Annotated in this window: 100 protein-coding genes and 1 tRNA gene (2 of these 101 running past the window's edge); 63 read left to right on the top strand and 38 right to left on the bottom strand. The window is 43.0% G+C overall.

The window, feature by feature from the left end; genetic code table 11:
- The 5 genes from ACFQ21_RS22595 to ACFQ21_RS22575 form a co-directional block, all read right to left on the bottom strand.
- Positions 1–839 carry the 5' portion of a hypothetical protein gene (locus ACFQ21_RS22595; RefSeq protein WP_377582938.1) on the bottom strand. It extends 199 nt beyond the left edge of the window, so 839 of the gene's 1038 nt are visible here — the first part of the coding sequence; it begins with the start codon at positions 837–839; its stop codon lies beyond the left edge, outside the window.
- Between the two features lie 18 nt (positions 840–857).
- On the bottom strand, positions 858–3911 hold the full coding sequence (locus ACFQ21_RS22590; protein WP_377582936.1) for a TonB-dependent receptor: 3054 nt from the start codon (positions 3909–3911) through the stop codon (positions 858–860).
- 36 nt (positions 3912–3947) lie between these two features.
- Positions 3948–4943, bottom strand: a complete 996-nt coding sequence (locus tag ACFQ21_RS22585) for a FecR family protein (RefSeq protein WP_377582935.1) — start codon at positions 4941–4943, stop codon at positions 3948–3950.
- Positions 4944–5015: 72 nt separating this feature from the next.
- Positions 5016–5603, bottom strand: coding sequence for an RNA polymerase sigma-70 factor (locus ACFQ21_RS22580; RefSeq protein WP_377582933.1), 588 nt, complete (start codon positions 5601–5603; stop codon positions 5016–5018).
- 101 nt (positions 5604–5704) lie between these two features.
- Positions 5705–5920, bottom strand: a complete 216-nt coding sequence (locus tag ACFQ21_RS22575; protein ID WP_377582931.1) for a DUF3253 domain-containing protein — start codon at positions 5918–5920, stop codon at positions 5705–5707.
- A gap of 264 nt (positions 5921–6184) precedes the next feature.
- Between ACFQ21_RS22575 and ACFQ21_RS22570 the strand changes: the two genes are divergently transcribed.
- Together ACFQ21_RS22570 and ACFQ21_RS22565 are read left to right on the top strand one after the other, a co-directional pair.
- Positions 6185–6514 carry a DUF1801 domain-containing protein gene (locus tag ACFQ21_RS22570; RefSeq protein WP_377582929.1) on the top strand — a complete coding sequence of 110 codons (330 nt, stop codon included), beginning with the start codon at positions 6185–6187 and terminating at the stop codon, positions 6512–6514.
- Positions 6511–7545, top strand: coding sequence for an RluA family pseudouridine synthase (locus ACFQ21_RS22565; RefSeq protein ID WP_377582927.1), 1035 nt, complete (start codon positions 6511–6513; stop codon positions 7543–7545). Before ACFQ21_RS22570 ends, ACFQ21_RS22565 begins: the two co-directional genes overlap by 4 nt.
- Before the next feature lie 153 nt (positions 7546–7698).
- Here the strand turns inward: ACFQ21_RS22565 and ACFQ21_RS22560 are convergent, their stop codons facing one another.
- From ACFQ21_RS22560 to ACFQ21_RS22530, 7 genes are all read right to left on the bottom strand, one after another.
- Positions 7699–7902 (bottom strand): hypothetical protein, encoded by a 204-nt coding sequence (locus ACFQ21_RS22560; RefSeq protein ID WP_377582925.1) that lies wholly within the window; start codon positions 7900–7902, stop codon positions 7699–7701.
- Positions 7903–8031: 129 nt separating this feature from the next.
- Positions 8032–8397, bottom strand: coding sequence for a hypothetical protein (locus ACFQ21_RS22555; protein ID WP_377582923.1), 366 nt, complete (start codon positions 8395–8397; stop codon positions 8032–8034).
- A 109-nt stretch (positions 8398–8506) separates the two neighbouring features.
- Positions 8507–9289 (bottom strand): hypothetical protein, encoded by a 783-nt coding sequence (locus ACFQ21_RS22550; protein WP_377582921.1) that lies wholly within the window; start codon positions 9287–9289, stop codon positions 8507–8509.
- 49 nt (positions 9290–9338) lie between these two features.
- Positions 9339–10535, bottom strand: coding sequence for a homogentisate 1,2-dioxygenase (locus ACFQ21_RS22545; protein ID WP_377584050.1), 1197 nt, complete (start codon positions 10533–10535; stop codon positions 9339–9341).
- Between the two features lie 154 nt (positions 10536–10689).
- Positions 10690–12030, bottom strand: a complete 1341-nt coding sequence (locus ACFQ21_RS22540) for a Gfo/Idh/MocA family protein (RefSeq protein ID WP_377582919.1) — start codon at positions 12028–12030, stop codon at positions 10690–10692.
- Positions 12031–12064: 34 nt separating this feature from the next.
- Entirely contained in the window at positions 12065–13420 is a 1356-nt protein-coding gene (locus ACFQ21_RS22535) for a 3-keto-disaccharide hydrolase (RefSeq protein WP_377582917.1), read from the bottom strand.
- Positions 13421–13454: 34 nt separating this feature from the next.
- Positions 13455–15167, bottom strand: a complete 1713-nt coding sequence (locus tag ACFQ21_RS22530; RefSeq protein ID WP_377582915.1) for a GMC oxidoreductase — start codon at positions 15165–15167, stop codon at positions 13455–13457.
- 215 nt (positions 15168–15382) lie between these two features.
- Here ACFQ21_RS22530 and carB point away from each other — a divergent pair, with 215 nt between their 5' ends.
- The 8 genes from carB to ACFQ21_RS22490 all read left to right on the top strand — a co-directional run bounded on the left by carB (position 15383) and on the right by ACFQ21_RS22490 (position 28117).
- Positions 15383–18199 carry a carbamoyl-phosphate synthase large subunit gene (carB, locus tag ACFQ21_RS22525; RefSeq protein WP_377582913.1) on the top strand — a complete coding sequence of 939 codons (2817 nt, stop codon included), beginning with the start codon at positions 15383–15385 and terminating at the stop codon, positions 18197–18199.
- A 205-nt stretch (positions 18200–18404) separates the two neighbouring features.
- Positions 18405–18596, top strand: coding sequence for a hypothetical protein (locus tag ACFQ21_RS22520; protein ID WP_377582911.1), 192 nt, complete (start codon positions 18405–18407; stop codon positions 18594–18596).
- A gap of 73 nt (positions 18597–18669) precedes the next feature.
- Positions 18670–19443: a diaminopimelate epimerase gene (gene dapF, locus ACFQ21_RS22515; RefSeq protein WP_377582909.1), complete on the top strand. Its 774-nt coding sequence runs from the start codon at positions 18670–18672 to the stop codon at positions 19441–19443.
- A 132-nt stretch (positions 19444–19575) separates the two neighbouring features.
- Positions 19576–22950 (top strand): preprotein translocase subunit SecA, encoded by a 3375-nt coding sequence (secA, locus tag ACFQ21_RS22510; RefSeq protein WP_377582907.1) that lies wholly within the window; start codon positions 19576–19578, stop codon positions 22948–22950.
- A 12-nt stretch (positions 22951–22962) separates the two neighbouring features.
- Positions 22963–23484, top strand: coding sequence for an SPOR domain-containing protein (locus ACFQ21_RS22505; RefSeq protein WP_377582905.1), 522 nt, complete (start codon positions 22963–22965; stop codon positions 23482–23484).
- A gap of 112 nt (positions 23485–23596) precedes the next feature.
- Entirely contained in the window at positions 23597–26095 is a 2499-nt protein-coding gene (locus ACFQ21_RS22500) for an AsmA family protein (RefSeq protein ID WP_377582903.1), read from the top strand.
- A 197-nt stretch (positions 26096–26292) separates the two neighbouring features.
- Positions 26293–26745: a helix-turn-helix domain-containing protein gene (locus ACFQ21_RS22495; RefSeq protein ID WP_377582901.1), complete on the top strand. Its 453-nt coding sequence runs from the start codon at positions 26293–26295 to the stop codon at positions 26743–26745.
- Between the two features lie 97 nt (positions 26746–26842).
- On the top strand, positions 26843–28117 hold the full coding sequence (locus ACFQ21_RS22490; protein ID WP_377582899.1) for a hypothetical protein: 1275 nt from the start codon (positions 26843–26845) through the stop codon (positions 28115–28117).
- Between the two features lie 267 nt (positions 28118–28384).
- Here ACFQ21_RS22490 and ACFQ21_RS22485 read toward each other — a convergent pair whose 3' ends face one another.
- A complete protein-coding gene (locus ACFQ21_RS22485; protein ID WP_377582897.1) occupies positions 28385–28516 on the bottom strand; it encodes a hypothetical protein in 132 nt (43 codons plus the stop codon).
- Positions 28517–28540: 24 nt separating this feature from the next.
- Here ACFQ21_RS22485 and ACFQ21_RS22480 point away from each other — a divergent pair, with 24 nt between their 5' ends.
- Both ACFQ21_RS22480 and ACFQ21_RS22475 read left to right on the top strand, forming a co-directional pair.
- Positions 28541–28897, top strand: a complete 357-nt coding sequence (locus ACFQ21_RS22480) for a winged helix-turn-helix transcriptional regulator (protein WP_377582895.1) — start codon at positions 28541–28543, stop codon at positions 28895–28897.
- Between the two features lie 705 nt (positions 28898–29602).
- Complete coding sequence (locus ACFQ21_RS22475; RefSeq protein ID WP_377582893.1) at positions 29603–30883, top strand: pectate lyase family protein; 1281 nt, start codon at positions 29603–29605, stop codon at positions 30881–30883.
- An 82-nt stretch (positions 30884–30965) separates the two neighbouring features.
- Here ACFQ21_RS22475 and ACFQ21_RS22470 read toward each other — a convergent pair whose 3' ends face one another.
- Positions 30966–31313, bottom strand: a complete 348-nt coding sequence (locus ACFQ21_RS22470) for a hypothetical protein (RefSeq protein ID WP_377582891.1) — start codon at positions 31311–31313, stop codon at positions 30966–30968.
- 356 nt (positions 31314–31669) lie between these two features.
- Positions 31670–32380: a hypothetical protein gene (locus ACFQ21_RS22465; protein ID WP_377582889.1), complete on the bottom strand. Its 711-nt coding sequence runs from the start codon at positions 32378–32380 to the stop codon at positions 31670–31672.
- A 109-nt stretch (positions 32381–32489) separates the two neighbouring features.
- Between ACFQ21_RS22465 and ACFQ21_RS22460 the strand changes: the two genes are divergently transcribed.
- From ACFQ21_RS22460 to ACFQ21_RS22430, 7 genes are all read left to right on the top strand, one after another.
- The gene (locus ACFQ21_RS22460) at positions 32490–32843 is read left to right on the top strand and encodes a winged helix-turn-helix transcriptional regulator (RefSeq protein WP_377582887.1); all 354 of its coding nucleotides are present in this window, start codon (positions 32490–32492) and stop codon (positions 32841–32843) included.
- The gene (locus ACFQ21_RS22455) at positions 32840–33367 is read left to right on the top strand and encodes an OmpA family protein (protein ID WP_377582885.1); all 528 of its coding nucleotides are present in this window, start codon (positions 32840–32842) and stop codon (positions 33365–33367) included. Before ACFQ21_RS22460 ends, ACFQ21_RS22455 begins: the two co-directional genes overlap by 4 nt.
- Positions 33368–33649: 282 nt before the next feature.
- On the top strand, positions 33650–35860 hold the full coding sequence (locus ACFQ21_RS22450) for an InlB B-repeat-containing protein (RefSeq protein WP_377582883.1): 2211 nt from the start codon (positions 33650–33652) through the stop codon (positions 35858–35860).
- 432 nt (positions 35861–36292) lie between these two features.
- Positions 36293–37222, top strand: coding sequence for a hypothetical protein (locus ACFQ21_RS22445; RefSeq protein WP_377582881.1), 930 nt, complete (start codon positions 36293–36295; stop codon positions 37220–37222).
- Positions 37223–37251: 29 nt separating this feature from the next.
- Positions 37252–37716 carry a DinB family protein gene (locus ACFQ21_RS22440; RefSeq protein WP_377582879.1) on the top strand — a complete coding sequence of 155 codons (465 nt, stop codon included), beginning with the start codon at positions 37252–37254 and terminating at the stop codon, positions 37714–37716.
- A 114-nt stretch (positions 37717–37830) separates the two neighbouring features.
- On the top strand, positions 37831–38580 hold the full coding sequence (locus tag ACFQ21_RS22435; protein WP_377582877.1) for an outer membrane beta-barrel protein: 750 nt from the start codon (positions 37831–37833) through the stop codon (positions 38578–38580).
- 165 nt (positions 38581–38745) lie between these two features.
- The gene (locus tag ACFQ21_RS22430; protein ID WP_377582875.1) at positions 38746–39525 is read left to right on the top strand and encodes a hypothetical protein; all 780 of its coding nucleotides are present in this window, start codon (positions 38746–38748) and stop codon (positions 39523–39525) included.
- A 25-nt stretch (positions 39526–39550) separates the two neighbouring features.
- Here the strand turns inward: ACFQ21_RS22430 and hemE are convergent, their stop codons facing one another.
- Positions 39551–40576: a uroporphyrinogen decarboxylase gene (gene hemE, locus ACFQ21_RS22425; RefSeq protein ID WP_377584047.1), complete on the bottom strand. Its 1026-nt coding sequence runs from the start codon at positions 40574–40576 to the stop codon at positions 39551–39553.
- Positions 40577–40718: 142 nt separating this feature from the next.
- On the opposite strand from hemE, the gene ACFQ21_RS22420 reads away from it, so the two are divergent.
- The gene (locus tag ACFQ21_RS22420) at positions 40719–43409 is read left to right on the top strand and encodes a S9 family peptidase (RefSeq protein WP_377582874.1); all 2691 of its coding nucleotides are present in this window, start codon (positions 40719–40721) and stop codon (positions 43407–43409) included.
- A 122-nt stretch (positions 43410–43531) separates the two neighbouring features.
- Here ACFQ21_RS22420 and ACFQ21_RS22415 read toward each other — a convergent pair whose 3' ends face one another.
- Both ACFQ21_RS22415 and dusB read right to left on the bottom strand, forming a co-directional pair.
- Complete coding sequence (locus ACFQ21_RS22415; RefSeq protein WP_377582872.1) at positions 43532–44410, bottom strand: DMT family transporter; 879 nt, start codon at positions 44408–44410, stop codon at positions 43532–43534.
- Between the two features lie 199 nt (positions 44411–44609).
- Positions 44610–45599: a tRNA dihydrouridine synthase DusB gene (gene dusB / locus ACFQ21_RS22410; RefSeq protein ID WP_377582870.1), complete on the bottom strand. Its 990-nt coding sequence runs from the start codon at positions 45597–45599 to the stop codon at positions 44610–44612.
- A gap of 28 nt (positions 45600–45627) precedes the next feature.
- On the opposite strand from dusB, the gene ACFQ21_RS22405 reads away from it, so the two are divergent.
- The 6 genes from ACFQ21_RS22405 to ACFQ21_RS22380 all read left to right on the top strand — a co-directional run bounded on the left by ACFQ21_RS22405 (position 45628) and on the right by ACFQ21_RS22380 (position 55810).
- Entirely contained in the window at positions 45628–46587 is a 960-nt protein-coding gene (locus ACFQ21_RS22405; protein WP_377582868.1) for a CPBP family intramembrane glutamic endopeptidase, read from the top strand.
- Between the two features lie 45 nt (positions 46588–46632).
- The gene (locus ACFQ21_RS22400) at positions 46633–47460 is read left to right on the top strand and encodes a phosphatidate cytidylyltransferase (protein WP_377582866.1); all 828 of its coding nucleotides are present in this window, start codon (positions 46633–46635) and stop codon (positions 47458–47460) included.
- 143 nt (positions 47461–47603) lie between these two features.
- A complete protein-coding gene (locus tag ACFQ21_RS22395; RefSeq protein ID WP_377582864.1) occupies positions 47604–48230 on the top strand; it encodes a WbqC family protein in 627 nt (208 codons plus the stop codon).
- Between the two features lie 113 nt (positions 48231–48343).
- Positions 48344–50887, top strand: coding sequence for an ATP-dependent Clp protease ATP-binding subunit (locus ACFQ21_RS22390; RefSeq protein WP_377582862.1), 2544 nt, complete (start codon positions 48344–48346; stop codon positions 50885–50887).
- Between the two features lie 365 nt (positions 50888–51252).
- Positions 51253–51843 (top strand): hypothetical protein, encoded by a 591-nt coding sequence (locus ACFQ21_RS22385; RefSeq protein ID WP_377582860.1) that lies wholly within the window; start codon positions 51253–51255, stop codon positions 51841–51843.
- 394 nt (positions 51844–52237) lie between these two features.
- Positions 52238–55810 carry a two-component regulator propeller domain-containing protein gene (locus ACFQ21_RS22380; protein WP_377582858.1) on the top strand — a complete coding sequence of 1191 codons (3573 nt, stop codon included), beginning with the start codon at positions 52238–52240 and terminating at the stop codon, positions 55808–55810.
- Between the two features lie 590 nt (positions 55811–56400).
- On the opposite strand, the gene ACFQ21_RS22375 is transcribed toward ACFQ21_RS22380, so the two are convergent.
- Together ACFQ21_RS22375 and ACFQ21_RS22370 are read right to left on the bottom strand one after the other, a co-directional pair.
- A complete protein-coding gene (locus ACFQ21_RS22375; protein WP_377582856.1) occupies positions 56401–58968 on the bottom strand; it encodes a phosphoenolpyruvate carboxylase in 2568 nt (855 codons plus the stop codon).
- 167 nt (positions 58969–59135) lie between these two features.
- Positions 59136–59798 (bottom strand): 3-hydroxyacyl-CoA dehydrogenase family protein, encoded by a 663-nt coding sequence (locus ACFQ21_RS22370; RefSeq protein ID WP_377582854.1) that lies wholly within the window; start codon positions 59796–59798, stop codon positions 59136–59138.
- 72 nt (positions 59799–59870) lie between these two features.
- On the opposite strand from ACFQ21_RS22370, the gene ACFQ21_RS22365 reads away from it, so the two are divergent.
- The 5 genes from ACFQ21_RS22365 to ACFQ21_RS22345 all read left to right on the top strand — a co-directional run bounded on the left by ACFQ21_RS22365 (position 59871) and on the right by ACFQ21_RS22345 (position 64750).
- Positions 59871–60251 carry a RidA family protein gene (locus ACFQ21_RS22365; protein WP_377582852.1) on the top strand — a complete coding sequence of 127 codons (381 nt, stop codon included), beginning with the start codon at positions 59871–59873 and terminating at the stop codon, positions 60249–60251.
- 129 nt (positions 60252–60380) lie between these two features.
- Positions 60381–61916, top strand: a complete 1536-nt coding sequence (gene gltX / locus ACFQ21_RS22360; protein WP_377582850.1) for a glutamate--tRNA ligase — start codon at positions 60381–60383, stop codon at positions 61914–61916.
- A 98-nt stretch (positions 61917–62014) separates the two neighbouring features.
- A complete protein-coding gene (locus ACFQ21_RS22355) occupies positions 62015–62230 on the top strand; it encodes a hypothetical protein (protein ID WP_377582848.1) in 216 nt (71 codons plus the stop codon).
- 119 nt (positions 62231–62349) lie between these two features.
- Entirely contained in the window at positions 62350–63972 is a 1623-nt protein-coding gene (locus ACFQ21_RS22350) for a M14 family metallopeptidase (RefSeq protein WP_377582846.1), read from the top strand.
- 4 nt (positions 63973–63976) lie between these two features.
- On the top strand, positions 63977–64750 hold the full coding sequence (locus tag ACFQ21_RS22345) for a TIGR00266 family protein (RefSeq protein ID WP_377582844.1): 774 nt from the start codon (positions 63977–63979) through the stop codon (positions 64748–64750).
- A gap of 77 nt (positions 64751–64827) precedes the next feature.
- On the opposite strand, the gene ACFQ21_RS22340 is transcribed toward ACFQ21_RS22345, so the two are convergent.
- Both ACFQ21_RS22340 and ACFQ21_RS22335 read right to left on the bottom strand, forming a co-directional pair.
- On the bottom strand, positions 64828–68421 hold the full coding sequence (locus tag ACFQ21_RS22340) for a S8 family serine peptidase (protein ID WP_377582842.1): 3594 nt from the start codon (positions 68419–68421) through the stop codon (positions 64828–64830).
- A 209-nt stretch (positions 68422–68630) separates the two neighbouring features.
- A complete protein-coding gene (locus ACFQ21_RS22335; protein WP_377582840.1) occupies positions 68631–69869 on the bottom strand; it encodes a dipeptidase in 1239 nt (412 codons plus the stop codon).
- Between the two features lie 341 nt (positions 69870–70210).
- Here ACFQ21_RS22335 and ACFQ21_RS22330 point away from each other — a divergent pair, with 341 nt between their 5' ends.
- From ACFQ21_RS22330 to ACFQ21_RS22315, 4 genes are all read left to right on the top strand, one after another.
- Positions 70211–70456, top strand: coding sequence for a cytochrome b5 domain-containing protein (locus ACFQ21_RS22330; protein ID WP_377582838.1), 246 nt, complete (start codon positions 70211–70213; stop codon positions 70454–70456).
- A 146-nt stretch (positions 70457–70602) separates the two neighbouring features.
- Complete coding sequence (locus tag ACFQ21_RS22325; protein ID WP_377582836.1) at positions 70603–71448, top strand: N-acetylglucosamine kinase; 846 nt, start codon at positions 70603–70605, stop codon at positions 71446–71448.
- Entirely contained in the window at positions 71449–72252 is an 804-nt protein-coding gene (gene murQ, locus ACFQ21_RS22320; protein ID WP_377582834.1) for an N-acetylmuramic acid 6-phosphate etherase, read from the top strand.
- A gap of 65 nt (positions 72253–72317) precedes the next feature.
- Positions 72318–72884, top strand: coding sequence for a hypothetical protein (locus ACFQ21_RS22315; RefSeq protein WP_377582832.1), 567 nt, complete (start codon positions 72318–72320; stop codon positions 72882–72884).
- Here ACFQ21_RS22315 and ACFQ21_RS22310 read toward each other — a convergent pair.
- From ACFQ21_RS22310 to era, 4 genes are all read right to left on the bottom strand, one after another.
- A complete protein-coding gene (locus tag ACFQ21_RS22310; RefSeq protein WP_377582830.1) occupies positions 72866–73492 on the bottom strand; it encodes a SprT-like domain-containing protein in 627 nt (208 codons plus the stop codon). The two genes, ACFQ21_RS22315 and ACFQ21_RS22310, sit on opposite strands and share 19 nt — an antisense overlap.
- Before the next feature lie 59 nt (positions 73493–73551).
- On the bottom strand, positions 73552–73740 hold the full coding sequence (locus ACFQ21_RS22305) for a hypothetical protein (RefSeq protein WP_377582828.1): 189 nt from the start codon (positions 73738–73740) through the stop codon (positions 73552–73554).
- An 89-nt stretch (positions 73741–73829) separates the two neighbouring features.
- Entirely contained in the window at positions 73830–75140 is a 1311-nt protein-coding gene (gene der / locus ACFQ21_RS22300) for a ribosome biogenesis GTPase Der (RefSeq protein WP_377582826.1), read from the bottom strand.
- 74 nt (positions 75141–75214) lie between these two features.
- Positions 75215–76102 carry a GTPase Era gene (gene era / locus ACFQ21_RS22295; protein WP_377582824.1) on the bottom strand — a complete coding sequence of 296 codons (888 nt, stop codon included), beginning with the start codon at positions 76100–76102 and terminating at the stop codon, positions 75215–75217.
- A 99-nt stretch (positions 76103–76201) separates the two neighbouring features.
- On the opposite strand from era, the gene ACFQ21_RS22290 reads away from it, so the two are divergent.
- Positions 76202–76274: transfer RNA gene (locus tag ACFQ21_RS22290), tRNA-Met, on the top strand.
- Positions 76275–76506: 232 nt separating this feature from the next.
- Here ACFQ21_RS22290 and ACFQ21_RS22285 read toward each other — a convergent pair.
- The 3 genes from ACFQ21_RS22285 to ACFQ21_RS22275 form a co-directional block, all read right to left on the bottom strand.
- On the bottom strand, positions 76507–77517 hold the full coding sequence (locus ACFQ21_RS22285; RefSeq protein ID WP_377582822.1) for an NADP-dependent oxidoreductase: 1011 nt from the start codon (positions 77515–77517) through the stop codon (positions 76507–76509).
- A gap of 100 nt (positions 77518–77617) precedes the next feature.
- Positions 77618–78454 (bottom strand): alpha/beta fold hydrolase, encoded by an 837-nt coding sequence (locus ACFQ21_RS22280; RefSeq protein WP_377582820.1) that lies wholly within the window; start codon positions 78452–78454, stop codon positions 77618–77620.
- Positions 78455–78530: 76 nt separating this feature from the next.
- Positions 78531–79340, bottom strand: coding sequence for an SDR family NAD(P)-dependent oxidoreductase (locus ACFQ21_RS22275; RefSeq protein ID WP_377582818.1), 810 nt, complete (start codon positions 79338–79340; stop codon positions 78531–78533).
- Between the two features lie 85 nt (positions 79341–79425).
- Here ACFQ21_RS22275 and ACFQ21_RS22270 point away from each other — a divergent pair, with 85 nt between their 5' ends.
- Entirely contained in the window at positions 79426–79833 is a 408-nt protein-coding gene (locus ACFQ21_RS22270) for a winged helix-turn-helix transcriptional regulator (RefSeq protein WP_377582816.1), read from the top strand.
- Positions 79834–80289: 456 nt separating this feature from the next.
- Here ACFQ21_RS22270 and ACFQ21_RS22265 read toward each other — a convergent pair whose 3' ends face one another.
- Positions 80290–80955 (bottom strand): immunity 49 family protein, encoded by a 666-nt coding sequence (locus ACFQ21_RS22265; RefSeq protein ID WP_377582814.1) that lies wholly within the window; start codon positions 80953–80955, stop codon positions 80290–80292.
- Positions 80956–81555: 600 nt separating this feature from the next.
- Here ACFQ21_RS22265 and ACFQ21_RS22260 point away from each other — a divergent pair.
- The 9 genes from ACFQ21_RS22260 (at position 81556) to ACFQ21_RS22220 (ending at position 92043) form a co-directional block, all read left to right on the top strand.
- Positions 81556–81936 (top strand): response regulator, encoded by a 381-nt coding sequence (locus ACFQ21_RS22260; protein WP_377582812.1) that lies wholly within the window; start codon positions 81556–81558, stop codon positions 81934–81936.
- Entirely contained in the window at positions 81926–83908 is a 1983-nt protein-coding gene (locus tag ACFQ21_RS22255) for a chemotaxis protein CheA (protein WP_377582810.1), read from the top strand. The genes ACFQ21_RS22260 and ACFQ21_RS22255 overlap by 11 nt, the downstream gene beginning before the upstream one ends.
- A gap of 25 nt (positions 83909–83933) precedes the next feature.
- Complete coding sequence (locus ACFQ21_RS22250) at positions 83934–84419, top strand: chemotaxis protein CheW (RefSeq protein WP_377582808.1); 486 nt, start codon at positions 83934–83936, stop codon at positions 84417–84419.
- A gap of 7 nt (positions 84420–84426) precedes the next feature.
- Complete coding sequence (locus tag ACFQ21_RS22245; protein WP_377582806.1) at positions 84427–86571, top strand: HAMP domain-containing methyl-accepting chemotaxis protein; 2145 nt, start codon at positions 84427–84429, stop codon at positions 86569–86571.
- Between the two features lie 101 nt (positions 86572–86672).
- Complete coding sequence (locus ACFQ21_RS22240) at positions 86673–87536, top strand: CheR family methyltransferase (RefSeq protein WP_377582804.1); 864 nt, start codon at positions 86673–86675, stop codon at positions 87534–87536.
- Positions 87523–88029, top strand: a complete 507-nt coding sequence (locus tag ACFQ21_RS22235) for a chemotaxis protein CheD (RefSeq protein ID WP_377582802.1) — start codon at positions 87523–87525, stop codon at positions 88027–88029. Before ACFQ21_RS22240 ends, ACFQ21_RS22235 begins: the two co-directional genes overlap by 14 nt.
- A gap of 517 nt (positions 88030–88546) precedes the next feature.
- Positions 88547–88960, top strand: a complete 414-nt coding sequence (locus ACFQ21_RS22230) for a hypothetical protein (protein ID WP_377582800.1) — start codon at positions 88547–88549, stop codon at positions 88958–88960.
- A gap of 126 nt (positions 88961–89086) precedes the next feature.
- On the top strand, positions 89087–89416 hold the full coding sequence (locus tag ACFQ21_RS22225) for a PadR family transcriptional regulator (protein WP_377582798.1): 330 nt from the start codon (positions 89087–89089) through the stop codon (positions 89414–89416).
- Positions 89413–92043 carry an ABC transporter permease gene (locus tag ACFQ21_RS22220; RefSeq protein WP_377582796.1) on the top strand — a complete coding sequence of 877 codons (2631 nt, stop codon included), beginning with the start codon at positions 89413–89415 and terminating at the stop codon, positions 92041–92043. Before ACFQ21_RS22225 ends, ACFQ21_RS22220 begins: the two co-directional genes overlap by 4 nt.
- A 24-nt stretch (positions 92044–92067) precedes the next feature.
- On the opposite strand, the gene ACFQ21_RS22215 is transcribed toward ACFQ21_RS22220, so the two are convergent.
- The gene (locus ACFQ21_RS22215) at positions 92068–92853 is read right to left on the bottom strand and encodes a sulfite exporter TauE/SafE family protein (RefSeq protein ID WP_377582794.1); all 786 of its coding nucleotides are present in this window, start codon (positions 92851–92853) and stop codon (positions 92068–92070) included.
- 129 nt (positions 92854–92982) lie between these two features.
- Positions 92983–93666, bottom strand: a complete 684-nt coding sequence (locus tag ACFQ21_RS22210; RefSeq protein ID WP_377582792.1) for a septal ring lytic transglycosylase RlpA family protein — start codon at positions 93664–93666, stop codon at positions 92983–92985.
- A 173-nt stretch (positions 93667–93839) separates the two neighbouring features.
- Here ACFQ21_RS22210 and guaB point away from each other — a divergent pair, with 173 nt between their 5' ends.
- The 9 genes from guaB (at position 93840) to ACFQ21_RS22165 (ending at position 104397) form a co-directional block, all read left to right on the top strand.
- Positions 93840–95312 (top strand): IMP dehydrogenase, encoded by a 1473-nt coding sequence (gene guaB, locus ACFQ21_RS22205; RefSeq protein ID WP_377582790.1) that lies wholly within the window; start codon positions 93840–93842, stop codon positions 95310–95312.
- A gap of 127 nt (positions 95313–95439) precedes the next feature.
- Positions 95440–97503, top strand: a complete 2064-nt coding sequence (locus ACFQ21_RS22200; protein WP_377582788.1) for a GAF domain-containing SpoIIE family protein phosphatase — start codon at positions 95440–95442, stop codon at positions 97501–97503.
- 120 nt (positions 97504–97623) lie between these two features.
- A complete protein-coding gene (locus tag ACFQ21_RS22195; RefSeq protein ID WP_377582786.1) occupies positions 97624–97962 on the top strand; it encodes an STAS domain-containing protein in 339 nt (112 codons plus the stop codon).
- Positions 97959–98378 (top strand): ATP-binding protein, encoded by a 420-nt coding sequence (locus ACFQ21_RS22190; RefSeq protein WP_377582784.1) that lies wholly within the window; start codon positions 97959–97961, stop codon positions 98376–98378. Before ACFQ21_RS22195 ends, ACFQ21_RS22190 begins: the two co-directional genes overlap by 4 nt.
- Before the next feature lie 22 nt (positions 98379–98400).
- Positions 98401–100368, top strand: a complete 1968-nt coding sequence (locus tag ACFQ21_RS22185) for a peptidylprolyl isomerase (RefSeq protein WP_377582782.1) — start codon at positions 98401–98403, stop codon at positions 100366–100368.
- 112 nt (positions 100369–100480) lie between these two features.
- Positions 100481–101290, top strand: a complete 810-nt coding sequence (locus ACFQ21_RS22180) for a peptidyl-prolyl cis-trans isomerase (protein ID WP_377582780.1) — start codon at positions 100481–100483, stop codon at positions 101288–101290.
- Between the two features lies 1 nt (position 101291).
- Complete coding sequence (locus tag ACFQ21_RS22175; RefSeq protein WP_377582778.1) at positions 101292–102653, top strand: peptidylprolyl isomerase; 1362 nt, start codon at positions 101292–101294, stop codon at positions 102651–102653.
- Complete coding sequence (locus ACFQ21_RS22170; protein ID WP_377582776.1) at positions 102653–103618, top strand: AAA family ATPase; 966 nt, start codon at positions 102653–102655, stop codon at positions 103616–103618. Before ACFQ21_RS22175 ends, ACFQ21_RS22170 begins: the two co-directional genes overlap by 1 nt.
- A 47-nt stretch (positions 103619–103665) precedes the next feature.
- On the top strand, positions 103666–104397 hold the full coding sequence (locus ACFQ21_RS22165; protein WP_377582774.1) for an FKBP-type peptidyl-prolyl cis-trans isomerase: 732 nt from the start codon (positions 103666–103668) through the stop codon (positions 104395–104397).
- A 6-nt stretch (positions 104398–104403) separates the two neighbouring features.
- Here ACFQ21_RS22165 and ACFQ21_RS22160 read toward each other — a convergent pair whose 3' ends face one another.
- A complete protein-coding gene (locus tag ACFQ21_RS22160) occupies positions 104404–104694 on the bottom strand; it encodes a DUF1330 domain-containing protein (protein WP_377582772.1) in 291 nt (96 codons plus the stop codon).
- A gap of 125 nt (positions 104695–104819) precedes the next feature.
- Here ACFQ21_RS22160 and ACFQ21_RS22155 point away from each other — a divergent pair, with 125 nt between their 5' ends.
- Positions 104820–105038 carry a hypothetical protein gene (locus tag ACFQ21_RS22155; protein ID WP_377582770.1) on the top strand — a complete coding sequence of 73 codons (219 nt, stop codon included), beginning with the start codon at positions 104820–104822 and terminating at the stop codon, positions 105036–105038.
- A 55-nt stretch (positions 105039–105093) separates the two neighbouring features.
- Here ACFQ21_RS22155 and ACFQ21_RS22150 read toward each other — a convergent pair whose 3' ends face one another.
- The 4 genes from ACFQ21_RS22150 to ACFQ21_RS22135 form a co-directional block, all read right to left on the bottom strand.
- Positions 105094–106260 carry an FAD-dependent oxidoreductase gene (locus ACFQ21_RS22150; protein ID WP_377582768.1) on the bottom strand — a complete coding sequence of 389 codons (1167 nt, stop codon included), beginning with the start codon at positions 106258–106260 and terminating at the stop codon, positions 105094–105096.
- Positions 106261–106291: 31 nt separating this feature from the next.
- A complete protein-coding gene (locus tag ACFQ21_RS22145; protein WP_377582766.1) occupies positions 106292–107059 on the bottom strand; it encodes a helix-turn-helix domain-containing protein in 768 nt (255 codons plus the stop codon).
- Between the two features lie 124 nt (positions 107060–107183).
- Positions 107184–108308 carry a Na+/H+ antiporter NhaA gene (nhaA, locus tag ACFQ21_RS22140; RefSeq protein WP_377582764.1) on the bottom strand — a complete coding sequence of 375 codons (1125 nt, stop codon included), beginning with the start codon at positions 108306–108308 and terminating at the stop codon, positions 107184–107186.
- Between the two features lie 86 nt (positions 108309–108394).
- Positions 108395–109597, bottom strand: coding sequence for a hypothetical protein (locus ACFQ21_RS22135; RefSeq protein WP_377582762.1), 1203 nt, complete (start codon positions 109595–109597; stop codon positions 108395–108397).
- A 190-nt stretch (positions 109598–109787) separates the two neighbouring features.
- Here ACFQ21_RS22135 and ACFQ21_RS22130 point away from each other — a divergent pair, with 190 nt between their 5' ends.
- From ACFQ21_RS22130 to ACFQ21_RS22110, 5 genes are all read left to right on the top strand, one after another.
- Positions 109788–110654 carry an alpha/beta fold hydrolase gene (locus tag ACFQ21_RS22130; RefSeq protein WP_377582760.1) on the top strand — a complete coding sequence of 289 codons (867 nt, stop codon included), beginning with the start codon at positions 109788–109790 and terminating at the stop codon, positions 110652–110654.
- Positions 110655–110664: 10 nt separating this feature from the next.
- Positions 110665–111168, top strand: a complete 504-nt coding sequence (locus ACFQ21_RS22125; protein WP_377582758.1) for an RNA polymerase sigma factor — start codon at positions 110665–110667, stop codon at positions 111166–111168.
- 2 nt (positions 111169–111170) lie between these two features.
- Positions 111171–111773 (top strand): hypothetical protein, encoded by a 603-nt coding sequence (locus tag ACFQ21_RS22120; protein WP_377582756.1) that lies wholly within the window; start codon positions 111171–111173, stop codon positions 111771–111773.
- Positions 111774–111843: 70 nt separating this feature from the next.
- Positions 111844–112971, top strand: coding sequence for an MBL fold metallo-hydrolase (locus ACFQ21_RS22115; RefSeq protein ID WP_377582754.1), 1128 nt, complete (start codon positions 111844–111846; stop codon positions 112969–112971).
- Positions 112972–113123: 152 nt separating this feature from the next.
- Positions 113124–113537 carry a hypothetical protein gene (locus tag ACFQ21_RS22110; protein ID WP_377582752.1) on the top strand — a complete coding sequence of 138 codons (414 nt, stop codon included), beginning with the start codon at positions 113124–113126 and terminating at the stop codon, positions 113535–113537.
- A 123-nt stretch (positions 113538–113660) separates the two neighbouring features.
- Here ACFQ21_RS22110 and ACFQ21_RS22105 read toward each other — a convergent pair whose 3' ends face one another.
- Complete coding sequence (locus ACFQ21_RS22105; protein WP_377582751.1) at positions 113661–114212, bottom strand: hypothetical protein; 552 nt, start codon at positions 114210–114212, stop codon at positions 113661–113663.
- 312 nt (positions 114213–114524) lie between these two features.
- Here ACFQ21_RS22105 and ACFQ21_RS22100 point away from each other — a divergent pair, with 312 nt between their 5' ends.
- A complete protein-coding gene (locus ACFQ21_RS22100) occupies positions 114525–114953 on the top strand; it encodes a hypothetical protein (protein WP_377582749.1) in 429 nt (142 codons plus the stop codon).
- A 48-nt stretch (positions 114954–115001) separates the two neighbouring features.
- Positions 115002–115343: the 5' portion of an SRPBCC family protein gene (locus ACFQ21_RS22095; protein WP_377582747.1), read on the top strand. It continues 108 nt past the right edge of the window; 342 of the gene's 450 nt are visible here — the first part of the coding sequence; its start codon is at positions 115002–115004; its stop codon lies off the right edge, out of view.

Below are 115343 nucleotides of genomic sequence, written 5' to 3'. Positions count from 1 at the left end.
CCTTCCAACGATAACTCACCATCTTCGGCTTCATACTCTGCTTCGATCTCGATCACTTTGTTTTCAGTCTCTGTTTCAGACTCACCGTTTTCGCAGGTAGTAATTTCTTCTTCCTCTGCTAATTCGATTTCGAATTTCATTTCTTCGAATTCAAATTCAGCTTTTACTTTTCCGGTGATGTCTTCAAAGTTTATCCCTTGCAGTTCAGGATTTAAGGGCCCAAATATACTTTTAAAAGCTTCGAACTCTTCTTCGTTGTTAAACTCAAGTTCCCATTCGCCTGCCGCGTCATTGTCTAATACTTCGTATTCGAATACATTTGGTGAACCCAGTATAACACGCTCAGATGATTTGAGATTAGATAATTCAAATTTGAAACTGCCTTTCGTTTCATCTTCACCGGGCAACGTAAGTATAACTTCGAAAGAAGTAGGTACGAATTTCAAATCTTCATCACGTGAAAGTGTAATAGTTCCGGAGAGGCCGTCATTGCTTGCCGTAAAAGGAATTTCGCGTTCGTATGTACAATCGTCTACTTCAACTTCGTATATAATCTTGTCGATAGTTACATGATCAGCCATGTCCTCTTCAAGATCGGTAATAGTATAATCTATTGTGATGTTGCTTTCAGGAAGTGCAGCATCCGGTAAATAATCAGCGAACTTAACTTCTATGCTATAGTCCTCTGCATCGGCAAGGTCAGCGCCTTCCTCTGCATCCAGCAACAGCTGAAGGGGGAAGTTATTATCGTTCGGTTTTTCGTCCAGCGAATTATCGGCACAGCTCACAAAGGCTGTTAATATCAAGGTTGTCGCCAAAGTATATAAATGCTTTTTCATTTCTTTTTCAGGTTAAGGTTATAGATCGAGTTTAAGACCGGCACGTGTCCACCATGAATAAAATTCACGTTGGATATAGTGGTTCTCCTGTCCCTGGTATACTTCGAAAGGCTGGTTGGTAATGTTCAGGAACTCGGCAAAGAAACGCAGCTTCGGACTGATCGTGATGGTGGTTGTAGCGTCCATCTGAATACGGTCTTTTACATACAGATCTTCGCTTGCATTGCCACCAATCTCACTGATATACTCTCCATTGAAGTTGGCGCTTACGCGGAAGTTGAAACGACCCAGGTCATATCCCAGCGACAAATTACCAACGTGTTTCGCCTGACCCGGAAGTCTGATCTCTTCATTGTCGTTGCTGTTGCTGCGTGATTGAATTTCAGCGTTTGATGAAGTGAGCGTATAGTTAGCATATATACTCAGTCCTTTTAAAATGCCCGGTAGAAACGTTAGATTCTGTTGATACGCTACTTCAAAACCTAGTAAAGAAGCTGCCTCACCATTGCGCGCTTGTGTGATATCGATCACTTGTCCATCGGAGCCTGGGTATTGACTGCTTTCAAATCTGCGGTTGAAAATGAAATCGGTGAGTCGCTTGTAGAATACTCCACCGGATAATATACCTACGCTTCCAAAATATTTTTCAGCCAATATATCCACGTTGGTTGCGCCAACCGGTTTTAACTGCGCGTTACCGATAGTACCTTCTCCTTCGTTGATGTTAATTTCCTGTGCGGGTATAATATCACTGAAGTTAGGACGAGCGTAACTACGTGTTACGGCCATGCGCAGGTTTGTATTGTCATTTACATTATAGCGTACGTGCAGTTGTGGTAAGAAGAAACTATAATCAGTGCTTCCTTCTTCCGGTATAATTTCGCTTTCATTTACAACGGTGTACGATTTATAGTCAACGCTGGTGTGCTCAAAACGAAAACCTCCCAATACCATAAGTTTGTTCACTTGCAGTTTGGTCATCATATACCCGGCATATACATCTTCCTTGGCTGTATACGATTCGGCTGCTTCTGTAGCAAGTTTGTCTTCTACCGATAATTCGAAGTTGCCCGGGTTAGCGTTGAAGTAACGTATGAATCTTTCCGGGTCGGCATTGGCGCGCAGGGTATATTTACCATCCAGGAAGTTGTCGTCTACTTTTCCTCCTTCGTATTGGTCGAGGGTAAGATCATCGGATCCAGTATAGCTGAATACATTCTCCGTAATGTCATAACGTTTTTCTTTCAGACGAACCTTTCCTCCGAATTTGAATAGTCCATCGCTATTGCCAGCTTTATACGGTATACCTATGTTGAATTTGGCGGTCTTGTTTACATCTTTAGCATATGTATTGCCCATGGTGGCCTCGTCAAATTCATAGACGGAATTGTTAAGGTATATATTTTGCGAACTCGTATGTGGCAGATCGTCCACCACGAACGATGGAAACTTTGGATTGGTGTCAAAGTCGATCGACATCTGGTCCACTTCACCAATACTCCCTATCTCGATATCGAATGGCGTATCTTGTATTGCTTCCGAGTAAGACACTTCGTAATCAAGATTGATTTTAGAGAGCGTATGTTTTGCTCCCAGGTTAAAGCTGGTTACGATCTGTTTCTCCAGGCGGTCTTTAGTGAGGCGTTCAATTTCGTTGTCTTCGAAGGGAGAGTCGTCAACATTTGGATTGAATATATAGCGCCTTCTTTCCTCGCGATCGGTAAAACGATTGTAGAGCGATCGGAAATACACTTCGTTCTTGTCGTTGAATTTATAGTCAATGGTGCTGCTTAAGCCGAGGCGTGTTCGGGTAAGTTCATAGTCGCGTAACTCGAGTGCATTATCATCACGTTCCCAGTTGTCGGAGCCACGTTCGGTTTCATAGTAACTTGAGTTCAGCATAATGCCGAGCTTGTTATTGAGAAATCGCTGACTTAGCTCCAGTGATCCCTGCAGGTTCGTCTTGCCATTTATATTGTTATACCCTACAAGACCGGACGCATTTATACTAATGTTCTCCGTTTGCGCAGTGCGTGTAATCAGGTTCACCGAACCACCAATGGCATCACCATCCATGTCTGGCGTAATAGCTTTGCTTACTTCAATGGATGAGAGCTGATCGGCTGGTACTGCATCCAGCGCCACATAACGAACGCTGGCTTCTGGTGATGGTATCTGCTCGCCGTTAATGCTGATGTTGGTGAACTGCGGTGCCAAACCGCGTACCAATACGTAGCGGCCTTCACCTTGATCTCTTTCAATATTTACTGCGGGCACACGCTGCAAGGCTTCTGCCACGTTTGGATCAGGAAAGCGACCGATCTGGTCAGCACTCACTACGTTCTTGATGTTGTCGGCTGTCTTCTGCTGGTTCAATGCTTTTTGTTGTCCTTGCAACACACCGGTAATAACGATATCCTGCAGTTGTGTGGCATCGCTTATCATTTTAAGTTCAACATCAGCAACTCCATTTTCCGGAACGGTTACTACTTCGGTATATTTACGGAAGCCTATATAGCTTATTTCAAGCTCGACTTCACCACTGGGTACACGTAAAAAGAATTCTCCGTTAACATCGGATGTCGTTCCGTTGTTGGTTCCTTTTTGGAATATAGTAGCGCCCGGTAAAACAGATTTGAACTGATCATCGATCACACGTCCGCGGACTGCACCGGCTGCCGCTGGTTTCTTTACTGTAGCTGTTGTCAGATTCGATTTTACCAATAGCAAATTGTCCATTTGCTGAATAGCTACACGCGCTTGCGTAGCGATGGCTTCCAGAATTTGCCCGAGGTTGGTATGATGGCCATCCAGCGTGATCTTTTTGGTAAGGTCTACTCTCTTGCTGCTATAGGTAAAGGTAAAATCTGTTTTCTCTTCGATGATGGTAAAAACATCTTTCAGTGTTTTGTCTTTTACCTCGAGACGAAGCTTAACATCGTAGATGTTTTGCGCAGTGCCGTTTCGGGCAAACAGAACGTTGAGCAATAAACATTGCAGCGCAATTCCTGTTAATGTGTACAGGGTAAATTTTTGCGCCTTCGAAATACAAATCTGTAATTTTGTATACATAAGGGGTTCAGGTTATTTTTTCGTTAGATTAAGTTTCTATTCTTCGCAGCCTTTTCCATATAGGGTTATGACCTGGCCTGCTATACTATATTGAATGCCGGTGCTATAGCGGATGGCACGCAATACATTTTCAACCGGTTCATTTTTATATTTACCGGTGATGCGACATTGCCGGATGTTCGCATTCTTGAAATGTATAGTAACGCCGTATTGCTGTTCAATTTTTCTGGCGGCATCAGCAAGCAGTATATCTTCCAGTATCAGGGTGTGATTTTTCCAGGCGAGGTCTTTCTCGAGATCAGCCGGTTCTTTGATCATGCTGTGGTTAAGACGCGAGTAGTTTATTTTTTCGTGAGGAAGCAATACCTGTGTATCGTTGCCTTGCATAACTCGCACTTTTCCAGTGGCAACGCTTACTATAATATTGTTGCCCGTAGCATTTACATTGAAGGAAGTGCCGAGTACGTGCGTGGAAAATTCATCGGTATGAATAATGAAGGGGTGAAGTGAGTCTTTTTCAATTTCAAAAAAAGCCTCTCCCGTTAAATATACCTCCCGCTTAAACCCTTTGAATGTCTCCGGGTATTTTAAGGATGCATTTGAATTGAGTTGAACGATGGAGCCATCGCTCAATTTTATACTCAGTTGTTCTCCCGCGGTTGTGTGCTGCTCGGTATAGACAAGTTCTTCCGAACGTGACTCGGAATATTTACCCAATACATAAATAGCAATGCCCGCTGCCAGAAATATAGCCAGCGAGGCCGCGATCTTTTGCCACGATAACGTTCTGGTTTTTTTTTGTTCTTCTTCATATACATCGATCCGGTGATTGAGCTTCTGCAACCCGGATGATAAATCGAACTGCGATTGATGTGATGTGTTGTTAGCTTCCCACGAAGCCGACCACTCCAGAAATATTTTCTGATGCGATATATCTTCGGCTACCCAATCCAGTAAAGCTTTCTTTTCGTGTTCGGTGGCTTCGTCAGCGAGGTAACGTACAATAAGATGTGTCGGGATTTTCTCCTGCATAGCATTTGGTTTACTATACGGGAAGGGGGAATAACAAGCACCACCCCACCAGTGCCGGGTATTATCAAAAGGTTAAGCTTCTGTTAACGCGCTCGCGTGGTTTTCAGGATACTGATACTGCCTGAGCGCCTTGCGTAAATGACTAAGTGCTTTTACCAAATGATTCTCTACGGTGTTCTCAGAGATGTCGAGTATCTTGCTGATCTCCCGGTAGGTTAGGTTATCGAACCTACTCATCATAAAAACCTGTTTACAACGGTGTGGCAAGGCGCCAATGGCCAGGTCAATATGTTGCTGGAGTTCTTTGTGTACGAGTGATTGTTCCGGTGTGGTAGAATCGGCAAAGTCGGTTTGCAGAAGAATGTCATCAATGTCTTCATACAACGGTTGCTGCTTCTTTAGCACAGCAAGGGCAGCATGCTTTACTGCTATATAAAGATATGCATTCAGATTTTTTTCGATTGTAAGTTGGTGGCGGTTCTTCCAGAGGTATACAAATACATCGGCAACTACTTCTTCCGCTTCCGCGGCATGGCGCAGGTAGGTATTTGCGAACCGGCAGAGCTTATCATAATACTGAGCGAACAGCGTGTTAAGTGCCAGACGATCGTTGGCCTGTATCTGTTTGAAAAGTATAATATCGGAGCGCTCCGGATCCACAGCCTAAAAATTCCATTTTAGCTGCAGAGCGCAAAAGTATAGGTGTTATCAAATCGTAAAGAGATTATTAATGAGAGGGAGAGCAGCAATTTGTGCCTTCTCTATTTCTTTCTGAACCGGAAGGGTTCTTTATTAGTGGCAATGAGCTTGCCCTCCTGTATAAGCGTACTGGCAACAAGTTCTACCTGGTCAACCAGCATCTGCCAATTCTTTTGATCAATAGCCTGCGCTACATCAGACGGACAAAACGTTTTTTCAGTACCACGCTCGTCAGCAAGTTTTAGAATTGTTTTCCGAATGTCATCAGCAAAAACCATAAGAGCTTTCGATGTGAGTTATAAACATGAACCAGCGTACAATGGTTCTGATTTCAGCATGCTTTTTTATTATTTATACTATTTCCACGCCCGGTAATAATGCTAGTGTCTCATCCTGCATGGTGCTGTGCTTTTAAATATAGCTCGTCTTGCCGGAGAATGATTCTTTTAGCAAATCTATAGAATGAGCACAGAGAAAGTTATTTTTGCATTATGATAGTATCACGTTTCATCGCAGAAAGCCAGGAACCGAATCGTGAAATCATGACTGTACTTAGGTCGTGGGTAATGGACTTGGGACGGCACGTGGAGGAGAAGATGAGCAACAAGGTGCCACATTTCTATTTCTACGGACAATTGTGCTACCTCAATCCACTGGCGGAAGGTGTTGAGTTTGCCTTTACAAAAGGATACGAACTCTCGGACGATGCCAAGATGCTGGAGTTTAAAGGACGCAAGCATGTAAAGTCTATTACCTTCCACAGCGTAGCCGAAGCGGAAGAGAATGAAGATGGAATACGCCATATTCTGAATGAAGCAGCTATACTAAACGAATATCATTTTAAAAGAAAAAAACAGCGAAGCACGAAATGAGTGAGGATATTATACTTCCGGATGACGGTGATGATGATGAAATGTTTGAACATCATCGCATCGTAGCGGACCCCAAGCAAAGCCTGCTTCGCATTGATAAGTTTTTAATGGATCGGTTACCCAATGTAACACGAACCAAACTGCAGACCGGCATACATGATGGTTTTGTTCGGGTAAATGACAAAGCTATAAAGCCAAACTACAAGATCCATCCAAACGATGTTGTCACGGTTTCTTTGCCTGAGCCCCCGCGCGATACCGAGATCATCCCTGAAAATATACCGCTTAATATAGTCTTTGAAGATGACCATTTGCTCGTGATCAACAAACCGGCGGGAATGGTCGTGCATCCGGCTTATCAGAACTGGAGCGGCACAGTAGTGAATGCCCTGGCGTATCACTTTCAGAATTTACCCCGGATGACGGGTAATGAAGGTCGCCCGGGATTAGTGCATCGCATTGATAAAGATACCTCCGGGTTACTGGTAATTGCCAAAGATGAAGCAAGCCTTACGGGATTAGCAAAACAGTTCTTTGATCACTCCATTGAGCGCACCTATAATGCACTGGTATGGGGTGTGCCGGAGCAGCCGAGTGGAACGGTCAATGTAAATGTAGGACGAAGTTTAAAAGACAGACGCGTAACGACTGCTTTCCCGAACAGTGACATGGGGCGCCATGCCATTACACACTATAGTTTACTTCGTGACCTGCGCTACGTATCGCTGATCGAATGCAAGCTTGAAACAGGCCGTACACACCAGATACGGGCACACATGAAATACCTCGGCCATCCGCTTTTTAACGATGCTATGTATGGTGGTAATGAGGTGTTGAAAGGAACAACCTTTACGAAGTACAAGCAGTTTGTAGAGAACTGTTTCAAAATTATACCACGCCAGGCTTTGCATGCCAAAACGTTGGGCTTTGTTCATCCTGTCACAAAACAACATCTGCAGTTTGATTCAGAGCTGCCACAGGATTTTACCGATGTACTCGATAAGTGGGACCACTACGTAAAGTATAACTAGTATATAATTTATACCGGGTACGAATAACAATTAACGGATACGGTTACAGGAAAGAGTAAAGGATTGTGCTTGATGCAGAAATACATCAAAGAGTATAGAAGAAGTAACCTAAACGCTGTTTAGATCGAGTGACTTGTAACAGCTTTCAGCCTCTTAAAAAGATGGTCTGAGTTTTCTGTCTTTGCCCAGCGCCTGACGAATCTCCTTCAGCGCCTGGCGTTTCAATCGTTGATGAGAAGCTTCATCCTGCGAAGCATACATCAGTCCCTTTATATACTCAAGTACCTTCTCCGTTTGCATCTGATCGAGCGAGTCAAGCGACTCAACGATCTGATATTTTTGATTTATAGTTGTCATACGTGTAGTGGTTGTTTGACAACACAAATAACGTAAATCAACCACCTGATGTTCAAGAACCATGCCCGCTATTAACAGTAATACAACACGGTCGTAATATTTGAGTTAAAAATGCTGAAAAGCAGTGCTTTATAGATCGAGTATACCAAAGAATTCGGAATATGGTATATGTAAATCAATGAAGGTAAATCTGGGTTGCTGGGTTAATTTTATCCGATCGTATATCTTTTTACTCTCTAAATCAGACGACAGATAATATTTAACATTCCTTTCTGTATCAGCCTGTGCAAAAAGCTTGGTGTCGTTGGGAATAATTTTACGATCGTTTAAATAGATATTTCCGGAGTGCCGTTGGCTAAAGATATATTTGGCAAAGTCTCCCGCTCTTTGTGCATGATTCAAATTGAAAGGAAGAACCTGTAAATTTCGAAGAGGTAATTCCGATGTACTGCCACCAACGCAATATTCGGCAACGCTAATCGTAGATACTATCATGGTAATATCATGGTCCAGGAAATAACGAAAATAATTATCTGCGTTTCTAAAGAGAGGATCGTTGTCGTTTAAAAATCTTAGAAAAAAACTGGTGTCAAGTAAAACACATTCATGATTCATAATTACCTCGTATTTCATTAAGCCAACTGTCTGCATCAATAGACCCAAGCCAGTTTTTTTTTGCCTTGGTCCGAAGTGATGTCAGGTACTCTTTATCGTATTTGGGTTCGTAATCAATCAGGTCAATAAAAGATAGACTTGACTTGTCGAACTCTCCGGTTTCTGAATGTTGCTTACCTTTAACTCGTACTCCATGATTTTTATAGAGAAGATTTTGCTCAAGCTTCTCTAAAAATTCAATAGGTGTTTCAATTCGCAGTAAGCCGTGGTCGTCTGTTAACAAGTACATATTAGCGCGATCTTTTCCACCAGCATTTGTTATTCTGCCGTAGAAATAAAATTCCGCTTCGCTCCAGATCGCTTCTGTTCTCAGGTATCGGGTATCTTTATTCAACTGAATCTCATTAGTGCCGGAAATGGAAGTGCGCAACGTTAGAGTATAATTCTTTTTTGTAGCTATAGCCTGGAATTCTTCAATTGCTTTTGCCGTGGGGTAATCCAGAAAATCTATACTATTGTTCTCTCGTATCTGCCCGAGCAAAGCATTGAATCCAATGATATATTGTGCAGATGTTTTGAAAATATGTTTTACAGATCCCTGTTCTATTCTGTAGCTAATAACTGGTCTGTCCTTTTTATCACTGGGGAATAAAAGATTTTCGACATTCTCCAAAATCAACATGATTTCTTTGATGTCATAGTTATCAGGTGTAATTTCTTTATTGCCTTGTAGCCCTGATATACCTATTTCTATAAAACCTGTTTTCTCCATTGTCAAATTCCCTGATAAAAATAAGTAATTATTAAATAAAATGAGGTGCCTATGGTGTATTCACCTCATTGTAGCTCCCTGATGTATTATCCGTCCAGCTCATGGGGTAATTTTTATCCAGGAACTCTAACGAATCGGTAGTCAGATATAGCGGGTGAAAGGTGTCGATCATCACGGCCAGTTCATGTGTTTCTTTGGCACCTATACTTTTCTCTACCGTGCCGGGATGTGGTCCGTGTGGCAAGCCTCCGGGGTGTAATGTAAACGATCCGCGCTCTATACCTCTGCGACTCATGAAATTTCCCTCAGCATAGTATAGCACTTCATCTGAATCGATATTGCTGTGATTATAGGGTGCTGGTATAGCCAGCGGATGGTAATCGAATAACCGCGGGACGAAAGAACAGATCACAAAGTTTCTCGCCTGAAACGTTTGGTGTACCGGAGGTGGCTGGTGAATGCGCCCCGTAATCGGTTCAAAGTCGTGAATGGAAAATGCATACGGCCACAGGAAGCCATCCCACCCGATCAGATCGAGCGGACTATAATCATATATATACTGATGCAGAAATCCCTGCTTCTTTATCTTCAGCAAAAATTCACCTTGGTGTGTTTCGGTAATCAGCTCGTGTGGTGGACGAATATCGCGCTCGCAGTATGGCGCATGTTCCAGTAATTGTCCTAATTGATTTCGATAACGTTTTACCGTTTCAACCGGTGATGTTGATTCGATGATGAGCAATCGCAGCGGTCCTTCTTCAAACTCAAGTTTGTAAATAACCGTGCGTGGTATAACGATATAATCTCCCTGGCGAAGTTCAAGTTTACCAAAGGGTGATATCAATGTGCCTTTGCCATCATGTACATAAAGTACTTCGTCACCTTCCGCGTTTTTATAGAAGTAATCCATGGTGCGCTTGCGTGGCGAACAAATAGATATAGAGCAATCGGCATTCATGAGTAACACTTTGCGCGCATCGAGATAGTCTTCTCCCGTAGTTGTTACTTTGGATGTGTTGAGATGGGTTTGACGCAGCGCATAATCTTCCACGCGTTTAGCACCATAGCGTATGGGCTCTTTCAGTTCTTTGATGCGTGTAGGCGGATTGATATGATACAGGTTGGAATATATACCCGAGAAACCTTCCGAGCTTACAAGTTCTTCTTTATACAGGCTTCCATCCGGCTGCCGGAATTGGGTGTGCCGCTTGGGTGGAATTTTTCCGAGACGATGGTAATACATAATGGAAGTAGTTTATCCTAAAATTAACGAATGGATAGTATAGGCGTATGCGTTCCAAAGCCTCTTTCGTAAAATCAACTTTCACAAAATAAAACTCCTCTGCACAACGTATTTGTACAGAGGAGCCGTTTCTTATTTGGGTATAAATAGCGCAGGGCTAGTACTTGAATACTTTTCCACCCGCCATTACTTCCTGTTTCTTTTCATCGAATGTTACTTTCTCTCCGGTGCGAACAGCAGCGTTCGTCATAATGGTGGCGATAGAATGCATATAGCCTGCTTCTACGGGGGCGTTAGGTTCTTTTCTGCTGCGTACACATTCCATCCAGTTGCGCATGTGTGCCGATGTTAATGGGTCGCCTCCCGTGTTGGCGGATGCAACAACCTGTTCAACTTGTTGCTGTACTATATCCATCTCCGGTAAAAGATTAGCCTGCATGTTCATCGCAGTTGCATGGTTAAGCCGCAGACCACCTACCGGTGAAACCTTGTTCGTATTCAAATTCAGTTCACCTCCGTTGGAATAGTATATCTCCGCAGGGCGCTCATCACCATTCATCATGCGTGAAGTAAACTGTACCTGGAAGCCCTGCTTGTCGTCACCATAATCAAATACGGCCGTAGTTGTATCCCAGTTCTGACGACCATCTTTCCAGAAATATACTCCACCATTCGCCACTACACTGCGTGGATGTTTCAGGCCGCTGAACCAATGCACTGTATCGATCTGGTGACTCATCCACTGCCCCGGCATACCTGATGAGTATGGCCAGAACAATCTATACTCTAAATATTTTCTGGGATCAAAATTCTCAAACGGGCGATTCATCAGGAAGCGTTTCCAGTCGGTGTCCTGCTCGCGCAACTCGGCCACGAGCGCAGGCCTTCTCCAACGACCTGGCTGGTTAACGTTCCAACTCAATTCAACCATAACAATTTGTCCGAACTTACCGCTCTGAATGAAATCAGCGGCAGCATGATAGTTCTTGCCGCTTCTGCGTTGTGAACCGATCTGTACAATCTGCTTGGAGTTTTTTACCGCCTTTAATGCAGCACGATTGTCTTCCATCGTTTCAGCAAAAGGTTTTTCAGTATAGGTATCACAGCCCGCCTTTATCGCTTCTATTGTATGCAACGCGTGTTGAAAATCGGCAGTGCTGATTATGACTGCATCGAGATCTTTGATCTTGTATAGTTCATCGTTATTGACACAAGCCTGTATATCGTGTTGAAATTTTTCTTTGAGATACGCCTGTCCTTCTTCTCTTCTTTTTTTCCAGAGATCCGATACCGCTACAATGTCGAAGTTCAGTTCCTGGTAATGATTCATGAAACTCGGTAACAACGACTGACGGAAACGATCGGAGAACCCGACAACGCCAACGCGTACGCGGTCGTTCGCACCAATGATGTTAGCATAACTCTTCGCTGAAAATGCGATGGCTCCCAAGGATGCAACCGCAGTTTTCTTTATAAAATTTCTTCTGGACGTTTTCATGCTATATATACTTTATCGAGTTTGGGTGGATATTTTACTTCAGTTCCTTGATCTTGATGCTTCTGAACGAAACATTATCACCGTGATCCTGCAGCAGAATGTGTCCCTTCTCAGCCATGCCGAAGTTTTCCCACTGTGCATATTTACTGCGCGCTACCAATGCCTTAAAGATGTTGTTGCCGCGTTTATATTCGATCACTTTATATCCGTTCAACCAGTGTTCTACACGATTGTCAGGATATACTATAACACGACCTTGATTCCACTCACCAATTTTTTTGAGACCTCTCGGATTTTTGTCGGATGGAATGAGATCGTATAGCGATGCCAGTGTTCTGTTACCCACTGCACCCATCTTCGCATCCGGATGTTTCTCATCATCGAGCACCTGGTATTCAAGACCGATGGCAGAGCCCTGGTTATTTTCTTTTTCGGTTACAAAATATTTCACACCGCTGTTGGCGCCTTCGGTAAGTTTAAATTCAAATTGAAGATCGAAAGCTCCGTATTCATTCTCCGTAACGATATCGCCACCATTCTGCGATTCACCTCCTGTTGATTTTACAACGCTCAGGGTACCGTCTTTTATCTCCCATCCTTTCTCCGGAAATTTATCTTTGTAAGCACCGCGCCATCCTTGTGTTGTCTTGGCATCCCACAGAAATACAAAACCGTTTTTCTTTTCCTGTTCAGTAAGTGTATTTGGAACAAAGTTCATTACGAAGATAGAATCAACGGGTGATGGCTGAAGTGCTTCTGTTTTAATACGAATGTTTTTAAACCACACATGCTTGCCGGCTTCTTCCGGTTTGTTGATGGAGTGCACCTGCAGTGCTATAAATCCTTTCAGCGTCATATCATCCACTACATGTGCACAAGGTATACCGTTAATCCACGTACGCAACGTGTTGCCTATTGCTTCAATGCGCAGCGCGTTCCATTCGTTGTTGCGATAGGCATTCTTCGCGGGTAAATTATACTCCAATGGATAGAGCCATTGTCTTCTGGATTCATCATATATACCTCCGCACCATTTGCGTGGTGTAGGGTCTATATCAAGCTGGTACCCGAAAACTTTACCGTTCAGGTAATCGGGTTTACTCTCGCTGCGGAACTGTACTCCGGAGTTAGTGCCGTCATCCATTTTGAAATCAAGTTCGAGAATGAAATCACCAAAGGTTTCTTCGGTAACGATAAAGGAGTTGGGTGAATCGCTGATGGTTGTACCAACGATCATTCCGTTCTCTACTTTGTACGGAGCTTTACCGTTAATCTGCTTCCAGCCTGTTAGATCTTTGCCATTAAAAAGTTTTCGCCAGCCCTTATCGGTTTTCTGTGCGTAACTCAGACACGAGACAAAAACAAAAAATATTATACTGAGTCGTTTCATGATGATTGTATGGAGTTGGTTTAAGGTTGAGTCACTATATATTTAACCGGTTCATTTCTTTTACTGCATAATCACATGCGCGTGCTGTCAACGCCATATAGGTGAGCGATGGATTAACGCACGAGGAGGAAGTCATACAAGAGCCATCCGTAATGAAAACATTCTTCACACTGTGCATCTGGTTGAACCCGTTAAGCACCGAAGTTTTTGCATCGCGTCCCATGCGTGCAGTGCCCATTTCATGATTGGCATTGCCCGGAAACGATGTGTTGATATAGGGCTTTATATCTTTAAAGCCTGCTGCTTCCAACATCTCTGCAGATGCTTGTGACATGTGTTGCTGCATGGCCATTTCGTTCTCTTTAAACTCGCAATCAATGGTTATAGTATTACGGCCAAAGGCATCTTTCTTTTCCGTGTTCAGCGTTACGCGATTGTCCTGGTAAGGCAGACATTCACCGTAACCTGAAAAGGAAATTCCCCAAGGGCCGGGCTTCTGAACGTTTTGCTTCAGAGTTTCTCCTATATCCCCAGACGCAAAATGACTCATCCAACCACTACGCCACGAACTGCCCATGAGTCCAAAACCGCGAAAATAATTTTCGGTCTTGCCGTTCATATTCTGAAAGCGAGGTACATATAGTCCGTTGGGTCTGCGACCGAAGTAGTATTGATCTTCATATCCTTCCATTAGCGCTTCTGCTCCGGAATGTTTATGATGGTCCATCAGGTTTCTGCCAACCTGATCGCTGTCATTACCCAATCCGTTCTCAAAACGATTAGATATAGAGTTGAGCAGAATGAATGTAGTGCCAAGTGTGGAGGCGTTCAGAAAAAGTATACGTGAATAATATTCGATTACCTCTTTGGTTTCTGTATCGATAACTTCAACACCAACGGCTTTCTTCTTTTGCTCATCGTACAAAACTCTGTTTACCAGCGAGTGCGGGCGAAGCGTAAGATTACCTGTAGCAAATGCAGCAGGCATGGTGCTCGCATTTGTGCTGAAGTATGCTCCGTATAAACAACCGCGATGACACTGATTTCTGTACTGACAAACACCACGTCCTTTTACAGGCGCGGTAAGATTTGCTACACGACCTATTGTAATCCTTCGATCCGGAAATTTTTTTTCAGAGCCTTCTTTGAATTTTTTTTCAACGCAGGTCATCTCCATCGGAGGTTGGAAATTACCATCGGGTAAATGTGCGAGTCCTTCAGCCTGGCCACTCACCCCGATAAATGTTTCCACGTAATCGTACCATGGGGCGAGATCTTTATAGCGAATAGGCCAGTCAACACCGTGACCATCGGAAAGATTGGCGGTAAAGTCAAGATCACTCCAGCGATAGCAGTGGCGTCCCCAGAGCAACGATCGTCCACCCACCACATCCCCACGAATCCAGTCGAAGCGTTTCACCTCGGTGTATGGATTTTCAAGGTCGTTGATGTAAAAATGTTTGTTATCGGCCCGATATGAATAATGCCGGCACTGTATATATCCCTTCTCGCGGTCTTCGCGCGTGAGCCTGCCGCCATGGTCAAATTCCCAGGGATCTTTACTGGTGGTAGGGTAGCTGGGATGCTCCACATTTTTACCCCGTTCCAACATCAGTACTTTCAATCCCTTCTCGCACAGTTCTTTGGCTGCCCAACCACCGCTTATACCTGAGCCTACAACAATCGCGTCATACGTATTTTGCTCCCGGCTTTTACCGTTCAGGTTCATGCTTGCAATTTTCTCCACTCTAAAGTTTTTAAAATCTTTTTGTTGGTGAAAATAAGTTTTTCAAACGGTAACGGGAACGGTCACATTGGTGTGAAACACCAACATTCGTTACCATGGATGGTATTATGAAGTGCTGATTTTTTATTTTGAATATTAATATTCGCGAATCGCTTTAGCATTCCACCTCATGTTATATTTTTGCGCAATTTTGTTCATACCACTCCACTACAAAAATGCCAAGAGATAGAAGTATTCGCTCCGTACTCATCATCGGTAGCGGCCCCATTATTATTGGTCAAGCCTGCGAGTTCGATTATTCCGGTTCACAAGCATCACGCTCACTGCGTGAAGAAGGAATCGAAGTCGTGCTGATCAATTCTAATCCGGCTACGATCATGACAGACAAGGTAACGGCTGATCATGTGTACCTGAAGCCGCTGACAAAAAAATCTATTCGTGAAATTCTGGAGAAGCACCACATTGATGCTGTGCTTCCTACTATGGGTGGACAGACTGCGCTGAACCTTTGCATTGATTGCGACAAGGCAGGCATCTGGCAACACTATGGTGTGCGTATTATTGGTGTTGATATCAAGGCCATTGAAACTACAGAAGACCGCGAGAAGTTCAGGTTGAAAATGCTTGAACTCGGTGTTGGTGTTTGTAAAGGAGGAACGGCAAGTTCATTCCTGCAGGGTAAAGAGATCGCACAAGACATTGGTTTCCCATTGGTAATTCGTCCTTCCTATACTTTAGGAGGAACCGGTGGGGCTTTCGTAAACAGTCCGGAAGATTTTGATGAAGCGCTGAATCGTGGCTTGCACGCATCACCTATACATGAGGTGTTGGTGGAGCAAAGCATTATGGGCTGGAAAGAATACGAGCTCGAACTTCTGCGCGATAGTCTAGGAAACGTAATTATAATCTGTTCGATCGAGAACTTCGATCCGATGGGTATACATACCGGAGATTCGATTACAGTTGCTCCGGCCATGACGTTGCCCGATACAGTATATCAACACATGCGCGACCTCGCCATTAAAATGATGAATGGTATAGGTAAGTTCGCAGGTGGTTGCAACGTGCAGTTCTCACTTGATCCGAATGATGACAATAACATTATCGGTATCGAGATCAACCCGCGTGTGTCCCGCTCTTCTGCGCTGGCATCAAAAGCAACCGGTTATCCGATCGCGAAGATTGCAGCCAAACTTGCTATCGGGTATAATCTGGATGAGTTGAAGAATGCCATTACCGGAACAACTACAGCATATTTCGAGCCTGCTATAGATTATGTAATTGTAAAAATACCTCGCTGGAACTTCGATAAATTCCACGGAGCAGATCGCAAACTTGGTTTACAGATGAAGTCTGTGGGTGAAGCGATGGGTATCGGAAGAAATTTCCAGGAAGCGTTGCAGAAAGCTTGTCAGTCACTCGAGATCAGAAGAAATGGTTTGGGTGCTGATGGTAAATCACTGCAAAAGCAGGATGAAATTCTTTACAGCCTGGAACATCCGTCATGGAACCGTATATTCCATATATACGATGCGTTGAAACTTGGTATACCGATGAAGACGGTTCAGAAACTTACCAGGATCGACCGCTGGTTCCTCAAGCAGATTGAAGAACTCATTGAGCTTGAAAAAGAAATTGAGAAGTATAGCATAGACGATATACCCGCATCGCTGATTCGTACGGCAAAAGAAAAAGGATATGCTGATCGCCAGATCGCCCACTTGCTCGATTGCTACGAAAGTGATGTATACAAGAAGCGTACTGACCTCGGTATAAAACGAGTATATAAACTGGTTGATACCTGTGCGGCCGAATTCGAAGCGAAAACGCCTTATTACTATTCTACATTTGATACCGAGAACGAATCAACAGTGTCAAATAGAAAGAAGGTAGTGGTGTTGGGTTCTGGTCCTAACCGCATCGGTCAGGGTATAGAATTCGATTACTCTTGCGTACACGGTGTACTCGCAGCAAAAGAGTGTGGTTATGAAACTATCATGATCAACTGCAACCCGGAGACAGTTTCAACAGACTTCGATATAGCGGATAAACTATATTTCGAGCCTGTGTTCTGGGAACACATTTACGACATCATTCAGCATGAAAAACCAGAAGGTGTTATCGTTCAGCTTGGTGGACAAACTGCACTGAAGCTTGCTGAGAAGCTGGATAAATATGGTATAAAAATTATAGGTACATCTTTCGAAGCTCTTGATCTTGCGGAAGATCGCGGAAGATTCTCAACGCTGCTGAAAGAGCTTGGTATACCGTATCCTGAATTTGGTGTTGCTACAAATGCCGATGAGGCGCTGGAAGTATGCAAAACAATAGGCTTCCCGTTGCTGGTGCGTCCTTCGTATGTGTTGGGTGGCCAAAGTATGAAGATCGTAATCAACGAGCAGGAGCTGGAAGATCATATCCTCGATATCTGGAAGCATTTACCTGAAAATAAAGTATTGCTCGATCACTTCCTGGATGGTGCAATTGAAGCAGAAGCAGACGCTATATGCGATGGAGAGAATGTATATATCATCGGTATTATGCAGCACATTGAGCCTGCTGGTATACACTCAGGTGATTCGTATGCAGTACTTCCTCCGTACAATCTGGGAGACCTGGTGGTTAAGCAGATTGAGCACTATACCAACAAGATTGCTGTTGCGTTGAAGACTGTCGGATTGATTAACATTCAGTTCGCGATCAAGAACGACAAAGTATATATCATCGAAGCAAACCCGCGCGCATCCAGAACGGTGCCGTTCATTTGCAAGGCATACGATGAACCGTATGTAAACTATGCAACGAAAGTAATGCTTGGTGAGAAGAAGGTTACAGACTTTACCTTTAACCCGACACGTAAAGGGTATGCGATTAAAGAACCTGTGTTCTCTTTCCACAAATTCCCGGAAGTTAACAAGGAGCTTGGTCCTGAAATGAAATCAACCGGAGAAGCGATCTACTTCATCGATGATTTGATGGATGATTACTTCATGAAGATTTACTCGGAGCGGAATTTGTATCTGAGTAGATAAACTTAAAAATAAGGATGGGCCTCGGATAATTCCGGGGCTTTATCTTTTTCAAAAAACAGTAAAATTATTTTGGCCAGGCTCGTGACTTAAAATAAACAGTTCTCTCTAAACGACTATAGGCTAAATTCCATTTTACAACGTTAATTGCTAATTCCCTGCGAACCTCTACCTTTGTATTCCTGTTTAGGCTCTTAAACGAAGCAATATGTTAAAATTCCTTCTCATACTCAGTCTTATCGTTTACGTCTTCTACAAGATCGGTTCTTTCTTTTTCCGCGCGGGTGCTGCAGCGCAGGAGCTTAAGGGCTATAAGCAGCAACAGCAGCGAAAAACTCCTCAAGCCAAGAAAAATAAAGTAAACGGAGGCGACTACGTTGATTACGAAGAAGTGAAATAAGGCCGAGGCTACTCTTTAATATCCTTTTTTGATCTGCCGATAATTTTTTGTTCCCATTCAAGTGACGAATGCTATGAAAGTCCATTTTTATAAATACCAGGCTACCGGTAATGATTTTGTGGTGATGGATAACCGCGAGGGTAAGCTATCACTAACCAAAGAACAGATTGAAAAAATCTGCGACCGGAGGTTTGGTGTTGGCGCAGATGGATTGATGCTGATTGAAAAACATGCTTCACTCAATTTCAATGTCGAGTACTTTAACAGCGATGGCTCCCAAAGCCTGTGTGGTAATGGAAGTCGCGCGGCAGTACACTTCGCTTCGAAGTTGGGACTCGTAAATGGCAAGTCTACTTTCAACGCGTATGACGGTGCACATTCGGCAGAGTTGTTATCAACTGGTATCATTCGTCTGAAAATGAATGATGTGGCAGAAGTAAAAACCATCGGCACCGACTATTTTTTAAACACAGGTTCGCCACACTATATACGGTTTGTGGATAACATCCACGCGTATCCGGTGGTGGAAGAAGGAAGGAAGATCCGCTATAGCGATGCATTTAAGCCGGGCGGTACGAATGTAAACTTTGTACAGCTTCTGCCAGACAACACCATCTACGTACGTACTTATGAACGTGGCGTAGAAGATGAAACACTGTCATGCGGCACTGGTGTAACTGCTGCTGCCATGGCTACATCCCTGAAAGGGTATACTTCACCTGTGAACATAAAAGTAAAGGGAGGTGACCTCTCCGTTGAATTCAAATCCGGTCAGTCCGGCACGTTCACGGAAATTTTTCTCGTTGGCCCTGCCAAAATGGTCTTTGAAGGCGACTTGGAACTGTAATTGTTCTCCCCGAAATCTCAAAAAACAAATTAACTTTAAGCCCCTTTTGGGGAGATTAAGAGTTTTTGTCATCTGTGTGTGGAATGTACCTGCCAGATTGCAACTGCACTTAATGGATAACAGACTTACACTATGCTGAAACTCATTGCCAAATTATTCGGAACAAAATCGGAGAAGGACATCAAGCGCATCATGCCGTTGGTTGAACAGACGAAGCAGGAAGGCGAAAAACTGAAGTCTGTAAGCCATGATGAACTTCGTAGCGAAACGAAGAAAATTCAGGAGTTCATTAATTCAGAGCTTAAAGATATAGATGACCAGTTAGCAGCGCTTCATAAAAAGATAGCCGACAACCCGGAGCTTGAGATAAACGACAAAGATGCCATCTTCCAGGAGATCGATAAGATTGAACTGAATCGTAATAAGGAGCTTGAGAAAGTATTGATGAAGGTGCTTCCGAAAGCTTTTGCCATTGTGCGTGAAACAGCAAGACGCTTCAAGGAAAATGAATACCTCGAAGTATCGGTACAGGATTTTGATCGTCAGTTTTCAGTAGGTCGCGAAAATATTCAGATCGAAGGCGACAAAGCGAAGTGGTATAACAAATGGATGGCTGCCGGAAACATGATCACCTGGGATATGGTGCATTATGATGTGCAGATCATCGGTGGTATAGTATTACACGAAGGTAAAATTGCCGAGATGGCAACGGGTGAAGGTAAAACACTCGTAGCAACGTTGCCGGCTTTCCTCAATGCACTTGCCAAGCGCGGTGTACACATTGTAACGGTTAACAACTACCTGGCCACACGCGATAGCGAATGGATGGCCCCTATATTTCAGTTCCACGGTATCAGTATAGATTGTATTGACAAGCACGAGCCAAACTCGAACGCCCGCAGAAATGCTTACCGTGCTGATATAACCTACGGAACCAACAACGAATTTGGTTTCGACTACCTGCGCGATAACATGGCGCGCGAACCGGAAGAACTCGTGCAGCGGACACATCACTATGCCATGGTCGATGAGGTTGACTCGGTGTTGATAGATGAAGCACGTACTCCATTGATTATCTCGGGTCCGGTGCCGCGTGGCGATCAGCATGAGTTTTACGACCTGAAACCACGCATCTATAAATTGGTGGAGGCTCAGAAAAAACTTATAAACGATTACCTGACTACTGCTAAAAAACAAATTGCAGAGGGTAATGAGAAAGATGGTGGTCTCTCACTCTTCCGTGCACACCGCGCGATGCCGAAGTATAAACCACTGATTAAATTCCTGAGTGAACCAGGCTCAAAAGCTGTACTTCAAAAAACAGAGAATTACTATTTGCAGGATAACAAACGCAACATGCCGGAGGCCGACAAGCCTTTGTATTTTGTGATTGATGAAAAAGATAACAGTGTTGAATTAACGGAGAAAGGTATAGACCTGATTACCGGTGAAGGAGAAGATCATAGCTTCTTCATCTTACCGGAGATTGGTACTGAACTAAATAAACTCGAACGCGACACTACACTCAACGATGTCGATAAGCTTCATAAAAAAGAAGAACTTATCCGCGACTACCAGGTAAAATCACAACGCATCCACAGTGTTAACCAGCTCCTGAAAGCCTATACGCTTTTCGAAAAAGATACCGAGTATATCATTGTTGATGGTAAGGTAAAAATCGTTGATGAGCAGACTGGTCGTGTGCTGGACGGAAGACGTTACTCAGACGGATTACACCAGGCAATAGAAGCAAAAGAGAACGTAAAAGTAGAAGATGCTACGCAGACCTACGCTACCATTACATTGCAGAACTACTTCCGCATGTATCACAAACTTGCGGGTATGACGGGTACTGCCGAAACCGAAGCCGGCGAATTGTGGGATATATATAAGCTTGATGTTGTTGTTATACCTACCAACAAGCAGGCAGTTCGTAAAGATTATGATGACCTCGTATATAAAACCATGCGTGAAAAATTCAATGCGGTAATTGACGAGGTTGTAAAACTTACCGGTGAAGGTCGACCGGTACTGGTGGGTACTACATCGGTAGAGATATCAGAAGTAGTAAGCCGCCTGCTGCAAATGCGCAAGATCAAGCACCAGGTATTGAACGCAAAGCAACACCAGCGCGAAGCAGAGATTGTTGCTGAAGCTGGTAAGCCAGGTACTGTAACGATCGCTACCAACATGGCGGGTCGTGGTACAGATATCAAGCTTACCCCTGAATCAAGAGCTGCGGGTGGTCTCGCGATTATTGGTACAGAGCGTCACGAATCAAGACGTGTGGACCGTCAGTTGCGTGGTCGTTCAGGCCGTCAGGGTGATCCGGGTACTTCACAGTTCTATGTATCGTTGGAAGATAACCTGATGCGTTTGTTCATGCCGGAGCGTATTGCCCGCATCATGGATAAACTTGGTTTGAAAGAAGGTGAAGAGATTCAACACTCCATGGTGACAAGCTCTATTGAGCGTGCACAGAAAAAAGTAGAAGAGAATAACTTTGGTATACGGAAGCGTTTGCTCGAGTACGATAACGTAATGAACTCGCAACGCGAAGTAATTTACAAGCGCAGAAGAAATGCGTTATTTGGTGAACGTCTTGAGTTAGATATACTCACCATGCTGAACGATACCTGCGAAGACATGGTGATCAATGCTAAAAATGGCAATGATTATGAAAGTCTGCGCCTGAACGCATTGAGTATATTGGGTCTTGACTACGATATTTCTAAAGAGACTTTTGAGAAACTCGATCAGAATAAACTTGCTGACGATCTATACCACAAAGCGCTCGAACATTACCACAGAAAGAACAAGGCTATAGCAGAGAAAGCCTTACCGGTAGTTCGCGAAATTTCTAAAACACGCGGTGCTACGGTTGAAAATATACTGGTTCCGTTCAGCGATGGACAGAAGCAGATTGGTGTAGCGGCTGCACTGCAGAAGTGCGTAGAGACCAACAATGCCGAGTTGGTGAAGTCGATGGAGAAGATGATTACCCTCGCTATCATCGATCAGCTCTGGAAAGAACACTTGCGTGAGATGGACGACCTGAAGCAGTCTGTTCAGAATGCTGTATACGAACAGAAAGATCCGCTGTTGATCTATAAGTTCGAAGGTTTTGAATTGTTCAAGCGCTTCATCGCGAAAGTGAACGAAGATACAATTTCATTCCTGCTAAAAGCAGATATACCGGTACAGGAAGCTGATGATGTTCAGGAAGCACGCGCCACACGTTCACGTGTACGACTGAATGAGCAAAAAGAAGAATCAAGATCATTGCTGAGCGGAGGTGGAAGCAGTAATAGCGGAGGCGGAAGCCCTCAGCAGCCACAACCCAACCGACCTCCACAGGAGAAAGTAATGCCGGTGAAGTCTGAGAAGATAGCGAACCGTAACGATAAAGTAAATGTGCAGTATCCGGATGGTCGTGTACTGCGTGACGTTAAATACAAAAAGGTTGAAGATGATATTATCAACAACCGCTGCGTTATAATCGACTAGTAACTATATATTATGGAAGGCTTAAAACAGATACTATATATACTTTCCACAATAGCTCTTTTGGAGAGCTGTGCTTCGACTCAAAAGACGAGCACAGCTTCCCAGGGAGGAAAGTATTCGGAAGATCTTTCCGTGTTGCGTCCGAAAGTGGAAGCACCTGCCGAAACTACAACGACCACAACGCAGACAGACAATACAAAACCGACAACACAATTTGTTGAGCCTAAGTTAGCCGTAACACAAAAACTCGATGGTGTACTCGACAGCATCAACCACATTAACCTGAACCGTAGATTTGTAGAAGGCTATACTATACAGGTTTACTCCGGCAGACGCGAGGAAGCGCTTAGTGTAAAAAAGCAGATTGCTACTTCACTGCCCCGGTTAAATACAGAGATCCAGTTTACGGAACCTATATTTCGCGTAAAAGTAGGCAAATACTATAGCCGCATGGATGCGCAGGAAGATTATGCCTCCGTAAAACGCTATTTCCCGGCTGCGATTCTTATTCCGGAGAAGATTGTGATTCAGTAAAGCTATATTTTTAGCTCATTTTCAGATTTTACTTACTTCCAGATTGGTATTCCGGTAATTTTTTAAGCAGGTTCGGTTTTTGACAGTATTTTTGTCAAACCATTTTTTAAGCTTGAAAACGTTTAAGAGGATACTTTTTTACACAGCGCTGACACTGGCAGTTATTTTTGTGGCGCTGGTGGTATCCGTGTTCCTGTTCAAAGACAAGATCATCAACCAGTTTATCGTAGAGGCTAATAAAAGCCTGAATACGCCCGTAAACATTGGTAAAATGAATGTTTCGCTCTTTGAGCAATTTCCACAGCTATCCATAGTTTTTACCGATGTATATGTGGAGGATAGTCACCCCGGTAAATATCCGCTGCTTACCGCAGGGGTTATTTCGTTCCAGCTTAATCCTATCGAGGTGTGGAAAGGGAAATATACTATACGAGGTCTCAAAATCCGCGACAGCGAAACAAACCTCAAAGTAGATTCTGACGGAAAGAACAACTATACCATTCTGAAAGACTCCAAAGAAGATAAAAAGTCTACTCCGGGAACGGTAAGTTTCGAACTGAAGAATGTAAGTCTTACAAACACCAAGGTCCACTTCATCAACATCTCGGCTTCCGAGGATCTCACCTTTACCAGCGAAGACCTCGTTGCATCTATCGGAACAACCAACAATATATATAACATCGATGCACACGGACAGCTAACCACCGAGAAAATCAATATCGATGGTAATTCATACCTGGCTAACAAATCGTTTATAGTAAATACCGAACTGGTATATAATGACGAACAGCGTAGCCTCACCATCAATCCTTCTACACTGAAACTGAAGCAGTCGGCATTTAAAGTACAGGGAACCTATAACTGGAAAGATGAAAATGTTATTGACCTGATAACCGAGGGAGAGAATACCGATATCCAGACTATATTTTCATTATTGCCCGAGTCGGCGACAAAAAGCTTTGATAAATACCAGAGCAAAGGCGATGTATACTTTAAGTCGAAGTTGAAAGGTGAAATCAGTAAACGCAGAAGTCCATCGTTCTCGGTAGAGTTTGGTTTTAACGATGCCACCATATTTCACCCTGATTTTAAAACACGTATTGAAGGCGCAAGTCTCGAAGGGTCTTTTGCAAGCAGTAAAATTTCTGATCTGCGCGAAGCAACGGTAGTGCTTAAGAACATTAAAGGTGTGCTGAATGGTGAATCATTCGCAGCGAACTTCGTGATGTCAGATTTCAAAGATCCCGAAGTGATGTGCGATTTTAAAGGTCGTCTGGATGCAGCATCGGTATTTGATTTTTACCCTGTGCAGACTATAAAAAATGTTTCGGGTTCACTGCTTGCCGATGTTTCATTCGAGGGAAAGATCGGGTTGTTGAAAAAGAAAGCAACCGCTCAACGCGTATCCACACAGGGAACTATAGAACTACAGAATATAAGTCTGTTGTATGGTAACGACAATGTGCCATTGCAAAACCTGAAAGGAAGTCTACAGTTCAGCAACAACGATCTTGCGTTGAGTAACGTGGCCGGTAAACTTGGTAACAGCGACTTTTTACTGAACGGATTTTTCAAGAACGTAATCACTTTCCTGTTGTTCGAAGATCAACCTATCGGTATTGAAACCGACCTCAAGTCAAACTACATCGATCTTAACCAACTCTTCGCGATCAGCTTCAGCGAGCCATCATCGGGTAATGACCAGGAATTTACCTTTAACATCTCCCGAAATATAAACCTCAACTTCAATTGCGATATAAAGACATTGAAGTATAAGCGTTTCCACGGAAGCAACTTGAAGGGTGATCTGCTGGTGAAAAATGAAATGGCTGTTTCGCGTAACATCACGCTCAATACCATGGGTGGTGCTCTATCATGTTCAGGTATAGTAGACGCCAAGAATAAAAAAGCGATTGATGTAGTGAGTACACTGAAACTTGATGGCATTTATATCGATAGTGTATTCTATGTATTCGAGAATTTTAAACAAGACTTTATACAAGATAAACACCTCAAAGGACAAGCCTATTCTGATGTAAACCTGGAGATGGTGCTGAAGCCGGACCTGCGTCTCTTTCCCGAGACACTTATTGCAGATATAGGCGTTGTGATCAAGCGTGGTGAGTTGAACGATTTTGAGCCAATGCAAAAACTAAAGCGCTATATTAAAGATGACGGACTGAGTCACCTGCGCTTCTCGGATTTGAAAAACGATATACACATCGAAAATAAAACAATCTATATACCACAGATGGAAGTGCGCACCAATGTTACCAGTCTCAAAGTTAGTGGCACGCATACGTTCGATCAGCACATAGACTATAGAATCATCACACCGTTACGCCAGGTGAAAACAGTTGACCTTGAAGCAAAAGATGCCATCGAAGAAGATGGCTCCGGACAAAGTAAACTATATCTGAAAATTACCGGCACCACCGATAACTATCGCATTCAATACGATACCGAAGCCGTTAAAAAGAAAATCGTAAACGACCTCAAGAACGAAGTAAAAGAACTCCGTGAAGCCTTCAAGAACAAGGGCACACAGAAGAAGAAGGAAGTGGAGCTGCAGAAGGACGAGTACTTTGAGTGGGATTCGGAGCAGCCGTAGAGCGGAGCCCGTTATTGGTTAGCAGTTATCCGTGAAATCGTTATCCGGCTGTAACAGGGGCGAGCGAAACCGTGGTTTGTATTTTCCTTTGAGAAACTTTGTGTCTCCTTTGTGCCCTGTGCGCAATGGATTTTAAAAGTATTTTTTATCCTTTCTAAAGTATAGTTTAGATTTTCACGAACTACTATATTTGAAATATGACATCAAAAAGCCGTACTATACACCAGGGAAGAAACCTGAAGCGTTTCCGCGAAATGTTAGGCCTCAAACAGGAAGCTCTTGCCGATAAGCTTGGCGAGGATTGGTCGCAGAAGAAAATCTCCATGCTAGAGAATAAAGATGTTATAGATTCCGACCAACTCGAAGCCCTCGCTAAAGCACTAAATGTACCAGCCGAAGCCATCAAGAACTTTGATGAAGAGAAGGCGATCTATAATATTCAGAATAACTACGAAGGATCGAATACAAGTAATGCTCCTTACTATCAACACAACGAACAATGTACTTTCAATCCACTGGATAAGTATATAGAAGCTGTTGAAGTAATTAAAAAACAATCTGAGAAAATTGAAAAGCTCACTGAAGATTTACTTAAAGAGAAGGATGAGAAGATAGCTTTGTTGCAGCGGATGTTGGATGCCGGGAAATAAAATCTTAATACTGGGAAAGTAAATGTAGCTGTTGGGAAATTATTTTTGTCTTTTAGACTTGAAATCTGCACGTTGACTAAAAACAAAGAGGCTTTCTATGGAGAAGACATTGGAAGAAGTTTGTAAATCACTTGATAAACTAGGTGATGCAATTGTAAAAGGATATTCCGATGATCGGACGATGAATGAAATATGGGGATGGAATTGTCCACCCCTAAATCGACATGATTTGGCAGCACAATCATTTCAAGTTTCTCGTAGGATAAGGGATTTGAATATTGAAACGATTGACGATGATATCCGAAAGAAAATGTTAGAAATCCCTAAGAGAATAGAACTCTTTAAGTCTCAAACTTTGCAATACCTTTATAATGGACATGGTGCACAAGCCTTTGCTGTATATATCTCGTTATTGGACTGGATAACTGCGACAATAGACCCTATATTTGGATGGCAAGTCTTACAAGATAATAAAGCTATGCCGACTCAACTCGCGAGGAGATTACGCTCTATTCAGTCTGAGTTGAATGAAATTGTTCCGGAAAAAGCAGAATTGCAAAAACAGATTAGGTTAATACAAGATGCAACGGAAGCTGCTGAGTCACTACCAACTGATTTAGAAAGCTTAAAGGAAGCAAGGATTAAAGTTAGTAGCTTTTCGACTGATGCTGCAGAATTATACGGAAAGATAGATACGTATTACAAGAATGCCGGGAGTATTTCAAAAGCCATTCTTGATAGAAAAGATGAGGCGGATAAATTAGTTGCTCAATGTGAAGAGGCTTATAGGATCACAACTACAAAAGGATTAGCAGCAGCATTCGATCTGCGTGCTGCTAAACTCTCAAGTTCAATGTGGATTTGGGTTGTGGGCCTGCTTGCTGCACTTGGTGCAGGTATTTATATAGGCGCTGTCAGATTCCAAATTTTAAATACTGCCTTGCTTGATCAAAAAGATATGGGATATATATGGACACAGATTTTTTTATCCGTGCTCAGTTTTGGCGCCCCAATTTGGTTTGCTTGGATTGCAACCAAGCAGATTGGACAACGATTTAAGCTGGCTGAAGATTATGCTTATAAAGCATCGGTTGCTAAAGCGTATGAAGGGTATAGACGAGAAGCCGCTCGTATTGATGAAGAATTAGAATTGAGATTATTCAGCTCTGCATTAACTAGACTTGAAGAAGCTCCGATTCGTCTTATGGAAAAGGATCATCATGGCAGTCCATGGCAAGAATTATTTTCATCTCCTCAAATGCAGAAAGTGATGGAAGAAATTCCTGAGTTAAAGAACAAGCTGCATGAAGTTATTGTTCAAGGAGTAAATGGATTAAAATCGAATAAAGGTTCTCGGAAAAAAGTTGAGTAACAAATAATCATAGCCCTAGTTTATTCCCTTATGTCTTCAGGATTCTGATGTTTCGGAGGCACAAGCGTATTGAAATGACAATCAGATACTATATACCCCCTACTCTTCCAAGGTTCGATGCCTTTGTCTTAGTAGCATGAGTTCGCTTTGAGGTAAATCGCGCTTTTCTAGCATCGATCTATATGTAACTGCCGTTTTCGCCCCATCAGAGTCACCGGCCGCCGGGACTCTGATGCATCGAGGCACACATATCAGCGTATACTACACTCATCTCAATGTTCCATGCTTTTTACGAAGCAGATCCAAGTCACTTTCAGATATAGCAAGCAGGGCTAACCTCGACTTACATTCAGCAGCCTTGATCGGATCATTGCTCGACTCAGCAAGTTCAATTAGCATGATCAATGCTTCTGCTATATCTATATGAAAGACTTCAACTACAACGGACGTATATACTACAGTCCGGTAGAATTAACCATGGCCTTTATTGGCGGCACATGGAAAATGCCAATCCTTCTGGCGCTTCGCAAACGCAAACTTCGTTATGGAGAGTTGAAGAACAACATTTCGCATATCACTGATAAAATGTTATACAGTCAGTTGAGAGAGTTGGAAAAGAAAGGAATGATCGAGAGAAAGATATACAAAGAAAAGCCACCGCGTGTTGATTATTACCTTACACCACTCAGCAAGCGATCGATTAAAGTAATAGATGCGCTTACTAGGTTTGGCGAACACTTGATGGATGCGCATGGAATAAGCAGTAAAAAATCGGAGTGAGCCAACAATTATATCTTTTAAAGACTTTCAGCATTGCGATTTGTACCCTGTAAGAACCACCATTCGCCGGGACTCTGATGCCCTGGGGCACACTGGTTCAGATTCGCATTCATTATATACTTTGCTAAATCAAATGCTAACATTTCAATTTAAATATACTTTATGTGCAGATAAGTCCGGTCAAATAACAAAAGATGACGCTGCAATGACGGAGCATACGATATATACTATACAATGCGAATCAATCGGCAATAGAAATATGCAGGCTGCGTGATATATTAGAATTCCCTGTGGTCGCAGGGTGGTGATCTTACAACAATCATGTTTAAGCGGATCCGATAAGCCAAATGTATGGTGTTCAGTGCTTTAGCAATTTGGTGCTCACATGTTCAGTCAATTACTATCCCTGACTTAGTGGTATCAGCCTGAGGTTTTTTTGGAATTAATGTTTTCCTATGACGTATATACTTACATGTATCCGGTTAAATATATACTATATATGGTTGTTTTGGATATGTATATGGAATATTGGTATATCTGAAATATCGACTCGTTATCGCTGATTTTTGCCTGTAACGCCAGCATTTTATTTCGTGCTTCGTGCTTACCTGTATTATTGAGGCACAATTCTAAACCATATCTATGAGAAAAATTTTATCCCTAATGCCCCTTGTGGGTTTTTTGCTATTACTCAGTAGCACATCAATGGCACAATGTACAGCGCCCGGTTGGGCCAGTTTGAATGGTGGCGTAACAGGAGGAGGTTCTGCAACGCCAACCGTAGTTACAAATTATACCGAGCTAAAAGGGGCTCTTACCTCCCTTACTGTAAAAGTTGTACATGTATCAGGTACTATTGTAATTCCCTCAGGAGGAAGAATCTTTTTGCAAGATCAATCGAATAAGACGATCTACGGTTTGCCCGGATCAAAGCTTGTATCGAACGATCTCACCAAAGATGGTTCCGGTATACTATATATAAAGCGATGCTCAAATATTCTTTTCAGAAACATGACCCTTGAAGGACCCGGTGCTTACGATACAGACGGGTGGGATAACATGACAATCGATAACAGCACGAACGTGTGGGTGGATCACTGCGAGTTTCAGGACGGCATGGACGGTAACTTCGATATAAAGAATGCTGCAGACTATATATCGGTAACATGGTGTAAATTTATTTACAACAAAGCTCCTATACCAGGTGGTCCGGGTGGTTCTAACGATCATCGTTTTTCAGATCTGTTTGGCTCAGGCGATGCCGCAACAACTGATCGCGGTAAGCTGCGTGTTACTATGCAAAATTGCTGGTGGGCGCAGGGTTGTAAAGCACGTATGCCTCGTGTACGTTATGGTAAAGTACATATAGTCAATAGCCTTTTTAGCAGTACGGTTGCGGCTCAATGTATTATGGCTGGTTTTGAGTCCGATCTGCTTGTAGAGCGCAACGTGTTCGAAAATGTCAAGTCACCTATCGATAAGATGGATGGTACATTTACCGCTGTCACAACGCGTGGCAATATTTTTACCAATACTGTAGGCGATACCACAGGCCGAGGCACAGCATTTACTCCTCCTTATATATTGCCGGCAATACCTGCCGTTAATGTAAAAAGTAAAGTAATGGCCGGAGCAGGTGCAACATTAACCAGTCCGTCATGCAGTACAGTAACCACTGCTTCAGCAAGAAGCATCGGTGTAGAATCGGAACAACCAGCTTATCGTGAACAAGCCTTGAGTGTTTCTCCTAATCCAGCAAAGGACAATGCCACAATAACTATAGCGTTGAATAAAGGCGAACAGGCTGCTGTCATGATATACGATGGTCAGGGGAATCTTGTCGACACCTTTAACACTCACAAGGCTACCGTGACAGGAACGCAACAGGTAAACTATGCTATCGGTAGTAAGCGGGCCGGTATATATACGGTTATTGTTATTAATAGCAAAGGCACAAAAACAACCTTTAAATTATTGGTAGAGTAAATTCATACGAAAACAAAAAATGATTTGTTGACAGAAAGAGGGTGTATGCCCTCTTTCATTTTTTTATACGCTTGAATGCAAATTATTTCTTGCGCACTTCCATTAGGTGATGCTCCTGCGATGCATAAGAGTATATACCTTTGATCGTATCATCAAAAAGTACTCCGAAAAAGTAGTCGATCGTTCCCCGAATTCGGAGGTAGCCAAGGTCGTTTCCATAAAAAGAATTCTGCTCGACAATTTTTTCGTTAACAGATATTTCAACGGTTGATGTTGTTAAGAATCTGAATTTTAAAGTATGCGGCCCATAGGTCCCTTCCCAGGTTGTACCGACTATATTTTGAACAGTACTGTTGTTTAGTTTACATGATTGAATTTTATAGATCTGGTCATCTGCTTCTGTAAAATTAGTTATGTTCGACCATTCCATTTATAGCTTGGAAACAACACGCTTAGTTTTTTGTCAGATGTATTGACGGTATAGGTGCCAATCATCTTAACATTGCCGTGATACCACTCTATCGTGCCGTCATCCTTGAATGACAGACTAAAGGCTTCATCAAGGTCGTGATAGGGTACTGTTATAATACCCGACTAAATTTGTTATGGAATATCGTTTCGTTGATCTCTCCATCTGTTGGAGCATCTCATCATCACTTTGGCAACTTTGAAAATTTAATAGAAGTAACAGATTTCACCCCATCAGAGTCACCGGCCGCCGGGACTCTGATGCATCGTAGCACACACGCTCAGAACTAATATCCCCTCGTTCATATAAACTCCTGCTCATTCCAATGTTCTGTGCTTTTGCTTAAGTCGTACCAAATCGCGTTCCAGCAAATTAAGTTTCGTTAACAATAATTTACACTCAGTGATTTTAGCAGCATCCGCAGCGCGCTCAGCAAGTTCAATTCGCATGATCAATGCTTCTGCTATATCTATTGAATTTTCATTATTAATTCTCTTGAGTGCTGCATCCAGTGTCTTTATAGCGGCTTCGTCATCATTCTTGTAATCGCGAAATCGTATGGCTATAGCTATAGCACGGTGCAGTTTGCTTTGATTTTTGTTTTCCGCTTTCTCCCATGTTTCTTGGTCTTGTTCACTGCGACTGACAAAAATGATAGCGTTACCTGAAACGTCCGTTAACGTAAATCGTGTAGTGTTCGGCTTCATTCGCGACACGCTTGGTATACCTGCATGGGGCACTCGCCCGATGTGTTGCTTTAGAAGTTGTGTTATTTCATAATAGACATCACCGGCATTGGGAACGGCGATGAGACAACCCGTATAAAAGTTGTTAGCGGCATCCATGCCTTTCAACCTGCCGAAGTGAAGCTGGTGACCACCGCGTTCAACAACACCATATTGATACGGATGTGTTTGCTTGTACGTGATTTCAAAGCCCAGCGCTTGCCAGAAATGGAGCGTTTCTTCTATTGATACACAAGGTAGTATAGGAATGGTTATCCACTCGGATGAATTTGATGCTTGCATTTTGTTTCATTTGAGTCGCAAAAGTAAATGCCGGAGCAATGCCTCGCCTTTTACATACTTCTTTGTATGTAACCGGGAAAATTTCAGAGCGGGCAATATCTTTACAGTAATGAAAGACTTCACCTACAACGGACGTATATACTACAGCCCGGTGGAATTGGCCATGGCCTTTATGGGAGGCACGTGGAAAATGCCGATCCTTCTCGCACTACGCAAAGGCAAGCTTCGTTATGGAGAATTAAAGAGTAACATTCCGCATATCACGGATAAGATGTTATATAGTCAACTACGAGATTTGGAGAAAAAAGGAATGATCGAACGTAAGCTATACAAAGAGAAACCTCCTCGTGTTGACTATTTTCTGACACCGCTGGGCAAGCGATCGATTAAAGTAATAGATACGGTTAACAAGTTTGGAGAACATTTAATTGATATGAACGGAATTAATATTCGGAACAGATGAAAATACTTCAAGTCAATTTACGGCTACTAGCTGGCTGGAGATTATATCTTGTAGTAGTAGGTATATCTATAGTTGAGCCAACATTTGCCCAAAAGCATTCGTTTAATTGGAATGATACAACATTCAGGATTGGATCAATCAGAATAGTACATCTTTCAAGAGCGTTTGACGGTCCATGTACAGTAAAACCTTGTTATGACTACCGTAACAATAAATCAGTATACGATACAATTGTGTCGTTCCTGAATCGAAATCAGAAGATTTCAGTTGCCTTTTTATGGCATACACGTACAATTGAAACTCCGGACTACAACTTGGCTATCAGTAAAAGAATGGCAGCAGGAATTATAGCCGAACTGGTTAGACAGGGAATTGACACGAATAGATTGTCAGCTATTGGTCTTGGGGAATCGATGCCAATAATTAACGAGGAAGAGTTGAATGCTATAAAAGATCATAAGGAGAGATCTCATGCCGATAGGAGTAATGAGCGCGTTGAAATTATAATCCTGGCAACTCGATAAACAAATTCGCATAATATCCCAAACACTGAGCGGTGTAACATGTGTATTGTTATGCAGTATTCTATACCTGATTTATACGGTATAAAGTCAATTAATTTGTATGTTAGATGTAACAACTATAAATGTATACTATAGTTGTATCAATATGTATTTATATATACCTCATATTGGTATATCTGAAATATCTACTTATTACCGTTATTTTTTACCGTTAACGCCTGTAGTTCATTTGGGGTTCGATACTTAACTGTATCATTGATACGTAAATCTAACCCTATATCTATGAGAAAGTTTTTATTGTTATTGCCCTTAATGGGTATTGTGTTACTCTTTTGCAACCAATCTGTTGCTCAATGTACTGTAACAGGCTGGGCCAGTCAGAATGGCGGTGTAACCGGTGGTGGTTCTGCTACGCCCACCGTTGTTGCAAACTACAATGATCTGAAAGCTGCCATCGCTTCTTCGTCCGTTAAAGTCGTGCATATATCCGGTACGATTGTTATTCCTTCCGGTGGAAGAATTTCTTTTCAGGACCAATCTAATAAAACAATTTATGGTTTGCCCGGCTCGAAGCTGGTATCGAACGATCTTACGAAAGATGGTTCCGGTATACTATATATGAAACGCTGTGCGAATATCATTTTCAGAAACGTAACATTGGAGGGACCAGGCGCTTATGACACGGATGGCTGGGATAACATGACGATCGATAACAGCACCAATGTGTGGGTAGACCATTGTGAATTTCAGGATGGTATGGATGGCAACCTCGATATCAAGAATGCTGCTGACTATATATCGGTAACATGGTGCAAGCTTATCTATAAGAAGACGCCTATACCGGATGGTCCCGGTGGTGCCGATGATCATCGCTTCTCAAACTTGTTTGGTTCAGGCGATGGCGCTACAGGCGACAGAGGCAAGCTTCGTATCACAATGCAAAACTGCTGGTGGGCAGAGGGCTGCAAAGCGCGTATGCCGCGTGTTCGATTTGGCAAAGTACATATCGTGAATAATTTATTTAACAGCACCGTTGCTGCTCAATGTGTGATGGCAGGTTTTGAAGCCGATCTGTTGGTAGAGAGCAACGTATTTGAAAATGTTAAATCACCTATCGACAAGATGGATAACACGTTCACCGCCATTACCGCCCGTGATAATATATTTACTAACACATCAGGCAATACTACTGGCAGTGGTACGGCATTTACCCCTCCATATTCATTAACGATAACACCTGCAGCAAATGTAAAAAGCCAGGTAACGGCTGGCGCAGGAGCAACGTTGACAAGTGCTTCCTGTAGTAACACAACAGCGTACATACTTAGTACAACAGTAGCTCCAACAAACGGTGGTACAGTAGTTGGATCCGGAACTTACAATGCCGGGACTTCCGTAACACTCACGGCTACACCAGCAACAGGCTATATTTTTACAGGCTGGAGTGGCGGTGCAACGGGCACGTCTGCATCTGTAACGGTAACCATGGATGGCAACAAGTCGGTTACGGCTAACTTCGCTGCACAAACTGCTACTTACACACTTACGGCTACAGTCTCTCCAACAGGAGGAGGAACAGTAACAGGTTCCGGAAGCTATAGTGAGGGCGCTATCGCTACAATAACAGCCAGTCCGGCGGCAGGGTATATCTTTACAGGCTGGAGTGGTGATGCAACGGGTACATCCGGATCTACGTCAGTAACCATGAATGGCAATAAGTCTGTAACAGCCAATTTCCAGTTGCAGAGTAGCGGTGGTACTGCAACCATTCGTATTGAAGACAGCGCTTTAACTTCTCAAGGTCTTTGCAGTTATGAGGGATCGATCAGCAGCAACACCGGGGCAAGTAATGGTAAAGTAATTAACTTGTCTAATTCTACAGGTAAGGGTGTTGACTGGAAGGTATATATACCGGCGGCAGGTTCCTATACACTCACGTGGCGCTATGTAAATAGTAGCAGCAATAATTCCTATACCATGGCGCTTGTTGTTAATGGAACTACAGTAACCAATGCATTGGCGGTTGCCCGAACAAGCGGAAGCACTGTGTTTGCTACGACCACGGCTTCTGTAACGCTAAAGGCAGGAGTCAACTCCATTCGACTACAATCTGTGGCTTCAGCTGCTACGGCCGATATCGATTGGATCGAAGTAACCGGCAACGCTCCGGCAACCGCAGATTGCGCTGCATCAGCGCGAAGTGCTGCAGATGCCGAACTCTCTATAAATAACGAAGAAGCAGTAAGCATTTCGCCAAATCCTGCCAGAGACAATGCGGTTATAACTATTGTGCTAGGCGAAAACGAGCACGCTACAATCAGGATATATAATGATCAGGGTGAACTTGTCGATACACTCCATAGCAATAAAGCTGTTAAGGCAGGCACACAACAGATAGTATATAGTGTCAATAACAAGCGTTCAGGAATTTATAATGTAGTTGTTCTCAATAACAACGGCAGCAGGTCTACTTATAAATTACTGGTAGAATAGATTTGTGAAACACGGGTTTGAATGTAAAGAGGACTGAGGTCCTCTTTACATTTGTTGTTTACATCTTGGCCGGAAGTTTTTTTAGTTGTTACGTACTTCCATCAGATGATATTCTTCGTCCACATAACAGTATTCATTAATTGATATGCGAACTATCGTGTAGAATTTTTTACGGTTAGCAAATAAACTACAGGGGGTTTTTTGCCATTTTGCATTCACAGTACTAATGATGCCGTGATGAGTAACTTAATAATGAGACAGCAGGCTTTAACTACTATTTTGTGCGCGCTGCTATCGACCTTCCTGATCGCCTGTGGGGATAAGAAAAATGACATGCCTTCATCAGATCAAAAAGTTGGAGTAAAGTCTGATACGATAAAGGATGAGGTTTCATCGGAAGAATCTTCGACAAATATAAAGGTAGTCCCTGTTATGACTACAGAATTTTCCGATAGCAATACCGTTCATTGTACCAACGTAGAATACCTCTGGAATGCTATATCTAAGATTTCGAATAAAGATATTTCAAAGAATCCGCTGGTAAAGGAATTTAACCATAGCTCGCTCTGGAAAAACTCCATGGATACTTCGCGGCTTGTGTTGGCCTACGGAAATCCCGAGGCGGTATATAAAAGGATCATCCAACAATACCGAACTAAGTATAAGATAAATAGAAATGACTTGTTACCGCAGGGCAGTTCATTCTGGGCATATTCTCACAAGATTGTCCGCTATAAATACGATGAACCATTTGATGAGCAACGGCTCAGGTTTCTCGGTGACGAAGTTTCTGCTTTCGGGTTTAGCTCAGATCTGAGTTCAATATATTCGAAAGAGTATTTTAAAAAGCAATACGATATTCTCTATTTTGATTATGACGGTGAATTTGTTGTGAGACTTAATGCTGCCAATACTAAGGATGAGATTATCCTGGTTATGTTAAATAAACGGGGAACATTCCTGGAGATGTTTAACTCAGCAAAGAGACTAATCGAAAAGGGGCGTGCCAAAATAAATTCTGGCAGTCCGATATATCAGCTGAATATGGAAGACGAGTTGCTGATACCCGTGATAAAATTTAAGGCACTTCACGAGTATAAAGAGTTGATCGGAGTGAAGTTCTCATCTGATTATGGTCCTATAGATTCTTTCTCCCAGGCCATTAGTTTTGATTTTGACAGGAACGGTGTGGTTATGGAGTCAAATGTTTCGGTAGCAGATAGCGTAGGTATGCCACAAAAACCCAAGTTGTTACATTTCTCCAGGCCATTTTATCTGTTTATTAAGGAAGCAAATGCACCCTATCCATATTTCAACTTATGGGTATCTGATGCGAGTATACTGGAGCGAAGAAAAAAATAGATATATATTCTTGCTAAAGATTTAATGTGATGAATAATAAGCTTGATAAAATAAAAAACTTCCGGCTATATCTGCTAAAGCAAATTGAAAATCTCACAACAGATCAATTAAATCATATTCCACCTGGCTATAGTAACAATATTATCTGGAACCTTGCCCATCTCGTTGCTGCCCAGCAGAACTTGTGTTACGTGCGCGCAGGCTTGCCTGTTGCCGTTGAAGATAAATACTTTACTCCCTATATGCCGGGTACTAAACCGGATGGATTTGTGGACCAAGACGATATTAAATCAATCAAAGAATTGCTGACAGCGTCTTTGGACACCTTGCAATCTGATCTCGATAAAAACAAGTTTGTGAATTACTCGCCTTCTGTGATGATACCCAAGGTATATGGGTTTGAAATAACGAATATAGAACAAGCCCTGGAGTATCTGTTGTACCATGAAGGGTATCACTCGGGTTGTATACTTTCGTTGAAGCACCTTGTGTAAGAGCCAACCCGATCAATGGACACATGACCAAAGGAATTGATAAATAGATATTTGTTTCAATGCGCGCTCTGATAATTATAAATAGTAAATAGTAGTCTGAAACGTTTAATAACAATGAAAAGAAAATTACTAACAGTTTGCATTTTGTTCACCTTGAGTTTCTCCTTTGCACAGGAGAAAAAATTTGGGGTCACCTTACAGGTAAGTAGCCCAAGTAAAGATGATGTAAAACTTGGGTGGTATACTATCGATACTGAATCAATTGATGGATATAATCTGAAGCATAAATCCTATGCGGCTGGTTTATTGTTTAACTATAGTCTGAAAAACGAAACTGTGGTTCGATTAAGACTCGGGATAAGTAAAAGCTATATAGATGAGTATAGCCGGCAATATGGCAGTGGCATTTTGGGAACTGAATCAAGCGAGGGAAAGCAGACAAAGATTCATATTGCTCCCGGAATTGCCTGGAAAATGACGAAGGATAAATTTAGTCTGTATGGTGGTTTTGAACTTCCAATCAATCTTCACGGAAAATATACAATGGACTATACGAGAACAAGTTCTGATTCCGTAACAGGGACTACTTTAAATCATCGTGAGCAGCACATTAGTATTCCTAGTGGCTATTCCGTTGGATTAGGGGCTATTATGGGCTTCAATTATTTTGCTGCAAAACGAATTTCTCTAGGAGCAGAATTCTCACCTTCGCTGCTATATGCAAGGTTATCTGGGGAGACAACAAACGTGGTAACAGATGACCTGGATCCAAATATAAATCACACTACCCATACTCAAGACGAGGATAAAGGTTTTACGTTCTACGAACAAAGATTCTCAATATGCGTTTCAGTTTGGTTTTGATCGAAGTGATCAACGGAAACAAAATGTAGTGTTTCGGAAGACAGATATACCCGTTGGGAAGATTTTTACAGACGCTCGGAAATAATTTTTGACGTTTACCCATATCGCAGCTAATATTCCCGAGAATTCTTAAAGAATGTTAGCTGTAATAATTTATAGGTAGAAATGGCGTCCATTGGTAAACTCAACATCTTCTTTGACAACGAAACGGTAACAACATCGGAATTGCTGGGAATAATAAAGCTGGTCAATATAGGGGTGGGACTTGCCTATTTTGATTTGATTCAGCACGAGAACAGGCCGAAGTATGAATCGTTAAAGCATAGCTTTTATACGTACCTGTATATGCGTAACAAAGAAATTACGAAATCAATCTTCGAATCTTTTTCACCCACCGATAATTCCAATGACGCGGATATAGTCAGGAGAATAACAAAACTTCGGAATCAATTCAGATATAAAATGGATGAACCGGTTTTTCGTGAACTAATTGCTTTACTTGAAACTATATATCTGGAGAAACTTTTTCTGAAATACGATTATTCCGAAAGAAATTTGCAACGAAGAGTTGTTTCAGGATTAGCCAAGAGCGAAATCTTCGAGAAAAGACAATTCAACCTTAATGATTTTTCAGAATGGCTGAGTATAGATTCTGAAAATCGCGTTTCTGATATTCGCGTAGCCGAGTCGCAGGGTGGTCATGAATATGAAATCAAATTCCTGCTGGTGCCGGATGTCGAAAACGATGAATTGAACAGGAAGCAAACGCTGCTTACCTTTAATTATATTGTAGTGCTACTCAGTAAACAAAACGAAATACCCGGGCAAAAATTAGCAGTACCAGAAATGCCGGATAATCTTACCAGTATAGTAGCGCAATTCGATAAAGTCTTCATAGACATCAACAACCACACGATGAAGCTGGAACTGCGCATCAATCGCTAGTATATATATCCAGAAATGTAATTCTCTAGCTTGCCCTGAACTCCTTCACGGTATCAATAAAACACTTCACTTTATCAACTTCAGTATCCGGATATAGGCCGTGACCGAGGTTGGCTATATGTTTAGAGCCACCAAAAGCCTGGAGCATTTTTTTCGTCTCGCGCTTTACATCTTCAAGTGAGCCATAGAGCGCGCATGGATCAAGATTACCTTGTAGTGTTTTGTTCGGTATCAATTGTCGTGATTCTTCTATTCCCATGTTCCAGTCGAGACCAACCACGTTGCAGTTTAGGCGGTTCATGCTGGCACGGGCAAAGAATGCTCCTTTAGCGAAAACAGTTTTGGGAACTTCGGGGATAGCATCGCAGATCTGCGATATATACTTTAATGAGAACTCTTCATACTGATCCGGGCTCAACACACCTGCCCACGAATCGAAAAGCTGTATGATATCGGCACCAGCCTGTACCTGTGCTTTCAGGTAGTTGATGGTGCTTTGTGTGATCATGTCGAGTAGCTTGTGTGCAAACTCCGGTTGTGAGTACAATACTTTTTTAGCAGCACTGAAAGTTTTGCTTCCGCGACCTTCAATCATATAGGAGAAGATCGTCCAGGGAGCTCCCGCAAAACCGATGAGCGGCACGCGTCCGTTGAGCTCGCGCTTGGTAAGTTTTATAGCATCGAGTACATATTGAAGCTCTTCACCTGTTGAGACATGAAGCAGGTTAAGGTCTGCTGCTGATTCAATTCTTTTTGGAAACACAGGACCTTTACTCTCTTCCATTTCGTAATTTAGTCCCATAGCCTCCGGTATCACGAGGATGTCGGAGAAAATGATGGCGGCATCAACTCCGAGAATATCAACGGGCTGAATAGTAACTTCGGTTGCAGCTTCCGGTGATTTCACCAATGTTTTAAAATCTTTGATGGAGGCGCGCACCTTGCGATATTCTGGTAAAACGCGGCCCGCCTGGCGCATCAGCCATACCGGTGTGCGTTCTGTTTTTTGTCCGAGGGCTGCACGAAGAAGCAGGTCATTCTGAAGTTGCATAAGCGATAGTCCTTGAAAATACCAGCGCAAAACTAGAAGTGTTTTTCGATTTTTTATCTTTTAATCTTTCCGGATTCTCGTGTAATATTTTAATCGTTAACTCAACTAACAGTTAATAACCCAAAACCCGTTTAAAACACACATGAGAAAAATTGTAATTCTGATAATGGCGCTGGCGCTGATGAACATAGCGCAGGCCCAGAAGAAGAGTGGTAACGCCACAACCAAAGAACCACCGCTCATTGACCGCGAATTGTTTTTTGATAATCCTGAAATTGCAGGAGGCCAGCTTTCTCCGGATGGCAGCATGATCAGCTTTCAAAAAGTTTACAAAGGCAAAATGAACATCTGGGTAAAGAAGTTCGATGAGTCTTTTGAAAAAGCAAAACCAGTAACGGCCGATACGCTGCGGCCGATCAGCGGCTACTTCTGGACGTACGACAGCAAGTATATTCTGTATGTGCAGGATAAAGGCGGAAACGAAAACTTCAATGTGTATGCCGTAGATCCCAAGGCTGCAGCTGAGAAAAATACCGGGGTGCCGGCAGCGCGAAACGTAACTCCGATGGACAACGTCCGCGCGTTGATCTATAACGTGTCACAAAAAGATCCGAATATACTTTGGGTCGGACTAAACAACCGCGATCAGGCGTGGCACGATCTGTATAAACTGGAGATCAGTACCGGTAAACTTACCTTGCTGAAAGAAAACAAAGATCGCCTCACCGGTTTTTACTTTGACTGGGATGAAAACATTCGTGCCGCGACACGTTCTGCCGATGACGGCAGCACTGAAATTCTTCGTGCTGATGCAGAAGGATTTTCCAAAATATACGACTGCGGTCCGCTGGAAAGTTGTGGTCCTGCAGGCTTCTTCGATAAAACCAACAAGAACCTGTATATACAGTCTAACAAAGGCGAAGCAGAAGATCTTGTAAAACTATATTTGTTAAATCCGGATACGAAAGCTGTTGCACTGGTAGAAGGTGATCCGCTCAATAAAGTAGACTTCGGTGGCGTATATGTATCCGACAAAACAAAAGAGATCGTATACACAACCTATACCGATGCTAAAACCCGCTGGTATTTTAAGGATAAGAACGCAGAAGCAAGCTATAATTTTCTGAAGTCCAAATTCCCGGGCAAAGAGGTGGCTATATCGTCACGTACAAAAGATGAAAGCAAAGCGCTGGTTTCTGTGTATAGCGATGATGATCCGGGCTCGGTATATTTCTTTGATGTAGCGGGCAAGAAAGTAATCAAGCAATATACCCCTCGTCCGAAGTTGCAGGCATTGCCGTTAGCAAAGATGGAGCCGATCACTTATAAATCATCTGATGGTTTAGAGATACCGGCATACCTTACGTTGCCACTTGGTAAAGAACCTAAGAATTTACCACTTATTGTATTTCCACATGGTGGTCCGTGGGCTCGCGATACATGGGGCTTCAACGGTTACGCACAATTTCTCGCGAACCGTGGTTATGCTGTGCTTGCACCAAACTTCCGTTCTTCAACCGGCTATGGTAAAAAATTCCTGAATGCCGGCAACGGTCAGTGGGGCGAGAAGATGCAGGATGACTTAACGTATGGTGTAAAACATCTTGTAAGCAAAGGTATAGTGGATGCTAAACGCGTAGGCATCATGGGCGGGTCATACGGTGGATACGCTACCCTTGCCGGCCTTACATTTACTCCGGATGTATATGCAGCCGGTGTAGATATAGTTGGTCCATCAAACCTGTTAACACTGCTTAACTCGATCCCTCCTTACTGGGAAGCTATACGTAAAGTATTCTATATACGCATGGGCGATCCTGCTACTCCGGAAGGAAAAGCAAAACTTGAAAAGCAATCTCCGTTATTCTCGGCAAATAAAATCAAAGCTCCGTTGTTGGTAGTACAGGGTGCGAACGATCCGCGTGTAAAGAAAGCAGAGTCTGACCAGATTGTTTCTGCGCTGCGTGATCTCGGTATAACTGTAGAGTATATATGTGCGCCTGACGAAGGTCACGGTTTCCGTAATCCGGAAAATAACATGGCGATGCTGGCATACGCTGAGAAATTTTTGGCAAAGCACCTGGGTGGTCGTTACCAGGAAACGATGAAGCCGGAAGTGGCCAAGAAACAGCAGGCGATCATTGTAGATGTTAAGACTGTAAAGGTGGCAGATGCTACAGCGTCAGCACCAACTGAGTTGCCAAAGCCTTCGTCTGATCTGCAAGCTGGTAAATATAGCTATGCCTTTACCATGACGATGGGTGCACAGAACATGACGATGGACATGAATCGCGAAGTAAAATTCGAGAATGGAAAATGGTCTGTTACGGATGCTATAAAATCTGCCATGGGCGATATAGCCGAGCAAAATCTGATCGAACCAAAAACGTTGAAGTGTCTGCAGCGCAATGTTAAACAGGGTCCTGTTACAGTAGTGTTGACTTATACCGACAAAGCTATAACGGGTTCTATGGACATTGGCAACGGACAGAAGAAGCCTATCGATGTAAAGCTTCAGAATCCGATTATCATTGACGGTGCCGGCTCTGACCTGGTGATTGCTCGCCTTCCGCTAAAGGAAAATTCCAGCACAGTTATCGAGATGTTAGATATACAGACATCACAGATCAAAAAGTATGAAGTAAAATTACTGGGTACAGAAAAGATAACCGTACCTGCCGGTTCATTTGATACCTATAAAATTTCAGTGAACCAGGTTGATGGCGGAGAGAAAACTACATACTGGATTTCATCTGCTGACAAGAGCATGGTCCGCACGGAAGCGATCGTTCCGCAGATGGGTAATGCAAAGATGGTAGCTGAAAGGAAATGAATCGTTATTCGTTGATAGTGAATCGTTAATCGTGAAAGAATGCACAAAATCCTCTGTGACTTTGTGCATTTTTTTTGTGTTCTCCGTGCAATGGATTTTAACGATTAACCATTAACGATTAATCACTTCCTATTCGCGAGATATACCCCTCCAATGATGCAGAGCATCCCTACAAAGTGTCCCACGCCTAATCTCTCACCATCCAACAAGCCCCACATCACCGCCACGATTGGCAATGCATACGTAACTGAACTCGCGAAGAGGGCTGTACTCATTTTTACCAGGTGGTTGAAAAGTATAGTTGCTACCGCAGTACTCATCAAACCAAGTAATACAATAAAACCAGCCGCCTGCCAGCCACCGGGTTGTGTTGTAAGCTTCGGTACAAAATCCGAGAAGCCGAATAAATATATAAGCGCCAGCGGACCGATCAACAGCAACGAAACACTGGTAATGGTAAGCGAACCAAGATCAGGTATTTTGAATTTGATGAGGTTGAGGTTCGATCCGTAACAAAAGCATGCGAGCACAATCAGCAATGCAAATGCATTGAATCCTCCTATAGCACCATCGCTTCTGGATATACTGAGTATAATACCACCGGCAAATCCTAAAAGTATACCGACAATGGCTACTGTTTTAAAACGTAGTTTGAAAACAACGGCACCGATTAACATGGTAAAAATAGGTGTGAGTGTATTCATGATTCCGGCAACGGAACTATCCATGCGGGTTTGTGCTGTGGCAAACAAAAAGGCGGGTATAAATATACCGAGCATGCCGGAGGCAAAGAGTTTACCGTAATGATGCACGTGAAGTTCTTTCAGTCGCGTAACCGCGAGTGGAATCAGAAACAGGCAAGCAGAAGCAACACGAAGTGCTCCGACTTCATCCGGAGAAAATACTTTCAGTCCTTGCTTAATGAGTATAAAGGATGTTCCCCAGATGAGCGTAAGACTTACAAATAAAATAATGGAGGTGCCGCGATTGGAATCAGACATATAGGTTAATGAGCAATGGGTAAAAAAGAAAATACGTTTTTATTCCTGTAAAGGTTTGCCAACTCAACCAGAATAAAAACCCGATTATTGCTAAAAAAATAAATTCAACTCTATACTATACTACTCTACCCTCGCTGCTCGTGACAAAATTTGTCTGCGTAAGTCTGTCCCCGATAATCATCGGGTAGCGGGAAAGAAACTAAGCTGCCACAGAGCTATACGTATTAATCACATCATCCAGAATAGCAAGCACATCCGCTTCAGTCGGAGCCTCTACCAATCGCATACGGAACGGTTTGAAGTCATTAATACCTTTAAAGTAATTGGTATAGTGCCTGCGCATTTCGAATACACCCAGCTTGTCTCCCTTCCAGCGGATTGAAAACTCAAGGTGCTTTTTGGTAGCACGAACACGCTCAGCCATATCCGGAGGTGCCGGACGTTCGCCATGCTTTATATAGTGCTTGATTTCGTTGAAGATCCACGGGTATCCTATAGCAGCACGTCCGATCATGACACCATCCACACCGTAGCGATTTTTATACTCAAGCGCTTTCTCAGGTGAATCGATATCACCATTGCCAAAAATAGGTATATGGATGCGCGGGTTCTCTTTTACTTTGCCGATAAGCGTCCAGTCGGCTTCACCTTTATACATCTGCACGCGCGTGCGACCATGAATTGATAAAGCTTTTATACCTATATCCTGCAAACGCTCAGCTACTTCTAAAATATTTTTGGTTGATTCGTCCCAGCCCAAACGAGTCTTAACCGTTACCGGAAGATGGGTACACTTCACGATCTCGGCTGTCATCTTTACCATCTTGGGTATATCCTGGAGCAACGCAGCTCCAGCTCCGCGACAGGCAACTGCCTTTACCGGGCAACCATAATTTATATCGATGAGATCAGGACGAGCGGCTGTTGCTATCTCGGCAGATTGCACCATGTTACCAATGTCGCCACCAAAAAGCTGAATGCCGATGGGACGCTCATATTCAAATATGTCGAGCTTCTGCCGACTCTTGGCGGCATCACGAATTAACCCTTCAGACGAGATAAATTCAGTATACATCAGGTCTGCACCACCCTCTTTGCACACAGCACGGAAGGGCGGATCACTCACATCCTCCATAGGCGCCAGCAACAAAGGAAACTCTCCAAGCTCTATTTGACCGATTTTCACCATATTAGCCCGCAAATTTAAGCAGAAATATATGGAGCAGGAAATAGGCCCGCGTACGGTGCATCCAGCCATTGTAATAATTGTAATGCTCGTGGCAGTAATGCTGGGGTTTCAGGTGATCGGTCCGATGATCGGATTCTTCGTGGCATTGCCACTTTATCCCGGCAGCCTGATGGAAATGACCGAATCGCTAAAGGAACCGATGAAAGATCCGGAGATGAAAAATACTTTATACCTCATGCAAGGTTTCGGAACATTTTTCGGGCTAATACTGGTGCCGTTATATGTGCTGGCAAAATTTCACCGCTCAGCCAGTACGTTGTTTAAAGGACCGATGTATATCCAGCCCGTGGTGCTGGTGGTTGGTATTGTAATGATCTTCATGATGGTAAACTCAATGTTCATCGAATGGAATCAGAACATCACGTTTCCTGAAAGTATAGAAAAATGGGCCCGAGGTACCGAAGAGCAACTTGCAGAGCTTACCAAGTATCTCACCAAGTTCGACTCCGGCGGGCAGGTAGCCCTGGCGTTGGTTGTTATTGCCATATTGCCGGCGATAGGTGAAGAGCTCGTGTTTCGGGGTATCATTCAGCGCGAGTTTTACCGGGGCACCAACAATATCCATGTAGCTATATGGGTATCGGCAGCAATCTTCAGTGCTATTCACGTTCAGTTCTATGGCTTTGTACCACGCATGTTGTTGGGTGCACTCTTCGGGTATCTTTACTACTGGTCGGGTAATTTATGGATGCCCATACTGGCACACTTTATAAACAACGGCTTTACGGTTGTGGCTATGTACCTGTACCAGCGCGGTACTGTTGAAATGGATATAGAAGATGCAAAGGCCGCTCCATGGTCGGCCGTTTTAACAAGCGCTGTAATTACCGTTGCTTTGCTTTATCTTTTCAAAAAATTTTATGAAAAGAGAACTCCAGCCGATTTTGTTAACAATACAAATTCGGATAATGCGACTCTTATTCAATAACAAATTATAATTTTAGACCCTACCAAAACCGAATAACCAAGATTTGTGACTTCGCTTACCAAGTACAACAACCTTACACTTCGAATCATTACCGGTTTGCTGGGCTCAGCAGGTATAATAACAGCGGTCTGTTTAAGCGAGTGGGGATACTTTGCCGTATTTTTTATTATCTGTTTTTTCTCGCTTATTGAATTTTATAAACTGGTGGGGCTCGATGGAATGGTGCCTCAGAAAGCATTGGGTACACTGGGAGGTATACTTCTCTTTGTGTTGTCTTTTCTTATCGAAATGCACCTGGTGTCCTATCGATACTATTTCTTGTTCTTCCCGATCGTATCATGCGTATACATGATCAAACTCTATAAGAAGTTTGAGCGCAAGCCGTTCACGAATATAGCCTTTACATTTCTGGGTATTTTTTATGTAGCTATACCTTTTACGTTGCTGAACATTGCTGTATTTGAGGACGGGGTATACAATTTTGAGATCATATTCGGCTGTCTCTTTATACTTTGGGCCAGCGATACCGGGGCTTACTTTGCTGGTACATATCTGGGTAAACGAAAACTTTTTGAACGTATTTCTCCGAAAAAATCATGGGAGGGTTTCTTTGGCGGTGCACTGCTCGCCATGATCTTTGCCTACGGATTGTCTACCTATTTTCATACACTTTCCGTATGGCAGTGGCTTACCATCGGTGTAATTATTGTAGTAGGGGGTACATTTGGAGATTTAGTAGAGTCGCTGTTGAAGCGAAGCATTGAAATAAAAGATTCAGGTACAAGTCTGCCAGGACACGGAGGTTTCCTGGATCGTTTTGATGGTTTGCTGATCTCGGCTCCTTTTATTGTTGCATACCTCGAAATTTTTTAGTCGTCTCTTTACAGAGCGTTTTCGTATAACTGAATGTAGAGCATTTTCAACAAGATAAGCAGTGTTGAAAGGCTTTGTAAAAAGAACAGGCATACATATATATGTAGGCTTGTGTAAAAACTATTTTTTAAACTATATACTGCTTGAAGTTCCTGATAGAATCACATTATCTCCCTTCGATCGCATACTTCTCTGCGCTATCATCTGCTACAGAGATTGTTATCGAGCGACAGGAGAACTTTGTAAAACAGACATACCGTAACCGTTGCTACATTCATACATCGCAAGGTATAGAACAACTTACGGTGCCGTTAACCAGTAAACATGGTAAAACGTTAATAACCGATATACGGATCGACTATAGTCAGAAGTGGTTAAATAATCATTGGCGCACCATACAATCAGCGTATGGTAAAGCTCCGTTCTATGAACATTATGTGGATGATCTTGAAAAAGTACTCTTCCGTAAAAATGAATTTCTATACGATCTGAATATACAATTGCTGTCAATGTGTCTTGCATGGCTGAAGTGGAAAGTGACTGTCAGCGAAAGTATGTCGTATGAGAAAGAACTGCCGGATACTGTAACAGACCTTCGATCGTTGATTAATTCAAAAAAAAACGATCTTTTGGCAAAGTTTTATAGTCCGGTAGAATATACGCAGGTATTTGGCAATACGTTTGTAAGCAACATGAGCCTGATCGACCTGATCTTTTGTGAAGGCCCGGCTTCCGCCAGGATTGTGAAGGCTTCCGCTGTGGAAAAATGAACAAATGTTAATTTGAGCGTGTTTCTTACGCAGTATTAAATCTTCAGGCTTACGATAGTATTGAACAGACAAAAAACTTTACATTTACACTAATCAATTTTTGATTTTCTCTTATGGAGGCAAAATTTTCCAACCGCGTTAAAGAAGTTATATCGCTTAGCCGCGAAGAGGCTCTTCGGCTTGGCCATGACTATATCGGTACTGAACACCTTATCTTAGGTATGATCCGTGAAGGTGAAGGTGTAGCAGTGGGTGTGCTAAAAAAATTAGGAGTACCAATGGACGAACTCAGAAATGAGATCGAAAAAATTTCCAAAGGAACTGCTACGCATCAGATCAAGAACCTGGCTAATATACCCTTGACAAAAGCCTCAGAAAAAGTTCTTAAGATTACTTACCTGGAAGCAAAGATTTTCAAAGCCCAGCTTATCGGCACAGAACATTTGTTGCTCTCTATACTGCGTGACCATGACAACCTGGGCACGCAGATCTTAAATAAGTTTGACGTAAACTACGAGACCGTGAAAGAAATGCTGGAATACCAAAACGAAGGTCCGATGGCATCACAGGATACGGATGATCCGGATGATGACTCATCAAAAATCTTCGGAGGTGGCGCACAAGGTGGTGCTGCCGGTAAAGAGAAGAAAGGCACTGAAAAATCCCGCACTCCAGTGTTGGATAACTTCGGCCGCGACCTGACCCGTCTGGCAGAGGACAATAAACTCGACCCTATCGTTGGGCGCGAAAAAGAAATTGAGCGCGTGGCTCAGATTCTTTCCAGAAGAAAGAAGAACAACCCAATTCTTATTGGTGAACCTGGTGTAGGTAAAACAGCTATCGCTGAAGGTCTTGCACTGCGCATCATTCAGAAGAAAGTATCACGCGTATTGTTCGGTAAACGCGTTGTGACGCTTGACTTAGCATCACTCGTAGCCGGAACAAAATATCGCGGTCAGTTTGAAGAGCGTATGAAAGCGGTGATGAATGAATTGGAGAAATCTCCGGATGTAATTCTCTTCATCGATGAACTTCATACTATTGTTGGTGCTGGTGGAGCTTCCGGCTCACTCGATGCCTCCAATATGTTCAAACCGGCTCTGGCCCGCGGAGAAATACAATGCATTGGTGCAACTACACTGGATGAGTACCGTCAGTATATAGAGAAAGACGGTGCACTTGCCCGCAGATTCCAGATGGTGATGGTAGACTCTACTTCACCGGAAGAAACGATCCAGATCCTCGACAACATCAAGGAAAAATACGAAGATCACCACCACGTGATCTATACCAAAGAAGCGATCGAAGCGTGCGTAAAACTTTCTGATCGTTACATCAGCGACCGCTATCTTCCAGATAAGGCGATCGATGTAATGGACGAAGCCGGTGCACGCGTTCACATCAACAACATTCACGTTCCGGAAGAAATCGTGAAGCTTGAAGAAGCCATTGAAGATGTGAAGAAAGAAAAGAATCGTGTTGTAAAAAGTCAGAAGTACGAAGAGGCAGCACAACTGCGCGATCGTGAAAAGAAACTGATCGAACAACTCGATATCGCGAAAGCGAAGTGGGAAGAAAAAACACGTACTGAAAAGTATACAGTTAATGAAGATAACGTAGCCGATGTTATTGCAATGATGACCGGCATACCGACCAAACGTATCGCTCAGAAAGAAAGCAACAAGCTTCTGAACATGGGCGAAGAGTTGAGCGGAAAAGTTATCGGCCAGGATGAAGCCATCAGGAAACTGGTGAAGGCAATTCAACGTACGCGCGTAGGCTTGAAAGATCCGAAGAAACCAATCGGTTCCTTTATCTTCCTCGGTCCTACCGGTGTTGGTAAAACTGAATTGGCTAAAGTACTGGCAACCTATCTCTTCGATAAAGAAGACGCACTCGTGCGGATTGATATGAGTGAGTATATGGAGAAATTCTCCGTGTCACGTCTGGTGGGAGCGCCTCCCGGCTACGTGGGTTACGAAGAAGGCGGACAGCTTACTGAGAAAGTGAGACGCAAGCCTTACTCTGTAGTATTGCTCGATGAAATTGAAAAAGCTCACCCGGATGTATTCAATATACTTCTGCAGGTGTTGGATGATGGTATACTTACTGACGGTTTAGGCCGCAGAGTAGATTTCAGAAACACCATCATCATCATGACATCGAATATAGGTGTACGTGATCTGAAAGATTTCGGTACAGGTATCGGTTTCGCTACTGCAGCTAAACGCGAATCAGAAGAAGAGCACATGAAGCTCACCATTCAGAATGCGTTGAAGCGTGCGTTCTCTCCGGAATTCCTGAACCGTTTGGATGACGTGATCGTGTTCAACTCACTGCAGCGCGAACACATTCACAAGATCATCGACATTACTTTGCGTAAGTTGTTTGATCGCATTATCCAGATCGGCTACAACGTGGAACTTACCGATAAGGCTAAAGACTTCCTCGCAGAGAAAGGATACGATCATCAATTCGGAGCTCGTCCGTTGAACAGAGCGATCCAGAAATACCTGGAAGACCCTGTAGCAGAAGAGATCCTGAAAGGTGAAGTGGAAGAAGGCGGAACAATTCTGGCCGACCACGATGGTAAAGCAGATGCACTTACCATCAAGGTAAAAAAGGCTAAGGCTTCTTCTAAAGAAAAGAAAGAGTAATCCCCCGGAAGGGTATAAATAAAAAAGGACGGTGATGAACCGTCCTTTTTTTATGCCGGTTGCCTAAGTTGAATAACGTTGTGCACTACGTAGCGGTAAATATTACTTCATATCAATGGTAGGATATAGGCCTCCCGCTAAATCCCCCAAAAGAAATATATAGTTAGTCGCACGCTATATTAACCTGCATTTTCGATTTTATACATACTCCCTCGTTTGCCGGTAATCAAATCTACGTATCACCTCTCAGTATATCTTTCTCTGATCTCTTTCGGGTTATACTTTACATGCAACACACTTTCAACTTTTTGAGGCGGTGCTGCAAATGGGGCCGTGATATATTCGCCCCTTAATTTTTTCCCTTCATGAAACAATTTTACTCCTCTGTGTCTGTACTTTATAAAACTGCTTTTGTCGTGTTTGCTTTAGTTGCCGGTTCTACAACGTACGGGCAGACTGTAAACAATAACTGGAGACAGGACCTTGAAAACTCGATGAAAGAATTTTTAAGTTGCCAGCCAAGCACAGATGTAAACAGTCCGTGTAATAAATTTTTAGGTGAGTCGCTCAACACGGTTTACCGCATCAACGATTTCTATTCCCAGAATTTAGGGCGGTATATGGTAGCTTCTGAAATAGCTAAATATTTAAAGAGTAGTGAACAGTGGACGCTGCTGGGACCTTGCTACGATCAAAAAACACTTACACAGGCACAAGAAAATGCCAATGCCCGCAAGGCTGTTGTGGCAGTATATATGACTGGTTCTGGCGGAGGTCATGTTGTGTTGATTACACCAGGTTCACTTCAGTCTTCAGGTTCGTGGGAGCTCAGTGTTCCAACGGCTACATCTTTCTTTTTAAGTCAGCCCGACCGCTCGTTTATTAATAAGGGGTTGTCGTTCGCCTTTGGAAAAATGCTGATGAAGGATATCCTGATCTATACCCGAAAATACTAAGCTATATAGTGGCGTGTTGTAAGAACTGTTTTATTAAGAGCGCCTTCTTATTTGTCAAAATCTGTGCATAGTCGCGAATAAGAAAGCGCATCTTTTATTATATAATCCCGTTGGGTGCTATTAGATTTTCGAAAACCGATCGTTTTCTTATTCTACAAGCATATCTTTTCTTTTTGCCTTTAAATAAGGTAAATTCACTCTCTGTCGCAGAATAAGAACGGTTATGTAGCGCAGTCAGGTAATTTTGCAGACGGATCCGGGCAAAGGTTGGAGGGTAGTTGTTTAGGCACTATGGGTTTGCGAGAATTTTAGAAAAGAACGCCAGCGTGTTTCAGATAAAACGTAAGAGAAACTTCAGTCTGTTTTAAAGGATTAACCTATAGAATTCAACGTAATGATTGTTTTGCGATTGAAGCTCCGTAAATTCTTCCACAGTACACGATGGATCAATGTCTTGTTATCGGTCAGTGTCCTGCTATGGATATTGTCGTTCACTACTACGGTTGCTCAGCTCGAACTTCGAAATAAAGTCGTAAAGTATACTACGCATAAAGGCCTGCCGCTAAAGGTTATTAATAGCATTACGCAAGACAAACAAGGTTTTATGTGGTTTGCCGCGGATGATGGCCTGGCACGTTTTGATGGATATACCTTTCGTGTTTTTAAGAATGATCCAAACGATCCGCATAGCCTTTCGCATAACTATATATTTTGCATCTTCTCGGATTCCAAAGGGCGTGTCTGGACATCTTCGCGCGAAGGATTAAACCTGTTCGATTCGCTCACCGAACGTTTTATACATTATCAACATGATCCTCAAAATACCAATTCACTGGTTGGTGACGATGTATCAAATATTACGGAAAGTATAGCAGGGGCTTTGTGGGTATCGTCATGGCAGGCTGGCTTTACTTATTTTGATGCATCGCAAAATAAGTTTATACAATATTCACAACGTAATTTACCAGGACTGTCCAGTCAAAAAGTTGTATGTATTTATGAAGATGCCGATAATTTACTTTGGGTTGGTTCGCTCAGCGGAGGTCTCGATGTGTTTCAGGTAAAGAATGGGATTATATCAAAAAAGGTAGAGCACCTCTCTGGTAAAGAGATACCAGCGATGCACAATGTGCGATGTATAAAAGCAGATCATGCCGGTAACATGTGGATCGGTACAAATGATGGCTTGGTCTTCTTTAATAAAAAACAAAAGACTTTTCAACTTCTGGATGAAAATACCAGTGGCCTTAAAGGAAGTGTCGTGCGAACGCTGTGCGAAGACAGTAATCATAATTTATGGATTGGTGTAGAAGATCATGGCCTCTTTAAAATTTCGTTAAGCGATATAGATAAAGCCGTTACGCCCGATATCAATATAGAAACGGTAGCGGGTAAGGATGAGTATAGTATATATCGTCTTTCCATTCATAGTATTTTCGAAGACCGTGATAAGAACATCTGGCTGGGTACAAATGGTGATGGCGTGCAGATGATCAGCAGCATACAGGAAAAGTTTATGCGCATAGAAGTAAAAACCAGTGAGCCTGCACGGGTGTACTGGCGATTCTGGGGCATGTGCACAGATGAAGAAGGGAATCTGTGGCTCGGCTCGGATGGTAACGGTATCTATAAATATACGCAGCAAGGTAAATTACTCAGGCACTATCACACTGATGGGAAGAAAGGAAGTCTGACGGATAATGCTATACTATATGCGTATCGTGATCACGACAATGTGCTTTGGTTTGGTACATATTCTGGAGGGCTGTTTCGGTATAATAAAAGCCCCGATACGTTCACAAACTATAAACATGATCCGGCTGATCCGGAAAGTTTAGGGATCAATGACGTCCGGTTGATTTTTGAAGATTCGAAACATAATCTTTGGATCGGTACAAACTGGGGCGGTCTGAATTTACTGGATAGAGCCACCGGTAAATTTACCAGGTATACAATTAAGAATAGCACCATTAGCAGCGGAGATATACGTGCGATCATTGAAGATAATAATGGCGGGCTGTGGATCGGGTGTTCGAAGGGAGGCGTTAATTATTTTGATCGCGACAAGAAAACCTTCCGACAGTACTTTGCCGATGCAGGAAGTAATAATGACATCTCAGGCAACATGATTTATGCATTGCTCTTCGACAAGAGTGGTAAATTGTGGATCGGGACAGAAGGAGCAGGATTGCTGACGTACGACTCTACACAGAAAAAATTAGAATGGATTAATGAAAAGAATGGCTTTAACGGCAGCTCCGTGTTTGCCATGCAGCAGGATAATGATGGAAATATATGGCTGAGTACAAATGCTGGTATATCGAAATGGGATGTGCACGAAAAGGTTTTTAGAAATTATGACAGCTCGGATGGTTTACAAAGCGGGCAGTTTAATTCCTGCTCATTTCTATACGACCGCAAAACTAATTTGATGGGCTTTGCCGGCACCGAAGGCGTTACACTGTTTTACCCCGATCACATAAGACCGAACCTTAAAAAACCGGATGTTGTGATAACCGGTTTTCAATTGTTTAATAAAGATGTGCTGATAGATTCTACGAATAATGAAGACGCTATACTACGGCAGGCTATAAATCATACACCTGAAATTACACTGCAGTATAACGAGTCTGTGTTTACCCTGGAGTTTGCAGCATTAAGTTATACTCTTCCGGAGAAAAATAAGTACGCCTATAAAATGGAAGGCTTCGATAATGACTGGAGTTATATAGGTTCCGGCAGAAGTGCCACCTATACCAACCTCGATCCGGGTACCTATACATTTCGGGTAAAAGCATCTAACAGCGATGGCATTTGGAATGAAGAGGGAACATCGCTGGTGATCCGTATTATACCCCCGTGGTGGAAAACATGGTGGTTTAGAACCGTGTCGGTACTGGCTTTAATTGGTTTAGCTTGGGGATATAGTCGGTTGCGCATACAAGCTATTAATGAACAAAAAAAGTTATTGGAGTTTTCCGTTCGCGAAAAAACGAAACAGCTTCAGTTGGTAAATGAAGAGTTGATGTTGCGCGAGGAGGAGATCAAAGCGCAGAACGAAGATTTGTCTGTACAAAACGAAGAGCTTTTCTCGCGACAGGAAGAAATTGCTACACAGCGCGATCTGCTTACCGAACAAAATCAGCGACTGGAAGATGCGTGGAAAACCATTGAGACACAGAACCGGGAAATTCTGCTGCATAACAAAACGTTGGATCAGGAAGTAAAGGAGCGAACACAAAAACTGGTAGAGTATAACCAGCAGCTTGAACAGTTTGCTTTTATAACAGCACACAATCTTCGCGCACCAGTAGCACGCATTCTTGGCCTCGGACAAGTTTTAGATATGTCGAAAGATAACCTGGACGAAGAAAGATTAATTGTGAGTAAGCTCGTTGCTACAACGGTAGAGCTGGACAAAGTGGTGAAGGATGTGAGTACCATACTGGAGATCCGAAAGAGCAATACGCCCATTATAAAAAAGATCGATCTCACTGAAGAGCTAAACATTATTAAAGCGAACCTGGAAAGCGAGATAGCCGAAACGAACACGGAGATAAAGGAAGATTTTTCGAAGGCAAATGTTATTTATACCGCCAAGCCGTATCTCGATAGTATACTGATTAACCTGATCCATAACGCCATTAAATATAGGGACCTGAATCGCAAGCCATCGATACACGTAAAAACCGAAGTTGAAGATGGATACGTGTGCCTGCTGATAAGTGATAACGGCCTGGGTATAGATCTGGCACAGCATCAAAATAATATCTTTAACCTCTATAAGCGGTTTCATTCACACGTAGAAGGAAAAGGTATGGGCCTGTACTTGGTTAAGACACAGGTTACCGCACTGGGCGGCAAGATAGAAGTTGAAAGTAAAGTAAATGTAGGAACCACTTTCAAAGTTTTTCTGCGGAACGTTGAAGAGAAAAATGAGAAGGTTCAGAATGAAATTGTGAGCTAGTATATTTACTGGTATATTTTATTGCAAACAGACACCTATTAGCAATACCGTATGTGAAGCGAAAAGCTACTTCCTAACAGCTTCGGATATATATAGCATTTGGAGGCAAATCAGTGCGTTTCGGGAAATAGTCTCTGCCGGATTATGAGAAGCTGGTAATTTGTGCATTTCGCCAATCCATGTTATGAAATATAGTTATCTGATTACAAGTTTGCTTGTGATGTTAATCGAAAGCGCCCTTGCACAGGTAAACAAAATTCCCAACGCAACTCCATCAAAATTTGATAACAGCAAAGGATTGAGCCTTCGGTCCATGTGTCGTGATATTGCTCAATAATAAATTTTATCGCTTGTCGGAACTTAAGGAGTATAATAACACGATTGACGGAGTAGTGATCGAGTCTGTGGATGTTGTAAAAAATAGAGAAGTAATCACCAAAATAATAAGTGACAAAATCAGGGTATTGATTATCGTCAATACTCCGAAAACTCCAAGTGCCGATTCTCTAAAGCAAGTAAAACGGAATTGATCGCAAGAAAAAAAGCAAGGCCCCTGACCTTGCTTTTTGCATATACTATATATCTGAATACTAAGCGGAGTTACGCGCGGCATTAATGATACCGAACATACAGCGAAGCACAAGCTTGCGATATTGCTTTTCGAACGCTTTGTCTTTTTCCTTATCCTCCGGTTCGCGCAGTTGTTGTAAGGCAAACTGCTGAATGGTAATGAGCGGCAACACAATGCGCTCGCGCAGTTTTACTGAATCGCGATTTACCGGTGTGTTATCCATCAATTCTTTAAGTTCTGAAATTTCAAGAATCATCTCCTTCGAAAGTTTAAACTCGGCATACATCTTCTTCCAGAACTCGCCAAACTCTTTGTCTTTAGAAAGATAGGCTGTTGCCGGATAGTAACACTTCGTAAGCGACATCATACTGTTGCTTAACAACGTACGGAAAAACAGCGACTGCTTGAACAATGCTTTCAGCTCGCGCATCTTGCCTTGTCTCTTCATTTCGCGTATAGCAGTACCTACTCCGTAGAAGCCGGGTATATTTTGTTTCATCTGTGCCCACGAGCTGACAAAAGGTATAGCACGTAAGTCTTCAAATTTCAAACTTCCCGAACTGCGTTTTACCGGGCGCGAACCAATGTTGGTGTCACCAAAGAACGCAAGCGGTGTTATCTTTTCAAGATATGGTACAAATTTAGGATGCTGCTTCAGGTCGAGGTATGCCTTATGACCTTCTTCCGCTAGCTGATCCATCAACGCCTTTTCATTTGCTTCAAAGGTGTCTATATTTTTGAAGACTGAATTTTCTATACCGGCTGAAAGCAATTGCTCCAGGTTATATCCACACGAAACAGGTTTGCCAAAGTTAGAGCTGATGGTTTGTCCCTGAATAGTAATCTGCACTTCCTTATCTTCAATTGTATCACCTAATGAAGCATAGAAGTCGTGCGTGTTACCACCACCACGCGCAGGAGGTCCGCCACGCCCGTCAAAGAACACGGTTGTAAAACCTTCTTCACGTGCAATGCGTGTGAGATTTTCTTTTGCCTGGAAGATAGACCAGTTGGCGCGCAGGTAGCCGCCATCTTTGGTACCATCTGAGAAGCCCAGCATAATGGTTTGCTTGTTACCCCTGCGTTTCAGGTGCTCACGGTATGCCGGTATACTATACAATGCTTTCATGACATGCGGAGCATTGGACAGATCTTCTATCGTTTCGAAGAGAGGTATAATATCGAGTGTAAGATCGTCATCTTTACCGAGAATCAATTTTGCCAATTGATATACCCGGATCACATCGAGTGCAGACTGACAATTGCTGATCACATAACGATGGCATCCTTCCACACCGTTTTGTTCCTGAATTTGTCCGATTACATCTATACTCTCGATCAATTCAGTAACAAAACTATCTTCAAATTTTAGTGAAGCAGGTTTAAAGCTGAGCGAAAGAAGTGTATCGATCTTTTCCTGTTCAGTAAGTTTATCGAAGTTCTTCAGTTTTTTGTTTTTAGACTGCAGCTTCTCAATACACGCTTCCCAGGCATACGCATGCTTGCGGCTATCCTGGCGTATATCCATACTGGCAAAGTAAAATCCGAATATTTTTACTTTCAGTATAAAGCTGTCGAGCAGATCAAGGAATAACCCACGGTGATCGTTGATCAGTACATCGCGGGCTTCGAAAAGATCATTCAGCAGTTCGTCCGGGTGATGGTATATTTCACCAAAGCCTCCGTACGCTATAGGATATACTTTACTTTCAGCACGACCTATAATATGATCTACACCTTTAAAAGTAAGTCTGCGTTTTAAGAAGCGAAGATCACGGTGATAACATTTCAAGAGAGTCTCCTGTAAACGTTGTGCTACCTTCAGTGTGATCTCATGCGTTACAAACGGGTTGCCATCACGATCGCCACCCGGCCAGAAACCGATCTTTAGCAGGTCGAAATTTTTCCATTCCTCCAGTTTAATGTTGAGGCCGGTCATCAGCTTCTGGATGATCACAGGAATCTCCGGATAGAAAACACTTTCCAGAAACCAGCATAAGCTTACCGCTTCATCAAATGGTGTTGGTTTTTCTTTATTGATAAATGCAGTCTTGCCAAGCTGGCGTAACAACAGGTTTATTTCATCGAGTTTGTTATCGCGAATGGTTTGTTCCAGGTCGTTAATAATAGCCAGTACGCTCCCCGGATAGAACTGCGTGGGGTGTGCTGTTAATACAACGCGCACACTGAAGTCTTCAACTTTCTTTTTCAGTTCTTCTTCAAGTCCTTCGGCAGCAGCGCGCAGTAATAGTCCGGAGACAGTACCCTTGCCGTGCAGATCGTTAATCTCATCGAACGCTGCATCCTCAATTGAGTCGAACAATACAACTTGTCGCTCTACATATTGGGTAAAGCTGAAGAGTAAATTGAATTGTTCTTCGCGTGTTGCCTGCGGAGTAAAATCGCTGAAGAATTTTTTGATAATGGTTCGTGGGTCCTTTCCCTTCTCGTATCCTGTTTCGCAGGCTTGCTGAAGCAGAGGCAACAGCGTACCGGTGCGATAAATACCGGAATAGGGAAGGTTAAGGAAAAGACTGTTGTACATGTGGTACCGGGTGGAAACAGTCTTGTTGAACTCGTTCGCCATGATAAAAATTTAGAAACCCGACAAAGTTATTAAATAGTGCTTTGGCGGGCGGAGTGGTGCTATATATTACAAATTTTCTTTTCGAAAACGTTTTCGGGATGATAATTAAGATAAAAGAAAGAAGGACCGAAAGTAAAACTGAACGTTCGTGGCTTTGACCTTTTAGGCTATTGCCGAAGATATTCTTTCTTGAGCATCGGGCAGATTTTATAGCGCTCGTCTTTCGTATCTTCATAAAGCGCTTCCAGCAATTCATATATATGTTTGATGCCGATGCGCTGGCACCACTCAAAAGGTCCATATGGATAATTCGTGCCGAGTTTCATGGCCATATCTATATCTCCACGTGTGGCGGTTCCTTCCATCACGGTATAGTATGCTTCGTTGATGATCATGCTCACAACACGAGGGGTAACTAATCCTACACGATCATCCACCACCAGGAATTCGGTGTTTAGTGCCGCGCATATCTTTTTAAGAACAGTTTCATCATCAGGTCGCCAGAGACTTACTTCAAGAACCGGACGATTGATAAAGGTAGGCAAACCGTTAAAGCCAAAGATGCGGCTTCTTAAGCTGTCGCCTGTCATGAATGCTAATTCTCCGAGACTGATCTTGCACGTGTTCAGCAATGCAGTAGCCGTGTTGTCTACATAGATTTCAAACTTGGTGGGCTCTTCGTCAATAATAAAGTCGAGCACGAGGTCGTGACTCTCCAGAAATTTTTCGGCATCGCGATGTTCACCTACTACTGAATATTGATGGCTGTCGCCAAACTTCAGAAGGCTTTCGCGATAATGTGCCTGTTCACCAATGATTAAAATATTCATGCATTGAAAGTAAATCCGTTACCGGATACTATTTTTGACAAACCCTAAATTAAATTTTAATCTTATACAATCATGTCAAAATCAGTTGTTTATTCTGATCAGGCTCCTGAACCTATTGGTCCGTATAGCCAGGCAATCCAGGCCGGCAACATGCTTTTCATCAGCGGGCAGATCGCCATTGAAAGAAGCTCCGGTAACATTATCAGCTCTGATATCGAATCAGAAACACGGCAGGTAATGGTTAATCTCGAAAAAATACTGAAGGCTGCCGGCTTCGATTTTTCGAACGTGGTAAAGAGCTCGATCTTCCTTAAAGACATGAACAACTTTCCAAAAGTAAATGCTATTTATGGCGAATACTTTAAAATCAATCCTCCGGCACGCGAAACGGTTGAAGTAAGTCGCCTGCCGAAAGATGTTAATGTAGAAATATCCTGCATCGCGGTGAAGTAAATTTTAATGCCACGCGGAGAATGAATTAAGCGTACAAACTTCATTCTCCGCATACTGTAAATTCGAAGAGTATCTCTCGCAAATCGCCCCTCCTTTCTTACCTTTGCAGTCCTAATTTTGATTTGAGCGATGAGAGATGTACGCGTACGATTTGCACCCAGTCCCACAGGTGCACTGCATATTGGTGGTGTAAGAACGGCCCTCTATAATTACCTGCTGGCACGGCAGCACAACGGTACTATGATACTCCGTGTAGAAGATACAGACCAGAATCGCTTCGTACCCGGAGCAGAAGAATATATACAGAAGTCGTTGGAATGGGTAGGCATCAAGATCGATGAAGGTGTTGGTGTTGGCGGCCCGCATGCTCCTTACCGTCAGTCAGAACGAACGGCTATATATATGCAATACGCCAAGCAGTTGATTGATGCCGGCCATGCATACTATGCTTTTGATACCGAGCAGGAACTTGAAGCCATGCGTGAGCGCCTGAAACTTGCCGGAGTACCTACGCCACAATACAACAGCATTACACGCACACAAATGCGTAACTCCCTTACACTTTCAGAAGATGAAGTGAAGAAGTTGCTGGAAGATAAAGTGCCGCATGTAATTCGTTTAAAAGTTCCGCGCAAGGAAGAGATACGGTTGAATGATTTGATACGCGGTTGGGTAATGGTACACTCATCGCAGATTGATGACAAGGTTTTGATGAAGAGCGATGGTCTGCCAACATATCACCTGGCGAATGTTGTGGACGATTACCTGATGAAGATATCGCACGTAATTCGTGGTGAAGAGTGGTTGCCTTCTGCACCGCTGCACGTGCTGCTCTATAAATTTTTAGGCTGGGAGAATGAGATGCCGCAGTTTGCACACTTGCCGTTGCTTTTGAAGCCGGATGGCAATGGTAAATTAAGCAAACGCGATGCAGATCAACTCGGCTTCCCGATCTTCCCGCTTACCTGGAAAGATCCTGCTACCGGAGATGTTGCAGTTGGGTATAAAGAAGCCGGGTATTTACCGGAAGCTTTGATAAACTTCCTGGCATTTTTAGGATGGAACCCGGGCACCACGCAAGAGTTGTTCTCGATGGATGAACTCATCAAAACATTCTCTATTGAGCGTATTGGTAAAGCGGGAACAAAATTTGACATTCTTAAAGCACAGTGGTTCAACCAGCAATACCTGCGTGCCAAGTCTGACGAAGAATTGGCGAGCTACCTGCTGGATGCACTGAAGAATGAAGGTATAGCTTGCACACAAGACAAGGCTTTGAAAATTGCTGCAGTGATGCGCGAGCGTGTTACATTTCCGAAAGATTTCTGGGAGCAGGGAAAATTCTTTTTCCACGCACCGAAAGCCTTCGATGAAAATGTAGTGAGTAAAAAATGGAACGATGATGCTGTAAAAGTTCTCACAGCCTATAAAGATGCTGTAGCCGCATTGCCAGATTTTGATGCCACTATTGCAAAGACTACATTAGAACAGGTTACAGCAAACCTGGGAATCGGTACTGGTAAAATTCTGCAGGCACTGCGCGTATCCATTACAGGTGCCGGTGGAGGTCCTGACCTGATGATGATCATGGAAATTATCGGTAAAGATGAAGTCGTTAACAGAATAGAATACGCACTCCAAACCATTAAGGTGAAGGTTGCGTAGTATATAACTACAAGGCTACTGGCTGAAAGCTACTGGCCACTGGTATTTCCTCCAGTAACCAGCAACCTGAAGCCAGCAGCTTTTTAAAGCTTCACACTATGTCAAAGAAAGAAAAGAAACCCGCCAACACACCAAAGCCGCGTGTGCATAAAGAGCTTCAGGGATTGGATATAACCATCGATCAGTTTGGTGAAATAAAGTCAAGCATGAACATTGAGAAGATCAACGACTTTCTCGATAAAAATGTTGATGATAAAAAATTAGCCGAGCGCGATGATTATGATGATATGAAGAAGGGCAAAAAGAAGAAATAAACTTCAGCCTGCTTTGTATCCCTTGAAAGAAATAATAGTGGAAGTCACTCCTTCCATCACAAACTGTTTTTAGCGTTCGCCCAAGTTTTCTGATATTGTGGTATATATACATTATACCCATGAAGAAACGCTTTATCCTGCTCCTGCTTCTATCGTCTTATTTTGTTTATGCACAACAAAACATCTGGCCGGAAGCACTCATTATCACTCCTGAAAAATCCAACTTTGTAAAAACCTCCACGCATAAAGAGGTGATCGACTTTCTGGATGCTATACAAAAACTCAGCAAGCAAGTTAAAGTTATCTCCATGGGTAAAAGTCAGGAAGGAAAAGATATTCCGGTGGCCATTCTTTCGAAGACAGGTATAGCTACTGCGGAGGAGGCGCATAAGTCGGGCAAGCTGGTGGTATATATACAGGGAAATATACATGCTGGCGAAGTTGAAGGTAAAGAAACGCTGATGATGCTGATGCGTGATATTCTGCTCGGTGATAAAAATTACCTGCTCGACAACCAGATTTTACTCTTTGCTCCCATTTACAATACCGACAGCAACGACAAGATGGAAAAAGGAAGACGTCCTTCGCAGGAAGATAGTCCGCTGGAAGTTGGTATTCGCGAAAACAGCCAGGGCCTTGATCTGAACCGCGATGGTATAAAACACGAAGCGGTTGAGACACAACAACTCTTTACCAACATTATTACGCCATGGGATCCTCAGGTCTTTGTAGACCTGCACACGACCAACGGAACGTGGCACGCGTACTCGCTCACATGGGCACCGAGCTATCACTATGCAGGTGAATTTGCAACCTATAACTATACCAACAACACCATGTTGCCGGCTATTACCAAAACGGTTCAGGAAAAGTATGGTTTATACCTCGGTCCTTATGGCGATTATAGTGTGCAAGAGGGATGGCCCGTAAAGAATTTTTATACCTATAATCATCATCCGCGTTACCTGATCAATCAATTCAGCCTGCGCAACCGTATGGCTATACTTAGCGAAGCGTTTGCCCATGAAAGATTTTATCAGCGAATAAACTCTACACGGGCTTTTGTGGTGGAGATACTGAATTATACCCATAGCCACGGAGCAGAAATTTTGCAGATCAATAAAAAAGCGGAAGACGATGCTATACGTCTGGTACGCGAGCAAGCCGGTAAAGCAAAGAAGGGCGTACGCTTCAAAATGGTATCGAAAGAAAAGCTTCAGAATTTTTTAACATACGATTACACAGGGTATAAGAAAGAGGACGGAACAACAAGCTGGCTTCGCACCGGTAACATTGTAAAGTTTAACGATGTTAATTACTACGGACAGTTTGATGCCGTTACAGAGAGTACACTGCCGAGTGGCTATATCATTCCGGCTGCATTTAAAAATATAGCATTGCACCTGCAGAAGCTGGGTGTAAAAGTAGAGCAGTTGCAGAAAGGTCAGTCGTATACCGGGGAAATATTCAGTGTTGAAAAACTGAAAAAATCAGAGCGCAAGTTTGAAGGTCATTTTATGGCTGCTGCTGAAGGTAAATTCAGTGCGGGCACACGCAAATTCAAAAAAGGAGATTATATAGTTGCGCTGGATCAGCCACTGGCCAATCTTATTTTTTATATGCTTGAACCACAGTCGGATGATGGTCTCGTAACCTGGAATTTCTTTGATGAAGCATTAAGTACTGCCGGTACGAACAACAAGTTGGTGGAATATCCCGTATTTAAGTACTATAAAAAATAAATTCATGGCTTCATCACACGAAATCGACTATCAGATTAAAGGAGAAAGTATTCAAATCGTTGAAGTGGAATTAGACCCCAACGAAACCGTCATTGCCGAAGCAGGTGCCATGCTATATATGGAAGATGGTATAACCTTCGAAGCAAAGATGGGCGATGGTGCAAACCCCAAACAAGGTTTGTTTGATAAACTCTTATCGGCAGGTTCGCGCATTCTTACCGGTGAGTCTCTCTTCATGACGCACTTTACAAACCGTGGCGGCAGAAGAGCAAAGGTTGGTTTCTCCGCGCCATATCCAGGCACTGTTATCCCGGTTGATCTGTCTCAAAGTCCGGGGCACGAACTCATCGTACAGAAAGATGGATTTCTTTGTGCGGCATTCGGTACCAAAGTATCCATCACGTTTAATCGCAAGCTCGGTTCAGGTCTTGTTGGTGGCGAAGGGTTTATTCTTCAGAAACTGCAGGGCGATGGTAAAGCTTTCGTTCATGCGGGTGGTACTGTTATAGAACGCACGCTTAACAATGAGACACTTCGCGTAGATACGGGTTGCGTGGTAGCATTCGAGTCTCAAATACATTTTGATGTACAGACATCCGGAAGCCTCCGCTCTATGGTGTTCGGTGGTGAAGGTATATTTCTGGCAACTCTGCAGGGTACAGGTAAAGTATGGCTGCAGTCTATGCCGATTCGTAAACTGGTGCAGGCACTTGCTCCATACGGACGAAACAGTGGAAAAGAAGGCAGTTCACTCCTGGGCAGCTTCCTGGAAGACTAAGAGTACACGTAATAGAAAATTAAAAAGGGAATGGCAATGCTTTCGCAACGCCATTCCCTTTTTAATTATGTATAGTTTTATTTCGAAACCGAGAATTTCTTCATCACCAGTCGGCCGTCAATGCGTGCTGCCAGGAAATATATACCGGCCGCATAGTTAGACGTGCCAATGGTATGCGAAAATTCTTCATCTATATTTTTGAACTGCTGATCGTAGAGGTGTAGCCCTTCCGTTGTGATAACGGAGAGTTGAATATCTTTTGCCTTTAGTCCATCGATAAAAACGGTCACTTCATTTTGTACCGTGGGTACAGGATATACTTTTACAAAGCGACTCAGGGTTTCCTCAACGCTGGTAACTACCGAAACTTCTTTTACATATATATCCTGGCATCCGTTTTCAGCGGTAACGGTGAGGGAAACTTCATAAATGCTGCTCGAATCGTAGGCGTGCTTCGGATTAAGCTTGATGCTGGTGGCGCCATCACCAAAATCCCAGAATATATCTTTCGCGTCTGAACTGATGTTGGTGAACTCAACCGAGTCGCCAACTATAAAATCTCCTGATGTTAAGGTAATGGAGAACAATGCTTCCGGTCGCGGAAGAACATTCACCGTAACTTCGTTGGAAGTAGAAACACAATTCAGAACTTCATCTTCGTACTTCATCATCACACTATAGTTACCGGCCTTACCCACTTTGATGGATTGCGTTATCTCACCACTGCTCCACGCATATTCGCTCGCTGTCTCAACCGAGAGTATAACAGAGTCTCCACTGCAAAGCGTAGTAGATCGTGATGCCGTAATGGTAGGCTGTGCATGTACCATAACGTGTGCCGGCACGCGAAGACTCTCATACGATTTGGATGCGTTCGCTACATATAGCGTGGTATCTCTCTTAATACCTGAAATAGTTATCTGCGAACCTTCTCCAATCGGCTCTCCTCCGGTAAAATCCTTATACCAGTGATACTTCGTAGCGCCTGTTGCTTTAACCACTGTATTCGACCCGTAGCAAGTCTCCAGTGTATCAACCAAAGGAAGCGGAGCTTTTAAAGTATAATTATATACGGAGTCTGCATACTTCGCTGATGTTACCAGGTCATTAAAATTATCCGCTGCGTGCAGCGCGAAAGCAACTGTTACCTCATCACCTGCATTGATGTTGAACGGACCAGCTGAAACAACGTGACTCACATCATTACCGGAACCACCCGTCCCTGCCTGGCTTCGTGTTGAAGATATAGCGGTATATTTCTCGGCATCCGTAAAGCCATCGTACAAACCAAAAGAAGATGCTCCCGCTATGGATGGATGATTGTCGATCGCGTAATAATTTTCGCTGCCGGTAAGAAGTTGTATACCGGCCTGCGGTAATTCTGTAGAAGCTTTCTGGTAAACATAGCCGAGGCGTGTAGCGGCATCCCATTGGGCAGCATCGTATACACCGTTCATACTTACATCCCAGTCGGCAAACATGCCAAAGTAAAAATCACTCAGTGCACTGGCCTGCGTGTTTTTTATTTTATACTCTACAATCACAAACTTGTCGTACGGTTCGTCTTGCCATACCAATGTGCGATATGATACTTTTACTTTTTGTTCTTCCGGTACTGTGGAGTTTGAAAAGTTTCCGAATACTTCCGCGAATGATCGCTCTCCCGGCATAATTTCTTTTATCCGTGTCAAACCTGTAAAATCCTGATCGTATCCGCCACTTCCATTGCGTACCGTGTTCAGTATCGTAGAAGAGGAATTACCCATGATGAGTCCTAATTCAAATACAAACGATTTGCCGTTGTATACAAAGCCATTTCCCATCTCAGAATTCTGGGTGTCTTCATACGCCAGTCTTCCGGAAGAAGATATAGTGGTCGTGATCCTGTTATCATCAATACTCATATAGGTAGGATTCGGTATCAATGATAGAACCTGGTAGTCCTGGTACGCTCCATCGGTATACGTGAGCAGTATATCTACTTTGGTATTGGCCGGAACGCCTGGGCTTAGGGTTAATTCAAAAGGTGTAAGTGTGTTGTTGATAGTTGCCCCGCCTGCTATCGCTCCGGGATTTATTTTATCTTTTGTTATGGTGATGTGTGCCGATGTCGATGAGATCGATATCTCGAGTCCGGAAGAAGAAGTTTTAAGGTAGTTGGTGAAATCAAATATTAATCTGGCATTTTCGCCCGGTGCAGCTTCAAGACCATCTTCATTCAGTAATCTATAATTAGATGCACGTATGGAAGGAGACTCTAGTGTAAGCGCCTGCATGACGTCAAGTCTGCCTTTGCCAAGGTAATTGATATAGCCAGGGTTCTTGGCATATATACTTGCATCAGCCGACACGCGTAACTGTTCAGCCACCTGCTCAGCCGTATATTCCGGATGTTGTGACCAGACGAGTGCAGCGGCAGCAGCTGTTATCGGTGATGAGAATGAAGTGCCACCCGGAGATCCATATCCATTGTTGTATACGGTAGTATATATACTCACTCCCGGTGCACACAGATCGACTGTAGGACCATAGTTTGAGAAGCTTCCGCGAATATCATTCTGATCCGTAGCCGCCACAGACAGCACGTTGTCGTACGAAGCCGGGTAAAGTGGAGTAATTAAATTACTATTTCCGGCTGCGGCAACTACGAGGCAGCCGAGGTCTTTCGTTACGTGCGTAATGAGATCCTGGTATACCTGGCTTGGAGCCGCTCCTCCCCATGAACAGTTGATGATGCGTGCACCATTGCGTGCAGCGTAGAGCACACCGAGGTATAGATCAGAGCTATAATTACGATCGCTGGTACGCTGGTTGTCGGCATAATGTTTTGTAAAGAGCAGTTTCGTGTTGAAGCCAACACCCGCCAAGCCAATTCCGTTATCAGCGGCAGCCCCTGCACAGCCTCCCACTTGTGTACCATGCGTAAAACCGGAACCGCTTTTAAATATAGCAGGGTTGTTGTCGCCTTTATAGTTGGGGTCTAATGCATTCAATGTGTCAGCTCCGGAAAAATCCCAGCCGTTTATATCATCGATAAAACCATTGTTGTCGTCATCAACGCCAGCAGTGCCGTTGGCTTCTTCCTGGTTAATATATAGTTTGCTCACGAGGTCCGGATGGTCGATATCAACACCAGAGTCAATGATCGCGATTACAATGTTTTCATCTCCTTTGGTAACATTCCAGGCCTCAAGTGCTCTGATCTTGGTGAGGTAGTATTGATTCGTTACAGCTGGATCATTCGGTGTATAGAGCATGCGCTCTTTGTAGGCGGGTTCTGCGAGTTCTATATAGCCGCTCGCATATAGTGTGTTGATATAGTCCTCTACAGGTTGAGATGGATCAAAGCTTATCTCAAAGTATTGCGTGATATCGATAACCGGTTTAAAAGCCTGTGCGCGGGCCGTTGCGCTCTTAACATTTCCCTTGGGAGCTAATGATGATACCTTTAGAGAGCCCGCGATAGATGCCTTGCGCCCGGATGCCTGCGAAGTATTATCACTCGAGAAAAGCGATATATATTCCTTCTTTACTTTCACCATCACTTTACCAGCGTGGTAATCGTTGCGTGTTATATTCTTGGGAAGAGTAAATTTTGTGGTCGCGGTATGTTGTGCCTGAGCACTCGTTATGCCGATCACTGCGAGAAGACATCCCAGGAGAACTCTCATTAGAAGTTGATTTTGGAGAAACAAAAGTAATGATATTAAGTCCCGGAAGGTACTATACAAGTAACCGGTCTTCTTTCAAAAAAATGATCGCGACCAATATGGGACAGTGATTTCTCTAAAAGGGTAAATTTCGGTTCAAACAACTGTACAAACATCATTCATGATGTACGCTTCCGTGCATCATGAATGATATTGCTGACAGGTATAATTTACTGTGCAGCTGCGGCAATAACCTGGTTCCACACGCGGAACACATTACCACTGCAGATCTTCTCGATATCTGCCGGAGAATAACCGCGCTTCAGGAGCTCATAAATCAGGTTGGGATACTGCGATACATCTTTCAATCCAACAGGCAAGCTGTCTCCTACGCCATCGTAATCAGAACCAATACCCACGTGATCAATGCCAGCCAGTTTTACTACGTGATCGATGTGGTCAGCTACGCGTTCAACATCTGAGAACAGTGATTTATGTTCTTTTGCAAACTGATCGATGATGGGTTGTGCTGCCGAGTCTGCGGAAGTCAATTTCTTCTCTTGCAAGATCGCCTCGAGTGAGTCGCGCAGTGCATCGTTCTTGCGTGCAACTGAATCCAGGAACGCAGCGCCAAAGTTTATCTGGATCACGCCACCGTTTTTGGCTAAAGCCTTGATCATGTCGTCACTCATGTTACGCTGAAAGCCCGGAGTAAAGTACCGGCACGAGGAGTGAGAAGCAATACACGGAACTTTGGTGAGCTTCATCACATCATAAAATGTACTGTCAGACACATGCGATATATCTACCATTATACCCACGCGATTCATTTCAGCGACAACTTTTTCTCCGAATGGACTCAAACCATTCCAGGTGTTGAGTGTATCGTATGAAGAATCGCAGATCTGGTTGTCTTTACCATGTGTTAACGTAACGTAGCGAATGCCACGATCATAAAAGTATTTTACATTTGCCAGGTCGTTGCCAATCGGGGCACCGTTCTCCATGCCCATGGGTAAAGATATCTTGCCCAGTTTGGAGTTGGCGATGATATCGGCAGGCGAACCTGCCAGTGCAAATTTATCGGGGATTGAATCCGCTATAAAGCGAATCATGTTGATGAGCGAATCAGCCAGCTGCTTGCCGTTGTCTTTTGTCAATTGATACTTGGAAGGTATATAGATTGACATGAACGGAGCATCAAGTCCGCCTTTGCGGGCACGCACAAAATCGAAGTCGCCTTCTTTTGTTTCAACAGGTATGCCGAGGTACTCACGATCAAGTCTGAAGTTTTTTACTTTCAGTCGGTAAGGTAAATCTACGTGGCCATCGGTAATGATGTAGACCTGGGCCAGTGAGTCGGCAGTTTTGTGAAGGGCTTCATCGTGGCGGGCCGTTTCATCTTTTTTACTGCAGGCTGATATCAGTATAAGCGTAATCAGCGCGAATAGAAGAGTATATGAACGCATAGGTTAAGAGTGGATTAATATATCTTTAAGGTCTTGAAAAGATATTGATTTTTAGCGCGGCTGCAAACAAGGCTTGTGATGAACGCGATGTTCACATGGTTATATTTCCGGACGTGCGAAAGGTCTGTTTTCTCGTAATCGATGCAATACCGCTATAGCGAAAAAGCGTGCTATAACAGAACGCTCATGTATACTATATGCCAATGTTGTAATCTATACCGTTATGCCGTGAAATTTTATGAACGGTTAAATGCCGGGGTAAATATTAACTCAGTTTTCATGGTGAGAATATCATACGTTCCCGTTACTATTGTTAGGCAAATGAAAAACTTTTGGAATCCGTGAGTGATAAACAATTACCGAGCTATACCCGTGCCCAACTGGCATTACGAAACGGACAAGATAAACCGGAGATATGGGTTGCATACCTGGGTTTTATCTATGACGTTTCCAAATCAAGATTGTGGCGTGATGGTAAACATTACGAACATTGGGCCGGACAAGATCTGACGGATGAGCTGAAAGATGCACCACACACAGAGAAGGTTTTTGATAAATTTACGATAATCGGGAGGCTGGCTCATTGAAAGAATTAAAAATTTACACCGACACACGGACACACTTTATGAAGTTGTTTTAAGTTGTTAATTACTGTCTTAGTTTTGCCATTACTGAAATTATTATAACCGTTCATAAACAGTTAAATTCGCGCTAATCAGCGGCACTAATAAAGATGATTCTTATAGCAGACAGCGGAGGCTCCAAAACGGATTGGAGGCTTATCCAGAAAGATGGAACAATTGGCCAAGCCAGTGCTCCGGGATTTAATCCATACTATCAGCCCATTGAAGATTTGAAAAAGAATGTTCAGGAAATTTTGTTGCCTCAGATTCACGATCAGGTAAACAAGATTTTCTTCTATGGTGCCGGTGTATCTTCTGTTAAAAATCAACTTACCATCAAGAGTGCATTCCTGGAATTTTTTCCGGAGGCACAAATCGAAATAGGTTGGGATTTACTTGCGGCTGCGCGTGCCCTGTGTGGTCATGAGCCCGGTATAGCATGTATCATGGGTACAGGCTCCAACTCGTGCCTGTACGATGGAAAGAAAATTACTGACAACGTAGCAAACCTCGGCTGGATTCTGGCCGATGAAGGATCTGGTGCTAACATCGGGAAGAAATTCCTGGTAGACTATCTGCGCAAGAAAATGCCGGATTCTGTAGCGAAACAATTCCAGGAACGCTTCCCGCTTTCACGCGAAGAGTTTCTTGAAAAGATATACCAGCAAGAGCGTCCGAGCGCTTTCCTCGCGAGCTTTACACGTTTCATCTTCCAGCATCTGAAAGATCCGTATTGCTATAACCTTATCTATAGCAGCTTCGAAGAGTTCTATGAGAACAACGTTATGAAGTATGATAACTATCAAAATCTGAAAGTGCATTTTACAGGTTCGATAGCGTTTTACTTCAGTGATATATTACGGCAGGTTGCCAATGATAAAGGCATTACCGTAAAGAATATTCTGGAAGGTCCGATTGCAGGATTGACACTATACCATCAGAAAGATTCGAACTAAGTGACAACGACAGAATCATCTTCACACTACGATCATCTGGAAAAGATGAGCGTGCAGGAACTGTTGGTAAACATCAATAAGGAAGATAAGACAGTTCCGCTCGCGATCGAAAAAGCTATTCCGCAGATCGAAGCGATTGTAAATATTATTGTAGAGAAGATGAGAGGCGGTGGTCGCTTGTTTTATATAGGCGCTGGTACCAGCGGGCGTCTCGGTGTTGTTGACGCTTCCGAGATTCCGCCAACGTATGGGCTACCGCACGGAAAAGTTATAGGCCTCATTGCCGGTGGCGACAAAGCTATACGCAAAGCTGTAGAGTATGCTGAAGATGATGCTCAGCAGGCTTGGAAAGATCTGGAAGAACATCTTATCAATCAGCAGGACGTTCTTATCGGTATAGCTGCATCCGGAAGAACACCGTATGTAATAGGCGGGTTGAAAGAGGCTCGCGCCAACGGAGTAGTTACAGGTTGTGTAGTATGTAATGCAAACACTGAAGTAGCGAAGCAGGCTGATTACCCGGTAGAAGTTGTAGTAGGCCCTGAGTTTGTTACCGGCAGCACACGCATGAAGTCGGGTACTGCGCAGAAGCTTGTGCTCAACATGATTTCAACCACCGTTATGATCAAACTGGGGCATGTTAAAGGCAACAAGATGGTTGACATGCAGCTTACTAATAATAAACTTGTTGACCGTGGTACCCGGATGATCATGGATGAACTCCGGATACCACAGGCCGAAGCCGAGAAATTACTGAAGCAACACGGCTCGGTAAGAAAAGCGGTTGATAGTTTTAGAAAGTAACGCAGGCTTCATTCTTAGCCGGTACAGTTTTTTCCTGAAGGTGATAGATTAACGATACAGGTACTGTGCATGAAATAGAACCATACTATAACTGGCAGAAGTATTATGATTCATCGGAAGATGATCGCTCGCCTTTTTATGGCAAAGAATATAATCACGATGTTTACTCGGAAACTATATACGGATACTATATAGATCCTGCCTGGGACAACTTCGGTTCCGAAACATTATACCTCAAGGTTCTTTATGTTGACTATGATACAGGCTATGCTATCATTGAGCTTATAGGCGAATGGAATGATACGCTTAACAACGACATCATGACGCTGAAACGAAACGTGTTGGAACTTATGATGAATGAAGGTATCAACAAGTTTATACTTATTGGTGAGAACATTCTCAACTTTCACGGATCGGACGATAGCTATTATGAAGAATGGTATGAGGAAGTGGAAGATGGCTGGATCGCTGCTGTAAACTTCCCGGAGTTTGTACAACGCGAGTTACAGAAGTATCATCTCGATCAGTATATCAACATGGGTGGCACATTAGAGGTTGATAACTGGCGTACACTCAAGCCTTCTATATTCTACGATGTAGTGAACGGCTTTATTCAAAGAAGACTGAACTGAACATCCGTTACCTGTGCATCAACCGGCACCAGGTAGTCGCGTTTGGATTGAAGTTCACGGCACAGCACGCGCGTTCTGCGAAGTTTACCTTTCCTGAAATAACGTCCCTGCAATTTAAAGATACTTCCCTCTGGTATATCTGATAGTATAGCATATTGATGCGCGTTGGCGTCAAACTTTCGGAAAGCCTGCGTTAACGTAGCGTCAGCAAACGAGCTGGCCTTGGGGTTCACCATGTGCCTGCGCAGCTCATGTAAGATTTCATCAGGAAAAACATTTTCCCAAAGTAAAGGAACCATCAGATTGGTAAATGTAGTCTTCCATTCGTCACCGTGCGGATCAACACGGGCGCCATATTGCAGATATACCCGCAGGTGTGCAACCTCATGGATATACGTCATTAAGAACAGATAAGGATTAAGATCGTGATTAAGTGTAATGCGTGGATGAGCCTTGGTTCTCTTGCTGGTAAAATCACCAACCTTCGTCTGGCGGCTTTTGGTAAGCTTCAGTTCAAAAGGACTTTCCTTCCACAAGTCGAAGCAGTAGCTAACGGCAGGGGCAGGAGTATGTGCCTGTAGTATGTGAATAACTTTATCAGACCTCATATAAAAACAAAAAAGGCTTTAGTTTCTCTAAAGCCTTCCAGAAATCAATTTAAAATTGATTAGTGTGCAGGTGCTGCTGTTGTGTCAGTAGCAGTTGTGTCAGTAGCAGTAGTATCAGCTGCAACTGGAGCCGGAGCTTCAACAGCTGTAGTATCTACAGTTTCAGCAGCAGGTTCTGCTTTCTTGCCACAAGCAGCGAATGCAAAAGCAAAGCCACAAACAGCTAACAATGCGATAATTTTTTTCATAGTTTACAGGTTTTAAAAAATTTACCGCAAATATAGTACGATTATAGCACACGGTATCAAGCGGGTAATAAAATTTATTTAAAAACAGTCTATTTTTTACGGAATATCAGCCTTACCGGCACGCCTTCAAAGTCAAAGTGCTCGCGCATCTTGTTTTCCAGAAAGCGTTGATACGACTCTGTAATATACTGTGGCAGGTTACAGAAGAACGCAAACGATGGAAACCGTGCATTTACCTGTGTGATATACTTTATCTGTATAAGTTTACCTTTGGTTGATGGTGGTGGGTAGCGTTCAATCTCCCGCAGCATCACTTCGTTCAGCTTTGACGTTGGAACTTTCTTGGTCTTGTTCCCAAATACTTCCACTGCCTTTTCAATAACCTGGAAGATACGTTGCTTGTTCAGTACGGAAGCAAACACCATCGGTATATAGTCTATCGGAGCCAGCTTCTCGAGTATATCTTTCTTGAACTTGTCTGCCGTCTTGGAGTCCTTTTCAATAAGATCCCACTTGTTCACCATAATGATCATGCCCTTACCTTGGCGCTGCGCAAGACTGATGAGGTTAACATCCTGCGATTCCATACCGCGCTCGGCATCGATCACTACAATACATACATCGCTTTCTTCCAGCGCACGCAATGAACGAAGCACTGAATAGAACTCTATATCGTCTTTTACTTTGCCTTTCTTTCGAACACCAGCCGTGTCGATGAGTATAAAGTTCTGTCCATACATTTTATAGTAAGAGTGAATGGCATCGCGTGTTGTGCCAGCTTCATCGGTTACTATACTTCGTTCCGTTCCCAACAACGCATTCAACAGAGATGATTTACCAACATTTGGCCGCCCCACAATAGCAATGCGAGGTATACCTGCATCCGGATCTTCAACACCTTCACTCGGAAAGGTTTTAATAAGATCATCCAGAAGTTCACCGGTACCGCTGCCGTTCTCGGCAGATATAGGGTATATCTCTGCTTCCATACCCAGTTCATAAAACTCCGTTGCCAGCAACGTTTTATCAGGTGTATCGGCTTTGTTGGCACCAATAAAGATCGGCTTCTTCGAAGTGCGCAGAACATTGGCGAATTCTTTATCAAAGCCGGTAACGCCATCGCGGCAATCTACCATGAATATAATGGCTGAGGCTTCATCAATTGCCAGCTTTACCTGCTTTCGTATCTCGGCTTCAAACTTATCATCAGAGCCGGTAGCGTATCCACCGGTATCAATTACCGTAAAGAACTTTCCGCACCATTCGGCATAGCCATAGTGGCGGTCGCGTGTAACACCAGGTTCATTATCCATGATCGCCTGACGTTTTTCAATGAGTCGATTAAAGAACGTTGACTTCCCAACATTCGGTCTTCCTACTATAGCTACAATATTTGCCATTTCGATTTTTACAATTGTCGATTATTACGATTTATACTTTGGGTCGCGCATTAACTGCTTCGGATATATAGCTTCTATTCCAGGTAACCGAATTGCCGGAGTTTGAATTTTTCTTTTCTCCAGTTATCCGCGACTTTTACATGAGTTTCCAGGAAAATTTTCTTGGCGAAGAAAGCTTCCATATCCTGGCGAGCCTCCATGCCTACTTTTTTTAATGAGCTTCCGCCCTTACCAATCAGTATACCTTTTTGTGAGTTACGCTCTACATAAATAGTAGCGCTGATGCGAATGATGGTTTCTTCTTCTTTAAAAGCATTGATCACCACTTCTGTACTATAAGGTATTTCCTGCTCGTAGTTCAGAAATATTTTTTCACGAATAATTTCAGATGCGAAGAAGCGCTCCGTGCGGTCGGTATATTCATCCTGAGGGAAATACGGAGGATGCTGGGGCATAAACGCTAAAAGACGCGGAAGAAGTTCGCTTACGTTCGCACCGGTCTTGGCAGATACCGTTACAACGTCACGAATATTTGCAATGGCATTTTTCCAGTAAGCTACTTTATCTTCTACCTGCGTTCCTTTGGCAAGATCGATTTTGTTGATCACCAGAAACACAGGTGTATTGATTCTCTGAAACCTTTCAAACAACTCTTGCTCGTAAGTATCTTCTAAAGAAACTACCAGTAAAATAGCATCGGCATCTTCGAGCGACACCTTTACATAATTCATCATCGCTTCATGTAAAGAGTATTTTGGTTCGAGAATGCCGGGAGTATCAGAATAAACTATCTGAAAATCTTCTCCATTCAAAATTCCCATGATGCGATGACGCGTTGTCTGTGCTTTCGCGGAGATAATAGAGAGACTTTCGCCCATCAGTTTATTCATGAGCGATGATTTGCCAACGTTGGGTTTACCAACGATGCTTACAAAGCCAGCTTTAAAAGATGATGATACCATAAATGATTTTGCAAAGGTAACTTGTTTTTTAAATGTGAGCGACCTACTTTTGCAAACGATTTGAGGAAAGAGCAATAAAAATCAAATCGAAACCAACATCGCGGGGTGGAGCAGTTGGTAGCTCGTTGGGCTCATAACCCAAAGGTCACAAGTTCGAGTCTTGTCCCCGCTACATAACAAAAAAAGCCTGAAATCTTTAAGATTTCAGGCTTTTTTTGTTTGAAGAAATCCTGTTAGGTTCACCATACCTTCGAAATTCTCACAATTTCATTTTTTTTAATCTCACCAATCAGGATTGTTCGAACCCCACTATAAAATCACGTTGAACTATACACTCCGGTCTCTCGTAACATATTGATAAATTTTGATGTGTTCTTTTAGATAGTCAGAGGTATATATATACTTTATCTTTCGCTTATTTTAATTACAACCTTGCCTTTTGCACGTCCCGACTCGATATAAGTCATAGCATCATTCGTTTTTTTAAATGCGAATATTTTATCTACTACAGGACGAATTTTTCCTGCTTCTACCAATGATCTGATTTCATTCAACTGGTGACCATCGGCTTTCATGAAAAGAAATGAATAATTTACACCAAGTTTCTTTGCCTTTTTCTTCACTCCTGAACTTAAAACTTTGGTAATGAACTTTAGATACCATGGCAAATCTAATTCTTTAGCAAATTCCGGAGTGGGCGGTCCTACCAGTGAAATAAGATGTCCGCCAGGTTTTAGAATGCGCAAAGACTGGTCGAGCACTTTTGGATCCCGGTTACTATGCAACACCACATCATAGTCTTTCAGTTTTGTTGAAAAATCTTCTTTCTTATAGTCAATTACTAAATCGGCACCAAGACTTTGTACCAATGCAGTGTTAGCATCACTCGTTGTAGTTGCTACAAAAGCACCCACGTGTTTTGCCAGCTGAATTGCAAAAGTACCAACACCACCTGAACCTGCCTGGATAAAGACTTTCTGTCCGCTTTTTAGTTTGGCTATTTCAATTAAAGACTGCCATGCAGTTAAGCCAACCAAGGGCAATGATGCTGCTTCTTCCATCGTAATCTTCTTTGGTTTTAGTGCTGCATCGTTTTCATTGAAAGAAATAAATTCTGCAAATGAACCTATACTGTAATCAGAAGGTCTTGCATAAACGGCATCACCTACTTTAAACTTTCTAACATGTGAACCGACTTTTGTTACAATGCCCGCAACATCATGTCCTAGTGTAAGCGGAAATTTGTAAGGAAGAAATAGTTTGAAGTCTCCGTTTTTAATAAGAGAATCCAGCAAGTTTACACCTGCTGCGTCAACTTGTACCAGCACATCGTTCTCTTTGATTGCTGGTATTGTAACTTCACTCAATTGCAGTTTTTCTTTTTTGCTGTAACGATTTATTGTAAATGCTTTCATTTTTCTATTCGTGTGTATTATCTATTTGCTCATGTGAGTCGACTGATATCATGTAGCCGAAACCCAGATAAGATTTTCTTCAGATATATAGTTATGGTGTTTATCGTTCTAAAAATGCCAATGTATTTTTTACGAAATCACCGTAGTATTGAAATATACTGCCATGGCCAGCATCCTTGTAAATAATAAGTTGAGAATTAGGTATACGCTTATGTAAGTCCGTTGTATTGCTGGTTGGCACCATTCGGTCGTTGTCGCCATTAATGACCAGCACAGGTTGTTTTATTGCTGATAAATTCTGCGGCGATTGTAGTCCCCATGCATGTATAGCTTTCAGCTGTCTTTGAAAATTACCAACTTTCATTTTTTTATCTCGGTTTTCTTTCCGTTCCTCCAACCGGCTTAGAAATTCTCTGGCAGATTTTTTTCCGTTTTTGTTTCTATTGAAGAAGAGGTATGTCTTGGCGTCCTTAAATGTCAGAAGACCTCTGAAGATATCGAGGTAGGTAATCTTCGTAACATTTTTGATTCCTTCGCCACCAGCAGGACCAGTTCCTGCTATAATCGCTTTACGAACAAGTTCTGGTTCTTGAAGTAATATCTCTTGTGATATAAAACCTCCTAATGAAAAGCCAACCAGATCAACTTTGTTATACCCTAAGGCATGAATAAATGCTATAGCATCTTTAGCCATTTCAGAAATTGTTTTTGGTGTTTTACCGGTAGTTCCACCCACACCTTTATTATCAAAACAGATTACCTGATACTGCGAAGCAATGCCATCTATAATACGAGGATCACAAGTATCCATTGTAGCAGCTAAGTGATTAAGGAAGATTACAGGTACACCCGAATTATTCGCACCAAGCTTTCGGTACTGGAAATCTGTTCCATCTATATGGATTGTTTCAGTCTTTACATTTTGAAATGTCGTCATTGATACCGTCTTATTATTTGTCTGCGAAAATGATTTGCTAACACACGCGAGTGTTAAAAAGAGAACAAGGTTTATTTTATGCATGTTGAGTTTTGCTGATTTGCTTCAGAATAGAATTCTCAAATGTCTTGTATGAAAAATGTTGTAGTGCGAGTATTACTCCTGCACCCTTGCCTACAGGATGACTGAACTTTGGATTTTTGTCTCTCACCAGCGCCATGATCGTATCAATAACAGGTGTTGGCTCAGGTGCATTCTTGAATAAACCTTTCGCGAATGATTCAATTTTTTTTCGATATGGAGTGTAATCATCTATTTTACCCTCAGCCGCAACTGAGCTGTTAATAATATTGGTTTTGAATCCCATAGGTTCAACCATGCATACCTTAATATTAAATTCGTTTAGTTCGAACCGCAGCGATTTGAAGTAACCTTCCAATGCATGTTTGGAAGCAGAGTAGTATGCAGCATTGGGAAAGCTGATTAGTCCCATGATAGAACCGATCGTAATGATTTTTCCAAAGCGTTGCTTTCTAAAGTAGGGAAGTAGTTCGTTGGTGAGTTTAACTGTTCCCCAGAAATTCGTTTCGAGTTGCTGTCGTCCCTGATCAATGGTTGTTTCTTCTGCAAGTCCGGATAAATAAAAGCCGGCATTGTTTATCAACACATCCAATTGAGTTACCTCGCGGAATAGCTGCGTGGCAAAAGATTGAATTGAACTGTCATCAGAAATATCCAACGACAACAATTTGAAGGGTAACTGTGCCTGGTGTTTTTCTGGATTTCGACTTGTGCCAATAACATGAAAACCATTTTCGTGGAGTTTGTTGGCAATGAGAAGTCCAAAGCCCGATGATGCTCCGGTAACTAAAATTGTTTGTTTCATTTTTATATGTTTGTGTTTTACTTGCAAATTGCAAGCGCAAAATTATAGATAACTTGCAAATTGCAAGTGAATTTTAGTGTTATTTATGAAAAAGTCCAAAAAACGCTCAAATTGCCCTGTTAGTAGCTCTCTGGATGTGTGGGGAGACAAGTGGTCACTGTTGATTGTGCGTGACCTTATGTTCAAAAAGGAGTGTACTTACGGTGACTTTTTGAAGTCAGACGAGAAGATTGCTACCAATATTTTGGCTTCAAGGCTGCAGGTACTGGAAGAGAATAAGATTATTGAAAAGCTGGATCATCCGGACAGCAAAGCCAAGGTGCTTTACAAATTAACACGTAAGGGAATTGACTTGCTGCCGCTGATGATTGAGATAAATTTATGGGCTGAGAAATATTATCCCATCCCTGAAGACAGAAAGGCTTTGTTGAAAGAAGTGAAAAAAGATAGAGATGGGTTTATTAAAGTATGGACACAAAGATTAGAGAGTTAAGCAAATGACCTTACCGAGGAAAACTTTGATTTTTAACAAATCCTGCAGGAAAAGTTCGAACTATCAACCCTCCAGTCTACACAGAAAAAAAGCCTGAAGTCGTAAAGATTTCAGGCTTTTTTGTTTTAAAATAATCTGTTCGCTTTACTGTACACTTGAAATCCCCACAATGTCAAGGTTTCCTAATTGAGCAATCAAGGGCATTTTTGCACACCATCAGCTGTTGCTGTAAATCTTTTGAGCTATTACTTTTTAGTTGCGTATGACGCTGCAGAGAAACTTATGTGAAGTTCAGGACGTCAGGAGATATAGCTATATATACTTTACTTAGTGTAAATAGATGTGTAGATGTAAGTCTGAAGATGTAGCCCTGTACGATGTGTAGTTCTTATACTAGGTAACAGAAGAAAAATTGCAGTTGTTATAGATTAAAATCACTTGCGCTGAACAGATGCTTTATGGACTTTGGAGTATAGTCATTAACTGCCTTACTATGAGTCCCGAATCCAATGCATGGACGGATAACGCGAGTAAGCCGAAGGATAACCATCCATAGAGATCATTTGGATCTCCGAATCCAGTTTTCTCCCCGTTATAAAATGCTGCATGTTGTAGTAAGGCAACATCTAATGCCTTGTCAAACTCCTGCTGATTTTTAAGGCATAAGGCTTCAATTACGCGAATCATCGGAACCACAAAGTATTCATTAAAATTTTTACGTGTTAATGTCGAATAATTTGCTTGCTCGCGAATAAGCCAGTAATTCGACAGTGCGATTTTCAAACTGACTGAATCAAACAATGATTTCAAAACATTCACGACAGCCAAATCAAGCGCATCGTATACTGTTAATGCAGCGTTAATCGTCTCATTGGGTATATATTTCAAATAGTTTATAGCAGCCTTGTCGCGGAGGATAATTGATAAACAGAAAATGGTCTGCCGGAATCCACAATTCGGACGAATTTTCGACACGTTATCAACCTTAACTTCGACATTCACATCCCCTATAGTAAGAGTAACAGCACGATCTGGATTAAATGTAATTTTAAAACTATTAACGCCTAGTTGTTCAGCGTATGAAATCAATCTGAAAATTATTTGTTTGATTCCGTAGTCCATATGCTATTTAACTACATGGAAATATATAGCATCACGTTTACAGGCTCTGGTATATTTATTCAGATATAGTTTTTCCGCTGCTCTTCGTGTGGTATATATTTGCTACTACTCAACAAATCAGATGCATATATGTTTGTTGTTTAAATCATTAGGGAAACTGAACGGCTTGTTCAACGCAGAAGTCTTAACCCATCACGGGATTGTTGCGGAGATTGAATCAGAATTTGACGCCATTGCCCCTATGCCGCAACACGTAAGATAAGAGCAGGAAACAAGCTTACTATAACTCCCAAAGTTGGGCGTATTTAACTGAAAGGCCTTCAGTTAATTGAAAAACCTGTTTAGACACTTCTTGTCATCTTATTTACTGCTTCGTTCTGATTTCGTAAACGTGTGCGTTTTCTTGCTTCAAGAAAGTATAATTTACTGTTTTCGTGAAAAACGCTTCGGTCCTTACACACCACCTCCGTAAAAATACGGATACGCTTCTCGGTATTTAATTCATTAGTGATTCCTGATTTGTCCTGACTGAGGAGTTTCTCTACATCCGATAAACTTGCCATTACTAAAAACAAAAAAGATATCCACACGCTACCCTGTATGAAAAAGACTATTCTAGTTGTTGAAGACTTTGCAAGCATCAGAAGTTTTCTCTGTGATACCCTTGAACGCGCAGGCTATACAACCATTGGTGCATCGAATGGAAATGAAGCGCTACATGTCCTGCAAAACAGAAGTACACCCGTTGATCTTGTACTCTCAGACTACAACATGCCCGAATGCACCGGCTTCGATTTGTTGGTCAAAATAAAATCGGATAACACAACAGCAGGTATACCTGTAATTTTTCTTACCACCGAACGCAATCCGGATAAGATGCGCGAAGCACAGAAGGCAGGTCTTACTGCGTGGGTAAAGAAACCTTATAAAGCCGAAACATTTTTTGCGCAGATAGAAAACGCTATCGTGAATGGGCGATAATCAAAAAAGGTTTATCGAAGACTCGCTCGATTTACTCAACGAGCTTGATGAGAGTCTCATGCAACTTGAAGCCAACCCCCTGGCTACAGCACCACTGGAACAGGTTTTCAGAACCATGCACACGATAAAAGGTGCGGCCAGTATGTTTGGTTTTGAAAATATAAGTCAGCTTGCGCATTTGCTCGAAACCGTTTTTGACAAAGTTCGGCAGGGACATTTACCCGTGTCGGATGATCTTATCAGCATAACGCTGAATTCTTTTGATAAGGTAAGGGACCAATTAGGAAAGACAAACGCAGGCAAATCTATCGCGGATGATTTTCTGGATGAACACATTGCGCATATAACACAATTTCTTCGAACGTTTGATATATCGGATGTTACAGGAGAAACAGGTGTGGTTGATCAGGAAAGTACATATCTGCTGCTCATCAATCCCACTATTCAAATTGAAGAGGGCAGCAACCATCCGATTATATATATAGTTAAAGACCTGGAGACACTGGGCAGTATAAAAACACAGGAGTATAAAGATGATGGCAAACAGATTACACAATGGCGTATTATTCTTTCGACACCAGTGTCAACCAGTGAAATTGAAAGTTATTTCATCTTTGTTGAGCACGAATGTAAAATAGCACTGCATCACCTGACATCCGGAAATCTACTGGAGTCGATGGAGTTTCAGGAAATCATCAATCGCTACTTTGCCAATGAATATAGCGAGGCAGAATTTGTTAAGCAGACAAAAGAATTTTCAGATCGAAACAAAAGTGTAGCTCGCTCTGAATTGCTGGCAGATGATGAAATGCCCGGCAAGCGAATCGTTCACGACAGTGTGATAAAAGTCGGTAAGCATAAGATCGATGATCTGATCAACTGGATAAGCGAGCTGATTATTCTGCAGGCACAATTGCTAAATATAGCACAGCGTAATCGCATCACGGCACTGGATGAGATTACTGAGCGAATGGAAACGGTGATCAACCACCTGCGCGATACTTCTCTTGAAATTGGTCTTGTGCCGGTAGAGGTGCTCGTTACCAAATTCAAACGTCTTGTGCGCGATCTTTCCAAGTTACAGGGTAAGAAAGTAAATTTTTTGTCGAAAGGAACAGAAACGGAAATGGATAAGGATGTGATCGAAATGATGACCGATCCCATCATGCATCTTATCCGTAATGCTATAGATCATGGTATTGAACGCCCGGATGTACGCAAGCGAGCCGGTAAGCCCGAGTATGGTACTATAAAACTGAAGGCCTTTCGTTCCAACACTTTCATCAACCTCATTGTAAGTGACGATGGTAAAGGTATTGATCGCGAACGCGTATTGCAGAAAGCGATCGAGCAGGGTATAGTAAAACCGGACGATAAACTTACCGATCAGGAAATATTCAACCTTATATTCCGTTCCAGTCTGTCAACAGCAGATACCGTTTCGAATGTGTCTGGGAGAGGTGTGGGTATGGATGTAGTATATCAACGCATTTCAGAACTGCGCGGAAGTATAGATATAGCCAGCGTTGCCGGCCAGAGTACATCGTTTCATATAAAGCTGCCGTTGTCCCGATCCATCATTGATGGATTGCTGGTGTTAGTAGATAAAACATGTTATGTGTTACCGTTAAATGTTATTGAGCGCATAGACAGAATACCTTTTAATTTACTCGGGCGCGAGAATCGTATTTGTACGGATATACTGGTAAATGAATCGCTGTTAACCGTATTCTCGTTGCGCAAGAAATTTTATAGTGAATCTATACCTCCCAAAACAACCGATATTATTTCGGTAGATGTGAATGGAATACGGAAGGGCATTGCGGTAGATTCAATTCAGGGGAAGATACAGGCTGTACTAAAGCCTTTGGGAGAACATTACCAGAACCAGGAGTTTATTTCAGGAAGCACCATTCTCGGTGACGGCACCATAGCACTTGTGCTGGATCCTCAACGACTTTTCAACACCTAAAAAACAAATACCTATACCTATGCCCATGACCGAGTCCTTATCGAATGCTTACCTCACGTTCTTGCTGAATGATGAGAAGTTTGCTGTACACATTAACAGTGTGCAGGAGATTGTTGAATTAAATCTATTCACAAAAGTACCTAATACACCAGACTATATGCTGGGTATTATTAACCTGCGCGGCAAAGTATTGCCTTTGCTGGACACACGCCTGAAACTTGGCTTGCAACCCTCCGAGCGTAACAGCAGAAATCGCGTGCTGATACTCGATATAAAAGATGGCGAAGAGCGAACAACACAGATCGGCGCTATCGTGGATGTAGCAAAAGAAGTTGTCACGATCGAACCGGATAAAATACAGAAGCCAACAGATCACGATGTATACAAGCGCTCAACGCCCGTTACAGGCATTGTTAATTACCAGGGCGATATAACATTGATCATCGATATCAATAAAGTATTTGCCTCGGAAGATGTTAATGTACTAGTCAATTCTGAATCTGTAATGTAATCTGACTATGCTGAACAAAATGACAATTCGTAACAAGCTCATTATGGCATTTGCCGCGCTTGTTTCTTTGATGATCGTTATATTCATCATTGCCTATTTGCGCATCAGTATGGTAAGCGATCGCATCAACGCCATGATGAATGGTACCGTGGTACAGCAGGTAAGTATAACCCGCATACGTCAATATACCGGTAACATTATACGCGACCAGAAGAAAATCATTATCGAAACAGATGCGCAACGGATCAGCGATCTGGCAGAACAACTGGATGCGAGCGAAAAGACAATTGATAAGGACCTGGTTACGATACAAACATTGAGCTCTGGCGAGCTGCTGGCTATAGCACAGCAAATTGCAGTAAAGCTCGAGTCGATGATGAAAGTATCGAAAGACATCGTTCGGCTTGCCACCGAGAATAGTGAAGTTCTGGCTTCCGAGAAATCGTTTAACGAGGGTTATGCAGAATTCTCAAAAGCTATAGCTACGCTGGATGAGTTGAATAAGTATATATCTGACTCAGGAACCAAAGAACAGCTTACAGCGGTATCACGGGTAAAGAATGATCTTACAGCACTTTACAACCAGGAGAAAAATCTTTTACTCGCATCAACCGATGCGACCCGTCAGGAAGTGCGCGATGAAACCGTTACGATAGAAAATGATCTGGAGTTAGCCGTTACGCAATTGAGTCGCACGGTATCCGGAGAATCACTTTTGCTGATTGAGCGTTACGCCCGCCAGTATGCATCCTTCTATGTTGTACATCGCGAGGTAATGGAGCTTGCTTTTAGGAGTACAAATGCAAAAGCACTGGCACTGTCAAACGGACAAGCCGATGTTGTTGCCGTTGATGTTGCCAAAACCGTGGATAGTTATCTCGACAGAATAAATATACAGTTAGCGAAGGAACGTGAAGAAACCAACGAGATGTATAGCAGTGCCATGCGCATTATGGTATCCATCATCTTTCTGGCCATTGTAATAAGCTTACTGATGGGGATGTGGTTGTTACGCGGCATCATGGGCTCATTGAACGATGCCACCGATGTTGTGAAAAAAATATCCGCGGGCGATTTTTCAGTGGATGTAAAAGTTACTACCGAAGATGAGATTGGGGTGATGCTGAAACAGTTTCAGCAAATGGTGGAAAAGCTGCGCAGCTCAGTAAGTATAGCGAAGCGTGTTTCTAAAGGAGATCTGATGATTGACTTTGAAGCCGAGAAACAACGTGGTGGCGAGTTAGACGATGCTTTGGAGCAAATGGTAAAGAACCTGCGCGAAATTGTAGTCACTATATATAACGGAGCTGACAATGTAACAGCAGCGAGTCACCAGGTGGCATCAGCATCGCAGCAGATGTCGCGCGGAGCACAGGAGCAGGCCAGCGCGACAGAAGAAGTTTCGTCATCGATGGAACAGATGGCCGCGAATATTTTACAGAATACAGATAACTCGCGTGAGACGGAGAAGATAGCCAGCAAGGCGTTGAAAGATATACAGGCCAGTAGTGAGTCCGTTGCAGAAGCGGTGGAAGCCATTACGGTTATTGCCGATAAGATTGTGATCATTGAGGAGATCGCATCCAAAACAGATCTTCTCGCACTCAATGCGGCTGTAGAGGCTGCACGTGCCGGTGAACATGGTAAAGGCTTTGCTGTTGTTGCTGCTGAAGTGCGAAAACTAGCAGAGCGCAGCCAGCGTGCTGCCGCTGAAATTACTGATATATCTGCGCGAACCGTGAAGCAGGCCAGAGAGTCAAAAGAACTGTTGAGCAGCACACTGCCTGATATAAACAGAACGGCAGAACTTGTACAGGAGATAGCCGCTGCCAGTGTCGAGCAGAACCAGGGATCAACGCAAGTGAACAAGGCAATTCAGCAGCTATCACATGTTACACAAGGTAACGCTTCTGCTGCTGAAGAAATGTCTTCAAATGCAGAAGAGTTGAACTCACAGGCAGAAGAGCTCAAAGCTGCTATCAGTTATTTCCGGGTTGATTACCGCGGACGTAAAAGTATAGCACGCTCGGGCACGAATAGGAAAACTGAAACCTCGCGCTATCCGGCAACTGCTTCTGCTCATAACAATCACGATGGTCTTGATCTGAAACTTGACGATGTGATAAACGATAATGATTTTACGGAGTTTTGATTTAGAAATCATCCACGGGTTGCTTCGGGCATGTGGAGTTGAATGATTGAGATGAAGAGAGCCTATACCAACCTGTGGATGATAACATTTAAGTATATCTTATGAATAATGTTGAGCCGGCAACCATTCTTCAGATGGATAAGGAAAGTTTTGTGCGACTGAGTACGTACATAACGGATGTATACGGTATAAAACTGCCACCCGTAAAAAAGGCAATGCTCGAAAGTCGCCTCGGAAAAAAGGTGAAGCAGTTGGGTATGAACAGCTACAAAGAATTCTTAGACTATATCTTCAGCGACCAGGGAAAGAAAAAAGAATTGCTTAACGTTGTTGACCTTGTTACTACCAACAAAACAGATTTTCTCCGCGAGCCCTTGCATTTCCAGTTTTTGTCAGATGTGTTGTTGCCGGGTTATGTGCGTAAAGCCGGATTGAAGAGTATAAAAATTTGGTCTGCCGCATGTTCTACAGGTGAAGAACCTTATTCGCTTGTAATGGCACTCGAGGAATTCAAAAGACGAAATATAGGTTTTGACTATACGCTGACCGCGAGCGATATTTCAATACGCGCCATACAGACAGCCCATCGTGGTATATATGCACTTGATCGCATTGAAACGATTCCAGTAGAATGGAAGCGAACATACTTTTTGAAAAGTAAAGATAACACCCGCAAACTCGTACGCGTTAAACCTGCCTTCCGAAGCAAAATTTCATACAAACGAATTAATCTTGTTAGTGATGCGTATGGCGTGGCGCATGAAAGCATGGATATAATTTTCTGCCGCAATGTGCTTATATACTTTGACAAGACAACACAGGAGCAGGTGATTCGAAGACTCACAGCATGCCTGAAACCTGGTGGAATTTTATTACTCGGTCATAGCGAGTCTACCATGGGAATGGATGTGTCGCTAAAACAAATAAAGCCAACGATCTATCAGCGTCCGTATGCCTCCGCTTAAGCGCTATTTTATTACCAACGGACAATTTCTGATTACTACAGTTGCTGCCGAAATATATACTGTGCTGGGGTCATGTGTTTCGGTTTGCCTGTGGGATAAGCAAAAGAAAATGGGAGGCATGAATCATTATTTGATGCCTGGAGCCTTGGAAAATCGCTCCGGAGATCCGGACCTTGGTTACTCCTCTACATCCATGTTAATACGCTCCATGTTAAATCGCGGAGCCAGTATAGAAAATTTAGAAGCCAAGATTTTTGGCGGATGTAATTCATGGGCTTCCGATCAGACTATATTTTCTGTGGGCCTGCGAAATGTAGCGGTAGCAGATCAGTTATTAAATAATGCCGGTATACAAATTACGGCACGCCACACCGGTGGCTACAGCGGAAGAAAAATAGTCTTTAATACAGGCACTGGTAAAGTAAAGATGTATGTGCTCTCTAAATCCGCAGCAGAAGTAAATGAAGCTATTTATAAGGGCTTTGGTTACTGATGTACAATAAAAAAAGGAAGGCTATTAACCTCCCCTTTTCCTTGGGCTAAAACATGCGAATCAAAACAACGGAATATCTTGTCTTAAATCACTCCGTTGGAGTTCAAATAAGTTGTAGTAACTTATTTTTGCAAATATAACCATAGTACGTTATGTTACTAACAATCGCAGTGCTTTGTTTCGGGTGATGTCTTTTCTACACTTTATGATTTGCTGCGAAAACGTAAAGAGTGTATACAAAAATGTTACAGCTATACTCAATATTACATGTCTCTGAAGCCCGTTGATCACAACATTTAGACACGTTTACGCTAGGGACAATTGTTTTTAACAGTCAAATTTTTTGCTCAGTAAATCAACAAAAGTACATGCGTCACATTTCGTTTCAGCGATTTTTTCTGAAGCGTTGTTGAGTCCATCCCAATATGAGATGCTTCGTGATGAAGATGAGAAGTGTTTTAATTACGAATGCCTGTACACGCGTGTAAAATGATGTTTACCTCCTGAGGTATAGCGTTTGGACTATACCCCTGCACAGTTGAAAGGAGGGACGATACAAATGATCTATAAAAAACTGGCAGACATCCCCATTGATATACTTTGGCGTTACCGCGAATTTAAACGAGATGAAGCTCCGGTGCCTTTTCTTCCTTTTGTAGAAACTCACAACGTGGAGGATGTAACACGTTACATCCAACAGCACGGGCTTACTCCGCTTGAACTTACCATTATAAAAAACAAAGCATTGCTTACCGATGGAAATCATCGCATAGTAGCCGCCAAACGGTTGGGCTATACTACCGTGCCCGTTCAAATCGTTATGAATTTCGGCACAGGAGTAAATATGTTTTACGAGCATACGCTAAACAGATTCAAACCAATTGATACGGAACTGGAAAAGCACTTGCGAAAAGCTTTCTTCACATCATAAATCTATTAACAGACAACGAAAAACGCCGTTTCAATTAATCCTGATATTCTTTTTTTGTTATTTTATCTGAAAAGTAGAAACATATTGTTCACTTTTACAGTATATATACAACAACCTTAATTTTTCATGAAAGGATATATAGGCGAATTTGAAGAGCTCGTGCTGTTAACCGTGGCAAGCCTGGCAGAAGATGCGTATGGCGTAACGATTAAAGAAGCTATTGAAAAACGAACCGATCGCAGTATAAGTATGGGCGCACTTCACTCTACGATTACGCGCCTGGAAGAGAAGGGCTATCTTAAATCATGGCTGGGCGAACCAACACAGGAACGTGGCGGAAGGCGCAAGCGCTACTTTGAAGTAACACAGCAAGGCAAAGTAGAACTGCATAATATAAAAGCGTTGCGCGATGAGTTGTGGAAATTGTCCAAATCAACATTATCACTTGCTAAATGAACCGCCTGAACAAACCACCCAAGCTGACAGAGAAGTTTTTCAGCTGGTACTGTCACTCATCAGCGATGGAAGATCTTCATGGCGATCTTGAAGAACTCTTTTATAGCGATTTGGAAAATATGTCTGCAAGGCGAGCCCGTTGGCGTTATCGGCAGCGTGTAGTCTCTCTGTTGTTTTCGTATGCAGTAAAAAAACGAAGGCAGAAAGCATCGTATCATCACTATTCATTTACCTCTTATCACCCCGCTATGTTAAAAAATTACTTTCTCATTGCCACACGAAACCTGGCGAAGCATAAACTCTTCACCATTATTAACGCGCTTGGTCTCGCAGTAGGTATGTCTATCGGCTTATTGCTGATAGCACTGCTCGCATTTCTGTGGCGCTATGATACCTTTCATGTTAATAAAGACAGAATATATCGCGTTATATCACATACCAATGATAAACGCAGCACGCGTCCGTTTGCAACGACACCTGCACCGGTAGCACAGGCCTTGCGCGATGGCTTTACCGGTGTTGAAGAAGTAGTGCGTATAAATTCATCATTGGAAGGCGAAGCAAACTATAAAGGAAAAGATATACCACTTCAGGGATATTATACCGAGCCAAATTTTCTGCGTGTGTTTACATTTCCGATTGTGAAAGGAAATATAGCTTCGGTACTTGCAAAGCCCAATAGCATGATTATGACGGAAACAGCGGCTGCGAAAATGTTTGGCGATGAAGACCCGGTTGGAAAAGTTATTGAAATGCAGGGACATGATTTCGAGATCACCGGTGTGCTGAAAGATCATCCGAAAAATTCGCACATGCAGTTTGAAGTGCTGGCTTCGTATCAAACTTTATTACAGCAAGAGAGCGCATCCGGAAAAACTATTAACTCTTGGTTCGATCCGACTGATTCGTATGTATACTTACTCCTTCCGCCTCAGCATGATATACCGGCCATTGAAAATTATATCAACAAAGTGTCCGCCCCTATATATGCACAATCGAAAGACTTCAAGGCGCAGTTTGAACTGCAGGCACTCCATGATATTGCTCCCGGCCCAGACATGCGTTACTCGATCGGCCCGGAGTGGGACTATGCTTCACTGGGGGTTTTTATTTTCCTGGTGATATTAATTCTGTTGCCGGCCTGTTTCAACTACGCCAATATTTCTATTTCAAGAGCCTTAAGGAGAATGAAAGAGATAGGCTTGCGTAAAACCATGGGCGGACAACGCAGTCAGATTTTTGCGCAGTTTGTTGTAGAGGCAATGGTGATTACCATGATTGCGCTCGTTATGTCGTACTATATATTTTATGTTGTTCGTTTCGAATTTGTAAACATGCTGGTGGATTCAAGTGCCGTAGATCTTACACCGGACCTCACCACTGTGATTTACTTTGTTGGCTTTGCCATTTTTGTCGGATTCATCGCGGGTATTGTTCCCGCTATATATTTCGCCAAGCTAACACCGGTGCAGGCATTAAAAACGCAGCCTGTCAGCAAAGGATTTACCGCTATAAATTTCAGAAAAGTGTTGATTGTTTCGCAGTTTGCCTTGTCGCTGGGGTTTATCATGAGCGTTGTGATCGTCTTCAATCAGTACCGGCAAACTCTCAATCATAATTTTGGATTTGACCAGGAAAATATACTGGATGTTGAACTGCAAGGTACCGATCCGCAGATATTCCGGAATGAATTTGCAAAGTTACCGGCAGCGCAATCTATATCCATGTCATCGGGCATTATGGGAACAGGTGGTGTGGAAAGTATATGGATAAAAGAAAAGAATTTCATAGACACACTGGAAGTATACCAGATGTTTGTGGATGAGAAATATATCACAAACCTGAACCTCACCTTACTCGCAGGTAATAATTTTTCTGACGATGCAGCGCGCAATAAAAAACACATTATCATCAATGAAGAATTTTTGAAGACACTGAAATCAACTAACGCTGCCGATGCTTTAGGACAAGTTGTAGTGTTAACCGGTGGTGAAGAATTTACAGTGGTTGGTGTTCTGAAAAATTTCCACTATACATCGCTGCGTGACCCGATTCGAAGTTTCTTCTTTCGGTATGATCCATCACGTTTTGCGTATGCCAATATAAAAATGATAACGACTGACGCATTCAGTTCCATTTCAGAAATGGAGGCAAGCTGGAAGACATTTGCCGGTGAGAAAAAGTTTATGGCGAAGTTCTTTGATGACGAGATCAGCGATGCATACTCTTCTTACTTTGGAATGATTAAGATCTGCGGCTTCCTGGGTTTATTGGCTATCACGATTTCATGTCTTGGTTTATTGGGCATGGTAGTGTTCACAGTAGAGAATCGCATAAAGGAAATTGGTGTTCGTAAGGTAATGGGAGCATCGGCCTCCAGCGTAATTGTGCTGCTCTCGAAAGATTTTATGAAGCTGATGCTGATCGCTGCGATCATTGCTATACCAATAACATACTTGTTCTTTGAAAAGGTATATCTGAACCTGCAGTATTATCATGCAGATATAGGAGTGCTTGATATAGCGGTGAGCTTGTTTATTATGCTATCGCTGGGTGTTGTAACGATACTGTCGCAAACGGTGCGCGCAGCGAAAGCTAATCCGGTAGACTCGTTACGCCACGAATAATGGATAGGGCCGGGAGATATAGTATCACATCATGATCTCCCGGATCAATATCCAACAGCCCATCGCCAGTACAAACCAGCCGAACGCCTTTCGAAGTTTAAAAGATGATATAGATCCCGAAAGCTTGTTACCGATAAGAATACCCACAATCGCGAGTGAAGTAATGGAGAGCAGGAATGACCAATCCATCGTATAATTCAATACATCTCCCAGAAAACCCATCAGCGAATTGATCGCGATAATAAACAACGATGTGCCTACAGCTGTTTTAAAAGGAAGCCCGGTGAGTAACACGAGAGCCGGTATGATAAGAAACCCTCCGCCTGCGCCTACCAATCCCGTTAGGAAACCAATAAGTATACCTTCAATGAAAAGGAGTGCTTTACGGTTGCGATCATCTTCGCGCTGAATTTCCTTCTTATTGCGGATCATCGATACCGAAGCGAGTATCATTAAGATGGCAAAGAGACTTAACAGTAAAACGCGTTTGGTGATGATAATTGAGTCCGATTGATATAGTATATCGGGCATGGAAGGTACAATCCACTTGCGCGTAACAAATATGCTGATGATGGATGGAATGCCGAAGAGGAGCCCCGTGCGTATATTTACCAGGTGCTCCTTGTACTTGGGCACAGCACCAACAAAACTGGTTATACCCACAATAAAAAGAGAGTAAGCAGATGCCATCACAGCATCGATGTGAAAGAGGTAAACCAGGATCGGAATGGATAAAATAGAACCTCCCCCGCCCAGCAATCCTAAAATTAATCCGATACAAACGGACGCTATATATCCAATGATCTCCATAAAAAAGATCTATAGTCTGCGGTTGGTGGTATCTGCAGACTATAGACCTTGCAAAGGAAAACTTATTTCTGCCTAAAAAGAACTTGTCGAGTTAATCGCTAGAGGTTAGCAGGTATATAAAGTGCTTGATCAGAGTCGGTTATACTCCACGATAAAGGCATCCGGAAATTTAATACGCAGCTCTTCGCGGAACTCTTCTGCTTTGGGGCGTGAGCTGAATTTACCCAGTATCAATCCGTAGTACTTCACACCGTTGATAACCTTTACCTGAACGGTAACTTGTTTCTTGTAAGAGTTCTTCAGGTTGTCAGACAAACGCATCAGGTTTACAAGTTCCTGGTATGTGCCGATCTGAACACCATATCCTTTCGGTGTATAGCGTGTGATCTCGAACTCGTAGAACTCTTTTTCTTCAACCATAACATGATCGATCGGTCGACCCGGGTCGCTGGTTTTACCATCACCGGCATCTATAATTTCAATCTTAACATCGGCCACGCCCAGATTTACAAAACCGAGTTCTTCGGCAGCCGCTTTGGATAGGTCGATGATGCGACCTTCAACCCACGGACCGCGGTCGTTAATTTTTACTTCTACAGATTTATTGTTGGCAAGATTAGTAACGCGCACTTTGGTTCCGAACGGCAGACTTTTATGAGCACCGGTAAATTTATTGTGACGATACTTCTCGCCACTGGCCGTTGTAACGCCATCAAACTTATCCGCATAGAAGGATGCCTTACCTGTTTGTACCTGAGCAAATGAAACAATGAATAAAAAAAAGAGGGAAAGGGTAAAGAATATTCTTCTCATAAATATTGGTTTAGCGCGTCAAAAATAAATGAGCACTGCCAATTATCGGCAATAAATATCGGCAGAATGAATATCTGAAAAGAAATATTGACCACTTTACATTCCTTGTTAGTGAATTATATAATTAAAGTATACCTTTGCCCGGCAAATAATGAATCCTAATATTATTTGCCATGCCGCTCGATAATTCAAAATTCCTTTTCGAGGCGCTCACATACGATGACGTGCTTCTTGTTCCTGCGTATTCAGATGTCCTTCCACGCGAAACTTCTACTACCAGCTTTTTAACCAACAACATCAAGTTGAACATTCCGATTGTTTCTGCCGCCATGGATACGGTAACAGAAGCAGACCTTGCTATCAGTATAGCACTGGAGGGCGGCCTCGGGTTCATTCATAAAAACATGAAGATTGAACAGCAGGCTGAGCAGGTTCGTAAAGTAAAACGCTCGCAGAGCGGTCTTATACTCGATCCGATCACCCTGGAAATTCATTCAACCGTTCGCGATGCCGAAAAAATTATGCGTGAGTATCGCATAGGTGGTATTCCTGTAGTGGACCAAAACGGCAAGCTGGTGGGTATCATCACCAACCGCGACCTGCGCTTCCAGAAAGATATGGATGCCTCGGTAGAGAAGATCATGACAAAAGAAAATCTGATCACAGCTTCCGAAGGCATCACACTCGATCAGGCTGAAGGAACACTGAAGCGCTATAAAATTGAAAAGCTTCCCATCGTTAATAAGAAAGGTAAACTTACCGGCCTTATCACCTTCAAAGACATTCAGAAGAAGAAAAATAAACCCAATGCCTGTCACGATCAGTTTGGCAGATTGCGTGTAGGGGCTGCCGTTGGTGTTACACCCGATATACTCGATCGTATTGAGGCCCTGAGAGTAGCTGGAGTAGATGTGATCAGCATCGATACAGCTCATGGTCATTCAAAAGGTGTAATGGATGCAGCGAAACGTGTAAAGAAAAAATATCCTGAGCTCGACCTCATCGTAGGAAATATAGCGACAGGTGAAGCCGCCAAAGCACTTGCCAAGATCGGTGCCAGTGCCGTAAAGGTTGGTGTTGGTCCCGGAAGTATATGTACAACCCGCGTTGTAGCCGGTGTTGGTTTACCACAGCTTAGCGCTGTATACGAAGCTGCAAAAGCAGCAAAAGGTTCTGATATGAAGATCATTGCCGATGGTGGTATACGTTTCTCAGGCGATGTAGTGAAAGCTATAGCTGCCGGTGCGGATAGCGTAATGGTTGGTTCACTGCTTGCCGGAACAGAAGAAGCTCCCGGAGAAGTAATTATATACGAAGGAAGAAAATTCAAGTCTTATCGTGGTATGGGCTCACTCGAAGCGATGGAAGACGGATCGAAAGATCGTTATTTCCAGGATGTAGAAGACGACATCAAGAAACTTGTTCCCGAAGGTATATCCGGTCGTGTTCCCTATAAAGGACTTGTATCAGAAGTACTGTATCAGTTAGTAGGAGGTTTGAAGGCAGGCATGGGATACTGTGGCGCCAAGAACATTGAAAAGCTGAAACAGGCCAAGTTTGTGAAGATTACTTCAGCCGGTGTTGTAGAGAGTCATCCTCACGATGTTAGCATTACCCGCGAAGCTCCTAATTACAGCCGTAAGTAGGAACCCGGGCAGTGCTAAAAAATTGCACAGGAAGACGAACGCAGAACATTGTTATTGAGTAAATCTTACCGATTTATTCCTATAATTGCGGAGCCAATCATAGCTTGATTGGCTTTTTTTATCCGCAATGCGTACAAAGGCCATTACCCGATTGCTTTTTCTGGTGGGTGTTATCACCTGGCTGGCCTTGCTGTTTACAGACATTTCTATTGTTTTCAGTGCTTCGAGCAGCAACATCCGGCAGGAACTGCCCGTGTGGCTGCCCGGAGTTATTCTGAATCTGTATATACTTTCTGTTTTCTACTACTTCAAGCTCAAGATTGAGCGTGACGATGTACTGAACTTTGTAGACTTGCTGTGGCGTGTATTTGCAACCGGCCTTGTCTTTACGGTAATCTCGCTGGGATTGCGCCTGCTCGAATTTCTGATGGGGAGCACGCGACTCACAACCAATGTTGTTTTCAAAGACCTGCTATACCTGGTGAACCTGGCGTTAATGATCGGGTTCCTGCTCATGGCCTTCACCGCATGGAAGCGTCTTATACTCTATCAAAAATCAAAATGGCTTATACGCTTATGGGCCTTCTTTGAAATAGGTTTACTTCTCTCGTTGCTATATAACACCTTTAACTTTCCGGTGGTGGAGTGGCTATATGCTACTCTGCTCAGCGTATTTGTTGTAGTGGGCCTGGTACTTTCCGGAAATATGAAGTGGGTTGCGTACCTGAACTTCCGGCAAAAGTGGACGAGTCTTTTACTCTTGCTGCTTACCATTTTTTACCTGCTATATCTCTTCTATACCAACAGCGCGCTGGCAGAAAGTATAGGCAACACAGTACCTCACTTCACCGATTATCGCAATCACATTTTTGTTCTCTCGCTTATTGTATTCGTCACCATCTATAGCACGTTTTCGTTCCTCGTTATTTTGTTCAACCTCCCTACAACATCGGTGTTTGAGCAGAAACTGGAGGAGGTTGTAAACTTTCAACGCATCAGTCAGTCGATACAGACGGAGCAGAGTGAAGAGAGCGTATACAATATATTGCTGGAGACATCCGTCAGTACAGTATTCGCGGATGCTGCGTGGCTGGAGGTGAACAGCCGGCAATTGAACTATAAACTCTTTACCTATAAGATCACCGATAAAGAAGCTCACGACATCATCACACACCTGAAGACTCACAACGTAAAAGGTGTGCTGGAGCAGAGCAGTGATAAAACCAAGAACCTGTCGAAGCACCTGGCCTCGTTAAAAGGCTCGCGCTTCCGTTCCATACTCGCCTTCCCTATTTATGTAAAGGGCGAAAACATTGGAACGTTAGCATTGTTGAAGGAGTTACCCGAAGGTTTCAATAAGGAGATGACCAAGATCGTTTCCACGTTTGCAAACCAGGCGGGAATTTCTATCGAGAATTTCCGGTTAATGGAGGAAGCGCTGCAGAACGAACGCTATAAGGAGGAGCTGAAGATCGCCAAAACGGTTCAGAAAAGTTTGCTCCCCGATGTTCTGGAGAAAGACGATGACTTCGAAGTTGCAGCGTTCTCTGAATCTGCCGATGAAGTAGGAGGCGATTATTACGATACGATCCGCATCAACGATCACCAGGTATCACTCATCATCGCCGATGTGTCCGGAAAAGGAACCACCGCAGCTTTCCACATGTCGCAGATGAAAGGGATTTTCCACAGCCTGGCACAGGAAGACGTAGAACCCGATACATTCATGGTGCGCTCTAACCAGGCGTTGGTATACTGCCTGGAACGCGGCTCTTTTATATCAGCGATATACTTTGTTATCAATAGCCAGACAAAGAAGATACGCTATGCGCGTGCCGGCCATTGCCCGGTACTATATTTCTGTGCCGACAAAGAGAAGGCTATATATTTTAAAGATAAAGGTATTGCCCTGGGTATGGTGCGTAACAAGAGTTACAAGAACTTTATTCAGGCCAATGAATTTGAGTATAAAGCGGGTGATGTAATGGTACTATATACCGATGGCATTACCGAAGCAAAGGATGCGAAGGGTGAAGAGTTTGGATACGAACGCCTGGAAAGTGTAGTGGATGAAGTGCGATCACTTGGTCCGAAAGAGATACAGGATCACCTCATAAAGAAACTATATGAGTTTACAGGAACTGAAAACATCAATGACGACTATACAACCATGATCGTAAAGTTCAGGTGATAGATTGTTGAAGTGATTAAGAATTAACACAGGTAAAAAAAGTAGCAGTAGTTCCTTTTTGTGAAAAAAGAAGCTGCTGCGAAGGAGTGAACATAAAAAATAAAAAAACGTTAAAACCCTATGATCCACATCAAGAGAATGCAGGAAGACGGAGCAGATGTCATTGCCCTGATTGGTGAAATTGACGCCAGTTCTTCCATAGAGCTTGACTTGGCTATTGCCAAAAGTGTGGGAGAAGGATTTACGAAGATCCTTGTGGACTGCGGAGCGCTCGAATATATTTCGTCTGCCGGATTGGGAGTATTTATGTCGTATATCGAAGAGTTCAAAGACCGTGACATACGCATGGTGTTGTTCGGTATGAGCGAGCGGGTAGCCAATACGTTTAATATTCTCGGGTTAAACGAGCTGCTCCAGATTGGAAAAGATAAGGTAGAGGCAAAGCAAATGGTAGCATGAACTACACGTATAAAGTTGGATGCAGCATTGAAAATCTGAAGGGCGTACGCGACTTCATTCGCGAGTCACTGAAGAATCATGGTGTTGCTGATATGCAGATCAGCGAGATTGTGCTGGCCATTGATGAGATGTGCTCAAACCTGATGATACATTCGCATCACTGCAATCCGGATGATTTGTTTGAGCTGCATATACTCGTAGATAAAAATAATCCTGTGGTTTTTGAAATTGTAGACGATGGAACTGTTTTCGATATAAATCAATTTCACGAGCCTGCTATAGATAACATTGTTCACCAGAAACGTAAAGGCGGCCTCGGTATCCGGTTGGTAAAATCAATTATGGATAAAATTGAATATCAAAAACGAAGTGGCCGTAACGTATGTCGTCTTATTAAAGCCGTTCACTATCAGTAATTTTTTCAACACCAGTAAACCTATGATGATTCGATTGGCAATCCTGGTGCTGCTTGGCAGCGCAACAATCTCTTTCAGCTTTGCTCAAAGCAAAAAACAAAAATCAACTCCCACGCAAAACCTGTTTACAGTAAATAAAAAAGCTGTAACAACAGATGAGTTTATATACCTCTATAAAAAGAATCATCAGAATAAAACAGAAGATTTCACGAGTGCAAAAATACAGGAGTACCTCGATCTCTTCATTAACTTCAAGCTAAAGGTAGAAGAAGCAAAGGCACGTGGATTGGACACCACGCAGGCTTTCATACGCGAATTCAATCAGTATAAAGAAGAACTACGCAAGCCGTATTTACCGGATACAAAACTTACCGATAGCCTTGTTCGCCTCACCTACAACCGCATGAAGGAAGAAGTAAAGGCTTCGCATATACTCATCAACCTAAAGCCCGATGCATCTCCGGAAGATACTTTGAAAGCCTATAACCGGATCATTGAGATCAGAAATAAAATCAAGGGCGGAGAAGATTTCGGAATGGCTGCTTCCCAGTTTTCAGAAGATCCTTCAGCACGCAGTAATAATGGCAACCTGGGATACTTTACCGCCATGCAAATGGTATATCCATTTGAGACAGCAGCCTATAACACCAGGGTTGGAGAAATATCCATGCCAGTGCGATCACGCTTCGGCTACCATATTATTTACGTTGCTGACCGCAGACCCGCCCGCGGTGAAGTGGAAGTCTCACACATCATGGTCCGCACAGGCGATGATAAAGACAATGAAAAAGCAAAGAATACTATATTCGATCTCTACGATCAACTACAAGGCGGAGTAAAATGGGAAGAGCTTTGCAAACAATATTCAGAAGATCCGGGCTCAAAAGATAATGGTGGCAGACTTCGCCAGTTTGGAACAGGCGCTATGGCAAATATACCCGAGTTTGAACGCATAGCGTTTTCACTTAACAAGCCCGGAGAAATATCCGATCCGTTTCAGACACAATTCGGTTGGCACATCATCAGACTCGAACGTAAAATCCCGTTAGCGCCTTTTGAAGAATTAAATACTTCGCTGAAGAGTCGCGTTAACCGGGATGAACGCACACAAGTTTCCAAACAGGCATTGGGTGCTAAACTCCGTAAAGAATTTCAATATACAGAAGTGCCACTGGTGAAATCAAAAGTGCTGGCGTTGGCCGATACATCCATCAAAAGAGGAAAATGGAAAGCTCCGGTATATCCGAATGAGCAAAAAGAAATTCTTTTCACGTTGACGGATAAAAAATATACCGTTCAGGAATTTTTGCGCTATGCACAGAAGAATCAGAAATCAACCTCACAAACTCCTGAAAAGTATTTAGAGGAACTCTACAACCATTTTGTAGATGTAAGCATCCTAGCGTTGCAGGAAGAAAAAATTATGCGCGAACATCCGGATTATAACTATCTGTTGCAGGAATACTATGAAGGTATCCTGTTGTTCGACATCATGGAGAAAGAGGTGTGGAATAAGGCTTCCGCAGATTCGGTAGGGCAACATCGCTATTACGATGCTCACGTAAACAACTACCAGGCTGGTGAGCGTGCCCAGGCTTCATTTTACTTTACGGCATCCAACGCGTTTGTGGCGAAATTGAAGCCACTGTTGCAGGCCGGAGATGAAAAGGGAATCAATGAATTTGTAACACAGAATAAACTGAAAACCGAAACAGGTTACTACAAGAAGGAAGAAAAAACGATTCTTCAGAAGGTTCCGTGGGTGACTGGCGTGCATTCAGCGGAAAATAACGGAATGTATTACCTTGCGTGGATCAGGAATATACTGCCACCCGGTGCTATGTCGTTTGAGGAAGCAAGACCTGCAGTCATCTCCGATTATCAGACCTATCTGGAGAAAAACTGGGTTGAGCAATTGAAGAAGAAATACTCCGTGAAAGTGAATGAAAAAGGGAAAAAGTACATATTTCAAAACCTTCAACAGAAGTAATATACATTTCAAGCAATCATTATTTGCCGCTTTTCCTTTTCAAAGCAAAAAGGAACCACTCCTGTTTTGTCTGTTGACTGCCGTTGCACTGTCAGGGTGCGACTTCATCAAAATGAAAAAAGACAGTTCAGACAGTGAAGCCAATCGCCAGCCCATTGCCCGCGTTGAAAATACATACCTGTATAAAGACGAACTCGATGGAATTATAGCACCCGGCACTACCAAACGTGATAGTACCGTGCGTGTGGAGGCTTATATCAACAGTTGGATTCGCAAGCAATTACTGATTCGCGAAGCATCGCGCAAGATCGATATTAACGAAGCCGATGTGGAGCGGAAGATCCTGGACTACCGCTATAGTATCATCGCACACGAATATCAGAATTACTACATCAAGCAACACCTGGATACGATTATCTCCAACGCGGAAGTTGAACGGTATTACAAAGACAACATCGATAACTTCATTCTGAAGCAGAACATTGTACAGGCTACTTTCATCAAGGTTCCGAAAAATGCTCCCCGTACGGCCAAGATCAAAGAGCTGATCTTTTCAAAACGTGAGAAAGACGAAAAAGAACTGAAGTCGTATTGCCTCAGTTTTTCATCGGCCTACCACATTTCCGATTCGAGCTGGATGATTTTTGACGACCTGGTTCGCAATTCCCCTCTGGTGGAAATACCGAATAAAATCCAGTTTTTAAAATCAAACCCGTATTACGAAACCTCAGACGATAGCTATCTTTACTTTTTAAAAGTAGACCAGTATCGTATTTCGGATAACGTGAGTCCGCAGGAATTTGTGAAAGACGATATCCGGAACATCATTCTGAACAAGCGTAAAGTAGAGCTTGCCGACAAGCTGGAAGATGAAGTATATAACAACGGGGCAGACCAAAAGGAATTCGAGATTTTTAAGTGATATGAAGCATATAATAAAATATATAGCATTGGTGTTTGCATTCGGAGCAATAGTTCCGGCAGCATCAGCGCAAGACCCGGAAGCAGCAGGCACTGGCTTTGTAGTAGACGAGATTATATCTAAGGTAGATAATTACATTGTTCTGAAATCTGACCTGGAGCGTGCCTACCAGGATTATCTCACCAACGGAGGTTCAGCTTCACAACAAGTGCGTTGCCAGTATCTCGCGCTGTTGATCCGTAACAAACTGATGATGGCCAAAGCCGAGATGGATTCTGTTGTTGTGCCCGATGCTGATGTAGATCAGTATACGCAACGTAAAATGGACATGATCATCGCGCAGGCGGGTGTATCGCCAGACGAACTGGAAGAACGATACGGTAAAACATTAGAGCAGATCAGACTCGAGATTCGCGACCAGGAACGTGAACAGTTAGTGGTGCGCAAAATGCAGGAAGAGATTACCAAGAGTATAACCGTTACACCTGCTGAGGTGAAACGTTTCTTCCACAAAATTCCGAAAGACAGTTTGCCTTATTTTTCAGCATCAGTAGAGGTAGCACAAATTGTAAAGATTGCAACGGTTAGTGGCGAACAAGAGAATCTTACCAAAGGAGAATTGATTGGTATACGAAACCGGATTTTAAGCGGTGAAGACTTTGCAACCCTCGCGAAAAAGTATTCTGATGATCCAAGTGTAACTTCCAACGGTGGGGATATGGGTTGGTCAGGTCGCGGGCGCATGGTGCCTGAGTACGAAGCGATGGCATTCAAGCTTAAGCCTAACGAAATCTCAATGCCGTTCAAATCACAATTCGGATATCACATCATGCAATTGCTGGAGCGCAGAGGAAACGAGTATCGCTCACGACATATACTGATCTCTCCAAAGCCATCTGAACAAGACATACAAAAAGCTACGCGTTACCTCGACAGCTTGCGTAACCTCATTGTATCCGATAGTATCAAATTCCAGAAAGCAGCAAAAGAATATTCGGATGATGTAGAGACAAAAGGGAATGGCGGATTCTTCAATGATGGTGATGGCGGTATGCGCCTGATGGTTGATGAACTCGACCCGGTTGTATTCTTCAAATTGGACTCGATGGACGTTGGCGGAGTTTCCAAACCGATCACGTATCGTACGGATGAAGGTAAAGATGCTGTGCGTATATTGTACTATAAATCGCGACTGGCGCCACACCAGGCTTCACTGGATGCAGACTGGTCGCGTATACAAGCCGCTACATTGAACGAGAAGAAAGATAAGGTGCTGCAGAAGTGGTTCGATAAAGCAAGGAAAGATGTGTTCATAAGCATCGACCCATCGTATGATTATTGTGGAATTTTAGATGAGCACTAATGACGAAATTTGCATCTGATGTTGACGCAGCCAACGCACTGGCTGGAGCATACAAAAATCTGAAAGCGGAAATTTCCAAAATTGTTATCGGCCAGGAAGAAGTTGTTCGGCAGGTACTCACAGCGATTTTTTGCCAGGGGCATTCGCTGCTCGTAGGTGTACCCGGGCTCGCGAAAACTTTGTTGGTACAAACTATAGCGACATCACTCGATCTCCAGTTCAAGCGTATTCAGTTCACACCAGACCTTATGCCTTCAGATATTGTGGGCGCTGAGACGATGGACAAGGAACGCAATTTCAAATTTGTACGCGGACCTGTATTTGCCAACATCGTATTAGCAGATGAGATAAACCGTACACCTCCTAAAACACAAGCTGCATTACTCGAGTCGATGCAGGAGTATGCCGTAACGATAGCTGGCCAACGTTACGAATTGCCGAAACCATTTTTCGTATTGGCAACACAAAACCCGATCGAACAGGAAGGTACATACCCGCTGCCCGAAGCGCAGCTCGATCGTTTCATGTTTAATATACTCCTCACCTATCCTTCTATTCAGGACGAAGTTACCGTTGTAAAGAATACAACTTCCGATGAAGTTAAAACGGTTAACAAAGTTTTGAATGCAGAAGAAATCTCTTACTTCCAGCACCTGGTGCGCAGAGTGCCGGTGCCTGATAATGTAATTGAATACGCAGTAAACCTTGCCAATAAAACTCGTCCGGGTGTTAACGGAAGCTCTTCGGTATCGAAAGATTACCTGGAGTGGGGTGCAGGCCCGCGCGCTTCTCAGTACCTCGTGCTCGGTGCTAAATGTAATGCGTTGCTCAATGGTAAATATTCTCCTGATATTGAGGATGTGCGCGCAGTAGCCAAACCTGTATTGCGCCATCGCATCGTACGCAACTTCAAAGCCGAAGCCGAAGGTATCAGTGTTGATGATCTGATCACCAAGCTGATCTAGATTACGCAAATCTTTAGTCTCTAATTTTTAACGTATAATTATATCTGATGAAATTATTTGTTTTTTGTTTTTCCATGATCATCACGCTGCCGCTTTTTGCACAGTCGAAGAAAGAGTTGCAGGCAGAGGTAACAAAGCTGAAAGCCGAGATCGAACAATTGAAGAAACCCAAGGATGTTGAATTAACTGATACAGTAAAGAAAGCAAGTTACGGACTGGGTGTATTGGTGGCATCAAACCTTAAATCGCAAGGCGGTGACTCATTGGATGTCGAGGCACTCACCATCGCTATACGCGATGTATACCAGAATAAAACATTAAAGATACAGCAGCAGGATGCCATGATGATTGTGCAGACCTATATGCAACAGGCTGCCGAGAAAAAGAACAGCAAGCTGAAAGAAAGCAGTGCTGCGTTTTTGAAAGAGAATAAAACGAAGGAAGGGGTAATCACTACCGCCAGCGGATTGCAGTATAAAGTGATCACAGCCGGTAAAGGTAAAGCACCGAAAGCTACTGACAACGTAACCGTACACTATGTAGGCAAACTGGTAGACGGCACCGTATTCGATAGCTCGGTAGAGCGTGGTCAGCCTGTAACGTTCGGTGTAAACGAAGTGATTTCCGGTTGGACCGAAGCATTACAGTTGATGCACGAAGGCGACAAGTGGTTGCTATATATACCACAAGAGCTTGGCTATGGCGACCGCGGTGCCGGTGGACAAATTCCTCCGTATGCTACATTGATCTTCGAAGTTGAACTGATCAAAGTAAATTAAGATATACTATAAACAGCCCTCGGCCAGTATTAACTGCGTATGAGAGGCTGCCTGCCGCAAGGCTTTTGCAGGAGCGTAGGTGTCGGATGACCACCACGCTCTTGCTTTTTCTGCCGAGGGAAATTCCAGTATAACAAGTCTTCCTGGCTTCCAATCTCCTTCCAGCGTTTCTGTTGCGCCACCGCGCACAATAAATCTGCCTTCATACGGCACAAGCGAAGCTGGTGTTAATTTCTTATAGTCTTCGTACAAAGCAGGGTCTGTAATGGTGATGTCTACGATAATATAGGCTTTCATAATTATTAGATATTGAGCTAAATGTACAGAAAACTCATTGCGATGTTTTGACGCCTATAATATTTAACTTTGCAACAACCAGTCCCGGCATTGTTTTTTAGTTTTCAATAATAAATCTTAATACCATGAGCCAGGCATTTGTTCGCGAAAATGATGATATGTGGTTGCATGACGTTCCGCCAACGCTCAATGCACTGCTTGTTTTCCTTACCCAGGAAAACGGAGGAATTCGAGTATACGAATTGAAAAATTATACCGACAATGCTGGTAAGCAGGTTCACGAAATGAGCAATGGGCTGTCGTACTCAAAAGACGAACAAGGCAAATGGCAGGTTGTTGTCTGACTTGCTACCGGTAGTTGCTAATTTTTCAAATCGATACTCTCCAGCTATATATCAACTATAGATTGGGTTGCTCAAGCAGTTGTGTCATAAACGCCATAGCGTTTGATGAATGAAGTATATCTGTTGACTCCAGGGTTACCCCCGCTACCTCAGAAGCTCTCGCCCGCATCTGTTTTTCATAAGCACCAATGGCTGCATGTATAGATGTATAGTTTGTATTCAGAAGACATTCGCTAAGTTCCAACGCATCCAGCATGGCCATATTTACTCCTTCGCCAGCATAGGGAGGCATAACATGCGCAGCATCACCAAGCATGGTAAGATTCGGCAATGCTTCCCAGGTTTGATCAAGCGGCATGCAGTACTGCGGACGCGGTATAAAATTAGCACTCGCATTCGTGAACAACTCAAGCCATGTAGCATCCCATCCGGCAAACTCTTTTTCAAACCAGGCTGTAACTTGTGTCTTGTCTGCAAAATCTATCTGGCTATCATACCACCAGCGTTCATCAGTTTTACAGCCGGTATAGAATACAAGACTACCATCGCCTTTTGAACTAACAATTAAAGATTTGCTATCTCCCAGGGCAAATATCTTCCCGTTGTTTAGCAGTGCATGCATGCGAGGTGTTGCAGCTTCCGAATTATATACCGCTCCTTCTACTATCGTGATACCCGAGTAAAATGGTTTAACAGATGTAATCAACGGGCGTATTTTTGAATTGGCACCGTCCGCAGCAATTACCAGGTCTGCGGTGACGGATGTTCCGTTCTTAAAACCAATTCGCCATCCATCTTCTTCAGTATTTATTGATATCACGTGACTGTCCCACACAACGGTGTGGCTACGCAACGAATCCAGTAGTAGCTTGCGCAGCGGCCCCCGATCGATTTCCGGGCGATAGGCAGCATCATCAAACGTACGAGATGTCTCATGGCTGTGTTCGTCCAGAATTATAGTTGCGTGTTTATCTAGTATGCGAATCTTATCAGCACCGGGCCGATAATGTAACTTGAATGCGTCCATCAGTCCGGCTTTTGCTAATGCCTTCAAGCCGGATTCTTCGTGTAGGTCTAATGTTGCGCCTTGTACACGTACATGCTCGCTTTCATCGCGCTCATATACTTTTACATCAGCACCATTCATTTGTAATAATCTGGCGAGTGTCAGGCCACCGGGGCCACCGCCTATAATAGCTATTCGCTTGCCCTTAATCAACATATTTAAATAGTTTAGTTATGATGGTGCTAAACTATTTCCCGGGTAAGGTTGAAAATTGTATAAATCGGTCACCACGGTTTTTCTTGAGTTCTTTCGGGATTACACCGGAGAATTTTTTCACATCGCGGATAAAATGTGCCTGATCTGTAAAGTTTTGCTCCGGAAAAAGTTTGCCTTCTTTAATGTGCTCGAACGAAGCTCTGAATCGAAGAATGTTACAGTATGCTTTTAGTGATATACCGAACTGTTGATTGAAATAACGATTTATCTGCCGGCTGCTCCAATTCACTTGCTTCGCCATTTCCTGTATTGCCTGCGCACCCTGCGATGTATAGATGAGATTGAATAGTGTGTGCTTACGTTTATCAACAGCTGCTATATTCAAAGACTTCATACAAGCGGATATTTTAGTACAGAACTGATCGAAGTCGTTCAGATCATCACGAGTCACTCCCCAGAAATCGACCGGTAAATATTGTACGCTGTTGACGAGAGAAGAAATGCGCAGATGGAGCATATATTCGATTGCCAGCAACTTGAAGCTTATGGCAAAGATTCTTGTTCCCGGTGCAATGCTGGTTTGTTCTGCCTTGCTACTCAATCCGGAAAGCGTAACATGAAAATCTTCATTGGCGGAATATGAAAAGAAGATATCAATCCTGCCATCGGGTAAAACTATTACTTCCTTTGCTTTGTCTGCGTGATTAACCAGCATCCAATAACTCTCAACGAAATCTGCCAGTTCTTGGGGTGGCTCGATCAACTTGTATTCAATGGTGTTGTTGTGACTCTGAGACATAGTCTTTCATATATAGTCGAAACAAGCCAATCGATATTTTGTTCACAACAGAACACACAAGTCTCAATGATCTATATACTTTTTTATCAATCATCCCAAACGATTAACTGTTAACGGATAACAACTACTGAAGCACCGACTTCAAATAAAAATACCCCAGTAAACCGCTCACGGTAGAAACCAGCATGATGGAAATTTTTGCCTGATCGATAAGCACTTCTGTATCAAATGCGAGTAAGCTTATAAAGATTGACATCGTAAAGCCTATACCACCCAATATGCCGGCACCGAGTATGTGTTTCCATGATATATCCGTTGGCAGATTACTTAATTTAAGCTTCACCGTAGCATAGCTGAATAGTGTAATGCCAACCGGCTTGCCGATAAGAAGCCCAGCAAATATACCTATACTTACAGCTCCGCCTAAGGCATAGTAGAAGTCACCACTAATGGGTATACTCGTGTTGGCTAATGCGAATATAGGGAGTATAATAAATGCTACAGGTTTATGCAGAAAGTGTTGAAGCTTGTGCGATAACGTGTTCTCTTTACCATCTCCAAAAGGAATCGCGAAAGCAACAAGTACACCGGTAATGGTTGCGTGCACCCCCGAGTGTAACATGAAGTACCACATGGCAACACCACCGATCAGGTACGGCCATCCAGAATGAATTTTCAGTCTGTTAAAAATTATCAAAAGCGAAAAGATACCAGCCGCTATACCCAGGTTTAACCAGCTGATGGTGCTGGTATAAAATATAGCGATAACAAGAATGGCTCCCAGATCATCGATTACTGCGAGTGCAGTGAGAAATACTTTCAATGAAGAAGGTACGCGATTTCCAAGAAGCGAGAGTGCGCCCAGTGCAAACGCAATATCAGTAGCCATGGGTATACCAACGCCACGCAGGTTGCCGCCATTGGCATTGGCAAGATAATACAGCGCTGCCGGAAACAACATGCCGCCCAGTGCAGCGAGTACGGGAAGTATAGCACTCTTTAGATCTGATAATTCACCGATATATACTTCACGTTCCAGTTCAAGACCAATTAGTAAAAAGAAGATGGTCATCAACCCATCGTTAATCCAGTGTGTAATGTGATGGCCTGCAAACTGAAGATGCCAGAACTCCAGGTAGGGTGGAAAAATATTTGTTGCGACCAGCGAAAAAATAGTGCAGCAGATCAGCACGATGCCCGAGGCACGTTCACTGTTAAAAAATTCACGGAAGAGTTTGGTAAGAATCATTTCAACGCGTTTTTAACGGAAGCCGCAAGATAGCTTTTTAATTCTATGCTGACGATGTTTTAAATGAATGGTGATACTTGTATGTGCTACGCCTGCTTCCTCCGGAGTTTATCACGCCACTGTATAATGAGTGAAGCGATTATGATGATGAGCACGACTGCACTATATAGGTGAAACCGACTGCGATCTGCTATCGTCTTGCTATATGCTTCTATGGGGATAGCCGTCTGTGCCCACGTTATAAATACATCTGCCATGGGGAGTATGCCGAAGATATATTCCTTCTCATCTTCATCGTGTGTGGAAAATCCAAAAGCTTCAATGCCACCTTGTATGCCACATGCCCTGGAAGTTTCGTGATACGTGGCGAGCGTTCGAATACCTACGATGCTGGCAGCGGCTCCCATTTGAAAGATAACAGGACCTGAGTCTACATCGCCCGCTCCAATCACACCGCGGGGATACTCACATATGCCAGGCAACCCCAGTCGCTCATCCGGGAAATTGTTTTTGTAAATATCAAATTGTTGTTTGCCGAATTCCGGTTCGATCTCGTGTAAAAAGATAAGCATCAGGCTTTGTGAAGAACCGCGTGCGCCCTCGCGAGGTTGACCTGTAACGGGATCGGTACGATGAGGAATGAGACCTCTTGTATCAAACGTCTTTTTTACTTTATCAATCCAGGTATATAGCACATTGCTATACTGTGGTGCGAAAATTTTGTCATGCAACCGGAGTGAGGCGGCACATACCATAGCATCTGCCGGCCATGCTGCCTGGTAGTATGATTCAGGATAAGGTGAAGTGTAGTTGGTGAATGCCTCTGCTATCCATGCACATTGTTGCTGAAAATATTTTACCTCTTCGGCATTTCGTTCGGACGCTTTTTCAAGGCTCAGTTTTTTGCCAAGCAGGTAACTGCTCCAGCCGGCATAAAAAGCACCATTAGGTATCGTGAGATTTTCATCGAAGATAGCCCGCGCTTTTGGTAATTGTAGAGCAACACAGGACTTACTGATCTCTTCCTGCGCTTCCTTATACAACGATGAATTTGGCGTTAATCCGGATGCAAAGTCGCACCAGGCCAGGCCATAGAGTGCGTGCATAAATATATATCCTTCCGGATAAAGTCCTTGCATATCGTCTGCGGCCCCGGCTGCCATTTTATGTTTGAGGTGCCGTAGCTGACGGAGCACGTCCATGTTGATGGTGTCGCTTTCACTTATTTGTATAGTCGGTTTATAATAAATGGCTTTGTTGATGTATAGCACTGCGCTAAGCAGGAGCATAAGAATGAAACTGATAAAAATTTTTATGACGGTTCGCATTCAGGTTATAGCAGGTTGAAGGACAGATATCAAGTGAAATATACGGGAAGTCTACAGGCGGAGTAGGCCGTGTGACAATCTTTATGAAAAAATATTTTCAGGTTCTGTAACAATCCGGTGATGCGGGTATCTAATGGCAAAAAAAAGAGATATGAAGAATTTTACAGGCTTTTTAGTATTGATTTTAATACTCACAACGGCATCGGTACAGGCACAATCGAAGGTATATGAGGTAAAAGTGACGGGTAAGGGAAGTCCGTTGTTATTTATACCACACATCGGATGCTCGGGCGATATGTGGCAAGATGCAGTAAAGGAGTTATCAAAGACACACGAGTGTCACGTGTTTTCCCTGGCAGGATTTGCCGGTTTGGCGCCTTTGGATAGTAACTATACGCAACAATATAAAACTGCCATCAACGACTATATCCAGGTAAAGAAGCTGAAGAATGCTACGGTGATCGGCATGAATTATGGTGGATTTATAGCCTTGCAACTGGCAGCAGAACCAACGCGTATAGCACGACTTATTGTAATTGATACCTATCCCTTTCTGGCGCAAATTATCAATCCGGCTATTACACAGGAACAGGCCAATACGTTCGCAGGCAATGTAAAGACTGCATACCTCGGTCCGGATAAAAACGCATTTCACGCCATGATGTACCAGTTGGGTAAGAATATGATAACACACGATACACTCAAGGCAAAGCTTTATGCAGACTGGAACGTGGCATCCGACAGAAAAACAATAGCCACTGCGTTGGCCGACCAGATGGCTACCGACCTGCGTCCTGTATTGCCAGCGATAAAAATTCCGGTTTTGTGTTTCGGAACTTGGTATTTTGGTAAGACTATGAAAAAGATGCCCCTCGAAGAAGGCTATACGATGCACGATAACTTTTATGCATCGCTAACCAATCACTCGGTAAAACTTACTGAAACAGCTAAAGATTTTATACACTGGGACGATTCGCAGTGGTTTATAAAAGAAGTAAATCAATTCATTCAAAAGTGATCCGACAGTCGTGAGTGAACTGCTAGATGCGGACGCGGAGTTTGCTGCCCTGTACGGCACCTACTCCAGGAATATATACTATTTATGCCTGAGCTATTGCAATGACAGCGATATAGCCAAAGACTTATTGCAGGAAACTTTTATCCGCGTGTGGAAGAACAAAGACCGCTTTCGCGGAGATGCGCAGATCGGTACATGGATTTATCGCATTGCTGTAAATACATGTTTAGGCTATATCCGGCAAGACAAGAAAAATGCAAGCGTATCCCTGAGTGATCTTCGTATCGATCATGCCGAAGAGCATAATACCGATGAACATGCTATACAGGTACTGTATAAGGCCATTCAGCAATTGGATGAAGCCGATCGCCTTATCATCAGCATGGTGTTACAGGAACTTCCCTATAGCCAGATTGCTGAAGCTGTAGGCATAAAGGAAGGTAATCTGCGGGTAAAGATTCACCGCATCAAACAACAACTGGCAACCATATATACAGCAATTGAAAACAGATAATTATGGCAGACTTTGATCAAATACAATTACTCTGGAACAAACAAGGAAGCACAGCCCGCGTTCCGGATGTGTCGTGGTTGCAGAAAGAAAATAAAACTACGAAAGGAAAAATGCTGCAACAGGTATTGTTTCGCGGAGTTGTGCTGTCGGCAACAGGAACCGTTATATTTTTCTTTTTGCTGAAAAATGGTTTCGGTGTAAAATCATACCTCTCCCAAGTGGCGGTTGCCGGACTGAGCATATTGGTATTTATGCAGGGGCTCGTAGAGCTATATGTAGCTATACTGCTGGCGAAGATTGATGAACTTCAAAACCCAACAGAACACATATACTCCTGGAAAAATCACTTCCAGGTTCGCAGTCGCATATTAATGGTGAGTGGGCCGGTATATTTCATTTCATTTAATGCACTCATGGTATTATTCTTCGTGGAAGCACTGCACGATTTTACAATTTGGGAACGAGTAGCCTTTGGTGTTGGCTATACAGCGTGGATACTGTACGGATGGTTTGTAGTGCGCAAGCGAACGATACAAAAGGAAGTACAACGCATACGTCTAACCATCGAAAACCTGCAGAAAATAAGCATGGCATTAAAAGCGTAATAGTTGCACATAGAAGTACGAATAACGATTCTCCGACAATAAAAAAACAACCCATGCGTCTACGATATAAATGAAATTACTCCTCAGGTCCCTCAAAGTATTCGCGATTATACTCGTAGTGCTGGCGGCCATTATCTTTGTATTTATGCAACAACGACCATTTGGTAAAACTCCTTCGGGAGAACATCTTGCGAAAATCAGGCAGTCACCGCAGTATAAAAACAACCGGTTCGAGAACCTGAAAGAAACTCCGATGCTTGCCGAGGGAACATCGTACATGAAAATGCTCGGTGAATTCTTTTTCAGTAAAGGCATCGATCGCGAACCAGCCGATTCACTTCCGCATATAAAGACAGATCTTAAGTCGTTACCCGGCCAACCTGTAATGATATGGTTCGGACATTCGTCATATTTAATTTCAATTGGTGGTAAGAAAATTTTAGTAGACCCTGTATTCAGTGAACGTCCTTCGCCCGTGCAGTACGCAGGTTCCAAAAGTTATAATGGAACCATGATCTATACTGCCGATGATTTTCCGGATATAGACCTGGTAATTATATCGCACGATCACTATGACCACCTCGATTATAATACGATCGTGCAGTTAAAGGATAGAGTGAAAGTCTTCTGTACACCATTGGGTGTAGGTTCGCATCTTGTTCATTGGGGGGTTCCGCAGGAACATGTTCATGAACTCGATTGGTGGGAAAGTATAAACCCGATACCGGGTATCGATCTGGTTGCTACACCCGCCCGACACTTCTCTGGTCGCGGTCTTGTCAATAACAAAACACTCTGGGCCTCCTTTGTCTTAAAGACGGAAGGCAAAAATATATTTATAGGCGGAGACTCCGGTTACGATGACTCTTTTAAAAAGATAGGCGAAAAATATGGGCCCTTTGATATAGCAATGCTGGAGTGTGGGCAGTATGATAAGCAGTGGCCGTATATACACATGATGCCCGAAGAATCCGTGCAAGCCAGTATAGATCTGCAAGCCAAAGTATATATGCCGGTGCATTGGGCCAAGTTTAAATTAGCGCTGCACCCGTGGCGCGAACCGGTAGAGCGTGCATTAACGCATGCTGCCAAACTGAATGTTACTGCTGCAACGCCACGCATAGGTGAAGTGATTCACCTGGATAATATACCTGCTGCAGCACCGTGGTGGCCGGATCCTATATTTGTAAGCCGGTAATAATTGGGAAAATACTTTTCGCAAAGTTAGTGCTTGCAATACCTTGAAATCCGGTATTGGGCATCGTGTAAGATTATCGAATTTCTTTCAGGTATCATGTTAATGACTTGTCCTATTTTTGTATGGTGCGGTATATCTAAATGGACCAGAACATGACAAAGGAATTTTACAGAGCTGATTTTGTTAGTGTTTTTTATCATGAAGATACCCATGCCTTATGGGTAAAGTACTTTCAGAAAGTTCCTTCCGATAAACACGTCATTCCCGTGATTGATGCCATGTTGAATGGCTTTAAGCAATCCAATACACAAAAATTTATGGCAGACATCCGCAAGATGGGCGTGTTGGGAACTGATTCGCAAAGTCTTATTGTTAATAAGCTCATTCCGGGTATGGTCAGTCATTTAAATGGTAAGAGGCTTTATCATGCACAACTTATTGATCCGGGCGAAATAATGGCGAAAATCACGGCAAACAACGTGAAGCATAAATCGGATAACGAGAAAATCGAGATTGTACAATTTGTCAACGAGCGTGATGCAATTGCTTATATGAAAAGTATATAGCTCTTGAAGCTCATCACATCAATACATCGGTAACCACACAATTGTAACACAATAAAGAGGATCGTGACTTGCTATAGTATGCAAGTTGTATTGAAGTAACAGTCTATAGAAGTATACTACCGGCTACTCAACCGGTAGTTCTATAGGATGTAAAACGGCTGTCGATACAACTTTGGAGATCGTTACGTTCTTCCATTTACCAAGCTTACGCACGCTGCTGTGGAATAACAGATCACCGCTGTTTTTATAGCGCTTGTTCAAGTTGTCCTGAATAATCCACATACCATCAATGCTTGGGTCGCCTGCCGTGATCTTTACGGTATCACCATAATGGAAGTTGCCGTTCCAGCGCCTTAATAGGTTGCGTGATAATGCCAGCCAGCGGATTTCCTGATTACGAAGCTTGTCAACATCAATTTTAGCATTGCTGGCGGTGATCAGCGGAGTATTATCGCACTGCCGTTTAACAGGATTGTAAATCGTTAAAGTTTCCAGAACAAAGCTATATTCTTTTGTGATGCGTAGCGCATGTTGCGGGCGGACTTCCTTAGTATAGGAGCCAACCATCGGGGTTAGTATAAATATACCGATTACGAAGAGGGTCTTTAAAATTTTAATCATACACAGATTTCCATTTACCTGCGCCATGGTGTTAAAAATCTTGTGCCAACGCATAAATCAGGCGTTTATAGCCAAATCTGTTGCATCTTTACCCAAATCATACCCAAATTAGCTGCAAGCTTCTGGCTGTCAGTTGCTGGACGATGGGGGTATAGATATAGTTTATCTTTGACCTCACATCTTTGAAGGATAGAGAGATCGGACATATACATATTATATACTTGATGGAATGCTTCATTTTGTCTGTTCCTATCTTTTGCCGGTGGATTAATCCCCCGGCAAAAGATTAATGAAATGCTATGATTATAATTGCTAAATTAGTACACCTTCATCGCAGAAGGTCCCGGGCTTACCAAAACACCTCTCATGAAAAATCTATTCTTTATCCTGGCAATCTGTCTTGTGTTGTCGTGTGACAACGAATCAGATCAGCAACCGAATGCTAATGATATCATCGGCTTCTGGAGTAGAGAAACTGTTTATCTAAACGATGTGAACTCCAACGAATACGTTGACTTCTTAAATAACGGAACAAACTTTCTCGATCTTAAAGAGGACAAGATTTTTTATCGGGCATACGACATTGGTACATGGCAGCTATCTGGTCGCACGCTTACACTCGATCGTGATGAACCTTCAGGTTATGAAGATTGGGAGTATAAGATTCTGACGTTCTCGGAAGATTTCCTCATGCTGGAGGTAAAACTTGTTGAAGGTAAATATTGCTGTGGCTTTGATGAGTTTGCTGATGACGAGATTATTACAATCAGAGAACTATATAGAAAGCAAAATTGAAATTTTGTAAACTATATTTTATCACATAGAGTTGTATGCTGTATTCTTATGACTCAAAAGATTGAAAAGAAAATCTTCATAGAAGCACAAGCCGCTGCTGTTTGGAAAGCACTGATCAAGCCTGATTTAATCAAACGATGGATGGCAGAACCCGAGATTGGTCTCCAGGTTTCGGTTGATTGGACGGAAGGTTCTATCATCTCGATGCGAGGTTGTCATCACATCGAATTTGAAAACAGGGGCATTGTGTTAAAGGTTGATCCTGAAAATGAGCTTCGGTATAGTTATCTCAGTTCGTTGTCTCAATTGCCGGATCATCCTGATAATTACTCGATCATCAATTTCAAGTTGAATCAATCAGGCAATGATACCGAGGTGGTGTTAACCATC

It is taken from the genome of Ohtaekwangia kribbensis (assembly GCF_042676245.1).
GTDB classification, from domain to species: Bacteria; Bacteroidota; Bacteroidia; order Cytophagales; family Cyclobacteriaceae; genus Ohtaekwangia; species Ohtaekwangia kribbensis.
This window is presented reverse-complemented; position numbering and strand designations above follow the sequence as displayed.

What these genes read in the sequence shown, in the direction of transcription:
- ACFQ21_RS22590 (WP_377582936.1), bottom strand. Translation starts at nt 3,911, where the DNA reads ATGTATACAAAATTACAGATTTGTATTTCGAAGGCGCAAAAATTTACC.
- ACFQ21_RS22585 (WP_377582935.1), bottom strand. Translation starts at nt 4,943, where the DNA reads ATGCAGGAGAAAATCCCGACACATCTTATTGTACGTTACCTCGCTGAC.
- ACFQ21_RS22575 (WP_377582931.1), bottom strand. Translation starts at nt 5,920, where the DNA reads ATGGTTTTTGCTGATGACATTCGGAAAACAATTCTAAAACTTGCTGAC.
- ACFQ21_RS22570 (WP_377582929.1), top strand. Translation starts at nt 6,185, where the DNA reads ATGACTGTACTTAGGTCGTGGGTAATGGACTTGGGACGGCACGTGGAG.
- ACFQ21_RS22565 (WP_377582927.1), top strand. Translation starts at nt 6,511, where the DNA reads ATGAGTGAGGATATTATACTTCCGGATGACGGTGATGATGATGAAATG.
- ACFQ21_RS22560 (WP_377582925.1), bottom strand. Translation starts at nt 7,902, where the DNA reads ATGACAACTATAAATCAAAAATATCAGATCGTTGAGTCGCTTGACTCG.
- ACFQ21_RS22555 (WP_377582923.1), bottom strand. Translation starts at nt 8,397, where the DNA reads ATGATAGTATCTACGATTAGCGTTGCCGAATATTGCGTTGGTGGCAGT.
- ACFQ21_RS22550 (WP_377582921.1), bottom strand. Translation starts at nt 9,289, where the DNA reads ATGGAGAAAACAGGTTTTATAGAAATAGGTATATCAGGGCTACAAGGC.
- ACFQ21_RS22540 (WP_377582919.1), bottom strand. Translation starts at nt 12,030, where the DNA reads ATGAAAACGTCCAGAAGAAATTTTATAAAGAAAACTGCGGTTGCATCC.
- ACFQ21_RS22535 (WP_377582917.1), bottom strand. Translation starts at nt 13,420, where the DNA reads ATGAAACGACTCAGTATAATATTTTTTGTTTTTGTCTCGTGTCTGAGT.
- carB (WP_377582913.1), top strand. Translation starts at nt 15,383, where the DNA reads ATGCCAAGAGATAGAAGTATTCGCTCCGTACTCATCATCGGTAGCGGC.
- ACFQ21_RS22520 (WP_377582911.1), top strand. Translation starts at nt 18,405, where the DNA reads ATGTTAAAATTCCTTCTCATACTCAGTCTTATCGTTTACGTCTTCTAC.
- dapF (WP_377582909.1), top strand. Translation starts at nt 18,670, where the DNA reads ATGAAAGTCCATTTTTATAAATACCAGGCTACCGGTAATGATTTTGTG.
- secA (WP_377582907.1), top strand. Translation starts at nt 19,576, where the DNA reads ATGCTGAAACTCATTGCCAAATTATTCGGAACAAAATCGGAGAAGGAC.
- ACFQ21_RS22505 (WP_377582905.1), top strand. Translation starts at nt 22,963, where the DNA reads ATGGAAGGCTTAAAACAGATACTATATATACTTTCCACAATAGCTCTT.
- ACFQ21_RS22495 (WP_377582901.1), top strand. Translation starts at nt 26,293, where the DNA reads ATGACATCAAAAAGCCGTACTATACACCAGGGAAGAAACCTGAAGCGT.
- ACFQ21_RS22490 (WP_377582899.1), top strand. Translation starts at nt 26,843, where the DNA reads ATGGAGAAGACATTGGAAGAAGTTTGTAAATCACTTGATAAACTAGGT.
- ACFQ21_RS22485 (WP_377582897.1), bottom strand. Translation starts at nt 28,516, where the DNA reads ATGCTAATTGAACTTGCTGAGTCGAGCAATGATCCGATCAAGGCTGCT.
- ACFQ21_RS22480 (WP_377582895.1), top strand. Translation starts at nt 28,541, where the DNA reads ATGAAAGACTTCAACTACAACGGACGTATATACTACAGTCCGGTAGAA.
- ACFQ21_RS22475 (WP_377582893.1), top strand. Translation starts at nt 29,603, where the DNA reads ATGGCACAATGTACAGCGCCCGGTTGGGCCAGTTTGAATGGTGGCGTA.
- ACFQ21_RS22470 (WP_377582891.1), bottom strand. Translation starts at nt 31,313, where the DNA reads ATGGAATGGTCGAACATAACTAATTTTACAGAAGCAGATGACCAGATC.
- ACFQ21_RS22465 (WP_377582889.1), bottom strand. Translation starts at nt 32,380, where the DNA reads ATGCAAGCATCAAATTCATCCGAGTGGATAACCATTCCTATACTACCT.
- ACFQ21_RS22460 (WP_377582887.1), top strand. Translation starts at nt 32,490, where the DNA reads ATGAAAGACTTCACCTACAACGGACGTATATACTACAGCCCGGTGGAA.
- ACFQ21_RS22455 (WP_377582885.1), top strand. Translation starts at nt 32,840, where the DNA reads ATGAAAATACTTCAAGTCAATTTACGGCTACTAGCTGGCTGGAGATTA.
- ACFQ21_RS22450 (WP_377582883.1), top strand. Translation starts at nt 33,650, where the DNA reads ATGAGAAAGTTTTTATTGTTATTGCCCTTAATGGGTATTGTGTTACTC.
- ACFQ21_RS22445 (WP_377582881.1), top strand. Translation starts at nt 36,293, where the DNA reads ATGACTACAGAATTTTCCGATAGCAATACCGTTCATTGTACCAACGTA.
- ACFQ21_RS22440 (WP_377582879.1), top strand. Translation starts at nt 37,252, where the DNA reads ATGAATAATAAGCTTGATAAAATAAAAAACTTCCGGCTATATCTGCTA.
- ACFQ21_RS22435 (WP_377582877.1), top strand. Translation starts at nt 37,831, where the DNA reads ATGAAAAGAAAATTACTAACAGTTTGCATTTTGTTCACCTTGAGTTTC.
- ACFQ21_RS22430 (WP_377582875.1), top strand. Translation starts at nt 38,746, where the DNA reads ATGGCGTCCATTGGTAAACTCAACATCTTCTTTGACAACGAAACGGTA.
- hemE (WP_377584047.1), bottom strand. Translation starts at nt 40,576, where the DNA reads ATGCAACTTCAGAATGACCTGCTTCTTCGTGCAGCCCTCGGACAAAAA.
- ACFQ21_RS22420 (WP_377582874.1), top strand. Translation starts at nt 40,719, where the DNA reads ATGAGAAAAATTGTAATTCTGATAATGGCGCTGGCGCTGATGAACATA.
- ACFQ21_RS22415 (WP_377582872.1), bottom strand. Translation starts at nt 44,410, where the DNA reads ATGTCTGATTCCAATCGCGGCACCTCCATTATTTTATTTGTAAGTCTT.
- dusB (WP_377582870.1), bottom strand. Translation starts at nt 45,599, where the DNA reads ATGGTGAAAATCGGTCAAATAGAGCTTGGAGAGTTTCCTTTGTTGCTG.
- ACFQ21_RS22405 (WP_377582868.1), top strand. Translation starts at nt 45,628, where the DNA reads ATGGAGCAGGAAATAGGCCCGCGTACGGTGCATCCAGCCATTGTAATA.
- ACFQ21_RS22390 (WP_377582862.1), top strand. Translation starts at nt 48,344, where the DNA reads ATGGAGGCAAAATTTTCCAACCGCGTTAAAGAAGTTATATCGCTTAGC.
- ACFQ21_RS22385 (WP_377582860.1), top strand. Translation starts at nt 51,253, where the DNA reads ATGAAACAATTTTACTCCTCTGTGTCTGTACTTTATAAAACTGCTTTT.
- ACFQ21_RS22380 (WP_377582858.1), top strand. Translation starts at nt 52,238, where the DNA reads ATGATTGTTTTGCGATTGAAGCTCCGTAAATTCTTCCACAGTACACGA.
- ACFQ21_RS22375 (WP_377582856.1), bottom strand. Translation starts at nt 58,968, where the DNA reads ATGGCGAACGAGTTCAACAAGACTGTTTCCACCCGGTACCACATGTAC.
- ACFQ21_RS22370 (WP_377582854.1), bottom strand. Translation starts at nt 59,798, where the DNA reads ATGAATATTTTAATCATTGGTGAACAGGCACATTATCGCGAAAGCCTT.
- ACFQ21_RS22365 (WP_377582852.1), top strand. Translation starts at nt 59,871, where the DNA reads ATGTCAAAATCAGTTGTTTATTCTGATCAGGCTCCTGAACCTATTGGT.
- gltX (WP_377582850.1), top strand. Translation starts at nt 60,381, where the DNA reads ATGAGAGATGTACGCGTACGATTTGCACCCAGTCCCACAGGTGCACTG.
- ACFQ21_RS22355 (WP_377582848.1), top strand. Translation starts at nt 62,015, where the DNA reads ATGTCAAAGAAAGAAAAGAAACCCGCCAACACACCAAAGCCGCGTGTG.
- ACFQ21_RS22350 (WP_377582846.1), top strand. Translation starts at nt 62,350, where the DNA reads ATGAAGAAACGCTTTATCCTGCTCCTGCTTCTATCGTCTTATTTTGTT.
- ACFQ21_RS22345 (WP_377582844.1), top strand. Translation starts at nt 63,977, where the DNA reads ATGGCTTCATCACACGAAATCGACTATCAGATTAAAGGAGAAAGTATT.
- ACFQ21_RS22340 (WP_377582842.1), bottom strand. Translation starts at nt 68,421, where the DNA reads ATGAGAGTTCTCCTGGGATGTCTTCTCGCAGTGATCGGCATAACGAGT.
- ACFQ21_RS22335 (WP_377582840.1), bottom strand. Translation starts at nt 69,869, where the DNA reads ATGCGTTCATATACTCTTCTATTCGCGCTGATTACGCTTATACTGATA.
- ACFQ21_RS22325 (WP_377582836.1), top strand. Translation starts at nt 70,603, where the DNA reads ATGATTCTTATAGCAGACAGCGGAGGCTCCAAAACGGATTGGAGGCTT.
- ACFQ21_RS22310 (WP_377582830.1), bottom strand. Translation starts at nt 73,492, where the DNA reads ATGAGGTCTGATAAAGTTATTCACATACTACAGGCACATACTCCTGCC.
- ACFQ21_RS22305 (WP_377582828.1), bottom strand. Translation starts at nt 73,740, where the DNA reads ATGAAAAAAATTATCGCATTGTTAGCTGTTTGTGGCTTTGCTTTTGCA.
- der (WP_377582826.1), bottom strand. Translation starts at nt 75,140, where the DNA reads ATGGCAAATATTGTAGCTATAGTAGGAAGACCGAATGTTGGGAAGTCA.
- era (WP_377582824.1), bottom strand. Translation starts at nt 76,102, where the DNA reads ATGGTATCATCATCTTTTAAAGCTGGCTTTGTAAGCATCGTTGGTAAA.
- ACFQ21_RS22285 (WP_377582822.1), bottom strand. Translation starts at nt 77,517, where the DNA reads ATGAAAGCATTTACAATAAATCGTTACAGCAAAAAAGAAAAACTGCAA.
- ACFQ21_RS22280 (WP_377582820.1), bottom strand. Translation starts at nt 78,454, where the DNA reads ATGACGACATTTCAAAATGTAAAGACTGAAACAATCCATATAGATGGA.
- ACFQ21_RS22275 (WP_377582818.1), bottom strand. Translation starts at nt 79,340, where the DNA reads ATGAAACAAACAATTTTAGTTACCGGAGCATCATCGGGCTTTGGACTT.
- ACFQ21_RS22270 (WP_377582816.1), top strand. Translation starts at nt 79,426, where the DNA reads ATGAAAAAGTCCAAAAAACGCTCAAATTGCCCTGTTAGTAGCTCTCTG.
- ACFQ21_RS22265 (WP_377582814.1), bottom strand. Translation starts at nt 80,955, where the DNA reads ATGGACTACGGAATCAAACAAATAATTTTCAGATTGATTTCATACGCT.
- ACFQ21_RS22260 (WP_377582812.1), top strand. Translation starts at nt 81,556, where the DNA reads ATGAAAAAGACTATTCTAGTTGTTGAAGACTTTGCAAGCATCAGAAGT.
- ACFQ21_RS22255 (WP_377582810.1), top strand. Translation starts at nt 81,926, where the DNA reads ATGGGCGATAATCAAAAAAGGTTTATCGAAGACTCGCTCGATTTACTC.
- ACFQ21_RS22250 (WP_377582808.1), top strand. Translation starts at nt 83,934, where the DNA reads ATGACCGAGTCCTTATCGAATGCTTACCTCACGTTCTTGCTGAATGAT.
- ACFQ21_RS22245 (WP_377582806.1), top strand. Translation starts at nt 84,427, where the DNA reads ATGCTGAACAAAATGACAATTCGTAACAAGCTCATTATGGCATTTGCC.
- ACFQ21_RS22240 (WP_377582804.1), top strand. Translation starts at nt 86,673, where the DNA reads ATGAATAATGTTGAGCCGGCAACCATTCTTCAGATGGATAAGGAAAGT.
- ACFQ21_RS22235 (WP_377582802.1), top strand. Translation starts at nt 87,523, where the DNA reads ATGCCTCCGCTTAAGCGCTATTTTATTACCAACGGACAATTTCTGATT.
- ACFQ21_RS22225 (WP_377582798.1), top strand. Translation starts at nt 89,087, where the DNA reads ATGAAAGGATATATAGGCGAATTTGAAGAGCTCGTGCTGTTAACCGTG.
- ACFQ21_RS22220 (WP_377582796.1), top strand. Translation starts at nt 89,413, where the DNA reads ATGAACCGCCTGAACAAACCACCCAAGCTGACAGAGAAGTTTTTCAGC.
- ACFQ21_RS22215 (WP_377582794.1), bottom strand. Translation starts at nt 92,853, where the DNA reads ATGGAGATCATTGGATATATAGCGTCCGTTTGTATCGGATTAATTTTA.
- ACFQ21_RS22210 (WP_377582792.1), bottom strand. Translation starts at nt 93,666, where the DNA reads ATGAGAAGAATATTCTTTACCCTTTCCCTCTTTTTTTTATTCATTGTT.
- guaB (WP_377582790.1), top strand. Translation starts at nt 93,840, where the DNA reads ATGCCGCTCGATAATTCAAAATTCCTTTTCGAGGCGCTCACATACGAT.
- ACFQ21_RS22200 (WP_377582788.1), top strand. Translation starts at nt 95,440, where the DNA reads ATGCGTACAAAGGCCATTACCCGATTGCTTTTTCTGGTGGGTGTTATC.
- ACFQ21_RS22195 (WP_377582786.1), top strand. Translation starts at nt 97,624, where the DNA reads ATGATCCACATCAAGAGAATGCAGGAAGACGGAGCAGATGTCATTGCC.
- ACFQ21_RS22190 (WP_377582784.1), top strand. Translation starts at nt 97,959, where the DNA reads ATGAACTACACGTATAAAGTTGGATGCAGCATTGAAAATCTGAAGGGC.
- ACFQ21_RS22185 (WP_377582782.1), top strand. Translation starts at nt 98,401, where the DNA reads ATGATGATTCGATTGGCAATCCTGGTGCTGCTTGGCAGCGCAACAATC.
- ACFQ21_RS22180 (WP_377582780.1), top strand. Translation starts at nt 100,481, where the DNA reads ATGAAAAAAGACAGTTCAGACAGTGAAGCCAATCGCCAGCCCATTGCC.
- ACFQ21_RS22175 (WP_377582778.1), top strand. Translation starts at nt 101,292, where the DNA reads ATGAAGCATATAATAAAATATATAGCATTGGTGTTTGCATTCGGAGCA.
- ACFQ21_RS22170 (WP_377582776.1), top strand. Translation starts at nt 102,653, where the DNA reads ATGACGAAATTTGCATCTGATGTTGACGCAGCCAACGCACTGGCTGGA.
- ACFQ21_RS22165 (WP_377582774.1), top strand. Translation starts at nt 103,666, where the DNA reads ATGAAATTATTTGTTTTTTGTTTTTCCATGATCATCACGCTGCCGCTT.
- ACFQ21_RS22160 (WP_377582772.1), bottom strand. Translation starts at nt 104,694, where the DNA reads ATGAAAGCCTATATTATCGTAGACATCACCATTACAGACCCTGCTTTG.
- ACFQ21_RS22155 (WP_377582770.1), top strand. Translation starts at nt 104,820, where the DNA reads ATGAGCCAGGCATTTGTTCGCGAAAATGATGATATGTGGTTGCATGAC.
- ACFQ21_RS22150 (WP_377582768.1), bottom strand. Translation starts at nt 106,260, where the DNA reads ATGTTGATTAAGGGCAAGCGAATAGCTATTATAGGCGGTGGCCCCGGT.
- ACFQ21_RS22145 (WP_377582766.1), bottom strand. Translation starts at nt 107,059, where the DNA reads ATGTCTCAGAGTCACAACAACACCATTGAATACAAGTTGATCGAGCCA.
- nhaA (WP_377582764.1), bottom strand. Translation starts at nt 108,308, where the DNA reads ATGATTCTTACCAAACTCTTCCGTGAATTTTTTAACAGTGAACGTGCC.
- ACFQ21_RS22135 (WP_377582762.1), bottom strand. Translation starts at nt 109,597, where the DNA reads ATGCTCCTGCTTAGCGCAGTGCTATACATCAACAAAGCCATTTATTAT.
- ACFQ21_RS22130 (WP_377582760.1), top strand. Translation starts at nt 109,788, where the DNA reads ATGAAGAATTTTACAGGCTTTTTAGTATTGATTTTAATACTCACAACG.
- ACFQ21_RS22120 (WP_377582756.1), top strand. Translation starts at nt 111,171, where the DNA reads ATGGCAGACTTTGATCAAATACAATTACTCTGGAACAAACAAGGAAGC.
- ACFQ21_RS22115 (WP_377582754.1), top strand. Translation starts at nt 111,844, where the DNA reads ATGAAATTACTCCTCAGGTCCCTCAAAGTATTCGCGATTATACTCGTA.
- ACFQ21_RS22110 (WP_377582752.1), top strand. Translation starts at nt 113,124, where the DNA reads ATGACAAAGGAATTTTACAGAGCTGATTTTGTTAGTGTTTTTTATCAT.
- ACFQ21_RS22105 (WP_377582751.1), bottom strand. Translation starts at nt 114,212, where the DNA reads ATGCGTTGGCACAAGATTTTTAACACCATGGCGCAGGTAAATGGAAAT.
- ACFQ21_RS22100 (WP_377582749.1), top strand. Translation starts at nt 114,525, where the DNA reads ATGAAAAATCTATTCTTTATCCTGGCAATCTGTCTTGTGTTGTCGTGT.